This window comes from Nocardia grenadensis NBRC 108939 (assembly GCF_001613445.1).
Classification (GTDB): Bacteria; Actinomycetota; Actinomycetes; order Mycobacteriales; family Mycobacteriaceae; genus Nocardia; species Nocardia grenadensis.
Genome location: NZ_BDCJ01000010.1, coordinates 114,638 through 229,980, shown reverse-complemented (window position 1 = coordinate 229,980; position 115,343 = coordinate 114,638). Strand labels below are relative to the sequence as shown.

The 115,343-nt window shown below is 69.3% G+C and carries 100 protein-coding genes (2 of these 100 running past the window's edge); 62 read left to right on the top strand and 38 right to left on the bottom strand.

Annotated elements, in window-relative coordinates:
• The 20 genes from ftsL to NGR01S_RS13210 all read left to right on the top strand — a co-directional run.
• A protein-coding gene (gene ftsL / locus NGR01S_RS31530) for a cell division protein FtsL (protein WP_245664558.1) crosses the window boundary here: on the top strand, positions 1–668 show its 3' portion. It extends 238 nt beyond the left edge of the window; 668 of the gene's 906 nt are visible here — the last part of the coding sequence; its start codon lies off the left edge, out of view; its stop codon occupies positions 666–668.
• Positions 665–2,632, top strand: a complete 1,968-nt coding sequence (locus NGR01S_RS13305) for a peptidoglycan D,D-transpeptidase FtsI family protein (RefSeq protein WP_157107236.1) — start codon at positions 665–667, stop codon at positions 2,630–2,632. The genes ftsL and NGR01S_RS13305 overlap by 4 nt, the downstream gene beginning before the upstream one ends.
• A gap of 89 nt (positions 2,633–2,721) precedes the next feature.
• Entirely contained in the window at positions 2,722–4,338 is a 1,617-nt protein-coding gene (locus NGR01S_RS13300; RefSeq protein ID WP_084480784.1) for a UDP-N-acetylmuramoyl-L-alanyl-D-glutamate--2,6-diaminopimelate ligase, read from the top strand.
• Positions 4,335–5,888, top strand: coding sequence for a UDP-N-acetylmuramoyl-tripeptide--D-alanyl-D-alanine ligase (locus NGR01S_RS13295; protein ID WP_084480783.1), 1,554 nt, complete (start codon positions 4,335–4,337; stop codon positions 5,886–5,888). The genes NGR01S_RS13300 and NGR01S_RS13295 overlap by 4 nt, the downstream gene beginning before the upstream one ends.
• Positions 5,885–6,961 (top strand): phospho-N-acetylmuramoyl-pentapeptide-transferase, encoded by a 1,077-nt coding sequence (mraY, locus tag NGR01S_RS13290; RefSeq protein ID WP_030523849.1) that lies wholly within the window; start codon positions 5,885–5,887, stop codon positions 6,959–6,961. The genes NGR01S_RS13295 and mraY overlap by 4 nt, the downstream gene beginning before the upstream one ends.
• 49 nt (positions 6,962–7,010) lie before the next feature.
• Positions 7,011–8,477 carry a UDP-N-acetylmuramoyl-L-alanine--D-glutamate ligase gene (gene murD, locus NGR01S_RS13285; protein ID WP_063036370.1) on the top strand — a complete coding sequence of 489 codons (1,467 nt, stop codon included), beginning with the start codon at positions 7,011–7,013 and terminating at the stop codon, positions 8,475–8,477.
• On the top strand, positions 8,474–9,910 hold the full coding sequence (ftsW, locus tag NGR01S_RS13280; protein ID WP_063036369.1) for a putative lipid II flippase FtsW: 1,437 nt from the start codon (positions 8,474–8,476) through the stop codon (positions 9,908–9,910). Before murD ends, ftsW begins: the two co-directional genes overlap by 4 nt.
• Positions 9,907–11,052: an undecaprenyldiphospho-muramoylpentapeptide beta-N-acetylglucosaminyltransferase gene (murG, locus tag NGR01S_RS13275; RefSeq protein WP_063036368.1), complete on the top strand. Its 1,146-nt coding sequence runs from the start codon at positions 9,907–9,909 to the stop codon at positions 11,050–11,052. The genes ftsW and murG overlap by 4 nt, the downstream gene beginning before the upstream one ends.
• An 11-nt stretch (positions 11,053–11,063) precedes the next feature.
• The gene (gene murC, locus NGR01S_RS13270; RefSeq protein WP_063036367.1) at positions 11,064–12,560 is read left to right on the top strand and encodes a UDP-N-acetylmuramate--L-alanine ligase; all 1,497 of its coding nucleotides are present in this window, start codon (positions 11,064–11,066) and stop codon (positions 12,558–12,560) included.
• A 6-nt stretch (positions 12,561–12,566) separates the two neighbouring features.
• The gene (locus NGR01S_RS13265) at positions 12,567–13,259 is read left to right on the top strand and encodes a cell division protein FtsQ/DivIB (RefSeq protein WP_084480781.1); all 693 of its coding nucleotides are present in this window, start codon (positions 12,567–12,569) and stop codon (positions 13,257–13,259) included.
• Positions 13,260–13,644: 385 nt separating this feature from the next.
• Complete coding sequence (gene ftsZ, locus NGR01S_RS13260; RefSeq protein ID WP_063036366.1) at positions 13,645–14,937, top strand: cell division protein FtsZ; 1,293 nt, start codon at positions 13,645–13,647, stop codon at positions 14,935–14,937.
• Positions 14,938–15,062: 125 nt separating this feature from the next.
• A complete protein-coding gene (pgeF, locus tag NGR01S_RS13255; protein ID WP_063036365.1) occupies positions 15,063–15,794 on the top strand; it encodes a peptidoglycan editing factor PgeF in 732 nt (243 codons plus the stop codon).
• A 160-nt stretch (positions 15,795–15,954) separates the two neighbouring features.
• A complete protein-coding gene (locus tag NGR01S_RS13250; RefSeq protein ID WP_084480841.1) occupies positions 15,955–16,773 on the top strand; it encodes a YggS family pyridoxal phosphate-dependent enzyme in 819 nt (272 codons plus the stop codon).
• Between the two features lie 268 nt (positions 16,774–17,041).
• Positions 17,042–17,818 (top strand): cell division protein SepF, encoded by a 777-nt coding sequence (locus NGR01S_RS13240; protein ID WP_063036363.1) that lies wholly within the window; start codon positions 17,042–17,044, stop codon positions 17,816–17,818.
• Between the two features lie 90 nt (positions 17,819–17,908).
• Positions 17,909–18,211 (top strand): YggT family protein, encoded by a 303-nt coding sequence (locus NGR01S_RS13235; protein WP_030523839.1) that lies wholly within the window; start codon positions 17,909–17,911, stop codon positions 18,209–18,211.
• A gap of 63 nt (positions 18,212–18,274) precedes the next feature.
• The gene (gene wag31 / locus NGR01S_RS13230; RefSeq protein WP_063036362.1) at positions 18,275–19,120 is read left to right on the top strand and encodes a DivIVA-like cell division protein Wag31; all 846 of its coding nucleotides are present in this window, start codon (positions 18,275–18,277) and stop codon (positions 19,118–19,120) included.
• Between the two features lie 56 nt (positions 19,121–19,176).
• Positions 19,177–19,374, top strand: coding sequence for a hypothetical protein (locus NGR01S_RS13225; RefSeq protein WP_063036361.1), 198 nt, complete (start codon positions 19,177–19,179; stop codon positions 19,372–19,374).
• 362 nt (positions 19,375–19,736) lie between these two features.
• Entirely contained in the window at positions 19,737–22,874 is a 3,138-nt protein-coding gene (gene ileS, locus NGR01S_RS13220) for an isoleucine--tRNA ligase (protein ID WP_063036360.1), read from the top strand.
• 323 nt (positions 22,875–23,197) lie between these two features.
• Positions 23,198–24,139, top strand: a complete 942-nt coding sequence (locus tag NGR01S_RS13215) for a hypothetical protein (protein ID WP_157107235.1) — start codon at positions 23,198–23,200, stop codon at positions 24,137–24,139.
• Between the two features lie 316 nt (positions 24,140–24,455).
• Positions 24,456–24,935 (top strand): NlpC/P60 family protein, encoded by a 480-nt coding sequence (locus NGR01S_RS13210; RefSeq protein ID WP_157107245.1) that lies wholly within the window; start codon positions 24,456–24,458, stop codon positions 24,933–24,935.
• 33 nt (positions 24,936–24,968) lie between these two features.
• On the opposite strand, the gene NGR01S_RS13205 is transcribed toward NGR01S_RS13210, so the two are convergent.
• Positions 24,969–25,844: a UTP--glucose-1-phosphate uridylyltransferase gene (locus NGR01S_RS13205; protein ID WP_063036358.1), complete on the bottom strand. Its 876-nt coding sequence runs from the start codon at positions 25,842–25,844 to the stop codon at positions 24,969–24,971.
• Between the two features lie 397 nt (positions 25,845–26,241).
• On the opposite strand from NGR01S_RS13205, the gene NGR01S_RS13200 reads away from it, so the two are divergent.
• The 5 genes from NGR01S_RS13200 to NGR01S_RS13180 all read left to right on the top strand — a co-directional run bounded on the left by NGR01S_RS13200 (position 26,242) and on the right by NGR01S_RS13180 (position 35,186).
• Positions 26,242–27,678 (top strand): DNA polymerase IV, encoded by a 1,437-nt coding sequence (locus tag NGR01S_RS13200; RefSeq protein ID WP_245664572.1) that lies wholly within the window; start codon positions 26,242–26,244, stop codon positions 27,676–27,678.
• Between the two features lie 96 nt (positions 27,679–27,774).
• Complete coding sequence (locus NGR01S_RS13195; RefSeq protein ID WP_063036542.1) at positions 27,775–28,281, top strand: WKL family lipoprotein; 507 nt, start codon at positions 27,775–27,777, stop codon at positions 28,279–28,281.
• A 135-nt stretch (positions 28,282–28,416) separates the two neighbouring features.
• Positions 28,417–31,629: an arabinosyltransferase domain-containing protein gene (locus tag NGR01S_RS13190; RefSeq protein WP_084480777.1), complete on the top strand. Its 3,213-nt coding sequence runs from the start codon at positions 28,417–28,419 to the stop codon at positions 31,627–31,629.
• Between the two features lie 34 nt (positions 31,630–31,663).
• Positions 31,664–34,090, top strand: coding sequence for an HAD-IC family P-type ATPase (locus NGR01S_RS13185; protein ID WP_063036356.1), 2,427 nt, complete (start codon positions 31,664–31,666; stop codon positions 34,088–34,090).
• A gap of 277 nt (positions 34,091–34,367) precedes the next feature.
• The gene (locus NGR01S_RS13180) at positions 34,368–35,186 is read left to right on the top strand and encodes a PhzF family phenazine biosynthesis protein (RefSeq protein ID WP_063036514.1); all 819 of its coding nucleotides are present in this window, start codon (positions 34,368–34,370) and stop codon (positions 35,184–35,186) included.
• Here the strand turns inward: NGR01S_RS13180 and NGR01S_RS13175 are convergent, their stop codons facing one another.
• The 3 genes from NGR01S_RS13175 to lspA are packed head-to-tail and all read right to left on the bottom strand — an operon-like array spanning position 35,187 to position 37,555.
• Positions 35,187–35,885, bottom strand: a complete 699-nt coding sequence (locus NGR01S_RS13175) for a hypothetical protein (RefSeq protein WP_063036507.1) — start codon at positions 35,883–35,885, stop codon at positions 35,187–35,189.
• A 6-nt stretch (positions 35,886–35,891) separates the two neighbouring features.
• The gene (locus NGR01S_RS13170) at positions 35,892–36,818 is read right to left on the bottom strand and encodes an RluA family pseudouridine synthase (RefSeq protein ID WP_063036505.1); all 927 of its coding nucleotides are present in this window, start codon (positions 36,816–36,818) and stop codon (positions 35,892–35,894) included.
• Positions 36,815–37,555, bottom strand: a complete 741-nt coding sequence (lspA, locus tag NGR01S_RS13165; RefSeq protein WP_084480821.1) for a signal peptidase II — start codon at positions 37,553–37,555, stop codon at positions 36,815–36,817. The genes NGR01S_RS13170 and lspA overlap by 4 nt, the downstream gene beginning before the upstream one ends.
• Positions 37,556–37,772: 217 nt before the next feature.
• Between lspA and NGR01S_RS13160 the strand changes: the two genes are divergently transcribed.
• The 7 genes from NGR01S_RS13160 (at position 37,773) to NGR01S_RS13130 (ending at position 44,370) form a co-directional block, all read left to right on the top strand.
• Complete coding sequence (locus NGR01S_RS13160; RefSeq protein ID WP_063036601.1) at positions 37,773–38,663, top strand: hypothetical protein; 891 nt, start codon at positions 37,773–37,775, stop codon at positions 38,661–38,663.
• Between the two features lie 92 nt (positions 38,664–38,755).
• Complete coding sequence (locus tag NGR01S_RS13155; RefSeq protein ID WP_063036503.1) at positions 38,756–39,217, top strand: VOC family protein; 462 nt, start codon at positions 38,756–38,758, stop codon at positions 39,215–39,217.
• 85 nt (positions 39,218–39,302) lie between these two features.
• A complete protein-coding gene (locus NGR01S_RS13150) occupies positions 39,303–40,055 on the top strand; it encodes a LytR/AlgR family response regulator transcription factor (RefSeq protein ID WP_063036501.1) in 753 nt (250 codons plus the stop codon).
• Positions 40,052–40,420 (top strand): hypothetical protein, encoded by a 369-nt coding sequence (locus tag NGR01S_RS13145; protein WP_063036499.1) that lies wholly within the window; start codon positions 40,052–40,054, stop codon positions 40,418–40,420. The genes NGR01S_RS13150 and NGR01S_RS13145 overlap by 4 nt, the downstream gene beginning before the upstream one ends.
• Before the next feature lie 45 nt (positions 40,421–40,465).
• On the top strand, positions 40,466–42,223 hold the full coding sequence (locus NGR01S_RS13140) for a sodium/solute symporter (protein WP_063036497.1): 1,758 nt from the start codon (positions 40,466–40,468) through the stop codon (positions 42,221–42,223).
• Between the two features lie 162 nt (positions 42,224–42,385).
• Positions 42,386–42,739 carry a DUF485 domain-containing protein gene (locus tag NGR01S_RS13135; RefSeq protein WP_063036495.1) on the top strand — a complete coding sequence of 118 codons (354 nt, stop codon included), beginning with the start codon at positions 42,386–42,388 and terminating at the stop codon, positions 42,737–42,739.
• 2 nt (positions 42,740–42,741) lie between these two features.
• Positions 42,742–44,370, top strand: a complete 1,629-nt coding sequence (locus tag NGR01S_RS13130) for a monocarboxylic acid transporter (protein WP_157107249.1) — start codon at positions 42,742–42,744, stop codon at positions 44,368–44,370.
• Positions 44,371–44,476: 106 nt separating this feature from the next.
• Here NGR01S_RS13130 and NGR01S_RS13125 read toward each other — a convergent pair whose 3' ends face one another.
• Positions 44,477–45,646, bottom strand: a complete 1,170-nt coding sequence (locus NGR01S_RS13125; protein WP_063036599.1) for a sensor histidine kinase — start codon at positions 45,644–45,646, stop codon at positions 44,477–44,479.
• Positions 45,647–46,082: 436 nt separating this feature from the next.
• A complete protein-coding gene (locus tag NGR01S_RS13120; protein ID WP_063036491.1) occupies positions 46,083–46,529 on the bottom strand; it encodes a hypothetical protein in 447 nt (148 codons plus the stop codon).
• Between the two features lie 252 nt (positions 46,530–46,781).
• On the opposite strand from NGR01S_RS13120, the gene dnaE reads away from it, so the two are divergent.
• Positions 46,782–50,333 carry a DNA polymerase III subunit alpha gene (gene dnaE, locus NGR01S_RS13115; protein ID WP_084480819.1) on the top strand — a complete coding sequence of 1,184 codons (3,552 nt, stop codon included), beginning with the start codon at positions 46,782–46,784 and terminating at the stop codon, positions 50,331–50,333.
• A 16-nt stretch (positions 50,334–50,349) separates the two neighbouring features.
• On the opposite strand, the gene NGR01S_RS13110 is transcribed toward dnaE, so the two are convergent.
• The 10 genes from NGR01S_RS13110 to NGR01S_RS13065 all read right to left on the bottom strand — a co-directional run bounded on the left by NGR01S_RS13110 (position 50,350) and on the right by NGR01S_RS13065 (position 63,532).
• Positions 50,350–50,664: a hypothetical protein gene (locus tag NGR01S_RS13110; RefSeq protein WP_063036489.1), complete on the bottom strand. Its 315-nt coding sequence runs from the start codon at positions 50,662–50,664 to the stop codon at positions 50,350–50,352.
• Entirely contained in the window at positions 50,661–51,164 is a 504-nt protein-coding gene (locus NGR01S_RS13105) for a YbaB/EbfC family nucleoid-associated protein (RefSeq protein WP_063036487.1), read from the bottom strand. Before NGR01S_RS13105 ends, NGR01S_RS13110 begins: the two co-directional genes overlap by 4 nt.
• A 357-nt stretch (positions 51,165–51,521) precedes the next feature.
• The gene (locus tag NGR01S_RS13100) at positions 51,522–52,247 is read right to left on the bottom strand and encodes an amino acid ABC transporter ATP-binding protein (RefSeq protein ID WP_063036485.1); all 726 of its coding nucleotides are present in this window, start codon (positions 52,245–52,247) and stop codon (positions 51,522–51,524) included.
• 3 nt (positions 52,248–52,250) lie between these two features.
• Complete coding sequence (locus tag NGR01S_RS13095) at positions 52,251–54,041, bottom strand: ABC transporter substrate-binding protein/permease (RefSeq protein WP_063036483.1); 1,791 nt, start codon at positions 54,039–54,041, stop codon at positions 52,251–52,253.
• Between the two features lie 73 nt (positions 54,042–54,114).
• Positions 54,115–55,098, bottom strand: coding sequence for a phosphotriesterase family protein (locus NGR01S_RS13090; RefSeq protein WP_157107243.1), 984 nt, complete (start codon positions 55,096–55,098; stop codon positions 54,115–54,117).
• 298 nt (positions 55,099–55,396) lie between these two features.
• Positions 55,397–56,680 (bottom strand): PucR family transcriptional regulator, encoded by a 1,284-nt coding sequence (locus NGR01S_RS13085; RefSeq protein ID WP_157107242.1) that lies wholly within the window; start codon positions 56,678–56,680, stop codon positions 55,397–55,399.
• A 415-nt stretch (positions 56,681–57,095) separates the two neighbouring features.
• Positions 57,096–57,956, bottom strand: coding sequence for a helix-turn-helix domain-containing GNAT family N-acetyltransferase (locus NGR01S_RS13080; RefSeq protein WP_063036479.1), 861 nt, complete (start codon positions 57,954–57,956; stop codon positions 57,096–57,098).
• A 392-nt stretch (positions 57,957–58,348) separates the two neighbouring features.
• The gene (locus NGR01S_RS13075; RefSeq protein WP_307718772.1) at positions 58,349–59,635 is read right to left on the bottom strand and encodes an amidase; all 1,287 of its coding nucleotides are present in this window, start codon (positions 59,633–59,635) and stop codon (positions 58,349–58,351) included.
• Entirely contained in the window at positions 59,632–61,452 is a 1,821-nt protein-coding gene (locus tag NGR01S_RS13070) for a hydantoinase B/oxoprolinase family protein (RefSeq protein WP_084480817.1), read from the bottom strand. Before NGR01S_RS13070 ends, NGR01S_RS13075 begins: the two co-directional genes overlap by 4 nt.
• Position 61,453: 1 nt before the next feature.
• Positions 61,454–63,532, bottom strand: a complete 2,079-nt coding sequence (locus NGR01S_RS13065; RefSeq protein ID WP_063036477.1) for a hydantoinase/oxoprolinase family protein — start codon at positions 63,530–63,532, stop codon at positions 61,454–61,456.
• A 249-nt stretch (positions 63,533–63,781) separates the two neighbouring features.
• On the opposite strand from NGR01S_RS13065, the gene NGR01S_RS13060 reads away from it, so the two are divergent.
• From NGR01S_RS13060 to NGR01S_RS13030, 7 genes are all read left to right on the top strand, one after another.
• Positions 63,782–64,342, top strand: a complete 561-nt coding sequence (locus NGR01S_RS13060; protein WP_063036475.1) for a MaoC family dehydratase — start codon at positions 63,782–63,784, stop codon at positions 64,340–64,342.
• A complete protein-coding gene (locus NGR01S_RS13055) occupies positions 64,339–65,550 on the top strand; it encodes a CaiB/BaiF CoA transferase family protein (protein WP_063036473.1) in 1,212 nt (403 codons plus the stop codon). The genes NGR01S_RS13060 and NGR01S_RS13055 overlap by 4 nt, the downstream gene beginning before the upstream one ends.
• Entirely contained in the window at positions 65,547–66,926 is a 1,380-nt protein-coding gene (locus NGR01S_RS13050; RefSeq protein ID WP_063036471.1) for an MmgE/PrpD family protein, read from the top strand. Before NGR01S_RS13055 ends, NGR01S_RS13050 begins: the two co-directional genes overlap by 4 nt.
• A 40-nt stretch (positions 66,927–66,966) precedes the next feature.
• Complete coding sequence (locus NGR01S_RS13045; protein ID WP_063036469.1) at positions 66,967–68,130, top strand: acyl-CoA dehydrogenase family protein; 1,164 nt, start codon at positions 66,967–66,969, stop codon at positions 68,128–68,130.
• Positions 68,127–68,984, top strand: a complete 858-nt coding sequence (locus NGR01S_RS13040) for an HpcH/HpaI aldolase/citrate lyase family protein (protein WP_063036467.1) — start codon at positions 68,127–68,129, stop codon at positions 68,982–68,984. Before NGR01S_RS13045 ends, NGR01S_RS13040 begins: the two co-directional genes overlap by 4 nt.
• A 55-nt stretch (positions 68,985–69,039) precedes the next feature.
• Positions 69,040–69,789, top strand: coding sequence for a FadR/GntR family transcriptional regulator (locus tag NGR01S_RS13035; protein WP_063036465.1), 750 nt, complete (start codon positions 69,040–69,042; stop codon positions 69,787–69,789).
• A 242-nt stretch (positions 69,790–70,031) separates the two neighbouring features.
• The gene (locus NGR01S_RS13030) at positions 70,032–71,255 is read left to right on the top strand and encodes a serine hydrolase domain-containing protein (RefSeq protein WP_063036463.1); all 1,224 of its coding nucleotides are present in this window, start codon (positions 70,032–70,034) and stop codon (positions 71,253–71,255) included.
• A 4-nt stretch (positions 71,256–71,259) separates the two neighbouring features.
• On the opposite strand, the gene ilvA is transcribed toward NGR01S_RS13030, so the two are convergent.
• Both ilvA and NGR01S_RS13020 read right to left on the bottom strand, forming a co-directional pair.
• Positions 71,260–72,615 (bottom strand): threonine ammonia-lyase IlvA, encoded by a 1,356-nt coding sequence (gene ilvA / locus NGR01S_RS13025; RefSeq protein WP_063036461.1) that lies wholly within the window; start codon positions 72,613–72,615, stop codon positions 71,260–71,262.
• Positions 72,616–72,724: 109 nt separating this feature from the next.
• Positions 72,725–73,159, bottom strand: coding sequence for a nitroreductase family deazaflavin-dependent oxidoreductase (locus NGR01S_RS13020; RefSeq protein WP_063036459.1), 435 nt, complete (start codon positions 73,157–73,159; stop codon positions 72,725–72,727).
• 158 nt (positions 73,160–73,317) lie between these two features.
• Here NGR01S_RS13020 and NGR01S_RS13015 point away from each other — a divergent pair, with 158 nt between their 5' ends.
• Positions 73,318–73,548, top strand: a complete 231-nt coding sequence (locus NGR01S_RS13015) for a hypothetical protein (protein WP_063036457.1) — start codon at positions 73,318–73,320, stop codon at positions 73,546–73,548.
• 136 nt (positions 73,549–73,684) lie between these two features.
• A complete protein-coding gene (locus tag NGR01S_RS13010; protein WP_063036455.1) occupies positions 73,685–75,097 on the top strand; it encodes an amidase in 1,413 nt (470 codons plus the stop codon).
• Positions 75,098–75,108: 11 nt separating this feature from the next.
• On the opposite strand, the gene treY is transcribed toward NGR01S_RS13010, so the two are convergent.
• Both treY and NGR01S_RS13000 read right to left on the bottom strand, forming a co-directional pair.
• The gene (gene treY / locus NGR01S_RS13005) at positions 75,109–77,511 is read right to left on the bottom strand and encodes a malto-oligosyltrehalose synthase (RefSeq protein ID WP_063036452.1); all 2,403 of its coding nucleotides are present in this window, start codon (positions 77,509–77,511) and stop codon (positions 75,109–75,111) included.
• A 222-nt stretch (positions 77,512–77,733) separates the two neighbouring features.
• Complete coding sequence (locus NGR01S_RS13000; RefSeq protein WP_063036450.1) at positions 77,734–78,291, bottom strand: cupin domain-containing protein; 558 nt, start codon at positions 78,289–78,291, stop codon at positions 77,734–77,736.
• Between the two features lie 29 nt (positions 78,292–78,320).
• Here NGR01S_RS13000 and NGR01S_RS12995 point away from each other — a divergent pair, with 29 nt between their 5' ends.
• Entirely contained in the window at positions 78,321–78,755 is a 435-nt protein-coding gene (locus NGR01S_RS12995) for a MarR family winged helix-turn-helix transcriptional regulator (RefSeq protein WP_063036448.1), read from the top strand.
• Between the two features lie 179 nt (positions 78,756–78,934).
• On the top strand, positions 78,935–80,224 hold the full coding sequence (locus NGR01S_RS12990) for an adenosylmethionine--8-amino-7-oxononanoate transaminase (protein ID WP_063036447.1): 1,290 nt from the start codon (positions 78,935–78,937) through the stop codon (positions 80,222–80,224).
• Between the two features lie 61 nt (positions 80,225–80,285).
• On the opposite strand, the gene NGR01S_RS12985 is transcribed toward NGR01S_RS12990, so the two are convergent.
• From NGR01S_RS12985 to NGR01S_RS12950, 8 genes are all read right to left on the bottom strand, one after another.
• Positions 80,286–81,887 carry a DUF2339 domain-containing protein gene (locus NGR01S_RS12985; RefSeq protein WP_245664570.1) on the bottom strand — a complete coding sequence of 534 codons (1,602 nt, stop codon included), beginning with the start codon at positions 81,885–81,887 and terminating at the stop codon, positions 80,286–80,288.
• 563 nt (positions 81,888–82,450) lie between these two features.
• The gene (locus NGR01S_RS12980) at positions 82,451–84,178 is read right to left on the bottom strand and encodes an aminotransferase class I/II-fold pyridoxal phosphate-dependent enzyme (protein ID WP_063036446.1); all 1,728 of its coding nucleotides are present in this window, start codon (positions 84,176–84,178) and stop codon (positions 82,451–82,453) included.
• 264 nt (positions 84,179–84,442) lie between these two features.
• Entirely contained in the window at positions 84,443–85,075 is a 633-nt protein-coding gene (locus NGR01S_RS12975; RefSeq protein WP_373861421.1) for a response regulator, read from the bottom strand.
• A 116-nt stretch (positions 85,076–85,191) separates the two neighbouring features.
• Entirely contained in the window at positions 85,192–86,364 is a 1,173-nt protein-coding gene (macS, locus tag NGR01S_RS12970) for a MacS family sensor histidine kinase (protein WP_063036444.1), read from the bottom strand.
• A 20-nt stretch (positions 86,365–86,384) separates the two neighbouring features.
• Positions 86,385–86,609, bottom strand: coding sequence for a hypothetical protein (locus tag NGR01S_RS12965; RefSeq protein WP_063036443.1), 225 nt, complete (start codon positions 86,607–86,609; stop codon positions 86,385–86,387).
• 9 nt (positions 86,610–86,618) lie between these two features.
• The gene (gene bioD, locus NGR01S_RS12960) at positions 86,619–87,350 is read right to left on the bottom strand and encodes a dethiobiotin synthase (protein ID WP_063036442.1); all 732 of its coding nucleotides are present in this window, start codon (positions 87,348–87,350) and stop codon (positions 86,619–86,621) included.
• Positions 87,347–88,501: an 8-amino-7-oxononanoate synthase gene (locus tag NGR01S_RS12955; protein ID WP_063036441.1), complete on the bottom strand. Its 1,155-nt coding sequence runs from the start codon at positions 88,499–88,501 to the stop codon at positions 87,347–87,349. The genes bioD and NGR01S_RS12955 overlap by 4 nt, the downstream gene beginning before the upstream one ends.
• 74 nt (positions 88,502–88,575) lie before the next feature.
• The gene (locus NGR01S_RS12950) at positions 88,576–89,160 is read right to left on the bottom strand and encodes a TetR/AcrR family transcriptional regulator C-terminal domain-containing protein (protein WP_063036440.1); all 585 of its coding nucleotides are present in this window, start codon (positions 89,158–89,160) and stop codon (positions 88,576–88,578) included.
• Between the two features lie 153 nt (positions 89,161–89,313).
• On the opposite strand from NGR01S_RS12950, the gene bioB reads away from it, so the two are divergent.
• From bioB to NGR01S_RS12930, 4 genes are all read left to right on the top strand, one after another.
• Positions 89,314–90,339 (top strand): biotin synthase BioB, encoded by a 1,026-nt coding sequence (gene bioB / locus NGR01S_RS12945; protein ID WP_063036439.1) that lies wholly within the window; start codon positions 89,314–89,316, stop codon positions 90,337–90,339.
• Between the two features lie 50 nt (positions 90,340–90,389).
• A complete protein-coding gene (bsaP, locus tag NGR01S_RS12940) occupies positions 90,390–90,599 on the top strand; it encodes a biotin synthase auxiliary protein BsaP (protein ID WP_063036587.1) in 210 nt (69 codons plus the stop codon).
• Positions 90,600–90,601: 2 nt separating this feature from the next.
• Positions 90,602–91,303 carry a DUF2567 domain-containing protein gene (locus NGR01S_RS12935; protein WP_245664569.1) on the top strand — a complete coding sequence of 234 codons (702 nt, stop codon included), beginning with the start codon at positions 90,602–90,604 and terminating at the stop codon, positions 91,301–91,303.
• Positions 91,304–91,574: 271 nt separating this feature from the next.
• Positions 91,575–92,105, top strand: a complete 531-nt coding sequence (locus NGR01S_RS12930) for a DUF1353 domain-containing protein (RefSeq protein ID WP_245664568.1) — start codon at positions 91,575–91,577, stop codon at positions 92,103–92,105.
• 79 nt (positions 92,106–92,184) lie between these two features.
• Here the strand turns inward: NGR01S_RS12930 and NGR01S_RS12925 are convergent, their stop codons facing one another.
• Positions 92,185–92,943 carry an NUDIX hydrolase gene (locus NGR01S_RS12925; protein WP_063036437.1) on the bottom strand — a complete coding sequence of 253 codons (759 nt, stop codon included), beginning with the start codon at positions 92,941–92,943 and terminating at the stop codon, positions 92,185–92,187.
• A gap of 60 nt (positions 92,944–93,003) precedes the next feature.
• Here NGR01S_RS12925 and nadA point away from each other — a divergent pair, with 60 nt between their 5' ends.
• From nadA to NGR01S_RS12895, 6 genes are all read left to right on the top strand, one after another.
• Positions 93,004–94,059, top strand: coding sequence for a quinolinate synthase NadA (gene nadA, locus NGR01S_RS12920; protein ID WP_063036585.1), 1,056 nt, complete (start codon positions 93,004–93,006; stop codon positions 94,057–94,059).
• A gap of 48 nt (positions 94,060–94,107) precedes the next feature.
• Positions 94,108–95,727, top strand: coding sequence for an L-aspartate oxidase (locus tag NGR01S_RS12915; protein ID WP_063036583.1), 1,620 nt, complete (start codon positions 94,108–94,110; stop codon positions 95,725–95,727).
• Between the two features lie 118 nt (positions 95,728–95,845).
• A complete protein-coding gene (gene nadC / locus NGR01S_RS12910) occupies positions 95,846–96,706 on the top strand; it encodes a carboxylating nicotinate-nucleotide diphosphorylase (RefSeq protein WP_063036436.1) in 861 nt (286 codons plus the stop codon).
• Positions 96,707–97,196: 490 nt separating this feature from the next.
• The gene (locus NGR01S_RS12905; protein ID WP_063036435.1) at positions 97,197–97,391 is read left to right on the top strand and encodes a hypothetical protein; all 195 of its coding nucleotides are present in this window, start codon (positions 97,197–97,199) and stop codon (positions 97,389–97,391) included.
• A 144-nt stretch (positions 97,392–97,535) separates the two neighbouring features.
• A complete protein-coding gene (locus NGR01S_RS12900; protein ID WP_063036434.1) occupies positions 97,536–98,399 on the top strand; it encodes an arylamine N-acetyltransferase family protein in 864 nt (287 codons plus the stop codon).
• Positions 98,400–98,452: 53 nt separating this feature from the next.
• On the top strand, positions 98,453–98,923 hold the full coding sequence (locus NGR01S_RS12895) for a MarR family winged helix-turn-helix transcriptional regulator (RefSeq protein WP_063036433.1): 471 nt from the start codon (positions 98,453–98,455) through the stop codon (positions 98,921–98,923).
• Positions 98,924–99,204: 281 nt separating this feature from the next.
• Here NGR01S_RS12895 and NGR01S_RS12890 read toward each other — a convergent pair whose 3' ends face one another.
• Entirely contained in the window at positions 99,205–100,383 is a 1,179-nt protein-coding gene (locus NGR01S_RS12890) for a winged helix DNA-binding domain-containing protein (protein WP_063036432.1), read from the bottom strand.
• Between the two features lie 89 nt (positions 100,384–100,472).
• Here NGR01S_RS12890 and NGR01S_RS12885 point away from each other — a divergent pair, with 89 nt between their 5' ends.
• Positions 100,473–101,447 (top strand): alpha/beta hydrolase family protein, encoded by a 975-nt coding sequence (locus tag NGR01S_RS12885; RefSeq protein ID WP_245664566.1) that lies wholly within the window; start codon positions 100,473–100,475, stop codon positions 101,445–101,447.
• 13 nt (positions 101,448–101,460) lie between these two features.
• Here NGR01S_RS12885 and hisH read toward each other — a convergent pair whose 3' ends face one another.
• The 6 genes from hisH to NGR01S_RS12855 form a co-directional block, all read right to left on the bottom strand.
• The gene (hisH, locus tag NGR01S_RS12880; RefSeq protein WP_063036430.1) at positions 101,461–102,093 is read right to left on the bottom strand and encodes an imidazole glycerol phosphate synthase subunit HisH; all 633 of its coding nucleotides are present in this window, start codon (positions 102,091–102,093) and stop codon (positions 101,461–101,463) included.
• A 64-nt stretch (positions 102,094–102,157) separates the two neighbouring features.
• Positions 102,158–102,790: an imidazoleglycerol-phosphate dehydratase HisB gene (hisB, locus tag NGR01S_RS12875; protein ID WP_063036429.1), complete on the bottom strand. Its 633-nt coding sequence runs from the start codon at positions 102,788–102,790 to the stop codon at positions 102,158–102,160.
• 20 nt (positions 102,791–102,810) lie between these two features.
• Complete coding sequence (locus tag NGR01S_RS12870) at positions 102,811–103,968, bottom strand: histidinol-phosphate transaminase (RefSeq protein WP_245664565.1); 1,158 nt, start codon at positions 103,966–103,968, stop codon at positions 102,811–102,813.
• Positions 103,965–105,302 carry a histidinol dehydrogenase gene (hisD, locus tag NGR01S_RS12865; RefSeq protein ID WP_063036428.1) on the bottom strand — a complete coding sequence of 446 codons (1,338 nt, stop codon included), beginning with the start codon at positions 105,300–105,302 and terminating at the stop codon, positions 103,965–103,967. The genes NGR01S_RS12870 and hisD overlap by 4 nt, the downstream gene beginning before the upstream one ends.
• Positions 105,303–105,466: 164 nt before the next feature.
• Entirely contained in the window at positions 105,467–105,898 is a 432-nt protein-coding gene (locus NGR01S_RS12860; RefSeq protein ID WP_063036427.1) for a hypothetical protein, read from the bottom strand.
• 413 nt (positions 105,899–106,311) lie between these two features.
• Positions 106,312–107,880 (bottom strand): serine/threonine-protein kinase, encoded by a 1,569-nt coding sequence (locus tag NGR01S_RS12855; RefSeq protein ID WP_063036426.1) that lies wholly within the window; start codon positions 107,878–107,880, stop codon positions 106,312–106,314.
• A 289-nt stretch (positions 107,881–108,169) separates the two neighbouring features.
• Here NGR01S_RS12855 and priA point away from each other — a divergent pair, with 289 nt between their 5' ends.
• The 4 genes from priA (at position 108,170) to hisI (ending at position 110,981) form a co-directional block, all read left to right on the top strand.
• Positions 108,170–108,901: a bifunctional 1-(5-phosphoribosyl)-5-((5-phosphoribosylamino)methylideneamino)imidazole-4-carboxamide isomerase/phosphoribosylanthranilate isomerase PriA gene (gene priA / locus NGR01S_RS12850; protein WP_063036425.1), complete on the top strand. Its 732-nt coding sequence runs from the start codon at positions 108,170–108,172 to the stop codon at positions 108,899–108,901.
• 25 nt (positions 108,902–108,926) lie between these two features.
• Entirely contained in the window at positions 108,927–109,793 is an 867-nt protein-coding gene (locus NGR01S_RS12845; RefSeq protein ID WP_084480813.1) for an inositol monophosphatase family protein, read from the top strand.
• A gap of 64 nt (positions 109,794–109,857) precedes the next feature.
• Positions 109,858–110,631: an imidazole glycerol phosphate synthase subunit HisF gene (hisF, locus tag NGR01S_RS12840; protein WP_063036424.1), complete on the top strand. Its 774-nt coding sequence runs from the start codon at positions 109,858–109,860 to the stop codon at positions 110,629–110,631.
• Positions 110,631–110,981: a phosphoribosyl-AMP cyclohydrolase gene (hisI, locus tag NGR01S_RS12835; RefSeq protein WP_063036423.1), complete on the top strand. Its 351-nt coding sequence runs from the start codon at positions 110,631–110,633 to the stop codon at positions 110,979–110,981. The genes hisF and hisI overlap by 1 nt, the downstream gene beginning before the upstream one ends.
• A 9-nt stretch (positions 110,982–110,990) precedes the next feature.
• Here hisI and NGR01S_RS12830 read toward each other — a convergent pair whose 3' ends face one another.
• A complete protein-coding gene (locus NGR01S_RS12830; protein ID WP_063036422.1) occupies positions 110,991–111,482 on the bottom strand; it encodes a MarR family winged helix-turn-helix transcriptional regulator in 492 nt (163 codons plus the stop codon).
• Between the two features lie 147 nt (positions 111,483–111,629).
• Positions 111,630–112,094, bottom strand: coding sequence for a peroxiredoxin (locus NGR01S_RS12825; protein WP_063036579.1), 465 nt, complete (start codon positions 112,092–112,094; stop codon positions 111,630–111,632).
• A 78-nt stretch (positions 112,095–112,172) separates the two neighbouring features.
• Between NGR01S_RS12825 and NGR01S_RS12820 the strand changes: the two genes are divergently transcribed.
• The 3 genes from NGR01S_RS12820 to trpC form a co-directional block, all read left to right on the top strand.
• Positions 112,173–113,771, top strand: coding sequence for an anthranilate synthase component I (locus tag NGR01S_RS12820; RefSeq protein ID WP_063036421.1), 1,599 nt, complete (start codon positions 112,173–112,175; stop codon positions 113,769–113,771).
• Complete coding sequence (locus tag NGR01S_RS12815) at positions 113,768–114,667, top strand: TIGR02234 family membrane protein (RefSeq protein ID WP_084480809.1); 900 nt, start codon at positions 113,768–113,770, stop codon at positions 114,665–114,667. Before NGR01S_RS12820 ends, NGR01S_RS12815 begins: the two co-directional genes overlap by 4 nt.
• 143 nt (positions 114,668–114,810) lie before the next feature.
• Positions 114,811–115,343, top strand: the 5' portion of a protein-coding gene (trpC, locus tag NGR01S_RS12810; RefSeq protein WP_030523755.1) for an indole-3-glycerol phosphate synthase TrpC. The gene runs 286 nt beyond the window's last position; the window shows 533 of its 819 coding nt (coding positions 1–533); the start codon lies at positions 114,811–114,813; the stop codon falls past the right edge of the window.

Genomic DNA, 115,343 nt, shown 5'->3' with positions numbered 1-115,343 from the left:
GTGCCGCCGAGGACAGCTACCAGCTCAGCGACGCGCGTGAGGCCAACCGGGTGCTCTCCGACGAACGCGCGGCCTTGCAGCGGGAGGTCGCCGCCGCCGATTCGGCGCCCGAACTCGCCACTCGTGCCCGGGAACTGGGCATGATCCCGGCCGTGGATCCGGCGCGACTGGTCGTCGCCCCCGATGGAACGGTCACCGTGGTGGGCGAACCGAAACCCGCCCAGGGGCCGCCGGCCCCGCCGCTGAACGCACCCCGCGGCGGAGCTCCGCGCTCCGGTGGGGATCCGGGCGAACGGATCGTGCCGGTTCCGACGCTGCCGCGATCGGACTCGGCCGCGCCGGGCTCGGGCGGTGTGCTCGCGGCCCCGGAGACCGATCTGACGCCCGTGCCGCAGCCGGGCGAGGACGTCCCGGGCGCTGCCGCCCCGGCCGATGGCGCGGAACCGCCGGTCGAGGGTGCTGCTCCGGCCGAGGCGCCTGCGCCGCCCGACGGAACCGCTCCCGCTCCGGTCGAGGGTGCTCCCGCTCCGGTCGAGGGTACTGCTCCGGCCGAAGCGTCCGTTCCGGTCGAGGACGCGTCCCCGGCGCCGGCGGATACGCCCGGCGCTGTCGAACCCACCTCGGTCGCGCCGCTGCCGCCCGTTACGGCGGGTGAGGAGATCCGATGAACCGGCGCGGGTCGGGGCGTGGGCGCGATTCCGCGCCGAGATCCCGGGCCGCGACCGATCGCGGAAAATCGAAGAAGCGATCCGCCGAGGTCGCCCGGTCCACGCCCGGGCGGTCCCGGCAGCCACCCGGGCGGTCGCGTCCGGGTGGGCGATCCGCGCCGAACGGGCCGGTGCGGATCCGGCTCGGCGTGGGCCGGTTGATCATGCTGGTGGCACTGACCGTGGTGGCCCTGCAACTGCTGTGGATCCAGACCATCGCCGCGCCCACGCTGTCGGCGCAGGCGGCCGGGCAGCGCACGGCCTACCAGGATCTTCCCGCCACCCGCGGCACCGTCACCGACCGCAACGGCAAATCCCTGGCCTTCACCATCACCGCCCAGTCGCTGAACTTCCAGCCCGTCCGGGTGCGCAAGGATCTCGCCGACGCCCGGGCGAAGGACGACTCGGCGCCCGACCCGGATCGGCGGCTCGAGGATATCGCCGGGACCATCCATCGGATCCTCGGTGACGAAGGGCCCAAGGAATCCGATCTGCTGGAGAAACTGCGCAGTGACCAGACCTTCGTGTACCTGGCCCGCAACGTCGACCCGCGGAAGGCCGACGAGATCACCGCGAAGTTCCCCGAGGTCGGTACCGAACGCCAGGACCTGCGCGAATACCCGGGGGGTTCGCTGGCGGCCAATATCGTCGGGGCCACCGGCTGGGACGGCCACGGCCGGGTCGGGCTGGAGGCCTCGCTGGATTCGGCGCTCGCCGGCACCGACGGCTCCTACACCTATGACCGAGGCTCCGACGGGGCCGTGATCCCCGGCAGTCTCCGTGACCGTCAGCCCGCCGTCGACGGCAACAATGTCGAACTCACCCTGGACTCCTACCTGCAGAACCATGTGCAACAGCAGGTGCAGCAGGCCAAGGACCGCTCGGGCGCGAAATCGGCCTCCGCGGTGGTGCTGGACGCCAAGACCGGCCAGGTGCTGGCCATGGCCAACGACAACACATTCAATCCGGCGCTCGGTCCGCAGCACTGGGATCCGGCCGGGCTGGACAACCCGTCGGTGACCCAGCCCTTCGAACCCGGATCGGTCAACAAGGTGGTGACCGCGGCCGCGGCCGTCGAATACGGCCTCACCACGCCGGACGAGGTGCATCAGGTGCCCGGCCGCATCGATATGTCCGGAGTGACCGTCGGTGACGCCTGGGAACACGGTGTGGCCCCCTACACCACGACCGGGATCTTCGGTAAGTCCTCCAATGTGGGCACCCTGATGCTGGCGCAGCGGGTCGGCGAGGACCGGTTCGCCGATATGCTCGAGCGCTTCGGGCTGGGCCGGCGCACCGAGGTCGGGCTGCCCGGGGAGAGTTCCGGCCTGCTGCCCGCCCGGGACCAGTGGTCCGGTGGTACGTTCGCGAACCTGCCCATCGGGCAGGGCCTTTCGATGACCACCCTGCAGATGACCGGTATGTACCAGGCCATCGCCAACGACGGGCTCCGGATGCCGCCGCGTATCGTGCGCGCCACCGTCGCCCCCGACGGGACCCGCACCGAGGAACCGGCGCCCGACGGCGTGCGCGTGGTGAGCCCCGACACCGCGCGCACACTACGCACCATGTTCCAATCGGTGGTGCAGAACGATCCGACCGGAGTGCAGATGGGGACCGGCGCCGCCGCCGCGGTCGACGGCTACCGGATCGCCGGGAAGACCGGGACGGCGCAGCAGGTCGACCCGAACTGCGGGTGTTATTCGAGCTCCTCGTACTGGATCACCTTCGCCGGTATCGCACCCGCGGACAACCCGCGCTATGTCATCGGACTGATGCTCGACGCGCCGGTCCGCAGTTCCGACGGCAGCGGCGGGCAGTCGGCCGCACCGCTGTTCCACGACATCGCCTCCTGGGCACTGCAGCGGGATCGGATTCCGCCGTCGAGCGAGCCGGAACGGCAGTTCGTCCTGCAGGCGTCGTGATTCGGCGAACCGGCTTACCCGACCGTGACCCGGCGTCGGTAACCTGACTCGTCGTCGTATCCGCGCTTCATCATGCAGAGAGGAATCCTGTGCCCGCGCAGTCCAGCCAGCCCTCGCTGCGGCCGGCCCGGCCGCTGTCGACACCGCTGCCCGACCTGCTGGATCTGATCGACGCCGAACTTCGGCCACCGGTCGCCACCGACCTATCCGTCACCGGGATAGAACAGCGCTCCGACGCGGTTCTACCCGGTGATCTGTTCACGGCGTTACCCGGCTCCCGGGCGCACGGCGCCCGGTTCGCCGCGGACGCGGTGGCCCGCGGCGCGGTCGCCGTACTCACCGACGCCGCCGGGGCGGAACTGGCCGGTGACCTGCCGGTGCCGGTCCTGGTGCGGGAGAACCCGCGCGCCGTCCTCGGCGAGTTGTCCGCGGCGATCTACGGTCATCCGTCGGAGCGGTTACGGATCATCGGGATCACCGGTACCTCCGGTAAGACCACTTCGTCCTATCTGGTGGAGGCCGGACTGGCCGCCGGGGGTCTGTCCACCGCCCTGATCGGCACCATCGAGACCAGAATCGGGGGCCGCCGGGTCCCGAGCGCGCTCACCACGCCCGAGGCGCCGCAATTGCACGCCATGTTCGCGCTGATGGTGGAACAGGGTGTGGACGCGGTGGTGATGGAGGTCTCCAGCCACGCCCTGACCCTGGGCCGGGTGGACGGGGTGCGGTTCGCGGTCGGCGCGTTCACCAACCTGTCGCAGGACCATCTGGACTTCCACGCCGATTTCGAGGACTATTTCGCCGCCAAGCGCCGGCTGTTCGAACCGGAGTCCCCGGTCGCCGCTCGTACCGCCGTGGTGTGTGTGGACGACGCCTGGGGCCGCCGCCTCGCCGACGGCCTCGACGCGCCGATCCGAGTGGCGACCAGCGGACCGGCGGACTGGTCGCTGGCCGGTCCCGCCCGCGCCCACGGCGGGGAACAGGAGTTCACCGCGGCCGGACCGGACGGCGAGACGCCGGTGCGGCTGCGCCTGCCCGGTGACTACAACGTCGCCAACGGTCTGCTCGCGGTCGCGGTGTGCGCGGCCGCCGGAGTGGCGCCGGGGACCGCCGCGCCCGCGCTGGCCACGGTGGATGTACCCGGCCGGATGCAGCGGGTGGAACGCGGGCAGGAGTTCCTGGCCCTGGTGGACTACGCCCACAAACCCGCCGCCGTGGAATCGGTGATCGCCACGATGCGCACCCACCTGGCCACGGCGGGCAGCCGGGGCCGGTTGGCGGTGGTGGTCGGCGCCGGCGGCGACCGGGACACCGGTAAACGCGGCCCGATGGGCGCGGCCGCGGCCCGCGGCGCGGATCTGCTCATCGTCACCGACGACAACCCACGGACCGAGGATCCGGCGGCGATCCGCGCGTCGCTTATCGCGGGCGCGCAGAGTGTCGCCGACGAGCAGCGTGGCGAGGTCCGTGATATCGGTGACCGGGCCGCGGCCATCGCGGCCGCGGTCGGTTGGGCGCACCCCGGCGATGTGGTGCTGGTGGCCGGCAAGGGCCACGAAGCAGGGCAGGAGATCAACGGGGTGAAGTATCCGTTCGACGACCGCGAGGTACTCGCGGCGGCGATCGATTCGGCATTGGGACACAGTTCCGGGGGCGCGGACAACGGTTCGTGGTCGACGGGCGCGGAGGACTTGACAGTTTCATGATCGAAATGACACTGCGGGATATCGCCGAGGTCGTGGGCGCAACGCTGCACGACGTCGGTGACCCGGAGGTGAGGGTGACCGGGTCGGTCGAATTCGATTCGCGCCGAATCGGTCCCGGCGATATCTTCCTGGCGATCCCGGGCGAGCGCGTCGACGGCCACGACTACGCGGCCGCCGCGATCGAGGCCGGCGCGGTTGCCGTACTGGCCGCCCGCCCGGTCGGCGTGCCGGCCATCGTCGTGCCTCCCGCGCCGGGATCGGTGCCGTCGAGCGCGCTCGCGCTGAGCCATGATTCGACCGGCGCCGGCGCCGCGGTGCTGACCGCGCTGGCCGCGCTGGCCCGGGAGAGCGTGTCGCGGCTGGTCGCGGCCGGGGGGCTGACCGTGGTCGGCGTCACCGGATCCTCGGGTAAGACCTCCACCAAGGACCTGCTGGCGGCGGTGCTCGCACCGCTGGGACCGGTGGTGGCCCCACCCGGCTCCTTCAACAACGAACTCGGGCATCCCTGGACCGCCCTGCGTGCCGGTCCGGACACCCGGTTCCTGGTACTGGAGATGTCGGCGCGCGGGCCCGGGCATATCGCCGCGCTGGCCCGGGTGGCGCCCCCGAGTATCGGGGTGGTCCTCAATGTGGGTACGGCGCATCTAGGCGAATTCGGTAGTCGCGAGGCGATCGCGCAGACCAAGGGTGAACTCGTGGAGGCGCTGCCCGAAACCGGTCTGGCCGTGCTGAACGCCGACGATCCGAAAGTCAGCGCGATGGCCGCGCGTACGGCGGCCCGCGTGGTAACCGTCGGGCACGCCGCCGGCGCGCAGATCCGGGCCGGCGCAATCACTCTGGACGAGCAGGCCAGGGCGTCGTTCACACTGCACACCCCGCTCGGCGCCCGTCCGGTCACCCTGGCCGTGCACGGGGAACACCAGGTCGGTAACGCGCTGTCGGCCGCCGCGGTGGCCCTGGAGTGCGGCGCCGACCTCGACACCCTCGTCACCGCGCTCACCGACGCCCGCGCGGCGTCGGCGCGTCGTATGGACGTACGCACCAGCGCCGCCGGGGTCACGGTGATCAACGACTCCTACAACGCCAACCCGGATTCCATGCGGGCCGCGCTCAAAGCGCTGGTCACCATGGCCCGGACGGGCGACACCCCCCGGCGGAGCTGGGCCGTCCTCGGCGAAATGGCCGAACTCGGCCCGGAGTCGGTGGTGGAACACGACGGGATCGGCCGCCTCGCGGTCCGCTTGGATGTGGACCGGCTCATCGTGGTCGGGACCGGACGACCCTCCCGGGGCATGCACCAGGGAGCGGTCATGGAAGGCTCATGGGGTGAGGAATCGGTGCTCGTCCCGGATATCGAAGCGGCCGTGGAGTTGCTCGCCGCCGAAGTCGGCGCGGGTGACGTGGTGCTGGTGAAGGCATCGCAATCGGTCGGCCTGTGGGCGGTCGCCGAACAACTGCTGGCCGAGGGTGAGCAGAACACGGGTGCCGGCACACCGGCATCCGGCGGCGCCGGCGCCGCCGACGGGGTGAGCACGGAGGCAGTGCGATGAGACAGATCTTGTTCGCGGCGGCGATCGCACTGACGGTGTCGATCCTGTTGACGCCGCTACTGATCCGGATATTCGCCCGGCAGGGTTTCGGGCAGGAGATCCGGGTCGACGGACCGGCCAGCCATCAGTCCAAACGCGGTACTCCCACCATGGGCGGCGTGGCGATCATCATCGGCATGTGGGCGGGGTATCTCGGCTCCCATCTGATCGGAATCGGTTACGAGGCCGAAGGTCCCACCGCCTCCGCGCTGCTGGTCCTGGGCCTGGCCACCGCGCTGGGCGTGGTCGGGTTCATCGACGATTTCATCAAGATCCGCAAGGGGCGCAATCTCGGGCTCACGGCCGCGGGCAAATACCTGGGCCAGATCACGGCGGCAGTGGTGTTCGGTGTGCTGGCGCTGCAGTTCCCGGGTGGCAGCGGACTGTCCCCGGCGAGCCGGCAGCTGTCGTACGTGCGCGATATCAACACCGTCTCGATGAGCGTGGTCGTATTCCTGGCCTTCGTCTGCCTCATCGTGGTGGCCTGGTCGAACGCGGTGAACCTCACCGACGGCCTGGACGGTCTGGCCGCGGGGTCGATGAGCCTGGTGCTCGGCGGCTACGTCGTCATCACGTTCTGGCAGTACTACCACTCGTGCGAGACCAAACCCGAGACCGGCTGCTACAACGTCCGCGACCCACTGGATCTGGCCCTGGTCTGCGCGGCCGGCACCGCGGCGTGCATCGGATTCCTGTGGTGGAATGCCGCGCCCGCCAAGATCTTCATGGGTGATACCGGATCGCTGGCCCTGGGCGGGCTGCTCGCCGGGCTGTCCATCACCACCCGCACCGAACTGCTGATGGTGGTCATCGGTGCGCTGTTCGTCGCCGAGGCGGCGTCGGTGGTGCTGCAGGTGGCGGTGTTCCGGACCACTCGCAACCGGCTGTTCAAGATGGCGCCGTTCCACCACCATTTCGAATTGAGCAAATGGGCGGAGACCACGGTGATCATCCGGTTCTGGTTACTGGCCGCGATGGCCTCGGCCGCTGGACTCTCCCTGTTCTACAGCGAATATCTCTCCGCGGTCGGGTGAGTTGACGATGGAGGAACATACGCCCAGGGCCCTGCGTTCGCCGGGCCCGATGCTGGAATTCCTGCGCGGCCGCGAGGTGCTGGTCGCCGGTTGGGGTGTTTCGGGTCGTTCGCTGGTCACGCCGCTGCGCGATATCGGCGCCCGGCCCGTGGTGACCGACAGCGGCGCCGCGGCTCTGGCCGAAGCCGCCGGACTGGGGCTGGATATCGCGCCCGCGGCCGAAATGGAGAACACCGACTGGTCGCGGTTCGCGCTGGTGATCACCAGTCCGGGCTGGCGGCCGGACTCCCCGGTGCTGGCCTCGGCGGTGTCCGAGGGTATCCCGGTCTGGGGCGATGTCGAATTCGCGTGGTGGGTCGATCAGGCCCGGATCTACGGTCCGGTCCGCAAATGGCTGGTGGTGACCGGGACCAACGGGAAGACCACGACCACGCAGATGACCCATTCCATTCTGCGGGCCGCCGGTATCCCCAGTGTCGCCTGCGGCAATATCGGACTGCCGATCCTGGACGCCTTGCGCCGCAATCCGGGACCGCAGGTGCTGGCGGTGGAGTTGTCGTCGTTCCAGCTGCACTGGGCGCCGTCGGTACGACCGGAGGCCGGGGTGGTGCTGAACGTGGCCGAGGACCATCTGGACTGGCACGGTGGGCTCGACGCTTACGCCGCCGCCAAATCGCGGGCCCTGCTGGGGCGGGTCGGGGTGGTCGGACTCGACGACCCGGTGGCCGCCCGCCTGGCCCGCCGCTCGAAGGCGCGCCGCACGATCGGGTTCCGGATCGGTGTTCCGGCCGACGGTGAGCTCGGCGTGGTCGACGGCAAACTGCTGGACCGGGCCTTCACCAAGGCGGCGATCCTGGCCGAGGCCAAGGAGATCAGCCCGCCCGGCCCGGCCGGTGTCGCCGACGCCCTGGCCGCGGCCGCGCTGACCCGGGCCATCGATGTGGCGCCGCAGTTCGTCCGGGAGGGCCTGATCGAGCACAAGGTCGGCCCGCACCGGTCGGCGCTGGTGCGTGAACTGGGCGGCGTCGAGTTCGTCGACGATTCCAAGGCCACCAACCCGCATGCCGCGCGGTCGTCGATTTTGGGCCATCAGCATGTCGTCTGGATCGCCGGCGGCCAGCTCAAGGGTGCCGGTGTCGAGGATCTGGTGGAGGAGGTCGCCGAGCGGCTGGTCGCCGTCGTGTTGTTCGGTGCCGACGCCCCGGTGATCGCGGCCGCGCTGGCGCGACACGCGCCGGAAGTCCCCGTGGTCGAGTTGGATACGCGGGATCATGCCGGTATGGGGCAGGCAGTCATGGACGAAGCGATCACCGGGACCCGCAATACCGATATCGCCGACGCGGTGATGGAGCGTGCGGTGCGGGAGGCGGCGGCGTTCGCCGGACCCGGCGATACCGTCTTGCTCGCGCCCGCGGCGGCATCGCTGGACATGTTCACCGACTACACCCACCGGGGCCGCAGCTTCGCCGGTGCGGTGGAGGACCTGAAGGACGAGGACCTCGGGCGGCGGTTATGAGACCGCGCGGCACGCGACAGGTACAGGTGGGCCGATTCGGCGCCTGGCTGGCGCGGCCGCTGGCCTCGTTCCATCTGGTCGTCACCATCGCCACCCTGCTCACCGTGCTGGGTCTGGTGATGGTGTTGTCGGCCTCCAGTGTGGAGTCCTACGCCGACGGCGGGTCGGCGTATTCGCTGTTCGTACAACAGATGATGTACGCGATGGTCGGCGCGGTGCTGTTCTATCTCGCGCTGCGGATACCGTTCCGGCGGCTGCGTCAGCTGTCCTTCCCGGTGTTCGCGATATCGGTACTGCTGCTGGTCCTCGTATTGATCCCGGGGGTCGGCAGTACGGTCAACGGCGCCCGCCGCTGGATCGATCTGGGGTTGTTCTCGATCCAGCCCTCGGAGCTGGTGAAGGTGACGTTCGTGGTGTGGGGCGCGCACCTGCTGATCTCGCGGCGCGCCGCGGGGCGGGCGGCCAACGATCCGGGTGGTTTGAAGAATCTGCTGGTGCCGCTGGTTCCGGCCGGCCTGCTGGTGTGCCTGTTGATCGTGCTGCAGCCGAACCTGTCCACCACCATCGCCCTCGGGATCGTCCTGCTGGCGCTGCTGTGGTTCGGCGGCCTGCCGGTGCGACTGTTCGTGGCCATCCTCGCCTCGGGCGCCATCGCCGCCCTCGCGCTCGCGCTCTCGGCGGGCTACCGCTCCGACCGGATGCGCGCCTTCTTCAATCCCGCCGACGACCCCCAGGGCATCAACTATCAGGCCCGCCAGGCGATGTACTCGCTGGCCGACGGCGGTCTGTGGGGTCGCGGGCTCGGGCAGAGCCGGGCCAAATGGAGCTATTTGCCCAACTCGCACAACGACTTCATCTTCGCCATCATCGGCGAGGAACTCGGGTTCCTTGGCTGCGCGCTCGTGCTGGGCCTGTTCGCGCTGTTCGTCTACGCCGGTCTGCGGATCGCCGCCCGCTCGGTGGACCCCTTCCTGCGTCTGCTCACCGCGACCGCCACCACCTGGATCACCGGGCAGGCACTGATCAACATCGGTTACGTGGTGGGTCTGCTGCCGGTCACCGGACTGCAGTTGCCGCTGGTCTCGGCGGGCGGTTCGTCGCTGGCACTGACCCTGTTCATGTTCGGCATCATCGCCAACGCGGCCCGGCACGAACCCGAGGCGGTGGCGGCCCTGCACGCCGGACAGGACGGGCGGGTCAGTCGCCTGCTGCGACTGCCGAAACCGGAGGTCTACCATCCGGTGCGGGCCCGCGCCGCGGCCGGCCGTGACCGGGGCCCGGCGCGCCGCCCGGCCCGCACCGAGCCGCGGGACGAGCCCGTACGGGCCCGGCCGCGCGCCAACAGCCGCGGTACCGACACCCTGCGGGCCACCCGGGCCTGGGAACCCAGCTATTCGGTGACACACGCACGAGAACGGGGAAGAAACAGGTGAGCGCACCTCAGTCCGCAGGCGAGCACACGGCATCGCGCACGGACGGGATATCGGTGATCGTCGCCGGTGGCGGTACGGCCGGGCATATCGAACCGGCCCTGGCCGTCGCCGACGCGTTGCGGCGACTGGATCCCGGGATCCGGGTGACCGCGCTCGGCACCGCGCGCGGACTGGAAACGACCCTGGTACCCGAACGGGGATACCCGCTCGAACTGATCCCGCCGGTGCCGTTGCCGCGCAAACCCAGTGCGGATCTGCTGCGGCTGCCCGGCCGGGTCCGGGCCTCGGTACGCCGTACCCGCGAGATCATCGACGCGGTCGAGGCGGATGTGATCGTCGGGTTCGGTGGTTATGTGGCATTGCCCGCCTATCTCGCCGCGGGCCGCGGGGCCCTGCGGCGGCGGCGCGCGGTGCCGGTGGTGGTGCACGAGGCCAACGCGAAGGCAGGTATCGCCAACAAGGTCGGCGCGCGGCGCGCGACCCGGGTACTGGCCGCGGTACCGGATTCCGGGCTCGACGCCGAGATTGTCGGCATCCCGGTACGGGCCGCGATCACTTCACTCGACCGGGCCGGGCTGCGGGCGCAGGCGCGGGAGCATTTCGGGCTGCCCGCGACCGGTCCGGTGCTCCTGGTGTTCGGCGGTTCCCAGGGGGCGCGGTCGCTCAACGACGCGATCTCGGGCGCGGCCCCGCAACTGGCCGCGGCCGGTATCTCCGTCCTGCACGCCCACGGTCCCAAGAACACGCTGGATATCGGATCGGTAGATCCCGCCGCGCCCTATGTGGCGGTGCCCTACCTGTCGCGGATGGATCTCGCCTACGCCGCCGCCGACGCGGTGGTCTGCCGGTCCGGGGCGATGACCGTCGCCGAGGTATCGGCGGTGGGATTGCCCGCGATCTACGTACCACTGCCGCACGGAAACGGTGAACAGGAACTCAATGCCCGGCCCGTCGTCGCGGCCGGTGGTGGCAGAATCGTTGCCGACCCCGAACTGTCCCCGAAATATGTGATCGACGAGGTGATACCGCTGCTCACGGATCCAGCACGCATAGCCGAGATGGGCCGTGCCGCCGCCGGCGCCGGCCATCGCGATGCCGCCGACGAGGTCGCCCGGATCGTGCTGCGGGCGGCGGGCCGGTGAGCGGGGAGCAGATGACCGCACCGGAGACCGGTCCCGGCGCGCTGCCGCCGGAGTTGGCCCGGGTGCATATGGTCGGTATCGGCGGCGCCGGCATGTCGGGGATCGCCCGCATCCTGCTGTCGCGCGGTGGCGAGGTCTCCGGCTCCGATGCCAAGGAGAGCCGCGGTGTCCTCGCCCTGCGGGCCCGGGGCGCCCAGGTGCGGATCGGGCACGACGCCGGTGCGCTGGATCTGCTGCCCGGCGGGCCGACGGTGGTGGTGACGACCTACGCGGCCATCCCCAAGACCAACCCCGAACTGGTGGAGGCGCACCGACGCGAGATCCCGGTGCTGCTGCGGCCGACCGTGCTGGCGGCGCTGATGAGCGGGCATCGCACGCTGCTCGTCTCGGGGACGCACGGGAAAACCTCCACCACGTCGATGCTCATCGTCTCCCTGCAGCACTGCGGGCTGGACCCGTCGTTCGCGGTGGGTGGTGAACTCAACGAGGCGGGCACCAACGCCCATCACGGCAGCGGCGATATCTTCGTCGCCGAAGCGGACGAGAGCGACGGCTCCCTCCTACAGTACGACCCGGATGTCGCGGTGGTCACCAATATCGAATCCGACCACCTGGATTTTTTCGGTTCCGACGCCGCCTACGTGCAGGTGTTCGACGATTTCACCGATCGCCTCGCCGACGGCGGACTGCTGGTGGTGTGCCTGGACGACCCCGGCGCCCGGGAGCTCGCCGAGCGCACCGGGCAGCGGCTGGCCGACCGCGGCGTGCGGGTCCTCGGGTACGGCACCGGGGAGTTGCCCGACGCGCCGGTTCCGGTCGGGGTGCGGCTGCACAGCTGGGAACCGCGGGATGTCGGCGGTATCGCTCACTTCCAGCTCGCCGACGAACCCGCCCCGCGCACCCTGCGGTTGTCCGTGCCCGGTCGGCATATGGCGCTCAACGCGCTGGCCGCGCTGCTGACCGCGCGGGCCGCCGGCGCCGACGTGGACGAGATCATCCAGGGGCTGGAGGGTTTCGGTGGTGTCCACCGCCGCTTCCAGTTCGTGGGCCGCGAGAACCGGGTGCGGGTCTTCGACGACTATGCCCACCATCCCACCGAGGTCCGGGCGGTACTCGGGGCCGCCGCCGAACTGGTGGAGCAGGAGGCGCGCGATGGCGCGCTGGCCCGTCGGGGCCGGGTGATCGTGGTCTTCCAGCCGCATCTCTACAGTCGCACCGCGACCTTCGCCGCCGAATTCGGCGCGGCCCTCGATCTGGCCGACGAAGTGGTGGTGCTCGATGTCTACGGGGCGCGTGAAGAGCCACTGCCCGGGGTCAACGGCGCGCTGGTCGCGCAGGCGGTGCACAAACCCGTGCACTACCAACCCGATATGTCGCGGGTGGGCCGCCAGGTCGCGGGTCTCGCCCAGCCCGGTGATGTCGTGATCACCATGGGCGCCGGCGATGTCACCATGCTCGGCAGCCAGGTCCTGGACGGACTACGCGCGCGTCCGCAGTACGGGCGGTGAGGCGGGGTGCGGGCCGGAACGCGACGATTCGGGGTGGGCGGATTGCGGCGTTTCCGGCTGTGGGCGTTGCCCGCCCTCGCCCTGGTGATCACACTGGCCGCGCTCGCCTGGTTCTCGCCGCTGCTCTCGGTCCGCGAGGTACGGATCGACGGAGCGGGCGAGATCCCGGCGGAACAGATCCGCGAACTGCTCCAGGTCCCCGAGACCGGTTCGATCCTGCGGATCGATACCGCGGCGATGGCCGCGCGGGTGGCGACCATCCCGAAGGTCCGCAGCGCCCGGGTGCAGCGGGTGCTGCCGTCGACCGTGCGGGTGCGGATCGAGCCGCGAACCCCGGTGCTGTACTACGACTCTCCCGAGGGCGCGCATCTGCTGGACGCCGGCGGTATCGAGTACGCGATCGAGCCCGCGCCGATCGGGGTGCCGCAGTTGGTCACCGCCCGGCCGAGCAGTACCGACGAGCTCACCCGGTCCGCGGTCGCCGTGGCCCGGGTGCTGCCGCCGGCGCTGGAGGTGCAGGTGAAAACCATCCGTGCCGCGGGCGCGTCGGATATTTCCCTGACATTGCGCGACGGTCGCACGGTACTGTGGGGCAACAGCGAGGACGGCGAACGCAAATCGGCGGTGGTGCTGCCGCTGCTCACTCAGCCGGGAACCGTGTTCGACGTCTCGAGTCCCAGTCTGGTCACGGTAAAATGATTCCCAGCAATCTTGTTCGGTTCGACCCTGTTCGGTACGCAGCTCCGCCTCGGCCCCGGACGCTCACCCGGAGACCGCATGTGGCGGGAGCCGGGGGCGTCCCACGATGTGGGCGCGGGCCGCTGGGCAACCGTTCACGATACGTCGCGTACCGCCTTGGTAGAAGGAAGTTCGCCGAAGAAACTGGTTATCGTCTCGGCGCGCCTGCGAGCGGATCGCGACGGCGGCGAATAGCGTTCCGCACCAGTCGGATACTTGACATAACTCCAACCCTATGGTTGAGGTTCAGGGTTTGCTCGGATCGTGGTCCGCGGATAGTGATCGCGCGGAACGATATCGGGCATCCGAAAACGACAGACTTTGGATCGAAGGAAGGCGAGAGCTCATGACGCCCCCGCACAACTACCTTGCCGTGATCAAGGTCGTCGGTATCGGCGGCGGCGGCGTGAACGCCGTCAACCGAATGATCGAGCAGGGCCTCAAGGGTGTCGAGTTCATCGCGGTGAACACCGACGCCCAGGCACTGCTGATGAGCGATGCCGACGTGAAGCTCGATGTCGGGCGGGAGCTCACTCGAGGGCTCGGCGCCGGCGCCGACCCCGAAGTAGGTCGTAAGGCCGCCGAGGATCACAAGGACGAGATCGAAGAGGTGCTCAAGGGCGCCGATATGGTCTTCGTGACCGCCGGTGAGGGCGGCGGCACGGGCACCGGCGGCGCGCCCGTCGTAGCGAGTATCGCGCGCAAACTGGGTGCGCTGACGATAGGTGTGGTCACCCGGCCCTTCTCCTTCGAGGGGAAGCGCCGCGGTAATCAGGCCGAGGTCGGTATCAACCTGCTACGCGAATCCTGCGACACCCTGATCGTCATTCCCAATGATCGGTTGCTGCAACTCGGCGATGCCGCGGTGAGCCTGATGGATGCCTTCCGCTCGGCCGACGAGGTGCTCCTCAACGGTGTGCAGGGCATCACCGACCTGATCACTACCCCGGGTCTGATCAACGTCGACTTCGCCGACGTCAAGAGTGTGATGTCCGGGGCCGGTAGCGCGCTGATGGGTATCGGATCGTCCCGAGGGGAGGGCAGGTCGGTCAAAGCGGCCGAGGCGGCGATCAATTCACCGCTGCTGGAGGCCTCGATGGACGGTGCGCACGGGGTGCTGCTCTCGATCGCCGGTGGTTCCGATCTGGGCCTGTTCGAGATCAACGAGGCCGCCTCGCTGGTGCAGGAGGCCGCGCATATCGAGGCCAATATCATCTTCGGTACGGTGATCGACGATTCGCTCGGCGACGAGGTGCGCGTCACCGTGATCGCCGCGGGATTCGACGGCGGTGGTCCCGCCCGGCGGACGTTCGATCCGGCGACCACTCGGGGATCGCTGGGTTCCGGACGGACCGCGGAGATCTCGGCGCAGTCGCGAACCGCCGAACTCGGCCAGTCCCGGACCGCCGAACTCGGCGCGGCCCGTGGCCATTCCGAGGAGCCGGCCTCGACCCGATCATCGGATCCCGGTTCGGCGATCGCGCGCGGTCCGGCACCGAGCTACCGCGATACCGAACGCACTCGTCCGCCGGTGGATCCGACGCTGACCCACAACAGCCGGTCCCATATCCAGCCGCCGTCGGATCTGCCCGACGATGACGACGACGATGTGGACGTCCCGGATTTCATGCGCCGCTGAGTCAGGTGCCGTGGCACCGACGGTGATCCGTCCGCGCCGAGTGCGCGGGCGGTAGGCTGTCGTGAGTGCGCGTGCCGCCGCCGGAGGAGAAGGGGTCGCTGCGAACTGCCACTAGGCTCGGTGGCATGACAGCGGCATCGGTACTCACCGTTCGACGGGTCGTCACCACGCGCGCGGGAGGCTCCTCCGCGCCGCCCTACGATTCGTTCAACCTCGGCGATCACGTCGGCGACGATCCGGCGGCGGTGCGGCGCAACCGCGCCCGGCTCGCCGCGACGCTCGGCCTTCCCGCCGATCACGTGATCTGGATGGAACAGATCCACGGCCGCACGGTCGCCACGGTGGACGGGCCCCGTACCGAACCGTTTCCCGGTACCGATGCCCTGGTCACCACACGGCCGGGACTGGCGCTGGTGGTGCTGTCCGCCGATTGCGTCCCGCTGCTGCTGTCGGACGAGGAGGCGGGAGTCGTGGCCGCCGTGCACGCCGGGCGGGTGGGCGCGCGTATCGGTATCGTGCCGCGGGTGCTCGAGGCGATGGTCGCCGCCGGCGCCCGGCTCGATCGGATCGGTGCGCTGCTCGGTCCCGCCGCCAGCGGCCGGCAGTACGAGGTGCCGGCCGAGATGCGGGCCGACGTGGAAGCGCACCTGCCCGGTAGCGCCACCACCACGGTGCGCGGCACCCCCGGCCTGGACCTGCGCGCGGGTATCCGGCGCCAGCTCACCGCGGCCGGGGTTGCCGCGGTCGCCGAGGATCCGCGCTGCACCATCGAGGACACCACACTCTTCAGTCACCGCCGCGGCGCGCCGACCGGACGATTGGGCAGTGTGATCTGGATGGAATCGGGTACAGCGTGAAGGGCCGAGCGGTCCGCGGCGCCGCGTCCGGCCGTCGCGACCGCGCGGTCGGCGCGAAACATCAACTCGCGCATAATGTTCGAGGCACGGCCGATGCTCGGTCACTGGGAGATGGGAGACCGATGACGGCGCAGAGACCGTGGCGGATCGGCACGTGGAGATGAGTGGGGGCCGTAGCGAGCCCGAATCCACCCGAACGGCGGCGGATTCCACCGACCGGCCGGGGCAGTCCGTCCCGGACAGTCACGGCACGGGGGCTGGAAACGACTCCCGTACCGCGGAACTGGCCGATAACCTCGCGCGTCTGCTCGCACGTATCGATGCAGCGTGCGCGGCTGCCGGCCGGGATCCGGGGGAGGTCCGGCTGCTGCCGGTGACGAAATATTTCCCGGCCTCCGATATCGCCGCGCTGTATCGTCTGGGCCGCCGCGACTTCGGGGAGAGCCGCCCGCAGGAGGCCGGTGCCAAGGCCGCGGAGCTGGACCGCCCCGGGATGCGCTGGCATCTGATCGGCCGGCTGCAGCGGAACAAGGCACGCCAGGTGGTGCGCTGGGCGCATGCGGTGCATTCGGTGGACAGCGAACGTCTGGCGACCGCGCTCGCCGCGGCCACCGCGGCGGCCCTGGATGCCGGGGAGCGGAGCACTCCGCTGAAGGTGCTGATCCAGGTGAGCCTGGACGCCGACCCGGCGCGCGGTGGGGTGGATCCGGCCGCCTTGCCGACGCTGGCCGACCGTATCGCGGACGCCGCGGAACTGCGCCTGGCCGGGATCATGGCCATTCCACCGCGGGCCGCCGATCCGGACGCGGAGTTCGCCCGCTTGGCCGAATTGCACGCCCGGCTGCGTACCGGACATCCAGGGGCGACGGCGTTGTCCGCCGGAATGTCCGATGATCTTGAAAGAGCTATTGCCCATGGATCCACGTGTGTGCGTGTCGGTACCGCTCTCATGGGTGCCCGGCCGATAACCTCGGCGTAGCAAACAAACCTCATCAGTCACATTCGACACATATGCTGGGACACGACGAGGGCTGAGCAAGACTTCAACACCCGGCCGCCACCGGGGCCGAAGGAAGGTCGACCAGAATGAGCGAGCGCAGCGAGCGAGTACTCGACGCAGCCACGAGCGTGATCATGACGGAGCCGAGCGACAGCGCGGCACGGTCATCGAGCGAGCGCAGCGAGCGAGTTGTGGGCGCAGCCACGAGCATGCTCGTGACGGGGCCGAGCGGCAGCGAGGCACGATCATGAGCACGCTGCACAAGTTCAAGGCGTACTTCGGCATGGTTCCGCTCGAGGATTACGAGGACGACTACGTCGACGATCGCACCCCGCGTGGTGTCGAGGATCGTGGCGGGCGCCGGCCGCGTGACTACTCCGACCGCGCCCCCCGTGACTACGACGATCGCCCGGACTACGACCGGTACCCCGAGGGCCGCTACGACGCTCCCGACTACCGCGACGTGCCCTACAAGTCGTCCTACCAGCCCAGCTACCCCGCGCCGCGCCGGGACGACTACCCGGGCGACGCCTACGACGACGATTACGAGGGACCACGCCGCCCCACCCGGATCGACGCCGCCGCCTCCGGCCGGTATCGTCCGGGCGGCGGTTCCTCCCTGCGCGGCGCGACCAGGGGAGCGCTGGCAGTCGATCCCGATGCCGAGGAGCGACGGCTGGCCGAGCGGGTCCGCCCCGAGCCGGTTGCCGCCCGCCGTCCCGCGATCTTCGAGGACGGAGGTCCCTTGTCCAAGATCACCACGCTGCGTCCGCGTGATTACAGCGAAGCCGCGATCATCGGGGAGCGGTTCCGTGAGGGCAACCCGGTGATCATGGATCTGGTCGACCTCAGCAATGCCGATGCCAAACGCCTCGTCGACTTCGCCGCCGGGCTTGCCTTCGCCCTGCGTGGGTCGTTCGACAAGGTGGCGACCAAGGTGTTCCTGCTCTCCCCGGCCGATGTGGACGTATCGGCCGAAGAGCGTCGCCGCATCGCGGAAACCGGGTTCTACAACCAGAAATAGCGAGCGGCTCGCCCGGCCGGGCGCCGCATGGTACGAACAAGATCGGCGCGGGCATTTTGCACCGCGCCGATTTTGCGGCAGAGTGAGGTCGTGGCCTTGTTCGCGGTGCTGTACTTCGTACTGTTCATCTTCTGGCTGTTGCTCATCAGCCGGGTGATCGTCGAGTTCATCCGGAGCTTCGCCCGCGACTGGCGTCCCACCGGGGTGGTCGTCGTGATCCTCGAGGTGATCTTCACCATCACCGATCCTCCCGTGAAGCTGCTGCGGCGGTTGATCCCACCGGTCTCCCTGGGCGGAATTCGGCTCGATCTGTCGATTATGGTTCTGCTGTTCCTGGTCTTCATCCTGATGTCGGTGGTGAGCCGGCTCGGACAGCCGGTAGCTCCGGTGTGACAGAATGGGCCGTGAAGACTTGCCAGAGCCGCTAGATCTGCCAACGCGCGAAGGGATCCTTCCATGCCGCTGACCCCAGCCGATGTGCACAACGTCGCGTTCAGCAAACCGCCTATCGGCAAACGCGGCTACAACGAGGACGAAGTCGATGCCTTCCTGGATCTGGTGGAGCAGGAACTTTCCCGGTTGATCGAGGAGAACGCCGACCTTCGCCAGCGGGTTGCCGAGCTCGATGCCGAATTGGCCGATGCCAAGGCAAGCCGGGGTCCGGCCGGGCCGGGCCTGGGCAAACCGGTGCAGCAGGCCCCGCCTCCGGAACCGATCAAACCCCCGGTCCAGGCGCCACCGTCGGCACCCATCCCGGTGGTTCCGGCCGCCCCCTCGGCCGCCGATGCCGCGGCCGATGCGAATATGCAGGCCGCCAAGGTACTGAGCCTGGCGCAGGAGATGGCCGATCGGCTCACCAGCGATGCCAAGAGCGAAGCCGAGAATTTGCTGGCGAACGCCCGGGCCAATTCCGAGCGGATGGTCAACGACGCACGGGTGCGCTCGGACGAGATGATCGCGGACGCGCGGCACAAGTCCGATGCCATGCTCAGCGACGCCCAGACCCGCTCCGACAGCCAGTTGCGCCAGGCCAAGGAGAAGGCCGACGCGCTGCAGGCCGACGCCGAGCGCAAGCACACCGAGATCATGGGGACCATCACCCAGCAGCGCAATGTGCTGGAGAGCCGGATCCAGACCCTGAAGACCTTCGAACGGGAATACCGGGTGCGGCTCAAGTCGTATCTGGAATCGCAGCTCGAAGAGCTGGAGAACCGTGGTTCGGCGGTGCCCGTCGATGAGGGTGACTCCTTCGATACCGGGGCCAACCAGCTCGCTCCCGCCTCGTTCGGCAAAGGCGAGTAAACGCCCGATACCGCTGGGAGCGCACGGGCGCCCGGCCTGCTGTTCTGGGGGTCATCATGCTTGTCCTGACACTGGCGCTGGCCACGATCGGCCTGGCCCTGCTGATCCTGTCCCTGGCGACCGGATCGGTGGTCTGGGCGTGGGGCTGTATCGCGGTGTGCGTTGCCGGCGCCGTGGTGTTGCTGGCGAGCGCGCTGTCCATGCGCGCACCCGATGAGGAACTGCCCCCGCGGGATCAGCACGCGAAGCGCTGACGAGAAAAACGGGCGAGAACCAAAACGTCCTTCCGGGTTGCGAGATGCTGCGGCTCCGCGGGCGGTTGTATAAGTGGTTGACCGTCCTGGTTAGAATCAAACCTGTAAGTCGGCGACGATCCGGCCATCACCGGGGAGCTTTCGGAAGAACGGCGTCGTGCGGCGCTTCCCAGGTCGCGCACGCTCAGTAGAACCGAACGGGTGAGCCCGTCACAGCTCGTAACGAGAGGTCCACCCGGTTCGCCGGGGCCGGACAAGCGGGGTGGTACCGCGGTTCCGGCGCACCCGCTGCGCCGCGATCGTCCCCGTGCCGAGATATCGCGCCTCAAGGCGCGCCGGGCACGAGGAGATGTGTATCCGCGATGGCGGACGAGAAATCCAGTAGCAGCGCATATCCGCGCGTCGATCTCGGCGGCGGATCCGGTGTGTCCTTCCCCGAGCTGGAGCGGGCCGTGCTGGACACCTGGGCCGCCGACGGAACCTTCCGCGCCAGTATCGACAACCGGGCCGGCGCCGAGGAGTTCGTCTTCTACGACGGGCCCCCGTTTGCCAACGGTCTGCCGCATTACGGTCATTTGCTGACCGGCTATGTCAAAGATGTCATTCCGCGTTTCCAGACCATGCGCGGTAAGCGGGTCGAGCGACGTTTCGGTTGGGACACCCACGGGCTGCCGGCGGAAATCGAAGCGGAAAAGCAGCTCGGTATCACGGACAAATCACAGATCGACTCGATGGGGCTCGCGGAATTCAATGCCGCGTGCAAGTCTTCGGTGCTCCGGTATACCGGTGAATGGCGCGATTATGTGACCCGGCAGGCCCGCTGGGTCGACTTCGACAACGACTACAAGACACTCGATCTCGACTTCATGGAGTCGGTGATGTGGGCGTTCAAATCGCTCTATGACAAGGGCCTGATCTATCAGGGCTTCCGGGTGCTGCCCTACAGCTGGTACGAGCAGACACCACTGTCGAACCAGGAGGCCAAGCTCGACGACGCCTACCGGATGCGCCAGGATCCGGCGGTGACGGTGGATATGGTGCTCGCGGTTCCCGCGGACCATCCATTGCGGGATCTGGACGGCGCCAATGCGCTGATCTGGACCACCACGCCGTGGACGTTGCCGTCCAACCTCGCCGTCGCGGTACACCCGGACCTGCGCTACGTGCAGCTGCGCGGGGCGGATGGCAAACGCTATGTCCTCGCGGCCGAGCGGGTCGGCCACTACACGCGAGAACTCGGTGAGCAGCCCGAGGTGCTCGGGGAGTACGACGGGGCCGCGCTGGTCGATCTGCGCTACACGCCGCCCTTCGACTTCTTCGCCGGGCATCCGAATGCGCACCGGGTGCTCTCGGCCGACTATGTCACCACCGATTCCGGTACCGGCATCGTGCACATGGCACCCGCCTTCGGTGAAGAAGATATGGATGTCTGTAGCGCGAACGGTATCCAGCTGGTGCAGCCGCTCGATCCGGGCGGCAAGTTCACCTCCATGGTGCCGCCGTACGAGGGCCTCATGGTGTTCGACGCCAATCCGGTGATCATCAAAGACCTCAAGGCCGCCGGAAAACTGTTGCGGCAGGAGACCGTCGACCACTCCTATCCGCACAGCTGGCGTTCCGGCCGGCCGCTGATCTATATGGCCGTGCCCTCCTGGTTCGTGGCGGTGACGCAGTTCCGCGAGCGCATGGTGGAGCTGAACAAACAGATCAGCTGGGTACCCGAGCACATCCGCGACGGGCAGTTCGGAAAATGGCTCGAGAACGCGCGTGACTGGAACATCAGCCGGAACCGGTACTGGGGCAGCCCGATCCCGGTGTGGATGTCCGACGATCCCGCCTATCCGCGGATCGATGTCTACGGTTCCCTCGACGAACTCGAACGCGACTTCGGAGTGCGGCCCACGGATCTGCATCGTCCCGCGATCGACGAGCTGACCCGGCCCAACCCGGACGATCCGACCGGGCAGTCCACCATGCGCCGGGTGCCGGAGGTGCTGGACTGCTGGTTCGAATCGGGGTCCATGCCGTACGCGCAGGTCCACTTCCCGTTCGAGAACACGGAGTGGTTCGGCTCGCACTTCCCCGGCGATTTCATCGTCGAGTACAACGGCCAGACCCGCGGCTGGTTCTACAACCTGCACGTCCTGTCCACGGCGTTGTTCGACAGCCCGGCGTTCAAGAACGTCGTCGCGCACGGCATCGTGCTCGGCGACGACGGGCTCAAGATGAGCAAGTCCAAGCGCAACTATCCGGATGTGAACGAGGTGTTCGACCGGGACGGTTCCGACGCCATGCGCTGGTTCCTGATGAGTTCACCGATCCTGCGCGGCGGCAATCTCATCGTCACCGAGCGCGGTATCCGCGAAGGCGTGAGCCATGCGCTGCGGCCACTGTGGAACGCCTGGACGTTCCTGCAGCTCTACGCCGCCGAGCCGGGGGTGTGGCGGACGGATTCGACCAACGCGCTGGATCGCTACATCCTGGCGAAGCTGGCGCAGACGCGCGATGTGATGACCACGGCGCTGGAGGAGTTCGATATCGCCGGCGCCTGCGAGGAACTGCGCACCTTCGCCGACGCGCTGACGAACTGGTATGTGCGCCGGTCGCGGGCCCGGTTCTGGGCCGAGGACCGCGACGCCGTCGACACCCTGCACACGGTGCTCGAGGTGGTGACGCGGTTGGCGGCTCCGCTGCTGCCGCTGATCACCGAGGTCATCTGGCGGGGTCTGACCGGTGAGCGCTCGGTGCACTTGACGGATTGGCCGGCCGCCGATGCGCTGCCGCACGATCCGGAACTGGTCGCCGCGATGGACGAGGCGCGCAGTGTGTGTTCGACCGTGCTGAGCCTGCGCAAGGCGCAGAAACTTCGGGTCCGGCTGCCGTTGGCGGAGGTGACGATCGCCGCCTCCGATGCGGAACGGCTGGCGCCCTACGCCGATATCATCGCCGACGAGGTGAACGTCAAAAAGGTCGATCTGACCACCGATGTCGCCGCGCACGGTCGGTTCGAGCTGGCGGTCAACGCGCGTGCCGCCGGCCCCCGCCTGGGCAAGGATGTGCAGCGGGTGATCAAGGCGGTCAAGGCGGGCGACTGGTCGGAGAGCGCCGACGGTGTGGTCAGTGCCGCCGGCATCGAACTGCTGCCCGAGGAGTACACCCAGCGACTGGTGGCGGCCGAACCGGAATCGACCGCCGCCCTGCCCGGTAACGCGGGCCTGGTGGTGCTCGATTCGGTGGTCACCGAGGAGCTGGAGGCCGAGGGCTGGGCCCGCGATGTGATCCGGGATCTGCAGGAGACCCGGAAATCGCTCGGCCTCGACGTTTCCGATCGCATCACGGCGACCCTCGAGGTATCGGCCGACCGGGAGGACTGGGCGCGCACCCATCGCGAGTTGATCGCGGGGGAGATCCTGGCGGTCGAGCTGGACTTCGGGCCGGCCGGTCCGGACGCCGCGGAACTCACCGGCGGGGCGCGGGCCCGGATCGTCAAGGCGGGCTGAGCCAGTGCTGCCGGCCGGATCACCGCTCCGGCCGGCAGCGTGGCGCCGGTGCCGTTCGGCGGAGACGAGACGGCGACGCCTCGCCGGAACCACACTGCCGTCGCGTCCGTTTCGACGCCCTTCGACTGTTCGGTCACCCGAGAATTCTCATATGGGGGCTGCCGGCGAGGAGGCCGCCAGTGGCCCCCGGCACCAGGTTCTGTGCACCAGGTCCCGGCCACGTCCCAGCAGTTCGCGCAGGTGGCTGTCCGGCCGGCGAACAGAATGAGCTGCGGTATCCGTGCCCCTGACCGGGCCGGTGGCGCGCACTAGGGTGAAGGCTTATGGCTTCGGACAACCCCGACGAGTGGTGGCAGCATTCCCCCGAGGGACAACAGAAGAGTTCTCCGTCGGGTCAGTGGCAGCAGGGGTACCCGGCCCAGGGGGGACAGCAGAATCCGGGCGTGCCGTGGGGGCAGGCCGCGGGCCACGGGCCGCATCCCGCTCCGCAGCAGGGCGCGTGGGAGATGCCGCCGCTGGGGAGCGGAGGATACGGCGGTCCGCCGCCGAAGAACAATGGGCCCTTGATCGGGGTGCTCGTCGCGGTGGTGGTGCTGGTCCTCATCGGTGTCGTCGGGCTGGTGGCACTGCAGTCGCGGGGGTCGGCGGAGAACACCGCGACCGGAACATCCACGGAGGTGACCGGTTCCGCGCCTGTGTCGAGTTCGGTGCGCGCTACCTCCACCACCGCCACCACCAGTGCCCTGCCCTCCGTGGGCGAACCGGTACTACGTGAGGGGCTGGCGCCGGTCGCCGTGCTCGGCCCTACCTGGCAGGCCGGTGAGAGTACGTACACGATGGCGTTCGAGGACTGGCCCTTCGCTTTTCGGGCGCCCGGTTCCTGGGGATGTATGAAGGGGTCGATCGAGAAGATCCCGGATGCCCAGGCGTGGGGTTGTGTGGACGAGAGCAATTCCGCTGCGGGACAGAGGGTCAACCTCATCCTCCGCAAATGCCCAGCGATCTGCGATGCCGCCACGCAGGCCCGGTTCGATGCCGACTGGTTCGATGCGCCGGACAAGGCGCGGAAGTTCGACGACCGTACCTCCTACGTGGAGACCGCGACCAATGACGAAGGCAAGCTCACGGTGGATTTCAGCCGATTCTTCGCCGCGGAACCGGGTGGTGATCCGGTCTGGCAGGTGGGGGTCTACCTGGAGTCGCCGACAGCCACCAAGGATGTGGTTCTCAAGACGCTGAATGATGTGGCCACCCAAACGCAATAAACATTTTTGTGATGTTCATCACACGCTAGATGTTTGCTAGAAGCTTGTCGACCCCCTGCGGGCCGGGCAAAATCATCCTCGATACCGCTGAGTCCGGTTCCTCGGACCACCGGGAACGGTGATCATTTCGTTCGGTTCTACCTGAGTGAAGTTGCGCCGGAGCCGATTCACCCGGCGTGACCCCTGTGGTTGGCGGTGTCCCCACCCCCGTGACGGATGCCGCGAGAAAACCGGGATGCCGCACGGTGTCCCGGGCACCGACGGGCAGAAGGGTGGGCAAGTGATCGGAATTGCACTGCGCCGGGGTATCGCCGGCATGCTTTTCGCGACGGCCGTCGGCGCTGTCGCCGCCGGCCCCGGGTGGGCGCAGACCGGCAGCGGGGCCACTGGATCGGCCTCCGGATCCGGATCGCTCAGCGCCAGCGGCTCGGCCGCGCTACCGGTCTCCAGCAGCAACGGGCTCGGCGCGCTGGCCGCCGCGACCTCGCAGACCGGGAAGATGTATGAATGGGGCGCCACCGGCCCGGATACCTGGGACTGCTCCGGTCTCGTGCAGTGGGCCTTCCGCCAGGTGGGTGTCACGCTGCCGCGCACCACGTGGGAGCAGGCCGAAGTGGGTGCCTCGGTGCCGCGGTACGCCCTCTCGCCGGGTGATGTGATCATCATCAATTCCGACGCTTCCCATGTCGGGATCTACGCCGGCTTCGGCCAGGTGCTCAATGCCTACGGCGCCGGGGTACCGGTCGGGCTCACCCCGATCGACCAGTTCTACATCTACAGCATCCGCCGTTTCTGAGGCTGCGGCGGCAGCGTCGCCGCCGAACCGTGGTCAGTCGACCTGCCGGCGCAGCAGTGGCCCATAGTCGGGGTGGGCCAGCGCCGAGGCGAACTGTGCGATGAGATAGTCGCCGGGGTTTCCTGTGTCGTACCAGCGGCCCTGGATGACCTGCCCGTAGACCGCATGGTTGGCGGCATAGGCGTTGATGGAATCGGTCAGATAGACCTCGCCGGTGCGGTGGGTGTACCAGTTCTCCGTCTGCGCCCGCAGTTCGTCGATGATCCCAGGCGTCACCACATAGCCGCCGATCGCGGCGAAGGCCGAGGGGGCATCCTCGGGTTTGGGTTTCTCCACCAGGCCCGATATGCGCAGCAGACCGTCGTCCAGGTCCTCCCGGACCACCGGGACGCCGTAGCGCTGCGATTCGTTCGGATTCATCGGCATCAGTGCCAGCACCGGGCAGCCCGTCGATTCGTAGGCGCGGATCAGCTGCTGGGCCCGTGGCTCCTCGGCGACGAAGACGTCGTCGGGCCACAGCACCAGCATCGGTTCGTCGGCGGCGGTACGGGCCGCATTCAGTACCGGGGTCCCGTTCCCGTATGGGCCGTGCTGATCCAGATAGGTGATGTGACCCAGCCGGGACAGTTCGCCGACCTCTTCCACCGCGTCCGCGTAGGCGGTCTTGCCGTCGGCGCGCAGCTGGGCCACCAGCGCGGGATTGGGCCGGAAATGGTCCTGGATCAGCGATTTTCCGCCGCTCACCACAATGGTGATATCGGTGATCCCGGAGGCCACCAGCTCACGTACCGTGTGTTCGATCACCGGCTTGTCGCCGACCGGCAGCATCTCCTTGGGGATCGCCTTCGTCAGCGGAAGTAGTCGGGAACCGATACCGGCAGCGGGAATGACGGCCTTACGGATCTTCATCGTCCGATCATCACATATCCGTCGGCCGGGGCGCGGTATCCCGGCCGGGTCCAGCGATCCCGGAAACGCCGGGTGGCCGGGTCGATCGTGGCGGGCGGGCGGCCCGGCGGCAGGGCCCCGTGACAGGTCGGCGGGCCGAGAGAACTCGTGGCAACCGGGCGGGGACCGCTTCGCATCCTGTCTCCTGTCGGTACGGCCGCGTACATTCTGCGCTCATGGACTCCACGGTCACCTGCAGCGGCCGCGGCGGGCGCGGCCGCCGCCGGGTGCCGCAGTGGCGGCCGGCCGGTGCATCGCGAGCCGCCCCGTGGTGACCGACCGGCATCCCGGCACCGGCGCCGGGCCGGCCCTGCCGCTGCTGGGCGAGACTTCCCGGCGCTGGGTGCTCCATATCGATATGGATGCCTTCTTCGCCTCCTGTGAACAGCTCACCCGCCCCACCCTGCGCGGCCGCCCGGTGCTGGTCGGCGGGACCGGGGCGCGTGGGGTGGTGGCCGGGGCCAGCTACGAGGCTCGGGTATTCGGTGCGCGTTCGGCCATGCCGATGCAGCAGGCGCGACGGCTGGTCGGGGTGTCGGCGGTGGTGGTCCCGCCGCGCGGTGCGCTGTACAGCGTGCTGAGCGGCCGGGTTTTCGAAACCTTGCGCGCCCGGGTCCCGGTGCTGGAGACCCTGTCGTTCGACGAGGCGTTCGCCGAGCCGGCCGAACTGGCCGGGGCGAGCGCGGCGGAGGTGGAAGCGTTGTGCGCCGGACTGCGGGCAGCGGTGCGGGAGCGCACGGGCCTGGTCGCCTCGGTGGGTGCCGGTAGCGGGAAACAGCTGGCCAAGATCGCCTCCGGGATGGCCAAACCCGATGGGATCCGGGTGATCGCACCGGGCGAGCAACAGGCATTGCTGTCCGCCCTGCCGGTACGCAAACTCTGGGGTATCGGCCCGGTGGCCGAGGGCCGCCTGCGCACCCTCGGGATCGAAACCGTGGGTGCCTTCGCCGCGCTGCCCGAGGCCGAGGCGGTATCGATTCTGGGCGGCAGTATCGGCGCGGCGCTGCACCGCCTCGCCCGCGGTATCGACGACCGCCCGGTCGCCGAACGCGCCGAGGCGAAACAGATCAGCGCCGAGACCACCTACGAACACGACATCATCACGCTGGAGCGGCTGCGACCGGCGATCGGTGAGATGGCCGCCGCCGCGCACCGCCGGCTCACCCGCGACGGCCGCGCCGCCCGGACGGTGGTGCTGAAACTCCGGCGCGCCGATATGGGTATCACCACGCGCTCTACCACCCTGCCCTACGCCACCGAGGATCTGCCCACCCTGACCGCCGCCGCGCAGCGGGCCGCTATCGATCCGCGGGAGCTGGGGCCGATCCGGTTGGTCGGCGTCGGCTACGCCGGGCTGTCCACCATCCGGCAGGAATCGCTGTTCCCGGAACTGGACCGACAGGGTGGCGAGCTCACCGGATCGTCCGGCGTGGCCGCCGGTGGGCCGGCTTCTCTGACGGCAGCCGAAGAGACCTCTGTGGATTCGGTAAGACATCCGGCGGGACCGGCGAGTTCCGTGGACAGGACGGCCGGTTCGGCTCCACCGTCGGGTGGGGAGGCCGAAAACCCGCCCGGCCCGCGGGCTTCCAGCGTTTCCGCTGGTAGCGCTACGATCTGGCGGCCGGGCTCGGATGTGCGACATCCCGAATTCGGATTCGGCTGGGTGCAGGGGGCGGGCCACGGACGAGTGACCGTCCGGTTCGAGACCCGCTCGACAGGACCGGGGATCGCGCGTACTTTCGCTGCCGACAATACGGAGTTGTGCTCAGCGGATCCGCTCGCCAGCTTGTCCTGAAGGCCCGCCGGGTAGGTTGGTCCGGGCAGCGTCGCCGGTTCCGGTGGCTCTGTCGTAGTGCACGACACCGAACCCTCGAACGCAAAGGACGAGCAGTTGAAGCTTCGCAAGACCGGACGTATCGCGATCGCCGGCGTGGCCGCCGTGGCCGTGCTGACCCTGACGGCGTGTGGTAGCGATGATTCCGACTCGGACAGCAAGGCCGCGAGCACGACGTCCGCGTCGGTGGCCGCCTCGGAAGAGATGTCCGACCTGCCGCCGGTGCCCACCGTGGCCGACCTGAACTCTCAGCTCCAGCGCGCCCTCGACCCGGCCGTGCCCAACGAGGAGAAGCTGGAAATGGTGCAGGGCGCCGAGGCCGATCCGGAACTGCCGGGCAAACTGGCCCAGTTCTACACGGATTCGGGCGCCACCATCGAGGTCACCGAGGTCAACGATTTCGCCGACACCATCAACGCCAAGGCCGACTTCAAGCTGGGCGACACCCAGAACGTGGTCGATGTCCCGTTCGTCGCCGAGGACGGTGTGTGGAAGGTCGAGAAGACCTGGACCTGCAATATGCTCGCCCAGGCCCAGGTGCAGTCCCCGGCCTGCGTGGCCTGATCCCGCAGCGTACAGACCAGCCGGTCCGCTACGGGCGGACCGGCTGGTCTCGTTCTATGGCTGCGACGGTATCGGTGAGCGCAGCCGCAGCGGTGCGTGCGGTCCCGGCTAGGATTGCGCCCCGTGGCTGACACGATGGTGGTGGCGGCGCCCGAGCCGACAGATCTCTCCGACCGTCCCCGATCCCGATCGCGGGGTGGCTGGGCACGGCCGGTCGCGCTGGTGTCGGCGCTCATCGGAGCACTGCTGGCGATAGCGGTACCGCTGCTGCCGGTCCGCGTCGACGCCGCCACATTGTCCTGGCCGCAGGACGATTCCGCCGCCTCCGTCGAGGCCCCGCTGGTCGCGTACGCGCCGTTGGACTACACGGCCACGGTGCCGTGCGCGGCGATCCAGCAACTCGGGCCGGGCGGCGGGGTATTGACCGCCACCGCCCCCTACGGCGCACCCGACCTGGAACGCTACGGCTTCCTGGCCCGGGTCCGGCCCGCGACACCGGAGACGGGTGCGCAACTCGATGTCGTCCTGCGTAACCAATCGCTGTTCAGCGTCCCGGTCGCGGAACTGCCCCCGAACTGCGAACTCGACGTATACGCCGGGATGACCGAATCCGTGGCCTCGCTCACCGGATCCGAGCCGGTGGTGCTCAGCGGGGACTTCCGCCCCCAGCTGGTCGGTGTGTTCAGCGATCTGGCCGACCCCGCGGGCACCCTGGTCACCGCCGAGGTCGACAGCCGGTTCACCTCCAGCCCCACTCCGCTGAAACAGATCGCGATCTGGGTGGCCGTCGCCGCGACACTGATCTCGCTGTTCGCGCTGCACCGGCTGGACGGTCTCGACGGGCGCCGCGCCCGCCGGTTCCTGCCGGCCCGCTGGTGGACCTTCCGTCCCGTCGATGTGGTGGTGCTCGGCACGCTGGTGCTCTGGCATTTCATCGGCGCCACCACCTCCGACGACGGCTACCAGTTCGGTATGGGCCGGACTTCGCAGGCCGCCGGATATATGGCGAACTACTTTCGCTACTTCGGGGTCCCGGAGAACCCGATCGGCACCCCGTACTACGACCTCATCGGCCTGATGGCCGATCTCACCACCGCCAGCCCCTGGGTACGGCTGCCGAGTCTGCTGGCCGGCATCCTGGCCTGGCTGGTGATCAGTCGCGAGGTGGTGCCCCGGTTCGGGGCCGCGCTACATCGCAACCGGTTCGTCCCGTGGACCGGCGCGCTGGTGTTCTTGGCCGTATGGCTGCCCTACAACAACGGGCTGCGGCCCGAACCCATCGTCGCGCTGGGCGTCCTGCTCACCTGGTGTTCGGTCGAGCGCGGGATCGCCACCCGTCGGCTGTTGCCGTTCGCGGTCGCCATCCTCATCGCCGCCTTCAGCTGCACCGCCGGCCCGCACGGCATCATCTGCGTGGCCGCCCTGCTGGCCGGACTGCGACCCCTGGTCAGGATCCTCGCCGCCCGCGCGCCGCGGATCGGCTGGTTCGCGCAACTGCTGCCGCTGGCCGCCGCGGGTGTCCTCGTGCTGGTGGTGGCCTTCGCCGACCAGCCGTTCAGCGCCATGATGGAGATGCGCCGGGTGCACGAACTGGCCGGCCCGCATGTGCTCTGGTTCGACGAATACTTGCGCTACCAGTACCTGTTCATGGGTACGGTGGACGGCTCGGTGGCCCGCCGCTTCGGGATCTTCGTGATGATCGCAGGGCTGGCGGTATGCCTGCTCACCCTGCTGCGGAAAGGCGGCCGGATCCCCACCACCGCGGTGGGGCCCTCGCGCCGCATCCTCGGCGTCACCGTCGGCGCCATGGCGCTGATGATGACCACACCCACCAAATGGACCCATCACCTCGGTGTCTTCGCCGGGCTGGCCGGAGCGGTGGCGGTGCTGACGGCCGTCGCGATCGGACCGCGGGTCATGCGCGCACCACGCAACCGGGCACTGTTCGCCGCAGCGGTATCGTTCCTGCTGGCTCTCGTGTTCGCCGGGCCCAACGCCTGGTGGTACGTCTCCTCCTACAGCATCCCGTGGTGGGACAAACAGCCCTCGGTGTCCGGTATCGCCTTCAACAAGGTCTTCCTGCTGGGCGCGGTGGTGCTGCTGGCACTGGCGGCGTGGTGGCATGTGCGGGCACCCGATGACGGACGGCATCGGATCTCGCGCTGGGGCTGGCGGTTCGCCAAGGTGCCGGCCCTGACGGTGGCCGCCGCGTTCATGGTGCTGTTCGAGGTGGCGTCGTTCGCGAAGGGCGCCGTCTCCCAGTACCCGGCCTTCTCGCTGGCGAGTTCCAACCTGAGCGCTCTCGCCGGGAACACCTGCGGCCTGGCCCCGCACGTACTGGTGGAGACCGACCCCAACCGCGGTATGCTCACTCCGCTCTCCGGTGATCCCGTGTCGGCCCTGGCCGGTACCGGAACGGGTTTCAGTCCCACCGGAGTCGCGGCGGACCTGAGCGCCGATGCCGAGGAAGGCGCCGATGCCGCCATCGCCGATTCGGTGGGCGCGGCGACCGCGGGCACCGGTGTCGCGACCGAAACCGACAGCCCCACACTGCCGTTCGGCCTGGATCCGGAGACTCCCGTCCTGGGCAGCGATCACGCCGACGGCCCGGCCCAACTGACCTCCGGCTGGTATCGGCTGCCCCCGGTCGCCGACCGCGCGGATATTCTCGCCCTCAGCGCCGCGGGCCGTATCTGGTCACAGGACGCCGACGGTGTGGTGACCCACGGGCAGTCCCTGGAACTGGAATTCGGTTCCACCACCGCGCCGGGTGGTTCGGCCGCGGACCCGGTCCCGCTGCGCCGGGTCAATCCGATCGATATCGGCCCGGCGCCGTCGTGGCGTAATCTGCGGGTTCCGCTGGCGCCCTACGCCGATGCCGACACCGTGCGGATCGTCGCCGCCGATCGCGACCGCGACCCACGCCAGTGGCTGGCCTTCACCCCGCCGCGGATACCGCGGACCCAGGATCTGAACACGGTCGTCGGATCCACCGATCCGGTGCTGCTGGACTGGGCGGTGGGCCTGCAGTTCCCGTGCCAGCGGCCCTTCGACCACCGCGTCGGGATCGCCGAGGTGCCGAAATACCGCATCCTGCCGGACCGGATCGGCGCGCACGACACCAATCTGTGGCAGAACCACGATGGTGGCGGCCCGCTGGGCTGGACCGGTCTGTTGCTGTACGCGCGCACCCTGCCGACCTATCTCGATCAGGACTGGGATCGCGATTGGGGCCAGCTGCAACAGTTCCTCCCCATCGCCCCCGACGCGGTCCCGGCCCGCCCGCGCACGACGCAGGAGGACCACTCCGGGACCTGGACACCCGGCCCGATCAACGTCGCCTGGTGAGCCGCGCGCCGCGGCGCTGGCTACTCTGACAGCCATGTCGACAACTGTGCAGTCCGTCGGGATGCCCGGTCTCAGCGCCGCGGAGGTGGCGCAGCGCCGGCGCGACGGGCTCACCAACGATGTGCCGGACCGGGCCAGCCGCTCGGTGCGCGATATCGTCCGGGCGAATGTGTTCACCCGGATCAATGCCATCCTGGGGGTGCTGTTCGTCCTGGTGATGGCCACCGGATCGGTGATCGACGGAATGTTCGGCCTGTTGATCGTGGCCAACAGCGCGGTCGGCATCGTGCAGGAGATCCGAGCCAAACGCACCCTGGACCGGTTGGCGATCGTCGGACAGGCAAAACCGACTGTGCGCCGGGACGGTAAGGCCGAACAGGTCGCGCCGAGCGAGGTAGTCCTCGACGATCTCATCGAACTCGGGCCGGGTGACCAGATCGTGGTCGACGGTGAGGTGGTCGAAGCCGAACTGCTCGAGATCGACGAATCGCTGCTCACCGGCGAATCCGATGATGTCGCCAAGGAATCCGGCGCGCAGGTGCTCTCCGGCAGCTACGTGGTGTCCGGTTCGGGCGCCTACCGGGCGACCAAGGTCGGCAAAGACGCCTACGCCGCGAAACTGGCCGACGAGGCCAGCAAGTTTACGCTGGTGAACTCCGAACTGCGCAACGGCATCGACACCATACTCAAGGTCATCACCTATCTGCTGATCCCGGCCGGTGCCCTGAGCATCTACAACCAGCTGGTGTCCAGCGGCGAAACCTGGCGGCCGGCCGTCACCGGGATGGTGGCCGCGCTGGTGCCGATGGTGCCCGAGGGCCTGGTGCTGATGACCTCGATCGCGTTCGCGGTCGGGGTGGTGCGACTGGGCCAGCGCAAATGCCTCGTGCAGGAGCTGCCCGCCATCGAGGGACTGGCCCGGGTGGATGTGGTGTGCGCGGACAAGACCGGCACCCTCACCGAGAATGGTATGCGCCTGGCCGAACTCCGGATGATCGACACCGGTCCGGACGCCGAGGACCAGGCCCGGCGGGCGCTGGCCGCCATGGCCGCCGACGATCCCCGGCCCAATGCCAGCGTCGCGGCCATCGCCGAAGCGCTTCCCGAGACACCCGGCTGGGAGTACACGGCCGTGGCGCCGTTCTCCTCGGCCAAGAAATGGAGCGGTTTCTCCTACGGAGAGCACGGCGACTGGCTGCTGGGCGCACCCGATGTGCTGCTCGACACCGGGTCGGCCGAGGCCCGCGCCGCCGAGGAGCTCGGCGCCACCGGCCTGCGCGTGCTGTTGCTCGCCCGCGGCGACCGCGCCGTGGATGCGACCGGCGCCCCCGGCACCATCACCCCGGTCGCCCTGGTGGTCCTCGAACAGAAGGTACGGCCCGACGCCCGCGACACCCTGGACTACTTCGCGAGCCAGGACGTGTCGATCAAGGTGATCTCCGGCGACAACGCCGTCTCGGTGGGCGCGGTGGCCTCCTCCCTGAACCTGCCCGGCGGCGACCACGCCGTCGATGCGCGCACCCTGCCCGAGGACCGCGCCGAACTCGCCGGCGTGCTGGAGGAGCGGACCACCTTCGGGCGGGTCCGCCCCGACCAGAAGCGGGCCATGGTAGGCGCGCTGCAGTCCCGCGGGCACACCGTGGCCATGACCGGCGACGGGGTCAACGACGTGCTGGCACTCAAGGACGCCGATATCGGTGTGGCCATGGGCGCGGGCAGCCCCGCCACCCGGGCGGTCGCGCAGATCGTACTGCTGGACAACAAATTCGCCACCCTGCCGTATGTGGTGGGTGAGGGCCGCCGGGTGATCGGCAATATCGAACGGGTCTCCAACCTGTTCCTGACCAAAACCGTCTACTCGGTGCTGCTGGCCTTCCTGGTCGGCGCCGCCGGGGTGGGCTCGCAGATCTTCGGCTACGAACCCATCGGCTACCCGTTCCTGCCCCGGCACGTGACGATCGCCGCCTGGTTCACCATCGGTATCCCCGCGTTCATCCTCTCGCTGGCCCCGAACAACGAACGGGCCCGTACCGGATTCGTCGGCCGGGTGATGCGGCTGGCGATCCCCTCGGGCGTGGTCATCGGCACCGCGACCTTCGTCGCCTACCTCATCGCCTACGCCGGCCCCGAGGCCGGTGAACAGCAGAAGATGCAGGCCGGCACCACCGCGCTCATCACCCTCATCATGATCGCGGTCTGGGTGCTGGCGATCGTCGCCCGCCCCTACACCTGGTGGAAAGTCGTGCTGATCGCCGTTTCGGTGGCGGCGTACCTTGTGCTTTTCACAGTGCCCTTCACCCGTGAATTCTTCGCGCTCGACCCGTCCAACCTGCGCCTGACCACGGCCGCGTTCGCCTGTGGTGCGGTGGGCATCGTGCTGGTGGAGGTCGCCTGGTGGGTTCAGGCGAGTGTGCGAGGCGAGTCGCACAAGCTGATCCCCGCGGCGCCGGGTGAATCCTGAGGTAAGCGCCGGCGAGACGGGCCTCAACCCTTTGAGGTGTCTCGTAGAACAGTGAGGATGGGTGTGGCCCCGCAGCGCTCGACGCATAGGGTTGCATCGGCATTCGACGTTCGGGTCGGATGCCGACCCGACCGCCCGGCCGACCCGGCGTCTGATCGCCTTCACGAACAGCGGCGCCCCTTCGGTGCCGAGTTCGGCGAGGCCCTGAAAGACGGGACCAAGGGGGCCTCGGCCCCGCGCGCCGCAGGCGCGCCGAAAAACACAGTACCTTCGTGGCATGGAGGTTCTGCTGCACCAGATCGACGCGTTCGCCGACGCACCGTTCTCCGGGAACCCGGCAGCGGTGATGCCGTTGCCCACGTGGTTGCCCGATACCGTGTTGCAACAGTTGGCCGAGGAGAACAATCTCGCCGAGACGGCCTTCTATACCTCCCGGTTACCTCCGGAGGCCGGGGCGTCGCCGGGGGACTGGCCCGCGTATCACCTGCGCTGGTTCACGCCGATGACCGAAGTGGTGATGTGCGGGCATGCCACGCTGGCGGCGGCGGCGCAGATCCTGTGCGATATCCAGCCGGGTGAGGACCGGGTCGGGTTCTTCACCCATAGTGGATGGTTGCGGGTGGATCGCACCGATGACGACGAGTACGTGCTGGATCTGCCCGCGGTGGCATCCGTGCCGGCCGAACCGGATGCGGCCCTGGTGGCGGCCTTGGGGGTGGAGCCGGTGCGGGTGTATTCGGGCGCGGATGTGGTCGTGGTGGTGGACAGTGAGCGGCAGGTCCGGGAGCTGGCACCCGCCCTGAGTGCCTTTCCGAAGGTGCAGCGGGGGGTGGTGGTCACCGCCCGGGGTGACGAGGTGGATTTCGTCTCGCGGTTCTTCGCGCCGGGGGTGGGAGTGCCGGAGGATCCGGTGACCGGTTCGGCGCATGCCCAGCTGGCACCGCTGTGGAGTGCCGAGCTCGGGCGCAGCAGGATGACCGCGCGGCAGCTGTCCCGGCGGGGCGGCTCGCTCGACGTCGAACTGGTCGAGGACCGGGTGTTGCTGACCGGTCGCTGCCGCCGCTATCTGGACGGTGTGGTGACGCTGGACTTCTGATCAGGCCGGTGGGACGGGCACGTCGTCCGGCGGCGGGCCGACGGGGTCGGTGCTGTCGGGAAGCAGGGGGTCGATGGCGAACCGTCCGGCGACGGCGTCGCCCGGAAGTGCCTCCACCGCGCGGATTCCGGGGCGTGCGGTGAGGTCGCGGAGCCGGGGCAGCGGGGCGCGGACAACGACGCCGGGAGAGCAGGCGCAGCCCGCGCGCAGCCGGGTGATGGCTACGTCCAGGATGCGGGCGGTGCGGTCGTCGCCGACGTAGCGGCGTTGGTCGGCCAGCTGCCAGGCGGCGTCGGCGCCGGAGCGTTGTAGCGCGACGTCACCTGCGGGGGTCTGGACCGCGACCAGCGGGGTCGACACCCGGGGCAGCGGGACCCGGTACAGCGCCTGTCCGATGCGCAGATCACCGACCTGGTCGCGGAGCGCGGCGGCGGGCCGGTACTCGGTGAACGACACCAGCGCCCACCGGTCCGCGGTGTCGGTCCCGGTGAGCGATTCTTGGGCCCGGTCGAGGTATTCGCCGATGGACTCGCCCTGGTCGGGGCCGAGGCGGTCGGTGGAGACGATCTCCTCGGCCGGGGGAATCAGATAGCCGAGCGCGAGGACGACGACGCCGCAGGCGGCCGCGGCCGCGCCGTAGCCGAGCCCCCGGCGGAGATTGCGGGGCCGGTGCGGCGGGGCTGCGGGTGCCTCGGACACAGGCGATCAGGCGTCGCGCAGCACGCGCAACGCGTGGGTGAGGTCGTCGGGGTATTCGCTGGTGATCTCCAGGTAGCGGCCGTCGGCGGGGTGCTGGAAGCCCAGTGATCGGGCGTGCAGCCATTGGCGTTGCAGTCCGAGCCGTTCGGCGAGCCGGGGATCGGCGCCGTAGGTGAGATCACCGCAGCAGGGGTGGCGGATCGCGGAGAAGTGCACCCGGATCTGATGGGTGCGGCCGGTTTCCAGGTGGATATCGAGCAGGCTCGCCGCCTGGAACGCTTCCACGGTGTCGTAGTGGGTGACGCTGGGCCGGCCGTCGGAGGTGACCGCGAATTTCCAGTCGTTACCGCGGGCGCGGCCGATGGGAGCGTCGATGGTGCCGCTGCTGGGATCGGGGTGACCCTGGACCAGGGCGTGGTAGCGCTTGTCCACGGTGCGCTGTTTGAACGCCCGTTTGAGCACGGTGTAGGCGTGTTCGGACTGGGCCACCACCATCACCCCGGAGGTGCCGACATCGAGGCGGTGCACGATGCCCTGCCGTTCGTGCGCGCCGGAGGTGGAGATCCGGTAGCCGGCCGCGGCCAGCCCGCCGACCACGGTGGGCCCGCTCCATCCGACTCCGGTGTGTGCGGCGACGCCGACCGGTTTGTCGACGGCGACGATATCGTCGTCGGCGTAGAGGATTTTCATACCCTCCACCGGTTCGGCTTCGATACTCAGCTCCCGGCGCGGTTCGGGGAACACCACTTCGAGCCAGGCGCCCGCGGTGAGACGGTCGGATTTGCCGGCGGCCACTCCGTCGAGCTCCACCGACCCTTCTTCGGCGAGAGCCGCGACGGCGGTCCGGGACAATCCGAGCAGCCGCGCGAGGCCGGCGTCCACCCGCATTCCGTCGAGTCCGTCCGGGACGGGCATCGTCCTGGTCTCCCTCATGCGGCGGTCTCCTTGCCGTCGGCGGTGGCGGACGTTCCGGGCCCCGGGCCGGCGGTGGATTCCGGGGCGGCGCCGGACGCGGAGTCCTCGGGTGTGGCGTCACCGGTGGAGCGGTCCCGGCCGGGGCCGGGCTCGTCGGCCGAGGCCGGATCCGTGGTGGACACGGCCTTCTCTTTGTCCTTGTAGCGGGTGCCGTCGGGTTCGAAACCGAAGACGGTGAGTGTCACCAGCAGGATCGCCCCGCATACGATCGAGGAATCGGCCACATTGAACACCGGCCACCAGCCGACCGAGACGAAATCCACCACATGACCCTGCAGCGGGCCCGGCTCGCGGAACAGCCGGTCCATCAGGTTGCCGAGCGCGCCGCCGAGGACCCCGCCGAGTCCGATCGCCCACAGGGTCGACCGCAGGGTGCGGCCGATACGCAGCACCCCGATCACCACCGCGGTCGCGATCAGGGTCAGCAACCAGGTCATGCCGGTGGCCATGGAGAACGCGGCACCCGGATTGCGCACCAGCACCAGTTCCACGAAGTCGCCGATGATCGACACCGATTCGCCGGGACGTATCCGCGCGACCACGATGATCTTGGTGACCAGGTCGAGCGCGAACAGCGTCGCGGCGATCGCCAGCAGTAGCCGTAGCCGCTGCCGCGGCTGCGCGCCGGTCCCGCCGGTGTGGTCGTCGGGGTCCTGCTCTGGCGTAGGCCGGTCCTCACTCACGCCGACCATCATCTCTCGAGGGGAAACGGCCCAGTACCGTGGGCACCCGCGCGCACCGGTGACGGGCCGCCGCCCCGGGTGTGTCGCGGCGTGGGGCGCCGCTGCCGGCCGGTGCTTCCGGAGGTCGGCGCGATGTCCCAGCCCACGCTCAGGTACGCCTCGTAGGCTGTCGGGCGTGACGGTGTTGTGTTCGTTTCCCACGCCCCGCCTGGCAAGGTCCAGAGTGCTGATGGTGGTTCTCGCGGTGGGTCTCACCGCTTTCGGTTCCGGCTGCAGCGACGGCGGCGACTCCGGAGCGGACGCCGACGGCACCGAACCGCTCGGAATAGGCGAGGTCACCGTGCCGATCGCGGCGGCCGTGGTCACCACCGTGGACCACGGCGAGGAGCCCCGGTCGATGTTGCGGCCGTCCTACTACGACGGCACGATCCAGGCGGTGACGTTGCGCACGGATCACCGTATCCAGCAGCAGATCGATTCCCAACAGGTCCGCGATTTCTCCAGTCCGGCGCTGACCATCCCGATGACCGCCACCAGCGACGCGGGCGGGGTGGAGCTCACCCTCGGTTCGGTGACCACTCCCGATCCGGCACTGTCGGAGGCACTGACCGCCGCCGACGGGACGCACGCCGGATTCGAGATGAGTGAACTCGGCGGGATCACCGCGCTGCGGCTGGCGCCCGCCCCCGATACGTCGAATTCGGCGCGCGCTGCCCTGGAACAGGCCTTCTACCAGGCGGTCTACCGATCCATCACCTTCCCCGACGAACCGGTCGGAGTGGGCGCGGTCTGGCGGGTGCAGCAGACCGTGGGCGGCGGTGTCGACCTCGACCAGGTCACCACGGCGACCCTGGTCGCCCGCGACGGTGGGCGGTTGTCCATTCGGCTCGACGTCACCCAGACGCCGAAATCGAGTATCTGGGATCTGCCGAACGAGGCAGGCATGCTCGATATCGAGGACTACGCGATGCAGGGCAGCGGAGATATCACCGTGGATCTCGGCCTGCCGCTGCCGGTGGCCGGGTCGATCTCGATCGGCGGCCACCAGTCCTACCGCGACCCGCGCACCTCGACGGTGCTGCGTCAGGTCATCGAGACGAACGTCAGTTGGGGCGACTGATCGGGCGGCCGGGTCCGGCCAGGGCCCGCGGCGGGCACCGAGCATAGGCTCACAGATATCCGACACAACTCTCCGAGACCGGAGGTCCCGTGATGTCCGATATCCCGCCTGTACCCGAAGGCTATCCCACTATTTCCCCCGGTCTGGCGATCGCCGGCGCCACGGACGCGGTGGAATTCTACAAACGGGTGCTGGGGGCCATCGAACGGATGCGTATCCCGGGCCCCGACGACACGGTGCTGCACTGTGAACTCCTGATCGGCAATTCGGTGCTGATGCTCGGCGACCCGGCCCCCGATATGGCGTTCCGGGATCCGCATTCGATCGGTGGCACCCCGGTCAACCTCTACGTCTACGTACCGGATATGGATGCGGCCCACGCCGCGGCGCTCGCCGCCGGCGCCATCGAGATCAGCGCCCCACAGACGCAGTTCTACGGAGACCGGACCGGTTCGTTCGTGGACCCGTGGGGGCATCAGTGGACCGTCGCCACCCATGTGGAGGATATCGAGCCCGAGGAGATGCAGCGGCAGATGGACCGGCTCGGATCCTGATCGGCCCGGAACCCCCGTACCGGCACCGCGGCCGGACCCCGATGACTACCATGGTCGAGTCGAAGGAGCAGGAAGGGTCTGGCGGATGCGGGTGCTGGCCGTGGACGACGAGCAGCCGGCGCTGGACGAGTTGCTCTATCTGTTGCGCGCCGAACCCGTGGTGACCGCGCTGCACGGCGCCGCCGACGCGACCGGCGCGCTCCGGATTCTGCGCGCGCACGCGGTCGACGCGGTCTTCCTGGACATCAATATGCCGGGCCTGGACGGTATGGAACTGGCCGGGGTGCTCGCCGAATTCGTGCACCCGCCGGCGATCGTCTTCGTCACCGCGCACGAGGATCACGCGGTGGCCGCGTTCGATCTGGGTGCGGTGGACTACCTGCTCAAACCGGTGCGCCGGCAGCGGCTGAGAGCCGCGGTGCGGCGGATCGCCGAGCGCCGGACCCACACCGACCCGGAGCCGGAGCCGGGCACGGCCGGGGGCCACGAAGTTATTCCGGTCGAGCTGGGTGGGGTCACCACACTGGTGCACCGGTCCCAGGTGAACTGGGTGGAAGCCGAGGGCGACTACGCCCGGCTGCACACCGATACCGGTTCCCATCTGGTGCGCATCCCGCTCTCGGCGTTGCAGGACCGCTGGCGTGAGGATTTCCTGCGGGTGCACCGTTCGTATCTGGTGGCGCTCGGGCGGGTGACCGGGCTGCGGACGGTGGGTTCGGGGACGCTGGTGTGTCTGCGCGGGGCACAGCGGGTGGAGCTTCCGGTGAGCCGCCGCCAGGTGCGCGAACTCAAACAGCGGCTGGTGCACGGACCGCATCCGTCGCCGGACCGGCGATGATCGGCCCCGCCCCGCGGCCGCCCCGCCGGCGGGTGGTGCTCGCCGAACGCCGGGGCGCGCGCCGCGTCCGGACCCGGGTGGAGGTCGCCGAGCAGACCGAGATCGGCGAGGCGCTGATCGGCGGGCTCATCCGGGCGCAACTGGGGCTGGCCCTGAGCTGTGGCCTGGTGACCGCCCTGCTCCTCGCCGCGCTTCCGCTGCTGTTCGGTGTGACCGCGGTCGCCGAGGCCGTGGTGCTGGGTATCCGGCTGCCGTGGCTGGTGCTGGGCGGCGCCGCCTACCCGCTGCTGTGGCTCACCGGGCGGGTGTACCTGCGGCTGTCCGAGCGTAACGAGAACGATTTCCTCGAGCTCACCGGTGATTGAGCCGCCCGCGCCGCGGTCACCATCCCGGCCGAAGGGCAGGCCGGGATGGTGACCGCGCCCGGCCTCACGGTGGCGGCGCTGCTCGCGGCGGCGCTGGCCACGGTCGTCCTCGGTGTGTACGGGGTGCGCTGGGCCCGCACGACCTCGGACTTCCTGGTGGCCTCCCGCAGTGTCGGCCCACGCTGGAATGCTGCCGCCGTCTCCGGTGAATACCTGTCCGCGGCGTCCTTTCTGGGGGTCGCCGGGTTGATCGCCAAATACGGCGCCGATGCCCTGTGGTACCCGGTGGGCTTCACCGCCGGATACTTGGCGCTGCTGCTCTTCGTGGCGGCACCGCTGCGGCGGTCCGGGGCCTACACCGTGCCCGATTTCGCCGAGTTCCGGTGGGGTTCGCCGCGGTTGCGCCGCCTCGCCGCCGTGGTGGTGGTGCTGGTGTGCGCGGTGTACGTGATCCCGCAGTTCCAGGGCGCCGGGCTGACATTGCGCATTCTGCTGGGCGTACCGGGTTGGGTGGGCGCGGTCGCGGTGGCGGTGATCGTGGTGGCCAATGTCGTTTCCGGGGGGATGCGGTCGATAACCCTGGTCCAGGCCTTCCAGTACTGGCTGAAACTGACCGCGGTGGCGCTGCCCGCGCTCGTCCTGCTGGTGCATTTCTTCGCCGCCGACCGGCCCGGCGGCGATCGCGAACTCGGCGCGCCGGCCCCGCCGACGGTGAGCGAACAGACCACGGTGGAGGTGACCACCCCGGTACTCGTGCGACTGGCCGCGCCGCAGTGGGTCTCGGTGCACGGGGTATTGGACGACCGCGCGGTGGACGGCCCGGTCCTGCTGACGGCGGGCATCCACGAACTGGCTCGGGACACCCGGCTGGTGCTCGAACCGGGCGCGACGGTGCCGGTGGTGGCCGGTGCCCCGGCCGACGGCGCGCACTGGCTGCTGCCCGGCGGCGGTTTCGCCGGACCGCATCCGCGGTACGAGGTGTACTCGCTGATGATCGCCACGTTCCTGGGCACCATGGGATTGCCGCATGTCCTCGTGCGCTTCTACACCAACCGTGACGGTCGGGCCGCCCGCTCCACCGCGCTGGCCGTGATCGCGCTGGTCGGCACGTTCTACCTGTTCCCGGTGCTGCTGGGCGTCTTCGCCCGGCTCTACGTACCGCAACTGCTGATCACCGGGACCTCGGACGCCGCGGTCCTGCTGCTGCCCTCCTCGGCGCTGGCGGGGCTGCCCGGGCAGCTGCTGGCGGCGCTGGTCGCGGCGGGCGCCATGGCCGCTTTCCTGTCCACGTCCTCGGGGCTGGTGGTGAGTATCGCCGGCGTGCTGAGTACGGATGTGCTGCGCGGGCGGATCCGGGATTTCCGGGTCGCGGCGCTGGTCGCCGGCGCGGTACCGCTGACACTGTCGCTGGGCGTGGTGTCACTGGACCTGTCCCGCACCGTGGGGCTGGCGTTCTCGCTGGCGGCCGCGACCCTGTGCCCGCTGCTGGTGCTCGGAATCTGGTGGCGGGGTCTCACCGCGGTGGGTGCGGCCGCCGGATTGGTGATCGGTGGCAGCGTGGCGGGCGCGGCGACCCTGGTCTCCGTGCTCGGTGGAGTTTCTGACCGGCCCGCGGGCGGCTGGGTAGCGGCGCTGCTCGGATATCCCGCGGCCGTGGCCGTCCCGCTGGCCTTCGCGACCATGGTGCTGGTCAGCCGCTGGACCCCGCGGCCGCCGGGGGTGGGCCGGGCGTTCGTCCGGATGCACGCTCCGGAGCGGCTCGGTATGGGCGCCGATCGCGTGCCCGGACACCGGACGGACTGATCGGCGACAGCGATCTGGCCCGACCGTTCGTCGCGGCCCAGCGACCGCTCACCGCACACTTACCCGCCTCCACCGAGTGACTCCCGTCACAGGGGTCTCGAATCGCCTTCGGGTCGCTACCTTCTGCTCAGGTAGTACACGTCACATGATGAGGGACCCGGCATGACCGATATCGATCTCGACAGAAGCGGGGAGCGGGCCGGCCCCCCGCCCGATTTCGTCGCCGCGCAGACGAGCCCGGAGTTCCAGGAACTCCGTAACAGGCTGCGCCGCTTCATTTTTCCCATGGCCGCCCTGTTTCTGCTCTGGTACCTCGGTTATGTGCTGCTCGGCGCGTACGCGCACGATTTCATGGCCACTCCGGTGTTCGGGGAGGTCAATATCGGACTGCTGCTGGGGCTGGGCCAGTTTCTCTCGACCTTCGTGATCACCGGTCTCTACGTCCGCTTCGCCAACCGGGAACTGGACCCGCGGGCGGCCGCGCTCCGCGCCGAACTGGAAGGAATCCGGTCGTGACCATGCTGTACGCCGCCGACGCCACGGTCGGCAATCCGGTGGCCAATATCGCCATCTTCGCGCTGTTCGTCGTGGTCACCATGGTCGTGGTGTTCTGGGCGGGCCGCAATACCTCCGGTGCCACCGACTATTTCACCGGTGGCCGCGGTTTCACCGGGCCGCAAAACGGCATCGCCATCGCCGGGGACTATCTGTCCGCGGCGAGTTTCCTCGGGATCGCCGGCGCCATCGCGGTGTACGGCTACGACGGCTTCCTCTATTCGATCGGCTTCCTCGTCGCCTGGCTGGTGGCGCTGCTGCTGGTGGCCGAAATGCTGCGTAACACCGGCAAGTTCACCATGGCCGATGTGCTGAGCTTCCGGCTGAAGCAGCGGCCCGTGCGCACCGCGGCCGCGATCAGCACCCTGGCGGTCTCGCTGTTCTATCTGCTCGCCCAGATGGCCGGTGCCGGTGGTCTGGTGGCCCTGCTGCTGGATGTGTCCAGTAAGAGTGGGCAGGCCGTGGTGATCGCCGTGGTCGGTGTGCTGATGATCGTATACGTGCTGGTGGGCGGGATGAAGGGGACCACCTGGGTACAGATCATCAAAGCGGTCCTGCTCATCGCGGGCGCCGCGGTGATGACGGTGATGGTGCTGGCGAAGTTCGGGTTCGATCCCTCCGGCATCCTCTCCGGTGCGCAGAGCGCGATCGGCGGGTCCGAGGACGCGAAGGTGGCCGCGCGCGATGTCCTGGCCCCTGGCGCGCAGTACGGCGGCAGCGAGATGTCGAAACTGAATTTCGTGTCGCTGGGCCTGGCACTGGTACTGGGTACCGCGGGTCTGCCGCATGTGCTGATGCGCTTCTACACCGTGCCGACTGCCAAGGAGGCCCGCCGTTCGGTGGTCTGGGCGATCGCGCTGATCGGCGCCTTCTACCTGTTCACCCTGGTGCTCGGCTACGGCGCGGCGGCCATCGTCGGCCCGGACCGGATCCTCGGCGCGGCCGGCGGACAGAACGCCGCGGCGCCGTTGCTGGCCTTCGAACTCGGCGGCGTGATCCTGCTGGGCATCATCTCGGCGGTGGCGTTCGCGACCATCCTCGCGGTGGTCGCCGGCCTCACCATCACGGCCTCGGCGTCGTTCGCCCACGACATCTACGCCAATGTTATCCGGCGCGGCAAAGCCGATGACGCCGCGCAGGTCCGGGTCTCCCGGATCACCGCGGTGGTGATCGGCGTGCTGGCCATCGCCCTGGGCATCCTGGCCAATGGTCAGAACATCGCCTTCCTGGTGGCGCTGGCGTTCGCGGTCGCGGCCTCGGCGAACCTGCCGACGATCCTGTACTCGCTGTTCTGGCGGCGGTTCAACACCACCGGCGCCCTGTTCAGCATGTACGGCGGGCTGATCTCCACGGTCGTGCTGATCGTGTTCTCCCCGGCGGTTTCCGGATCGTCGACCGCGATGCTGCCGGATCTGGACTTCGACTGGTTCCCGCTGTCCAACCCGGGGATCGTGTCCATCCCGCTGGCGTTCGTGCTCGGCGTGATCGGCACCTACCTCGGCGGCAAGAACCCGGAAGATCCGGCCAAGGCCGCGGAAATGGAGGTCCGGGCACTGACCGGCGTCGGCGCCGAAAAAGCGATCGCGCACTGAGTGCGGGTCCGGATGCTGTGTCGGCGGCCTCCGGACCCCGTACCGCTCGGCGCCGGCCGGCCGGTCCCCGCTCTGTGAGGGTGAGCGGGGCACGGCCGGTTTCGCGTCACGGCCGGATTCCGGGGCGGAACTTGGGCACCCGCATACTCACTCTCGTCCCGGCGCCGGGCGCGGTATCGACCACCAGTCCGTAGTCGTTGCCGAAGGCGGCTCGCAGCCGGTCGTCCACATTGGCCAGGCCGATATGCGCCCCCTCCGCGGCCGTATCGAAGGACCCGGACCGCAACAGGTCGGGATCCATACCGGCGCCGTCGTCCTCCACGCTGAGTACACAGTCGGTGCCGGCGTCGAGTGCCTCGATGGTGACCGTGCCACCGCCGGGTGTGGCCGCCAGCCCGTGCCGTACGGCGTTCTCCACCAGGGGTTGCAGGGCCAGGAAGGGCAGGGTGACGCCGAGTACCTCGGGGGCGATCCGCAACCGTACCTGGAGCGCCGGCCCGAACCGGGCGCGTTCGAGTTCGAGATAGCGTTCGATATTGCTGAGTTCGTCGGCCAGCACCGTGTACTCCCCGGCGTCGCGGAACGAATACCGGGTGAAGTCCGCGAAATCCAGGATGAGTTCCCGGGCCCGGTCCGGGTCGGTACGGACGAACGAGGCGATGGTGTTCAGGGCGTTGTAGATGAAATGCGGGCTGATCTGGGCCCGCAGCGCCCGGACCTCGGCACGGTCGAGCCGGGCCCGGGAGGCATCGAGTTCGGCGAGTTCCAGCTGGCCGCTGGCGTATCGGGCGACTTCGGCCAGCGCGCCGAGCGCACCGGGGCCCGGTCGGCTCCCGGTGATCATCCCCAGCGCCCCCACGACGGTGCCGTTGTCGCTGAGCAACGGCTGGGTCACCAGCGTGCGCCCCGGATGCTCGGTATCGGGCAGCTGCGCCAGCACCGGCCGCTGTGCCGCGACGGCTCGCCGGGCCGTCCCGGTGAACTCGGCCGCCGGCGGCTCGTGCACACCGTCCCAGGCCAGGAGCGCGCCCTCGGGATCGCTCACCCCGAGCCCCTCGGCCCCGACCAGCGCACGCAGATGCGGGGCGGCCTCCTGCGCGGACTCCCGGGTGAGGCCCCGGCGCAGCGGCCGGGCCGCCAGGGAGGCGGTGTGCAGTGCCGTGTGTACCGCTCGTTCGGCGGGGGTGGTGACCATTCGCCGCGGACGCGCCCAGACGAGCAGTGCCGCGGCGATCAGTACGGCCGCGCCGGATACGGCGAGCAAGGTCGCGGTCATCGCACTCTCTGTCCCGTCACGCCGCGGTACCGATCCGCCGATCCGCCGCGCGGCTTCGCCGACGCTCGACTCCGGCACATGCTACGAGCAGGCGCACCGGCGGCTCGGCCCGGCCTTCGGAGCACCGTGCGTGCCCACCGCGGCTCGGCCTACCTCTCACGTCCGGCCACCGGTCGCTGCGTGACCGGGTCGCCGGCCGATCGTTACCGGTCCGGCTCGCCGACGGGGGCCGGCCATCGTCTCACGCTTCCCGCGGCAACCGCCATTGCCGCGGGAAACCTTCTCCGGAAGCGATGACCGGCCCGCGTCGGCGAGCCGAGATCGGAGATCCGGCGCGGCGATCGCGCCGGGTGGAAGGGGCCGGGTCACGGCCGCTCGGGGGCGCCCGGGAGCGATTACGCCGAACGAGCCGGAAGCTGTCTGCGGGGGCCGGTGATCACCCCTGGTACTTCTGGACGGTGAACTCCACCGCCCCCGATTGGGGGAGGTGGGCCGCGCCGACGGTGACGGTCGCGGTGAAACGCCCGATCCCGGGACGGAACAGGGCCGAGCGGCCGTCGTTCATCCAGTGCCCCGGGCCGTTCGCGTGCTGGGTGGCCGACCCGGTCTCGCCGGTGTCGAGGTTGCGCCAGTTCAGGGTGATCGGCAGGGTGCACGACCCGATGCCGAACATGATGGTCGAGACGGTGAACGACGCGTGCTCCGGATAACCGGGACCGTTGACCGAGGTGTCGACCTGGGCGACGCACGGGCCGTCGGTGAGGGCGTAGATCGTCTGGAACGAACCGCCGTCGGCCGCGGCGGGCGCGGCGGTGGCCACCAGCGTGCCCACCGTGAGCGCCGCGGCGGCGGGCAACGCGAGCGCGGTCCTGCGTGCTGTCATCGTTCACCTCGCTGGTCGGTCGTACACGTGCGGGGGTCGATCGTGGGCCGGGCGGAGATCCGCCGGATGTGACGCGGCACGACCCTACCAGTGACCGAGCGTGCCGGGGGCCGAATCGGTTTCCCGCGTCGGGACACCTGGCCGACACGCCCGGGTCCCACGGGCACGCCCATCCGGCGCCGAACCGGTCGGACGGTGCGCATAAACTCGCTACACCAACCCCCGCCGAGCCATTGGGAGGAAGGACAGATCTTGGCCGCCTCGTCCGGATTCGTTCATCTGCACAACCACACCGAGTACTCGATGCTCGACGGTGCCGCCAAGATCTCGCCGTTGTTCGCCGAGGCCGACCGGCTCGGTATGACCGCGGTGGGAATGACCGACCACGGCAATATGTACGGCGCGGCCGAGTTCTTCCACTCGGCGAAGAAGGCCGGTATCAAACCGATCATCGGGATCGAGGCCTATATCGCCCCCGGCTCCCGGTTCGACACCAAGCGTATCCAGTGGGGCGATCCCAGCCAGAAGAGCGACGATGTCTCCGGTTCCGGTGCCTACACCCATATGACCATGGTCGCCGAGAACGCGACCGGTCTGCGGAATCTGTTCAAACTGTCCTCGCTGGCCAGTATCGAGGGCCAGCTCGGTAAATGGGCGCGGATGGACGAAGAGCTCATCGCCGCGCACGCCGAAGGCGTTATCGCCACCACCGGCTGCCCCTCCGGCGAGGTGCAGACCCGGTTGCGGCTGGGGCACGAGCGTGAGGCGCTGGAAGCGGCCGCGAAGTGGCAGGAGATCTTCGGCAAGGACAACTTCTTCCTCGAGCTGATGGACCATGGCCTGTCCATCGAGACGCGGGTTCGCTCCGGCCTGATCGAAATCGGCAAGCGGCTGGGTATCCCGCCGCTTGCCACCAACGACTGCCATTACGTGCACGAATCCGATTCGACCAATCACGAAGCGCTGCTGTGTATCCAGACCGGTAAGACGCTGTCGGATCCCAATCGGTTCAAATTCGGCGGTAGCGGCTACTTCCTGAAGTCGGCCGCGGAGATGCGGGAACTCTGGGATGCCGAGGTGCCCGGCGCCTGTGACAACACGGTGCTGATCGGCGAACGCGTCGAGTCCTACGAGGAGATCTGGACCCACCGCGACCGGATGCCCAAATTTCCGGTCCCCGAGGGCGAGACCGAGGCGTCGTGGCTGCGCAAGGAGGTCGCGCGCGGGCTGGAGTACCGCTTCCCGGACGGCGTCCCGCAGAAGTATCTCGACCAGGCCGATTACGAGATCGGCGTCATCTTGGAGATGGGCTTCCCGGCCTACTTCCTGGTCGTCGGCGACCTGATCAACTATGCCCGCGAGGTCGGCATCCGGGTGGGTCCGGGTCGTGGTTCGGCGGCCGGTTCGCTGGTCGCCTACGCGCTCAAGATCACCAATATCGACCCGCTGCCGCACGGTCTGCTGTTCGAGCGGTTCCTCAACCCCGAGCGCGTATCGATGCCCGATATCGATATCGACTTCGACGATCGCCGGCGCGGCGAGATGGTCCGCTACGCCACCGAGAAGTGGGGCAGCGACCGGGTCGCCCAGGTGATCACCTTCGGCACCATCAAAACCAAAGCGGCCATCAAGGACTCGGCCCGGGTCCTGTTCGGGCAGCCGGGTTTCGCGATCGCCGACCAGATCACCAAGGCGCTGCCCCCGCCGATCATGGCCAAGGACATCTCGGTTGCCGGGATCACCGATCCCGGACACGAGCGCTACAAAGAAGCCGCCGAGGTCCGCACGCTCATCGAGTCCAATCCGGATATCGCCAAGATCTACGACACCGCGAAGGGCTTGGAGGGCCTGATCCGCAACGCGGGCGTGCACGCCTGCGCGGTGATCATGTCATCGGAGCCGCTCACCGACGCTATCCCGGTGTGGAAGCGGGCTCAGGACGGTGCCATCATCACCGGCTGGGATTATCCGTCCTGTGAGGCCATCGGCCTGCTGAAGATGGACTTCTTGGGCCTGCGCAACCTCACGGTGCTCGGCGACGCGATCGACAACGCCAAATCCAACCGCGGTGTCGAGATCGATCTGGACTCGCTGCCGCTGGACGATCCGTTGACCTTCGAACTGCTCGCCCGCGGCGACACCCTGGGCGTGTTCCAGCTCGACGGTGGGCCGATGCGCGATCTGCTGCGCCGGATGCAGCCCACCGCTTTCGAGGACATCGTGGCCGTCGGCGCATTGTATCGCCCCGGCCCGATGGGCATGAACGCGCACAACGACTACGCCGACCGCAAGAATGGGCGCCAACAGGTCAAACCGATCCACCCGGAGCTGGAGGAACCGCTCCACGACATCCTCGGCGAAACCTACGGTCTGATCGTCTACCAAGAGCAGATCATGCACGTCGCCCAGAAGGTGGCCGGGTACTCGCTCGGACGAGCCGATATCCTGCGCCGCGCGATGGGCAAGAAGAAGGCCGAGGTCCTCGAGCAGGAGTTCGAAGGTTTCGAGAAGGGTATGCAGGAGAACGGTTTCTCCAAGGCCGCCATCAAGGCGCTGTGGGATACCATCCTCCCGTTCGCCGGATACGCGTTCAACAAATCACATGCCGCCGCCTACGGCCTGGTGTCGTACTGGACCGCCTACTTCAAGGCCAACTACCCCGCGGAGTACATGGCCGCGCTGCTCACCAGCGTCGGCGACGACAAGGACAAGGCCGCAGTCTACCTGGCGGATTGCCGGCGCCTCGGGATCACGGTGCTGCCGCCGGACGTCAACGAGTCCGAGCACAACTTCGCCTCGGTCGGCAAGGACATCCGCTTCGGCATGGGCGCGGTCCGCAATGTCGGTACCAACGTGGTGTCGTCGATCATCTCGGCGCGTGCCGAGAAGTCGAAGTTCACCGACTTCTCGGATTACCTGAACAAGATCGATACCGTGGCCTGCACCAAGAAGGTCACCGAATCGCTCATCAAGGCCGGGGCCTTCGATTCGCTGAACCATCCCCGCAAGGGGCTCATGCTGGTGCATTCGGACGCCATCGACGCGGTCATGTCGACCAAGAAGGCCGAGGCCATCGGTCAGTTCGATCTGTTCGGCGGAATGGACGACGACAGCGGCGAATCGGTGGCGTCGGTCTTCGATGTGAAGGTGCCCGACGAGGAGTGGGAGAGCAAACACCGTCTCGCGCTGGAGCGGGAGATGCTCGGGCTCTATGTCTCCGGCCATCCGCTCAACGGTGTCGACCATGTCCTCGCCGCCCAGGCCGATACCCAGATCCCGACCATCCTCGAGGGCGATATCAAGGACGGTACCCAGGTCACCGTCGGCGGTATCCTCGCCTCGGTGAACCGCCGGATCAACAAGAACGGCCTGGCGTGGGCGTCCTGCCAGCTCGAGGATCTCACCGGTGGTATCGAGGTGCTGTTCTTCCCGCAGGCCTATTCGGTGTACGGCATGGATGTGGTGGAGGACGCGGTGGTCCTGGTGAAGGCCCGCGTCTCCATGCGGGACGACCGGATCTCGCTCATCGCCAATGATCTCGCCGTACCGGATCTGTCGGCGATCGGGGTGGCGAAACCGCTGGCCGTCACCATCTCCACCCGGATGTGCACCCCCGATAAGATCGGCGAGCTCAAGCGGGTGCTGTCCCGGCATCCCGGGACCTCGGATGTGCACGTCCGGCATGTGGGCGCGCGCGAGAAGACGACCCTGCTGAAACTGGACGACAGTTTGCGAGTGGAGCCGTCTTCGGCGCTCATGGGCGATCTGAAGGCCCTGCTCGGGCCGGGCTGCCTGGCGAGCTGAACGTGCGGGCGGCCGGCTACTGTGCCGCCTGCTCGACGCCGGTGGCGTTGTTGTCGTCCTGGACCCCGAAGTCCGTGGCGACCGCGCCCACGCCGTCCCCTACTCCGTTCACCGCCTGCTGCAGCAGATCGAGGCCGGTCAGGCCCTCGGCGGCCGCGGGCGCGTACTTCCCGCCGAACTCCTGGCCGATCTCGTCGGCGCCCCAGCATTCGCCCTCGGCCTCGATGACCGCGAGCGCGGCGCGCACCGCGTCGGCGACCTTGTCCGCCACCCTCGTGATCGCCGGGCGGGCGGCCTGCAGGGCTTCCTCGTCGACCCGGATATCGGTCATCGCCCCCCCTCCAGATAGCCGCGGCTGCGGTAGAACTCGTCTTCTTCCTCCCGATCCATCGGGGTGGGCGGCTCCGCCTCGGTGACCGGGTCGGGGAACAGATCGGCGGTCAGCGATTTGATACTCGGCATACCGGGTGCGATATCGGGGAGGTCCGGGATCTCGCCCGCCATCTCCCGCACCGGTGCCCAGGCCTCCCGGGACAGGTCGGCGGCCTCCCGGGCCGCCCGCTGCGCCGTCTCCAGGATGGAGCGGCCGAGCTTCTCCGGGGTCGATCGTTTGAACGCCTCCGGTGTCAGGTGCACCTCCACCGGCACGCCGGCGGTATTGGCGTCGATCCGGACCAGGTTGTCCGCCGACCAGACACTCACCGTGGTGGAGGCGAGTCGCTGCCGCACCTCGGTCATGGCCTGCCGCTGCTGTTCGAGCGTGCTCAGCAATTCCGCCACACTGTCGCGCAATACGCCGGTGGCCGGCCGGGCCGGGTCGCCATCGCTCATCGATCCCTCACTTCCGCGGAGCTGCTTTCCTACCCCTTCGACGCACCACCACGCCGAACGGTTCCGGGCCGCTCGTGCGACCCGGTCGCGGCAGATATATATCACCGTGGACCGATCCGTGCCGCCGGTGCCGCCCGTACGGATCGGGTGCCGGGCCGTGTCCTATACAGCACGGCCGGCCGACCGGCGTATCCTGATCCGTTATCCTGGGGCGGAGCAAGGGAGGTCGCTCATGCCCATCAGGTTCGCCGCGTGGTCGGACTCGCGGAGCGGGAAACATCGAGGCCGCCGGGTGTGAACCGAGGACGCCAGAGAAGGGCGGTGTCCGGTAACCCACACGAGTTATCAGACACGCTGTCAGAGAACCTGGTCGAGAAACCTGCGCAGCCGCGGAGTTCCGGCGTTGTCGAACAGTGCGTCCGGACTGCCCGACTCCACCACAACACCGCCGTCCATGAACACCACATGGTCGGAGACACTGCGGGCGAATCCCATCTCGTGCGTCACCACGATCATCGACATACCGCCCGCGGCCAGCTCAGACATCAGCGCGAGCACACCCTTGACCAGCTCCGGGTCCAGGGCGGAGGTGGCCTCGTCGAAGAACATGATGTCCGGTTTCATGGCCAGCGCCCGCGCGATCGCCACCCGCTGTTGCTGACCACCGGAGAGGTTGGCGGGCCGGGAATCGGCCTTACCGGTGAGGCCCACGACCTCGAGCTGTTCCAGCGCCAGCGTGCGGGCCTCGTCTTTGGACAGGCCGCGCAGTTTGCGAGGTCCCAGCGCGATATTGTCGGCCACCGTCCGGTGCGGGAAGAGATTGAACTGCTGGAAGACCATCCCGATGCGCTGCCGCAGCCGGTCGGGGTTCTCGGCGAGCACCGATTCGCCGTCGATCAGGATATCCCCGGCATCGGGTTCGTGGAGCCGGTTGAGCACTCGCAGCAGGGTGGACTTACCGGAACCGGAGGGGCCGATCACCGTGGTGGTCGTGCCCGCGTCGACGTGGATATCCACCCCACGCAGGATCTGATTACCGCCCAGCCGTAGGTGGAGTCCGGTGCCGGTCAGTGAGGCGCTCATCGGTTACCCCCGGCCTTCGGTGATGGCAGACTGCTCGACCGGGTCGATCGGTTGATCGGGCCGGCCGGTGCGCATCCGCCGGTCGATGTAGTTCACCAGATGGGTGAGTGGGATGGTCAGCAGTAGGTAGACCAGGCCGGCGGCCACCAGCGGTGACAGGTTGCCGGTCTGGGCGTTGAGATCACGGCCCACCGCGAACAGTTCGCGCTGGGTGGCCAGCAGACCCAGGAAGTAGATCAGCGACGAATCCTTGATCAACGCGATGAACTGGTTCATGAGTGCGGGCAGCACCCGGCGCACCCCCTGCGGGATCACCACGAGCGTCATCGCCTGCCGGTAGCCGAAGCCGATCGCCCGGGCGGCCTCGAGTTGTCCCGGCTCCACCGATTGGATACCGGAGCGGAAGATCTCACCGATATAGGCCGAGGCGAGCAGTGCCAGTGCCACCGCGCCGAGCCAGTACGGATTGTTGCCGGTGAGACCGCTGACCACCGGACCGATGCCCAGGCCGATGAGCAGGATGATGACCACCGCCGGTAGACCGCGGAAGATATCGGTGTACACCCGGGCCGGCCAGCGCAACCAGCGGGTCCGCGAGATGCCGGCCACCGCGAGCAGCATGCCGATCAGGGTCCCCAGTACACCGGAGACCAGCGCGAGGATCAGCGTGTTGGGCAGACCGGTTTTGAACAGATCAGGCACGGCCTGCCGGTAGAGCGACCAGTCGAAGAAGGTGTCGCGGAGCTGCTCCAGCGTCGATTTCGGCGCCTGCGTGGTCTGCTGCTGCGGGCCCTCTTCGGTGGCGAGGGCGGCGAAATCGGGCAGCTGCGGGACCGGCGCGGACTTCGATCCCGGCTTCCAGCCGGGCGGCAGTTCGCGGGGCACCCAGTCGCTGTAGAGGCGGGCGTAGGTGCCGTCGGCGATCACCGCGTCGAGACCGGAGTTGAGCGCGTCGATCAGCGGCTTGTTGTCCTTGGCGACCGCCCAGGCGATGAAATTGTCCAGGCTGAACGAATTGTCCACTACCGAGGTCGCATCGCCCGGCGCGATCGCGCCCCGGGCCTGCGCCGATGGGGCGACCCAGGCGTCCACCTGGCCGGTTTTCACATTGGCGTAGGCGGTGTTGTAGTCGGGGAACTTCACCGGGTCCAGGCCGAGTTCGTTGACCACGTATTCGTCCTGGACCGTGCCCTGCACCACCGCTACCCGGGAACCCGGCCCGAGATCGGCGAACCCGCGCACCGGGCCGCCGTCCTTGGCCACCAGCGAGAAGTAGCCGAAATCGTAGCCGTTGGTGAAACCGACCAGCTCGCGCCGGGCGTCGGTGGTGGTGATGTTGGACGACCCGATATCGAACCGCTTGCCCGCGACCTGGGCCAGCAGGCCGGCGAACTCGGTTCCGGAGAACTCGACCCGCAGCCCGATCTTCGCGGCCACCGCGCGCAGCAGTTCGTTGTCGAAACCGGTGAACGCGCCGGCGGAGTTCACACAAATACTGGGCGGCGCGTCGGAGAGTGTGCCGACACTCAGTACGCCGGGCCGGATCAGGCCCAGCCGGGAGACGTCCACCGCGGCCGGTGGTTCGGTCGACTCGGTGGTGAAACGATCTTCCTTGCCCGCACCCGGCGCGGTCAGGTTCGCCGGGGCCGCGGTGGCCGCCTCCGGCCCCGGCGGCGCGCACAGGTCGCGGGCGGCGCCGTCACCGCCGCTGCCGCACGCGGTCGCCAGCAGGGCGACGGCGACGAGCAGAAAGGCGAGCAGCGCGCGGGCGCGCGGAACGGGCAGACCAGGCATGATCGACCACCCTAGCGTCCGGTCCGGTCCGCGCACGCGGGTCGGGTGGGGTCGCGGTGCCGCGACCGCCGGTTCACCCGGCGGCGAAGAACCTGCGAGGCACCTCGACGAGCATTGTCTGCAGCTGCCGCTCCTCGATCCCGCGATCCAGCACATAGGGGAAGACGTCGTCGAACAGGTGGGTGTAGTGCCACTGCGGCAGGACCGCCGCCCGCAGGGCCGGTTCTATCCAGTCGATATAGCAGCTGGCGTCCTGCGAGAGCACCATACGCTCGGCGTAGCCGCGGCGCACCATTTCGATGAGGGTATCGGCGCGCGCCTCGAAGGTGGTCTCGAGATTGATCCCGAAGCGGTCCATGCCCAGGACGAATCCGGCGTCCGCGAGCGCGGTCAGATAGTCCAGGTCGGTGGTGTCACCGCTGTGGCCCAGGACGATCCGGCTCGGATCGATCCCTTCCTCGGCGCACATGACGCGTTTGACCTCGAACCCGGACCCCGATTCAGGGTGGGTGTGCACGGTGATCGGCACCCCGGTCTCGTGGTGCGCCCGGGCCACCGCCCGCATCACCCGTTCGACGCCGGGTGTCAGCCCCTCCGCGTCGATCGCGCATTTGAGCATGCCCGCCCGGACGTCGGTCCCGGCGATACCGTCGCGGATATCGCCGACGAACATATCGACCATCGGATCGGGGACATGGGTACCGACCAGCGGGTCGAGTGCCGGCCCGCGGTGGTGGAAGAAGAACGGCACATCGTTGTAGGTGTAGAGGCCGGTGGCCACGATCAGTTGCAGCGGGACCCGCTGGGCGATCTGCGCGATCCGCGGAATGTAGCGACCCAGACCCACCACGGTCGGGTCCACGATCGTGCGTACCCCGGCCTCGTAGGCGGCGGTCAGCTGCCGGACCGCGTCCTCGATCCGCTCGTCCTCCGAACCCCACTCCTGCGAATAGTTCTGCTGCACATCGGAGCTGAGTACGAAGACATGCTCGTGCATGAGGGTGACACCGAGATCGGCGGTGTCCACAGCACCACGGACGGTTTGGATCGAGGGCACGGAGGACTCCTGGAAAAGGGCAGCGCGATGACGCCGGCACGACGGATGGATGGGTCCGCGACACCACCGTGGCGGGCGCGGTGAACCGGTTGCCGGCCAGCCAACTACCCGGGTGGACGCCGGTTTCCGGAGATAACTGAACCTTACGACGCGAGCTGTGGTGCGGACCATATTCCGGCCGCATGAAAGCTCGGCCGGCATTTGTGCGCTGAGCACATGTGGGTGGCACACGCGGCGAAATCCCCGTCGTGCGCTCCGGATTGTCCCCGCCGGGAACAGCCGCAACGGTGCCCGCGGCTCAGTTCTGTCCCGTCTCCGGTCGCAGCACCGCGGCACCGAGCAGATGGGTGGCCTGCAGGGCCAGCCGCGGATACAGATCCGCGCCGGATGCGTCGATACTCACGCCGATGAGGTTCAGCGCCTGCCGGACCCGGTACTGGACCGTATTGCGATGGACGGCCAGGCGCGTGGCGGCCGCCGCGTAACTGCGGTTCACGGCGAGGAACACGCGCAGTGTCTCCCGCAACCAGAGGTTGCGTTCGTTGTCCACCGCCAGTTCGCCCAGCTCGTCGGCGACGAATTCGCGCAGCGTATCGATATCGCCGGCCAACAGGGCGACCGCCGATACATCGGGATGGGTCAGGACCCGGGCGCCGTGCTCCCCGGCCAGCAGCGCGAGCCGGCGCACCCGGTCGGCCTGACCCGCGGTGCGCCGGAATCCGGCGAGCTCGGTGCCGTAACCGCCGAAGGCCATCCGAACGGGGAGGGCCCGGTCGGAGAGCAACTGTTCGATCGCGGCGCTGTCGACGGGTGTCTCGTGCGGGAGGGCGAACCACAGCCGAGCCTCGTGTTCGTCGACCGGTACCAGCAGGTTCCCGTGCGCCCGGTCGAACACGGTGGTCAGCGCCGTGCGGAGGTGGTCGAAAACCTCCACGGCAGTGGCGGGGTCGATATGCGGATCGGTCCAGGTGTCGATCGCGATATGCCCGCGGGTGAGTGGATAGTGCAGTACCCGCTCCGCGGCCTCGGTATCGGTGGCCGTGCCGTTGAGCAGCCGGGTGACCCACTGCTGCCGGAGCCCGCCCCGGTTGCCGACCCAGCGGTCGCGTTCCTGTTCGTAGGCGACACCGACCTGCTCGCAGACCCGGTCGATGTATACCGAGGTGCGGTTGACGATATGGACGATCGCCGAGGTGGTCACCGGGCCGCCGCCGCCGAACTCGATCGCGTAGCGCATACCCGTGTCCAGGAAACCGGCCTGGCCGATGCGATAGGCCCGGATCAGCGCCGAGGCCGGCACATCGCGCTGGGCGAGGATCCGGGCGTACGCCAGGGCGCGTTCCGGGGCCCGCACATCGTCCTCGTCGGCCTCGTTCTGCAGGAACTGCAGAGCTTCCATCAGGTTGTCGGCCGTACCGTCCTCCATCAGTTCACGGAGCCGGGGGTCCTGGTCCAGTGCCGGCACCTGAGTGCGCATCAGGTGCGACAACTGGTCGATGAACTCGTCGCGATCCCGGAGGAATGTCTGTGCTACCAGCCCCACCACATCTTCGGTACTGTGCGCCGCCTGTCGTTGCTCCACAGTGGTAATGATCGCGTGTTCCGTCCGCCGAGGGGCCGGGCGGGCGGTCGTGCCCGTCCGTGTCGGCCCGGGCGGAGCCGAACCGGTGCCCCGGCCGGGCCGGACGGTGTGATCGGACCTGACCGCGACCGGTCGCGCCCTCGCCTGTTATCCGGCGGCGGCCGGACTGCTGCCGCTGCCCGGCCCGGAACCCGGCCGCCCCACCCGGGGCACTGTCGTTCGCGATCGGCGCACTCCTGCTCGATCTCGTGGTCCGAGTGGTCAACAGTGTGGCCTGGCGCCTGGGCGAGCGCCGGGGTAGCGGAGCTGTGCGTGCTGTGCGGTCTGTCCACCCTGCGGCTGAAAGTGATCCGGCGGCCGGTCCGCACCGGGCCATAGTGGCGGAGCCGCGCCGCCACGGCCCCGGCCGGGCCGATCAGTTCAGCGGACTGCGCCGCTCCAGCAGTACCGCGTCGCGCCAGCGACCTTCGGAGCGGCCGCTGCGCTCGCGGATACCGACGGTGCGGAAGCCGGCTGCGTGGTACAGGGAGATACCGATCCGGTCCTCCGGGAACGCGGTCGTCTGCAGGACGCGCAGGCCCGCGTCCTCGGCGGCCGTGACCTGGCGGCGCAGGAGTGCGGTGCCGACCCCGCGACCCTCGAGCTCGTCGGCGACCATCACGCAACTGTCGGCGATATCCCGATAGAACTCGTGGCCCGAGACCGGGGTGAGGGCCGCCCACCCGGCGATCCGGCCGTCGGCTTCGGCGACCCAGCGGTGCCCGGGCAGCCACTGGCGGTCCAGGGTCTCCCGGTCGGGTACGTCGGCGGCCCCGACAGCGGGGTAGGACGCCCCCCGTTCGGCATGGATGGCGCGCACCGCTTCCCAGTCCGCGTCGGTCAGCGCCCGGACGGTGATATCGCCGGGCGGCTCGTCCGGGCAGGGCGGCCGGGGGGTGAGCAGGCCCATCACCGCGTCGGCGGTGTGCGGCAGTTCGGTGCAGCGGTGTGGGTCGACGGTGACGAGGGTGGCAGTGCCCTCTTTGTGTACTGTCACGAACCCGGCGTCGGTGAGCTTGCGGACATGGTGGGAGACGGTCGGCTGTCCGATACCGAGTGCTTCGGCGATTTCGCCGATGTGGATGCCGGCGGGGCTCGTGGCGACCTGGTGCAGTAACCGGACCCGGGTCGGGTCGGCCAGGCAGGAGAACCAGCCTGCGTAGATGGCCGCGTCGGCGACCGGGAGCGCGTCGCCGCGCACCTGGTCCCGCGCGACCGGCGGTGCCAAGGAGGTCATGGGGCCACTATATCGACGGAGGATATTCGGTCCGAGAAAGCGCGTTTCAGATATATATTCAGTGTCGTCGATATTGTCCGGTGCCGGTCCCGCGGGTATAGACGATTGTTTTCGGGTAGGCGCGCGAGTGAACGGGCTACGGATATCGGAATACGGGCCTGACCGGGGGTTCTGGGCAATATCGGCTACCGAGTGCCGCAGGGGCCGGACCGGCCGGCGGATCACTGGTAGCAAGTATGTTCGTTTTCTCTATCCGGAGGGGCGGTATTCTTTACCGATTTGTTTCCTTGCGTCACCTGAATTGCCGCAGGCCGGGTGTAGCCGTAACGAAATTCCCGGTCGGTGGCCGTCCCGGCCGATCGTGATCGGGTATCGCGGCCGGGACGGCTGCGCTACCCGAGCCGGACGGGCGGGCGGCGTCGATGCCAGGTGGTCCGTTGTTCGAGCTGTTCGGCCAGTTCGAACAGGGTGGTTTCCCGGCCCCGTGCGGCGGTCAGCTGGGCGCCTATCGGCATACCGGATCGCCGGTGGAACCCGATGGGAACACTCAGTGTCGGACCGTCGTGCAGCGACCACGGATACGTCAGCTGAGCCATACGGCGTGACTGCGCGAGTACAGCGGCGGACTCGGTGATGAGTGGAACATCGACCGGCATGGTCGGGGTGAGGATCACGTCGGCATTCCGGAAGTAGTCCGTCATCGCCGCCCGGAACCGATCGCGCTGCGTCAGCGCCGCTACGCGCTGGTCGTGGGAGATGCTGCGGCCCAGCGAGATCCGTTCCAGCGTCGCCGGCTGGAACCGGTCTGGTTCCGCGCGTAGCCGCTGCTCGTGTAACCGGGCCAGGTCCGAATAGAGCAGGGTGTACACCACATCCTGCGCGGAGTCGCTGTGCGGTACGGGCGCGTCGATAATGGTGTGACCCATATCGCCGAGCAACCGCGCGGCCGTGTCGAAGGCGTCTCGGATCGCCGGGTCGATTTCGGTGGTGATGAAAGGCCACGGCACGGCGACGCGCAGTCGATCGCGCGACGGAGCCGGGAGATCCTCGCCGACGAGTACGGAATAGGCGGTGCGCACCGCGGCGACTGTACGGGCGAGGGGGCCCACGGTGTCGAAATCGGGGCTGACGGGGTAGACCCCGGCGGTATCGATGTATCCGGGCGAGGGACGCAGGCCGATGATCCCGCAGCAGGCCGCGGGCAGCCGGATGGAGCCGCCGGTGTCGGTGCCCAGCGCGATATCGACCAGGCCCGCCGCGACCGCGGCGCCGGACCCGCCACTGGACCCGCCGGGGACCCGCGAAGGATCCCACGGATTGCGCGGGCCGCCCGCCGCCGAGTTCTGCGAGGTGACCCCCACTGCGAATTCGGCGAGGTTGAGGGTGCAGGTGATCGTCGCGCCCGCTCGCTTCAATCGGGTGACGACGGCGGCATCACGTTCGGCGATCCGGTCCGCGAAGAACTCCGAGCCGCAGGTCGACCGCACCCCGGCGATCTCGATATTGTCCTTGACTCCGAGTCGGTACCCGGCCAGCGGGCCGCCGGCGACCTCGGTATCGGTCCCGAACCGCTCGGGCACCCAGGAGATGACCGTGTTCAGCTGCCGGGCGACGTCGGCCGCCGCCGCGGACGGCCCGGCGGGGCCGGACTCGCCGGCCCCGCCCGACCGCAGGCTCACGCCGGTACTCGCGCGGCGCGCAACGCTTCGGTACCCGCGGTGTCGACGGTCCAGGTTCCGGTATCGATCACGACACCGTAGTCGCGGCGGGCCTCCTCGGCGGTGAGGTATTCGTCCCAGACATCGGAGAGCACTGCCTGCGGGTCCCGCCGGAATGGATCGCCGAACCCACCACCGGAGGGCATCTTGATCTCCAGCCGCTCCCCGGCCCGGATCACCTCCTGGGTGACCTTCGAGAACAGCACCTCTTCCTCCGGCGTGCCCGGATTGCGGATGAACGAGCCGGATACACCGGCGGACCCGCCGAGGGCGCCGGCCGGCGCGTCGTTGCGATTGTCGGCCTCGGAACCGAAGTAGGTGTCGGTCTGCATGAGCCAGGTCCGCACACTGCCGATTCCGCCGCGCCACTGTCCCGGTGCCGGGGACTCGCCGCGCAGTTCGTAGCGCTCGGCGCGCATGGCGTGATTGAGTTCGGTTTCCTCGATGGGATTGTTGCGGGTGTTGGCCATCAGCGAATCGACGGCGTCCATACCGTCCTTACCGTTGCGTGCGCCGTAGGAGCCCTCGTTGATCTCGATATAGACCCAGTACGATTCGCCGTCCGCGGCCAGCCCCGAGTAGGCGATGGCACACAGCGCCGCCGACGAGCCGGCGATCGCGTTATGCGGCACCACCGGCGCCAGCGCCAGGTTGATCGAGTCGAACACCCGGTTGACCTGCGAGAAGCGCGCAAAACAGGAGGCCGGGAAGTTCGGGTTGAAGATACTGCCTTCGGGTGCGTACGCGCGGACCGGACGGAAGCAGCCGTCGTTCTGCGGCACGAACTCCTCGGTGAGTTCCTCGTCGAGCAGGATGGTCCGGATGGCGCTCACCGCCACCGGCAGCACCGACCCCTCGAACGGGACATTGAACGCGGTGGGTACCTGATCGTTGGACCCGGTCAGGTCGATGAGTACGTCCTCGCCGTCGACCTGGACGCGGACCCGCACCTCGAGGGGGGTGTCGCGATTCTTCCCGTCGTCGTCGAGGTAACCGATCGGTGCCTCATAGCTGCCGTCGGGGATTTCCCGGATGCGGCTGCGCAGCATCTCCTCCGAATAGTCCATCCACCGTTCGGCGGCACTCATCACCACGTCCAGCCCGTATTTGCCCAGCAGCTCACGGAACCGCTTCTCGCCGATACGCGCCGAGGCGATGAGTGCCTCCAGATCACCGAGGTTCTGTTCCGGCGTGCGGACATTGTCGAGAATGTGCTGGATCAGCATCTCGTTGCGCACACCGGAGTCGTAGATCTTCATCGCGTTCATGAGCTTGGCCTCGGCCCAGACATCGACCACGTCCATGCACAGCCCGGGGAAGTTGCCGCCGACATCGGAGACGTGGCCGGTACAGCCGGCGAAGCCGATGTGCACGCCCTCCCAGAAGATCGGGATGACCACGCCGTAGTCGGGCGAATGCGCGGCGCCGTGATACGGGTGGTTGTGCAGGATGACATCACCCTCCTGATAGGTGCCCGCGAGCCGCCGGTTGATACCGCGGATATAGGCCGGTATCGACCCGCAGTGCATCGGGGTGGAATCCGATTCGCACAGTTCGCGGCCGTTGACATCGAAGATGCCGGCGCCGAGGTCCTCGGCCTCCCGGATCAGGCTCGAATAGGCCATCCGGTAGAGGACCTGGGCCATTTCCTTGGCCATCGAGTTCAATGCCCCGCCGATGACGCGCAGGGTGATCGGGTCGACCTCCACGGTGTTCCAGGTGCGGGTCGCCGTGCCTGCCAGCGATACGCCCTCACGGGGCATCAGGCTCTTCGCCATATCAGGCGCTCCTCTCGATGATGATGTGTCCGACGGTGTCGACCGTGGCCTGCTGCCCGATTCCGACGATGGTGGTCGAGTCGAACTGCTGCACGATGGCCGGGCCCGCGAAGGTGTTGCCGGCTTTCAGCAGTTCGCGGTCGTAGATGGGGGTGTCCACCCATTCCGGATCGGTGGAGCCGTTCTTCCAGAACAGCGCCCGGGTGGTGGACTGCAGGGCCGCGGTGGCATCGGCGGTGCCCTGTTCGATTTCCGCGATCCGGATGTGCTCCACCGCGCCGACCCCGGTGACCCGGATATTCACCAGCTGCACCGGTTTGTCATCGAACCGCTGGGAGTAGGTCCGGCCGTGGGCCTCGTGGAAGACGGCCGCGGTGCGGGCCACCCATTCGGCGGTGATCTCGCCGTCCGGGGCCGGTACCCGCAGTTCGTAGCCCTGCCCGACATAGCGGCAGTCGACGCTGCGCTCGAGCGAGATGTTCTCTTCGGCGATACCGTCGGCGCGTAACTGGGCGACCGCTTCCGCCGCCAGCCGGTCCATCTCACGCCGGAGCAGGTCGAGATCCGGTTCGGCCGAGGAGGTCCACACCGTGGTCGGCACTTCGTAGCGGATATCGGTGGTCAACAGCCCGACCGCCGACGTGATGCCCGGATGGCCCGGGACGATGACCCGCGGGATACCGAGGTGTTCGGCGATCTGCCAGGCGAACAGCGGGCCGGCGCCGCCCTCGGCGACGAGTGAGAACTCCCGTGGGTCGTAGCCTTTGCGGACCGAGTGCAGCGAGATCGCCTCGGTCATCGAATGCGCGAGGATCTGGAAGATCCCCATGGCGGCATGTTCGAGGTCCGCGCCGAGCTTATCGGCGATATGGGTTTGCACCGCCGTCGCGGCCAGCTCCGGTTTCACCCGCATCGAACCCGACAGGAAGCTGTCCTCGCGCAGCCACCCCATGACCACCATCGCGTCGGTGGAGGTCGGTTCCGTTCCGCCGCGGCCGTAGCAGGCCGGCCCGGGGACGGCGCCCGCGCTACGTGGCCCGACCCGGAACATCCCGCCCTCGTCGATGGCGGCGATGGATCCGCCGCCGGCGCCGATGGTGTCGACCTCGGCCATGGGCACCATCGCGTGGTAGTCACCGATACGGGTGTCGAGCAGGTGTTTCATCCGCAACTGTCCATCGGGCGCGACGCCGATATCCGCGGAGGTGCCGCCGACATCGAGGGTGATGACGCTGGGGTATCCCGAGGCCTTGCCGATCGCGCAGCCACCCAGTAGTCCGGCGACCACGCCGCTGGTGAGCAGCGATACCGGGATCTCGGTCGCGCTGCGTGAGGTGACCAGACCACCCGCGGAGGTCATGAGATGCACATCGTCGCCCACCTGCGCGGCCTTGGCCTTACCGGCCAGATTCTCGATGTAGCGGGAGGTTTTGGGGCCGACGAAGGCGTTGAGGGCCGTGGTCGAGAAACGTTCGTACTCCCGGTATTGCGAGGCGACGTCGCTGGAGAGCGAGATGAAGACGCCGGGGTATTCCTCCATGATGATCTCGCGGACTCGGCGTTCGTGCGCCGGGTTGCGGTAGGCGTGCAGGAACGCCACCGCGATCGCGGCGACACCGCGTTCGCGCAGTAACCGCACCTCCTGCCGTACCGCGTCCTCGTCGAGCGGTGTCAGGACCGTGCCCGCGGCGTCCATCCGCTCGGGCACCGTGCGCCGGTTGCGGCGCGGCACCAGCTGCCATTTCTGCCACGGCAGGTCCTGATAGTTGGAGTAGTTGAGCGGACGCTTCTTGCGCCCGATGTGCAGCAGGTCCCGGAAACCCTCGGTGGTGATCATGCCGACGTCGCTACCGTTGTGTTCGAGCACGATATTGGTCGCCACGGTGGTGCCGTGGAAGAACATCTCGATCTCGGCGACCGAGATACCGGCGCGCTCGGCGAGCACATCGATCCCGTCCATGGTGCCGATCGACGGGTCGTGGTTCGTCGAGGGTGTCTTGTGTACGGTCACCGTCCCGTCGTCGTCCCACAGGACCAGGTCGGTGAACGTACCGCCGACATCCACTCCGATTCGTTTCATCGAAACTCGCTCTCTCCGTTGTTCAGACGACCGCGGTGCCTGGAGGAATCCGTACCGGCGCAGTGACCTGAGCCATAGGCCGCTGGTGGCATCATGCAATACATCCGAGTATTTGGCTAGTAGTCGCCAAAAGTTCTCAAGAACATCCAGGAAGTCTCTATTGTTGACGTCCTAAACATCAGATGTTTAAGGTGGTCCGTGTCACGCCGCGCTCCACCCCGGTGCCGTCGCATCCCCTGAGGAGGACCATTGACAACCCACCCCGCCACCCTCGGGCGTTTCTTCGAGGACTACGTCGTGGGCGACGTGTATCAGCACCCGATGGGACGCACGATCACCGAAACCGACAACGCGTGGATCACCTGCCTGTCGATGAATACGAATCAGAACCACTTCAACGAACACCTCGCGCGGACGAATCCGGTGACCGACGGCAAGGTCATCGTCAACTCGGGTCTGACCATCGCCCTGGTCCTGGGGCTGTCGGTGATCGATATGAGTCAGAACGCGGTGGCCAACCTCGAGTTCACCGATGTGCAGCTCAGTCATCCGGTCTATGTGGGTGACACCATCTACGCCGAGAGTGTGTGCACCGGTCTGCGCCGCTCGCAGTCGCGCCCATACGCGGGAATCGTGTCCATGGTGACCCGTGGGGTGAACCAGGACGGCGAGGTGGTGATCTCGTGGCGGCGTTCGGTCATGGTGGCCACCCGGGAGAGCGGTATCGGCCAGAACTACTTTCCCGAGGTCAAAGCGGCCCCGCTGCACGATCTGGTATCCGGCGCGGCCGAGGAGGTGGCGAGCCGATGAGGCCGCTCGAGGATGTGCGCATCATCGCCGTCGAACAGTACGGAGCCGGTCCGTTCGGCAGTGTGCATCTGGCCGACCTCGGCGCGGATGTACTGAAGATCGAGGAGCCGGGCTCCGGGGGTGACGTCGGCCGTTACGTCCCGCCCTACGCGCAGGGGGAGGATTCGCTGTTCTACGAAACCTTCAACCGCAACAAGCGCAGCCTGTCGCTGGATCTCGGCAAGCCGGCCGGCCGCAAGGTTTTCGAGGACCTGGTGCGGACCAGTGACGCGGTGTACTCCAACCTGCGCGGCGACGTCCCCGCCAAGATCGGGATCACCTACGCCGATCTGTCCCACCTGAACCCGGCCATCGTCTGCTGCAGTCTCACCGGGTTCGGGATGACCGGTCCGCGGGCGAAACAGCCGGGCTACGACTACATTCTGCAGGGCCTGGCGGGCTGGATGAGCCTCACCGGTGATCCGGACGGCCCACCCACCAAATCCGGTCTGTCGCTGGTCGATTACTGTGGCGGCTTCGTCGCGGCACTGAGCCTGATGGCCGGACTGCACGCCGCACGCCGCGACGGGGTCGGCGGCGATTGCGATGTCTCGCTGTACGACACGGCCATCTCCATGCTCACCTACCCGGCCACCTGGCACCTCAACGCCGGCTACACACCCGGCCGGACGAAGAATTCGGCGCATCCGTCACTGGTGCCCTTCCAGGCGTTCGAGGCATCCGACGGGTGGTTCGTGGTCGGCTGTGCGAAGGAGAAGTTCTGGGTCCGGTTGGCCGAGGCAATCGGAATGCCGGAGTTGCTCACCGATCCCCGGTTCACCGATTTCGCGGCCCGCGGGGTCCACAAGGACGAACTGATCCCGCTACTGGAGAAGCGTTTCCGCGAGGACACCGTCGAGCACTGGACCGGGCTGTTGGTTGCGGCAGGCGTGCCCACCGGGCCGATCAACGATGTCGCCCAGGCCCTCACCGAGGAGCACACTCTCGCTCGCGGCCTGATCGCCAGCACCGAACACGACGTGTGGGGTGAGGTCCGCCAGGTCGTGTCGCCGGTGCGATTCGGTGAACCGGCCGGCCATCGGCGCGCCCCGAAACGTAACGAGAGTTTCGACAGTGTGATGACGGGGCTGGGTTACAGCGCCGATACCGTCCGCGAACTCGTCGCGGCGGGCGCGTTCGGTTCCGCTTCCGGTGGGAGTCGGCCGTGATCGCCGCCGATCTCGCGGCCTGGGTACGATCGCTGACCATCGACTCGATTCCGGAGTACGTCCGCGCCGCCGCGCAGCGGCATCTACTCGACGGTGTCGGTAATGCCATCGCTGCGCGCCGGCTCGGCCAGGCCGGGCCCGCCCTGCCCGTGGCCCGTGGACTGGGCGGGCCACCGCAGGCCCATCCGCTCGGCGATACCGCGGCCCTCTCGGCGCCCGCGGCGACCTTTGCCAACGGTGTACTCATGCACGTCCTCGACTTCGACGACACCCACGCGGGCGCCCTGGTACACCCCACGACCGTGGTCGCACCGGCGGTTCTCGCGGTGGCGGAGGAGACCGGGGCCGGCGGTGCGGAGGCGGTGACGGCACTGGTCGCCGGGCTGGAGGTGGCGTGTCGGCTGGGCGCCGCCGCACCGCACGGCTTCCACTCCCGGGGTCTGCACGCGACCGCAGTGGTGGGTCCGCCGGCCGCCGCGGTCGCCGCGACCCTGCTATACCAGGGGGCGGCGGCGACGGTGGCCGATGCCATCGGGATCGCCGCGTCCTCGTCCGGCGGGCTGCTCGAATTCCTGGATACCGGCGCGAATACCAAAACCCTGCATCCGGGCAGCGCGGGTCTCAACGGCGTGCTGGCCGCCCGGCTCGCGGTGGCCGGCGCGGTCGGCCCGGATTCGGTACTCGAGGGCCGGCGCGGCCTCTACCGCACACTCGCCGGTCGCGCCGCGGACGCCGACGAGATTCTCGGTGACCTCGGCGAACGCTGGGAATGCGCGTCCATCGGAATCAAGCCCTATCCGAGCTGCCAGCTCATGCACGCCGCCCTCGACGCGGTCGCCGCCGCGCTGGACACCGCGGCGATGCCACCGGAGCGGGTGACCTCGATCGCGGTGGATGTGCACCCGGACAGCGCCGCGATCGTCTGCGGACCCGATACCGGCCGTCGCCGCCCGCGCAGCCCCTACGAGGCGAAGTTCGATCTGCCCTGGAGTGTGGCCGCGCTGATCCACGATCGCCGGATCACCGTCGATACCTACGCCGCGTCCTCTATCGCCCGGCCCGAGGTCGCGGCCACTGCGGCCCGGGTGGCAGCCACCACGGTCCCCGATGCCCGTCCCGCGGCCGACGCTGCGGGACACGCGGTCCTCACCCTCGACGACGGAACGACCGTCACCGGCCGGGTGCCCGCCAGCCGCGGCACATCCGCCCGGCCGATGGACGACGCCGCGGTGCGCGCGAAGTTCCTCGCGAACACCGGCGGTGGTCCGTCCGCGGAGTCTCTGGCGCATACGGTGTTCCACCTGTGGGAGACCGAATCGGTGGCCGCGGTGACCGGGCTCGCGGCCGAACTCATCCCCGATCACCAACGGTTGTGACCCGCCCGGCGCTGTCACCCGACCAGAACGGATCCCACGCATGGATTTCAGCTTCACCGAGGACCAGCAAGCCTTCCGCGCCGCGCTGCGGCAGCTCGTCGACAAGGAGATCATCCCGGTTGCCAACGAATGGGAGCGCTCCGGCCGCTATCCCACCGAGATCGTCGCCCGCCTGCGCGAGATGGGCCTGTTCGGTATCACCACTCCGGAGGAGTACGGCGGACTCGAACTCGATATGGTCTCGTTCACCCTGGTGTACGAAGAGCTGGCCCGCGGCTGGATGGGCATCGCCGGAATCCTGGGCAGCCACAACCTGGCCTGCTGGATGATCGCCCGGCACGGCACCCCCGAGCAGAAGCAGCAGTGGCTGCCCCGGCTGGCATCCGGGGAATGCCGTACCGGAATCGGGCTGACCGAACCCGGCGCGGGTACCGACCTGCAGGGCATCGCCACCACCGCGACGAAATCCGGTGACGACTACATCATCCGCGGCACCAAGACCTGGATCACCAATGCCCGGCACGCCGATGTGCTGCCCGTGCTGGTGAAAACCGATCCCACCGCCACACCGGCGCACAAGGGGATGAGCATCCTGCTGGTGGATACCGGCACACCGGGTTTCACGGTCTCGCGCGATCTCGGCAAACTCGGCTACAAGGGGACCGAATCGTGTGAAATATTCCTCGACGAGGTCACCGTGCCCCGGTCGACGCTGCTGGGCGGGGTGGAGGGCCGGGGTATGCAGCAGGCTCTTTCCGGCCTGGAGATCGGCCGGCTCAATATCGCCGGCCGCAGCGTCGGCATCGCGCAGGCCTCCTACGATGCCGCGCTCACCTACGCGCGTGATCGCAAGGCCTTCGGTAAACCGATCGCCGAATTCCAGGCCATCCAACTCAAACTCGCCGATATCGCGACCCAGCTCCAAGCGGCCCGGCTGATGACCTACTGGGCCGCGTCGAAAGCGGATTCGGGAGCGCGGGTGGACGCCGAGGCGGGTATGGCCAAATACTTCGCCTCCGAAACCGCGATCACCGCGAGCCTGGAGGCCATGCGAGTGCACGGCGGCTACGGCTACTCCACGGAATTCAATGTGGAACGGTATTACCGTGACGCGCCGCTGATGTCGATCGGCGAGGGGACCAACGACATCATGCGGACTGTGATAGCGAAGGCCCTGGTGGGCGGGTCGGTGACGATCGGATGAGTACCGGGCTGCTGTACCTCTACGTTCCGGGTGACCGCCCGGAACGGTTCGCGAAGGCGGCAGCCTCCGGTGCCGACGCGGTCGTTCTCGATCTCGAGGATGCGGTGCCCCTGGCAGCCAAGGACACCGCACGCCGGGCGGTCGCGGCCTGGCTGGAATCACCGGAGCGTACGGAGGTGCCGGTCTGGGTGCGGGTCGATCCCGGTGCCGGACTCGTCGCCGATGTGACGGCGGCGGTCCGCGGTGGGGCCGACGGCATCTGGTTGCCCAAATGCGACGACCGGGCAGCACTCGATCGTCTCGACGGGCTGCTCACCGAGGTGGAGAAGCGCTTCGGCCGTGCCCGGACCCCGGTCTCGCCGCTCCTCGAGACCGGTACCGGGCTGTGGAACGTGCGCGCCGTCGCGGCGGGCCCGCGGGTGGCGTTCCTCCAGATCGGCGAAGTCGATCTGGCCGCCGATCTCGGTATCACCGTGACCGGCGGGGACGAATTGCTCTGGGCGCGTTCCCGGGTCGTGGCCGCCTCGGCCGCCGCCGGACTGCGTCCCCCGCTGGCGGCCGCTTCGCCGATTGTCGGCGAGGCCGCCGGATTCGCCCGGGAGACCAGGCGCCTGATGGAATCGGGCTTCCACGGCCGGGCCTGTATCCATCCCCGGCAGCTCGCGCCGGCGCGCGACGGTATGACACCGACGAGCGCCGAGGTGAATCGGGCGCGCGACGTTCTCACGGCCTTCGAAGCAGCGGGCGGTGGTGCCGCGACGGATCGCGAGGGGCGTTTGATCGACGAGGCCGTGGCCCGGCACGCTCGTCGGATACTGGCCCGTCGACCGGCTCCGGCAACGCCGATCGACTGATATGCTCCCGGGCCCGTAATGAGGACACCGAGTCCGCGGCGCCTGCGGACGCGGAATGAAAGGTGTGGTGGCAGAGGTGAACAAGTCCGGCCGGCGTCCGGCCTACGAGGTCGTCGCCGACGCCTTGCGTGCCCGCATTCTCGAAGGTGAACTCACCCCGGGTACCAGACTGCCGCCCGATGCCGAGCTGCGGGCGGAGTTCGGCGTCGGGCAGAGCACGGTGCGGGAGGCCATCCGCTCGCTGGAAAGCGGGAATCTGGTGCACACCACCCGCGGTGTCACCGGCGGCACATTCGTGTCCACTCCGAATATCGGCCGGATGAGCGCCCATCTCGAAACCGGGGTCACGCTGCTGGCCGCCGCCGACAGCGTCACCGTCGACCAACTGATGGAGGTGCGCCAGCTGACCGAGGTACCCGCCGCGGGTGCCGCTGCTTTCCGGCACACCGAAGCCCAGCTCAGCGAACTACGCGCCGCGCTCTTCGATCCCACCGGTGCGATCGGCCCGGAAACCTACGCCAGCAACCACGAGTTCCATCGAGTGCTGCTGCGTGCGGCCGACAACCCACTGCTGGACCTGGTGACGGTTCCGGTTTTCCGGGTGCTCAGCAGCCGGTTCCGCCGCGATACCGCGCCCGAGGGATTCTGGAACTGTGTCGATACCGACCATCGGGCGATCCTGGCGGCGGTGGAACAGCGCGATTCGATGACGGCTATGACGCTGATGCGCCGTCATCTCGACCACCTGGGTGACGTCTACAAGCAGATGGATCTCCTCAAACGACCCAACGGCTCACCTCGGTGAGATCTCAGGGCGATATCGGCGGCCTCGACGACCCCGCGCCGGTGTGATCGCCATCGGGGGGCGTGCGGAGTTCCGGCCGTACTCCCCGGTTCAGCTGTCCCGGACGATCACCCGCGAGGTGCCGGGGAGGGGTCGCGTGGGGTCCTTCGGCACGTCGTGCTTCGCAGGTGCAGTAGTGTATCGGAGACGTACCGTCCGGGACGGACATTGCCGGAAACCTCGGATGACCTTACTGTGTAAGGATGAGCAGCGTTGCTTATTCCGGCCACGCCGGAGCAGAATTTCGGCGGCTGACGTCCGCGTTCAACCGGGTCTACGGGGGCCGGAAGGGCGTAGGCGCGGCGCTGGCGGTGTATCGGCACGGGGAACCGATTCTCGATATCTGGACAGGGGAGTCCGCGCCGGGCCGGCCCTGGACCCGGGATACCGGCGCGGTGGTGTTCTCGGCGACCAAGGGCATCGCGGCCACGGTTGTGCATCGGCTCGCCGATCGCGGTCTCATCGATTACGACGCCCCGGTCTGCGAATACTGGTCCGCGTTCGGTTGTAACAACAAGGACAAGATCACCGTCCGGCAGGTACTCACCCATTCGGCCGGTCTGTCCGGTGTCGGCGCGCTGGCGGCGCAGGGCGCCGAACTGCTCGACCACGACCTCATGGCCGAACGGCTGGCCGCCGCCACCCCGGACCGGCTGCTCGGCGTGCCCGCCTATCACGCGATGACCTTCGGCTGGCTGCTCGCCGGACTGGCCCGGGAGGTCACCGGCGTCAGTATGAAGGAACTGTTCCAGCGCGAGGTCGCGCTCCCGCTGGGCATCGACGGTGTGCACCTGGGCCGCCCGCCCGCGGGTTCGGTCACCGTGGCGGCCGAAAGCTTCGGTGCGGGTTTCTCCTTCGCCGGCACCCCGCGCGGTTCCCGGCTGGTCACCCTGCTGCAGGCCATTCCCGGTGCGCTCGGGGTCAGCAGCCGCTCCCTGTTCATTCCCGGTGCCGAGGCCATCCTGACCGGCCCGAACCCGCCGCTGCTGGATAGCGAGATGCCGGCCGCCAACGGTGTGTGCAGTGCCAACGGCCTGGCCGCGGTGTACGAACCACTGGCCTGCAACGGGCTCGCCGGTGGCCGACGGTACCTGTCCGGCGCCACCGTACAGGCGATCCGCCGGATCGAACGGTTCCGGCCGGATACCGGGTTGTTCCTCTACATGGGACCCCTGTGGCATCTCGGGTATCACGCCATGCCCACCCTGGGCGCACCCCGCGGGTTCGGTCATATCGGCCTGGGCGGATCGTTCGGCTGGGCGGACCCGGACAGCGGTATCTCGCTCGGGTTCGCGCACAATCGCCTGGCGATGGAGACCCTGGCCGTGGATCAGTCCGCGTTCGCCTGGCTGCTGCCCCTGGTCATGTCCGGCGCGCGCACGGCCGCCCGGATCGGCCGCGGCGCACCCCGGGAGGCCGCGGCCTGATCGCTCAGGTCAGATAGCGGTAGGCCGGGGAGCCCGGTTCGAGCCGTTCGCACTGGATCGGGGAATGGGCGATCCGGTCCAGCAGTGGTTGCAGGCCGGTACGTTCGCCCAGTTCGACACCGACCAGCGCGGCACCGGTTTCCCGGTTGTTGCGTTTGACGTATTCGAACAGGGTGATGTCGTCGTCGGGGCCCAGTACTTCGTCGAGGAACCGGCGCAGCGCTCCCGGTTCCTGCGGGAAGTCCACCAGGAAATAGTGCTTGAGCCCCTGGTGCACCAGGGAACGTTCGATGACCTCTCCGTACCGGGACACATCGTTGTTCCCGCCCGAGACCACGCAGACCACGGTGGACCCGGGTTCCGGGGGCGAATCCAGCAGCCCGGTGACCGCCAGCGCGCCCGCGGGCTCGGCGATGATCCCCTCGCTCTGGTACAGGTCCAGCATGGCGGTGCAGATAGCTCCCTCGTCCACCCGCAGCAGCCGGAAGGAGCCGGCGCCGCCGGGGGGTTCGGTCGAGATGAGCAGCGGCAGCGAGCCGTGCGAGACCACTCGCCCGCCGAACCCGGCCACGGCCTCGTAGGGGACCCGGCCGACCCGGCGGACCGCGGCGCCGTCGACGAACGGATCGATCTCGGGCAGGGTCACCGGCCCGCCCGCGACCAGTGCCGCGGTCATCGAGGCGGCGCCGGCGGGCTCGACCGCGAGGATCGCCGTCTCCGGGGTTCGTTCCCGCAGATAGGTGCCGATACCGGCGAGGCAGCCGCCGCCGCCGACCGGGATCACCACCAGATCCGGCGCGGCTGGAAGCTGATCGAGGATCTCGGCGGCGATGGTGCCCTGCCCGGCAGCGGTCCGGGTGTCGTCGAACGGGGGCACCATGGTGGCGCCGGTACGCCGGACATCGTCGGCGGCCGCGGCGGCCGCGGCGTCGAAGGTTTCACCGACGGCGATCAGTTCGACGAATTCGCCACCGTGCACCCGGATCCGGTCGCGCTTCTGTTTGGGCGTGGTGGTGGGAACGTAGATGCGGCCGGTGATACCCATGGCCCGGCAGGCGAATGCCACGCCCTGGGCATGGTTACCGGCGCTCGCCGCGACCACACCCGCCGCGCGCTCGGCGTCGCTGAGCTGGACCACCAGGTTGTACGCGCCGCGCAGCTTGTAGGAGCGGACGACGGTGAGATCCTCGCGTTTGAGGTACACCTGGGCGCCGGTCAGCTGCGACAGCCGCGGGCACAGTTGTAGGGGAGTGGGCTCGATAATGTCGGCGATGCGTTTGGCTGCGGCGTCGATCTCGTCCGCGGTCAGCGCGGGACGGGCTTCTGGCAGGTGAGTGAGCACATCGGACACCCGGTCCATGCTGCCACCCGCCGCGGCCCGAGCGCGCGGCGGGTGGCCGTGTCCTGCGCTTTCGTTCATCTGGACAGCGTGTTACCGGCCTGCCGGAACCACGCCCGAACCGGATCCGTCAGCGCGGGGTCAGGACGAAGACCGGGATCTGGCGATCGGTCTGGAGCTGATAGTCGGCGTAGGGCGGATAGGCGGCGACCGCCCGCGCCCACCAGAGCGCCTTCTCCTCGCCGAACACCTCGCGGGCGGTGTAGTCCTTGGTGGTGGTGCCGTCCTGCAGTTCCACGTGGGGTTCGGCGACCACATTGTGGTACCAGACCGGATGCTTGGGCGCGCCGCCCAGCGAAGCGACGACCGCGTACTCGCCGTCGTGTTCGACCCGCATGAGCGCGGTCTTGCGAAGTTTGCCGGTCTTGTTGCCGACGGTCGTCAGCACCACCACCGGCATGCCCCGCATGGTGGTGCCCTCGGTACCGCCGGAGTTCTCGATCTTCTCGGCCTGCTCACGGGCCCAGTCGGAGGTGGACGGTGCGTACTCTCCAGTCAATGGCATACCGGGGAAAACGTCCCGTACGGGCCCGCTTGTTCCCCGGGTGGTTGGACCTGGCCGGACAGGGTCCGTGGGGCCGCCCACTCCGGACGGCGGAGTGTGTGGGCCGGAAGACAAAAGTTCGATGGACCGAACACCACCGCCACGGGTAGCCTGATCATATGACCGCATCCCATCTCACTTCCCCGCGTGCTGCCGTCCGCGGCTCGGCGGTTGTCGATATCGCGGGGTCGCGCTGGCCGGTGTACAAGCTGGAGGCGCTGGTCGTGGGGCTGCTGGTGTTCTTGGTGGCGGCGGTCGTCCTGGGGTCGGCGCAGACCGGGGTGCTGCTGGGGGCGGCGGTGGGTGCTCTGCTGTGGTCCGCCGGATGGTGGCGCTCGGTGCGTCGATAGGCGCCGAGGCCGTGCCGCGCCGGGCGCGACAACACTCACGCGGTTCCGCCGCGTACTAGTCTGGGTCGAGTTGAACACACGTCCACTTGGTTCCGGATCGGATATCCGGGTCCCCGAGGTACACGCGAGCCGATTCATGACCGATCGAGTACATGCCTTCACCGACGACGCGCTGGGCGAACACGATGCGGTGGCGCTCGCCGCCCTGGTCCGCGCCGGTGTGGCGAGCCCGGAGGAACTGGCCCGCGCGGCCTCGGCCCGGGCCGAGGTGGTGAATCCGCGGCTGAACGCGATCGCCTACCGGTGCCCGGAGCCGCGACCGGCCGCCGCCGGAGACGGCGTGTGGTATGGGGTGCCGGCCTTCGTCAAGGACAATGCCGATATGGCCGGGCTGCCGAGTCGCCACGGCAGCGCCGCGATCACGGCGCATCCCGCCGGTAAGGACGACCGGTTCACCGCGCAACTGCTGAGTACGGGGGTGACGATCCTGGGCAAGACCACCATGCCCGAATTCGGCTTCACCTCCACCACCGAGTTCGAGCACGGTGACCCGACCCGCAACCCGTGGAACACCGGGTACACCGTCGGCGGTTCCTCGGGTGGATCGGCCGCCCTGGTGGCGGCGGGTGTGGTGCCGGTGGCGCACGGTAACGACGGGGGCGGATCATTGCGTATCCCGGCGGCCTGCGCCGGTCTGGTCTCGCTGAAACCCAGCCGGTTCCGGCATCTGGACAACGCCCAGGCGCGGCAGCTGCCGATCAAACTCGTCTCCGAGGGTGTGCTGTCCCGGTCGATGCGCGATCAGTCGGCCTATCACGCCGCCGCCGAAACCTATTGGCGCAATCCGAAACTCCCACCCATCGGCAGCGTCGAGGGGCCCGCCACCCGGAAACTGCGGATCGGCCTGTTGACCACGGCGTGCAACGGCCTGGAACCCGACGCCGAGACCCTGGCCGCCGTGACCGCGACCGCCGGGATCCTGGAGAGCGCGGGACATACCATCGAGCCGATACCCTCGCCGGTCTCGGCGGAACTCGTCGCCGATTTCCTGCAGTACTGGGGGTTCCTGGCGCAGATGTCGGGGGTCACCGGAAAGCTGAGTCACGGCCGTTCCTTCGACGCCGCCCGGCTGGAGACCTTCACCAAGGGACTGGCCGCCGCCTTCCGCCGGCGGCTGTTCGCCACCCCGGGTGCGCTGTACCGGCTGAACCGGGCCCGCGCCGACTACGACGCGGTACTCACCCGCTACGACGCCGTGCTCTCGCCGGTGCTCACCCACACCACACCGGAGATCGGATACCTGAATCCGGGGGTGCCGTTCGCCGAGTCGATCGAGCGGGTTACGAACTTCGTCGGCTACACACCGATCAACAATGTCACCGGGTCGCCGTCCCTGGCCGTTCCGGCCGGGCTCACCGCGGCCGGGCTGCCGGTCGGGGTCATGCTCAGCGGGCCCTACGGCGGCGAACGCACCTTGCTGGAACTGGGTTTCCTGCTGGAAGCGCAGGCGCCGTTCCCCCGGATCGATGCCGCGGCGACCGGGTCCTGACGGCGGCACGGTCAGCGGACCAGCAGCGCGACCGGAAGCCGGGCGAACAGTTTCTCCGTGCGGGCCCGGTTCTGGAACGTATGCCCGGTGAGGCGGTCGGTCCACGATCCGCCCGAGAGTTCGATATAGGTATCGCCCCAGCCGGTTTCCCCGATCGCGACACTGTGCCGGGTGACGGCCACGATGATCTCCGGGTCGGCGTCGACCCGGCCCCGGGCGTAGGCGACGAGTTTGTCGGCGTGCTCACCGTGCCCGAACACCGGGGTGTAGGTGCCGCCGACGAAACATTCCGGACGTTCCCGCCGCAACCACAGCGCGTAGGCGACCAGCCACATCTTGGCGGCGCCCGTGATATCCAGCGGCGGTGTCGTGGTGAGGGTGTGCAGCATCCCGCCCCGGGATCCGAAATCGACCGGGCGGCGGTTGTCGGGGTCGACCAGCGAATCCTCCCAGACCTCACACCCCTGGTAGATATCGGGAATTCCCGGCGCGCACAGCTGTAGCAGTTTCTGCGCCAGCGAATCCGACCAGGCGTGCGGGGCCAGATCGTGGGCGAGATCGGTGAGCTGGCGGCCGACCGGCCCGTCGATCACCTGATCGAGCCAGGCGTGGACCGCGTTCTCGAAGTCGGCATCGGGTTCCTCCCAGGAGGTGTGCTCCCCGGATTCGCGCATCGCCTTCTCGGCGAACCGGTGCACCCGGTCGCGCAGACCCGGGACCGAGGGCGCCGGCCGTCCATCGGCCGGCCACATCCCGAACATGTTCTGTAACAGGAACAGTGCGGTGGCCCCGTCGGGCGGGGGAAGCTTCTCGAGCCACAGGGTGACCGCGCGGGCCCACATCCGGGGGACCTGGGACAGCACCCCGATCCGGGCCCGCACATCCTCGCCGCGTTTGGTGTCGTGGGTGGACAGGGTGGTCATCGACGCGGGCCACCGGCGGGCGCGCGAGGCGTTGGCGAGATGGAATTCGTTGACGCTGCGGCCGAAACGTGCCGGGTTACCGCCGATCTCCTGTAGTGCCACCAGCCGGACCGCGCGGTAGAAGAGGATATCCTCCACGGCTTTCGCGCCGATCGCGGTGCTCACCTGATGGAACCGGGTGAACGCGGTACCGCCGGCGATCAGCGCGCTCACCAGGACCGCCAGTGGCGCCCGTAGTTCCGCGTTGCGTTTCTCCACCTCGGCGATCACGGCGCTGACCATCCCGGACAACGGGGTGTAGTCGGCCCGGGCGACGGGCAGGAAGGACAGCACCTCGATGGTGGCATTCGTGAGCGCCATGGTGTCGAAATCGTCGGCGCCCGCGTCGGCTTTGATGGCCGCGACCAGGCGGCGCATCTCGGGCGCCAGGATGCTCTCCGCGACCGCGCGCTTGATGCGGTGTTCCTTCTCGCCGACCCACACCCGATCGCTGCCGTGCCCGGTGATGTGGCGGGACAACTCGGTGAGGATCTGTTCCCCGGCCGGTTCGAGCAGCACCCCGCCGAAATCGGCGATGCTGTCGTAGCCGGTGGTCCCGTCGATCGGCAGGGTGGGGTCGAGGGGTTCCCGGTTGGCGAGGGTCTTCTCCACCAGCAGCAGCCGGGTGGGTCCGATCAGCTGCCGTAGGCGCTGGAGGTATCCGGCCGGGTTGGCGAGGCCGTCGACATGATCGACCCGGACACCGTCGATCAGATCGTGTTCGCACCAGGCCGCGAGCTCGCGATGGGTGGCCTCGAATACCACCGGGTCCTCCTGGCGCAGCGCCGCCAGGCCGCTGATCGACAGGAACCGGCGATATCCGCAGATCCCGGATTTCCAGCTGACCAGCCGGTAGTGCTGTTTGTCGTGGATCCGCAGTGCGTTGTCGCCGTCGGTGCCGGGCGCGATGGGGAAACGGAGTTCGTGGAGGGCGAGTAGCGGTTCGGGGCCGGACCGGTCGACGGTGAGGGCGGCCGGATCGTTCGCGCCGCGCAGGACCGGTAGCGCCAGCCGCCCGCCCACACCGTTGCCCGGACTCCAGTCGATATCGAAGAACGACGCGAATTGCGAGGTGCGACCGTACTGCAGCACATGCCACCACCACATGTTCTGCTGCGGATCGGCGACCCCCACATGGTTGGGCACCAGGTCCATGATCAGGCCCATCCCACGGTTGTGCACCTCGTCGGCGAGTGCCTTGAGTCCCAGCGGGCCGCCCAGCGCGGCGGAGACGGTGGTGGGATCGGTGACGTCGTAGCCGTGGGTGGAGCCTCGCGCGGCCGTCATCACCGGGGAGAGGTAGATATGCGAGACACCCAGTTGCTGGAGGTATTCCGCGATGGCCGCGGCCTGGGCGAAGACGAGTCCGTCCGGGCGCAGCTGAAGCCGATAGGTGCTGCGGACCGGAGTGGCGCGCGGGTTGCGGCGGAAGCTCGGCGGGTCTGCGGGCATACGGTTCTCGGTCGGGTCCTGAGGAGCGCGGCGGGTGGAAAGCGCCGGAGCCGGCCGGCGCGCGGGTGCTGGGAACGGCCGGAATCAGCGTGGATGCTCGGCGTCGCCCGATGGCCGGATACCACGCGGATACACCACCGGCGGTGTCACTTCCTCGATCAGCGAGTCGGACGCGTCCATGGATATGACCCTAGCGTCATTTCGGCGCGCGGATGCCGGGGGTCACTGGCCGATTGCTCGGCCCCGGTCGGCCGGGCCGGTCCAGCGGCGTGCGTAACCGGTTCGCCGGGCGATTGCGGCGAGGCCGCCCAGGACCGCGCGCTGGAGCCAGGCCGGGATTCCGGCGAGGTAGCCGTCCTGTAGTTCCCAGAGCAGGGCGAGTGCCAGCGGATTGCGTGGGACGCCGGAGCGGGTGGTCGCGCCCGCTCGGTCCAGGGCGCTCCACAGTGCGAACATCTCCAGATGTCGCAGCGGTGGGCGGATCTCGTGGTCGAGCACCGTATCGGGCGCGACACTCCGGAATTCGTGGACGGTGCGGGCCGGCGCGCGCACGGTATCGCCGGGGCCGGCCGTGAGTTCGCGGCCGTCGACGCGGAAGCCGAGCGAGCCGCGCCGCACCGTCCAGCTCTCGCCGATCACGGGGTGCCAGTGCGGGCCCGCCTGCCGGCCGGGGGTGGGGAGTTCGTGACGCAACCGCAGATAGGGGCCGTGTGCGTCGGTGCCCTCGTCGACCACGGTGACGCGGTGACCGTTGCGAAAGGAGATGACCCGATCCGACATGCCTCTATTAGAAAGGTTACCTTTGTAATATGTCAACGACCCCGTCGCTGCTGAAACTCCTCACACTGGCCGCCCGGGCCGTCGAAACGGAACTGAACGCCGAACTGCGGCCGCGGCTGGCCGCGGAGTTGCGCCCCGCGCACTACGCGGTCTTCCGGTATCTGGATCCGGCGGGATCGCGGGTGGGGGAATTGGCGGAAGCCGCCGGGATGACCCAGCAGTCGATGGGCGAACTGGTGAGCCAGTTGGAGCTGGCCGGGCTGGTTCGCCGGGAAATCGATCCGCAGGACCGGCGGGCCCGGCGCGTGGTCTGCACCGGGACCGGGCTCGCCGCGCTCGAACTGGCCGGGGAGCGGATCGCGCGGATCGAGGATCGGATACGGGCGGATGTGGGGGAGGACGGGGCGCTGGAGCTGCGGCGGCTGCTGGCCCGGGTGGCGGCGGTGCTGGACGGGGCGGGGTGACGAGCGAGGTAGGCGGGACGGCCTGGTGTCCGGCGGCGGCTCCTCCGGCGGTGCCGATATCCCCGCGGCTGCGCGTCGGGGGCCTGCTGTGGCTCCGCTATGTCCGGGGTTGGTAACTTGAACGGCGTTCAAGGTTTCGTGTGGCCGAACGCGGTCGCGCTACGACGTGGAGGATCGCCGTGCTCGACGCCCCCGCCGGACTCACCGCCGCGCAGATCTCCGACCTCGACGCGCGCCATGTATGGCATCCCTACGGCGGCTTTCCGCCCTCCACCGAACCACTGGTCGTCACCGAGGCCGCGGGAACCCGGCTGACGCTGGCCGACGGCCGCGAACTGGTGGACGGAATGAGTTCATGGTGGGCCGCAGTACACGGCTACCGTCACCCGGTCCTCGACGACGCGCTGGTGGCGCAGTCGCGCCGGATGAGCCATGTGATGTTCGGTGGGCTCACCCATGAACCGGCGGCCCGATTGTGCGAACTGCTGGTGCGGCACACCCCCGACGGGCTGGACCGGGTGTTCCTCTGCGATTCCGGTTCGGTCTCGGTGGAGGTCGCGGTGAAGATGTGCCTGCAGTATTGGCGATCGGTGGGGCGCCCGGCGAAGCGCCGGCTGCTGACCTGGCGCGGGGGATACCACGGCGACACCTTCACACCGATGAGTGTGTGCGATCCGGAGGGCGGGATGCACGCGCTGTGGACCGATGTCCTGGCCGAACAGCTCTTCGTCTCCGCGCCACCCCGGGACTACCGCGACGATTATGTGCGGGAGCTGGAACGAGCCGTCGCCCGGCACGCGTCCGAGCTGGCCGCGATCGTGGTGGAACCGGTGGTCCAAGGGGCGGGCGGGATGCGCTGGCACGATCCCCGCTACCTGGCCGACCTGCGCCGGCTGTGCGACGAGCACGGGGTCCTGCTGGTGTTCGACGAGATCGCCACCGGATTCGGGCGGACCGGCACATTCTTCGCCGCCGAGCAGGCGCGGGTCGCACCGGATGTCCTGTGTGTGGGCAAAGCGCTCACGGGCGGGTACCTGACCCTCGCCGCCGCACTGTGCACGAGCGAGATCGCCGAATCCGTCAGCGCCGCGCACGGCGGACTCATGCACGGCCCGACGTTCATGGGCAACCCGCTGGCCTGTGCCGTCGCGGTCGCGTCGGTGGAACTGCTGCTCGCGCGCGACTGGCAGGCCGAGGTGGCCCGGCTCGGCGCCGGCCTGCGTGCGGGGCTGGCCCCGGCGCGGGCGCTGCCAGGAGTGACCGAGGTACGGGTGCTGGGCGGTATCGGAGTGATCGAGCTGGATCGGCCGGTGGATATGCGCGCGGCCACCGCGGCCGCCGTCGCCGCGGGCGCCTGGATCCGGCCGTTCCGCAACCTGATCTACGCGATGCCGCCATACATCAGCGACGACGCCGATATCGCGACCGTCACCGCCGCCATGGTCGCGGCGGCCCGCGCGGATTCCTGAACCGGCACCGGCCTCGGTGGCGAGATGCCACCGAGGCCGGGTCGCGGCGGTGTCGGTCGGATCAGTACGGGGCCGCGGGGCCGGAATCGGTCCGGTAGGCACCGTTTTCGGCGAATGCCCGGGCATAGCGGGTGCCGGCGATGAGCAACAGCACCCCGACCACCAGGAACGCGGTCACCCGGACGAGGCCGCCGAGCGTGGCCAGATCGAACAGGAACAACTTCGCCAGTGCCGCGGCCGTCACCAGCAGCCCGGAGCCGAGAGCGACCTTGGCCGCCGTCGGCGTTCCCCCGCTCAGCCGGCGCAGCCCGTACAGCAGGGCGGCCAGCGCACCGGCCATCCAGACGATGGTGGCGATACTGTGGCCGATCACGAAACCGTCGGCGAAACCGGAGATCACCCCGAGGGATACGGTCGTGGCGGTCACCAGATAGAGGGCCGCGACGCTGCCGCCGACCCACAGCAGAGTGGCGCGGGAGTCGGTGGCTCCGCCGGGATTCCGCGGCGCGGTGAACCGGCCCGAACCCCACAGCGCGACCGCGACCACGCCGAGCCCGGCGATCGCCGAGGCCGCGGTCCCGGCCGAGAGTCCGCCTACGGCGATCCGTTCGGTGGACAGGGTGTTCGGTCCGGCGACCGCCAGGAAAGCGAGCCCGCCGAGGGCGGCGTACCCGGCGCCCAGCGCCGCCGCGACCCGGTTACGGGTGCGGCCCGCGATCGCCAGATAGCAGGCGGCCACGAGGAACAGGCCCAGGGCCAGTGTCGATTCGGTGGTCACGCCCCAGAGGGTTTCCAGTAGCGCGAACGAACCGGCGACGGCAGCGACGGTCGCGGTATGGCCGGGTACGCGGACGATATCGCGCACCTTCGGCAGCAACACGGTCGCGGCGAGCGCCAGCAGGACGACGGCGTAGCTCGACGAGATCGCGGTGGCGGCCGGTCGGTCGAACAGAGCGGACGCGGCGAGCAACGGAGTGGTGGCCAGCGCACAGGTCAGGGTGGCCACGATATCGCCGGGGCGGTGCCGGACCACGACGACGGTGCCCACCAGGCCCACCGCGGCGACCGCGGCAGCGGCCACGAGTACCAGCACCTTCCGTCCGGGATCGTCGGTGCCGATCGCCACGGCGACGACGGCGATCTGGGTGGCGAGTACGGCCGGGACCGTGCGCACCAGATGCAGGAACGGCCAGTCGTATCGGTACTGCACCGGCACACACGCCAGTTGCAGCACGATCAGGAACGCGAGCAGCGACAGCTCGGTACTGACGAACGGGGCCAGGACCGCGGCACCCGCGACGACGAGAACCGCCAGGGCCTGGGAACGCCACTGCACCGCCAGGCCCACCCCGGCCGCGGCGACACCCAGTGCGACGGCGAAGCCCGGTACCGGGTGCAGCCAGCCGTAGATCGTGGTCGTCGCGATCACATCCAGATAGGCGCCGGCGAAACCGGTGGCGGCCAGCGCGACTCCGCCGACCCGGCCGCCGGTGCGCCGGTACACCCGCATCCCGGCGCCGACCAGGGCCGCCGAGAACACTGCCCCGGCGACGACCCGGGGGACCGGACCGAAGATATCGGCCTGGGCGGCCAGCACCAGCAGCATCACGACACCGATCAGGGTCACCGCCACCCCTGCCACCGCGAGCAACCGGCTGATCACGCCTTCACGTTGCCACCATGGTGTGCGGGGCGCAGCTGAACGGGCGGGGCCGCGATGAGGGGGCCCCGGTGGGGCGGGCGGGCGACCTCGATACACGGGATACGCGGCCGGGTATCCGCTGTGCAGTGGCGCGGCCGGCCGAGGCTGCCGGCGGGCGGCGTGCGCCGGGGCGCCCCAGAGGTGGTCGGGGCTCCCCTGCGCCCGGTTTCCCGGTCGGTCCGTGGCCACGGCCGGTGCTGTCGGGTATCCGGGGTTTTCCGTCCCCGGGGCCGCTGGAGTCGCGGTTCCCGGGACGGGCCCGGCGGGCCGGGACATCGCATCGGTGGTGGCTGCCGCATCCGATTGTGCCCGGGTCTCTGCCCGGACATGCTGGTGCAACACCTCCAGATCATGGCCGAGGGAGCTCAGCCGATCGCCGAGCGCGCTGAAATTTTCGGCGGTCGTGATGAACTCGCCGGACAGGCGAGAGATGAATGCCGGATCCATCGAAGTCGTCATGATTCGATGGTGGGTCGTGGACGAGTCGGGTGGATGAGTAGGACTACTCGGATCGATGCTGTCGGCTACTCGAGTTCCGGTGATTCGTTCCGGTGGAGGTTTCGAGCCCGCGCGTAGTCGGCGAGCAACTTGGAATCGCGCACCCGTCCGCTGTCGTACAGGTCGCCGAATCGGGAACGATAGGATCGGAACCAGTGCGGGTCGTCGGCCAGGAACAGGATGTCGTGTACCGCCATTCGCCGTACGACGAATACCGGCACAGGTGCGCGATCGACCGGGAAGGTTTTGTTTCGGACCGCGGGCGCGCAGCATTCCGGATGAAACTGACCGAGCATCAGGCCGGCTTCCACGATTTGCCGTTTGACCCGCCGGTGTATCTCGTCGACCAGCGGCCATTGGTGTTCGGGCATGGTCGGTAGCGCGACGACGACCGCCTGCCGATTGGGTTCGGAGACGACCCACTCGGTCGATTCGAAGGTGGCGACGGCGTCCTCGATAATACGGGCCAGCTCGTCTGCCCCGTAGGCCGGTTCCCAGGCCGCGGTGCGGACGACAACGCCTCCCGCGCGCAACGCCGGCTCGACGAACGGGCAGATAGCACCCGGACGGCCCAAGTCGTCGTGCGGGCGTCCGATGTAGTCGGTGAGCCACTGCGACAGTTGATCCGCAACTGTCGCGTCGAGTCCGGTCACAGCACGGCTCGCGTTCCGCGAATCGACGATATCGCGAACCAGTTCGTCGACGACCGCCTTGCGCACATGTGGCACGGTGACGATATGGGCGCGGTCGCCTTCTGTGGCCAGATGGTACTTCCGGCAGATCCAGTCGACCGGACGGTCGAACACCACGACGATCGATTCCGGGTGCAGGACCGGGTGTTGTCCGGCGTCCTCGAGTTTGGTTGCGGTGTAGGACGCGGTCTCCAGCGCGGTACGAGCATTGTGCTCGAGCCCGGCCACCCCTTTGGATGCCAGGGAGTACCACAGCAGCGCGCTGGCCAGCCCGCTGCGAGAACAGCCGAGTGTGGCATCGGTGGCGCCGACGTACTCGCCTTCCACACGGGAATCGACCAGGCCGGACCGGCACATGGCCACTGCACACGGCACGGGCATCCCCAGCATTTTGTGCATGCTCACCGAGATACTGCCGACCTCGTCCCGGAGGAATCCCCATGTTCGCCGATGCTCGGTGAAGGGCGCCAGTAGCCCACCGAGAGCAGCGTCGAGATGGACGTAGACCTGACCGGCCGGGGCCGCGGCCCGAATGATCGCGTCGATATCGTCGATCGCGCCGGCCATGGTCGTACCGATGGTCGCCACGACCACCGCGCCGCGTCCTGCCTCGCCTCGGCAGGCTGCGGCGAGCGCATCGGCATCCATCCGACCGGTGCTGTCGCAGTCGACGACCACGAGTTCTTTGCGCATGAGCCGCGCGTTCTTACGAATCGAGTAATGCGCGTCCCGACTGCAGAAGATCTTGGCCTCGGGCAACCTCGTGCACCCACGATCCAAACCGAACTGATTGGCCTCACTCCCACCGGCCGCCACATAGCCATAGATCTGCTCAGGTTTCGCATTGGCCAGTCCGGCCATGAAGTCGATGACCGCGCGTTCCATCATCTTGGCGCCGACATCCGACTTATCCGCACTGCCCGGATCCCCGACATTGTTGGCGAATATATCGAGCAGACCGGACAGCCGCCCGAACCCGAAATCGAGATTGCCGGGAAAGCCCAGTACGTAGGGCTCCTCGCGGCGCATACCGGAGATGTACTCGTCGAGATGCGCCAGCAACTCCTGTGCTGGGCGGGGACCGTGATCGATCGAGTGTCGGTCCGCCGTCGAAAGGATCACGTCTACCGCCTAGTCCACGATTCGGGCGGCGCGACTATCCGGTCGCTACGCCCAACCAGATTTGCTGCTCAGCTAACACTGGCTCGGCCTACTCCGCCCCTCGCGGCACCTCCCGCTGCTGGCGATAGCGGTGTCGAGGACGCCGAATGCAGGAAGGCTGCCGCCGGCCATGTCTTCCTCTGCACCGGCAGGTGCGCGGCGTGCTCAGTCGAGGCCTTGCTCGATGACATAGCGGGTCAATTCGACCCGGTTGGCGAGCTGTAGTTTGCGCAGGGTGGCCTGCACATGGTTCTCGACTGTGCGATGGCTCAGGTCCAACCGGGTCGCGATCTGCCTGGCGGACAGGCCTTTGGCGACCAGCCGCAGCACTTCGGTCTCCCGATCGGTCAGCGCGGGCCGGTGCGGTGCGCCGGGCTCGGCCGGGGCGGTGGCCATCCGGCGGTACTCGCCCAGGACCAGGCCGGCCAGCCCGGGAGTGAAGACCGCCTGTCCGGCGGCCGTCGCGTGGACCGCGGCGACCAGTTCGGCGGCCGACGCGCTCTTCACCAGATAGCCGGAGGCCCCGGCCTTCACCGCGTCCAGCACATCGTCGCGTTCGCCCGACGCCGAGAGCACCAGAACCCGGCTCTCCGGGGACACCCGTAACACCTCGGCGGTGGCCAGTGCCCCGTTGCCGTCGGGAAGTTGCATATCCATCAGCACCACCCGGGGCCGGGTGGCGGCGGCCCGGCGGGTGGCGGCCGCGGCGTCCTCGGCGGTGGCCGCCACCCGGAAACCGGCCTCGGTGAGATCGCGGGACACCCCTTCGCGCCAGATCGGGTGGTCGTCGACCACCATCACCGATATCGTCTCCGTCGCCGGTTCGCTCACGCCGCCGCTCCTTCCGCGTTCGCGTCGTCCTCATCCTGCCAGAGCCACGGTGCCCGCCGGTGTGCCGAACACGGGGGACCGGGTCAGCCGCGGGGGATACGGAACTCCCATTCCGTGCCTTCGCCGGTGGTGGCCGCGGTGAGTAGTTCGGCGGTGCCGCCCAGTGCCGCGACGCGGCCGGTGATCGATCGCGACACTCCCATCCGGCCCTCGTTCTCGGCCTCGGTGAGCCGACCGGGCGCGATCCCGGGCCCGTCGTCGCGCACACTCACGATCAGTTCCGCGCCGGTGTCCTCCAGTAGGACGAACGCCCGGGCCGCGGGACCCGCGTGCAACTCCACATTGGTAAGGGCGGCCGCGACGGCGGCGGCGATCTCCTCGGCGGTCCAGCGGCCGAGCCGCACCGGATCGCCGGGAGTCGAGACCACCACATCCGGCGCGGCGTAGGCGGTGAGCAGGGGACGCAGGTCGACGGTCGTCACGTCGCCGCCGGTCGCGGCGCCCTGTTCGGAGAGGAGCCGCCGCAGCGCGATCTCCTGCTCCTCGGCGCGCTCGGCCAGTTCGATGGCCGGGCCGCCGATCTCGGTGCCGCGCCGGGTGATGTAGGAGAGGATCTGCAGGACGCCGTCGTGTACCTGGCGCGCCAGCCGTTCCCGTTCCGCGGCGGCCGCGGTGAGCCGTACCGCCCGCTGGAGTTGTTCCTGGGCGCGCCGCGCCGTGTTCGCGGCCAGACCCAGCGCCAGGCCCACCGAGACCAGTACCGGTGCGGTGGCATCGGCCCAGACGTCCTGGCCCCATTGCTGCCGCATGGTGATGATGGTGGCCGCGACCACCAGCCCCGAGACGACTCCCGCGATGGGGCCGCGCAGAATGGCGGCCGAGATCACCGCGTTCGCCGACCACATGGTGGTGGGCAGCGGCTGATGTCCGTGGTACCAGTCGTAGTCGGCGACCAGCGGTGTCGCCGCGATCAGGCCGAGGACCACGAGATGGTCACCGGCGACCACGAGTGTGCGGATGCGCGCGGTCCGGGGGGTGTGCCATTGCGCGAGCAACAGTGCCGAAATCCCCGACCACAGCACCATGAGCGTGATGAAAACCCAGCTCAACCGCGGGTTCTCGTAGTACCGCACGGAGGCGATCTGCTGGCCCACCGCGTACAGCAGGGTGACCAGCCGGAAGGCCTGCACCGCCCGCCACAGCGGGGCGGTGGCGGCATCGGCGGGATCGGGTTCGCCGATCCGATGCGGGGGCATACGGTGCCTTCCTCGGCCGACTACCGGCAGGGGAGCGGCGACCCGGCCGGGTACGCCCGGTCCCGGTTCGCCGCGAGCGCGCGGCATTCGCCCGGTCGAACACCGCGGCCGAGTTCGTCGTTCGCCGCCACTCCCGCGGGCAATCCCTTCGGCACGATCCGGGTGTGTATCGCTTCGCCGTCGGTCGGGGCCGAGTAGGCGGTGCGAGGCACGGTGGTCTCCCGGTGGGTGCGCGTGGTGGCCATATCCGAACTCTAGGGAGCTGTGGCGGCGATCGGCGGGCGAATGTCCGGTACGGTTCCGGCCGGTCCGAGATACCGCGCGGTCCAGGACCGGTCGAACCAGCCCGGGGCCGCCGCCCGGAAGCGCGGCGGACTCCACGACCCCGCCCCCGCCGGTACGGTACCGACGAGTTCGACGCCGGTGACCCGCGGCAGGTCCGCGCGGTTGGTCCGGGTCGCGAGGTCGGGTCGTGCGGGCCACGAACCCACCACCAGTCCGGCGCATTCCACCCCGGCCTGCCGCAGCGCCCAGATGGTGAGTTCACTGTGATTGAGGGTGCCGAGACCGGGAGCGGCGACCACCAGCACCGGGGCCGCCAGTTCGCGGGCGAGATCGAGCAGGGTGAATTCACCGAGCCGGACCAGTAGTCCGCCCGCGCCCTCCACCAGCACCAGATCGGCGGACCCGAGATCGGCTATGGCGGTGGCGGTTTCGGCCAGGGTGAGCAGCGGGGCGCCGCACCGGCGGGCGGCCGTGGCGGGGGCCAGCGGTTCGGGGTAGCGAGCCGGCTCGACGGTCCGGGTCAGCCCGGCGAGCGCGGTGACGACAGCGAGGTCGCCTGGTTCGCCGGGGGCGATACCGGTCTGGGCGGGTTTGCAGACGGCGACCTCGTGACCGGCCCCGCGGGCGACCGCGGCCAGCGCGGCAGTGGTGACGGTTTTGCCGACCTCGGTCGAGGTGCCGGTGACGAAGAGCAGGGTCATCTCGCCACCGCCCCGGCGCCGCGGGCCCGGGCGAGAACCGGGGTCAGTACGGCGGCGATAGTGGCGAGGTCGGCGGCCGACAGATCGGCGCGGGCGGTGATCCGCAGCCGGGATGTGCCCTCCGGAACCGACGGCGGCCGGAAACAGCCGACCTCCAGGCCCTGTTCGCGGCAGGCCAGCGCCGCCTCGTAGGCGATCCGGGGATCGCCCAGCACCACCGGGACGACCGCCGAATCCGGAGTGGGTACACCGGCGATCCGGGCTATCTCGGCCGCCCGGTCCACTACGCGCCGGGGCAGTCCGGGGTCCCGGCGCAGGACCCGCAGCGCGGCGCGGGCGGCGCCCACGGCCGCCGGCGCCAGACCGGTGTCGAAGATCATGGTGCGGGCCGTATCGATCAGGTGCGCCCGTACCCGCCCGGCGCCGAGGACCACGCCGCCCTGGGCGGCGAGGGCTTTGGACAGGGTCGCGGTCACCACCACGTCGGGTGCGCCGGCGAGTCCGGTCTCGTAAACGAGACCGCGTCCGCCGGCGCCGCGCACACCCAGCCCGTGCGCCTCGTCGACGAGCAGCACCGCGCCGTGTGCGTGGGTCACCCGGTGGAGTTCGGTCAGTGGTGCGAGGTCGCCGTCGGCGCTGAACACCGAATCGGTGAGCACCAGCGCACGTTCCTCGCTGCGCGTGGCCAGCAGCCGGCGCACCGCGCCGATATCGCGATGGGGGGCTATCTCGACCCGGGCGCGGGACAGGCGGCAGGCGTCCACGAGGGAGGCGTGACAGCCGGCATCGGAGACGATCAGCGAACCCCGGCCGGCCAGTGCGGTGACGGCACCCAGGTTGGCGGCGTAGCCGGAGGCGAACACCAGCCCGGCCGCGAAGCCGGTGAACTCCGCCAGCTCGGTTTCGAGTAGTTCGTGTTCGGTGGTTGTACCGGTGACCAGCCGGGAACCGGTGGACCCCGCGCCCCACCGGTGCACGGCCTCGACGGCGCCCGTGATCACCTCGGGGTGCCGGGCGAGCCCGAGGTAGTCGTTGGACGCCAGATCCAGGCCGGTCGCGCCGACCGGGCGCGGTCGTAGGTGTCGGCGCAGTCCGGCGGTCGTGCGCGCGGCGGCGCGGTCGTCGAGCCAGGCCAGTGGATCGGAGGTCACGGGGGCACCATACTTGAACGATGTTCAAGGTTGTGCCGAGTGTCCCTCGGTCGAGGGCCGCGCACCCGCTCCGGTCAGCGGATCTCGGCGCCGAGGCGGTGCCGGATACCGGCGGTGAACAGTTGCAGGCCGAAATCGAAGCGGGCCGTCGGATCCTCCGATGCGGCGAGCGTGCCGGCGTCGGCGGCGAGGGCGCCGGCGGAATCCATCTGCATCCGGGACTGTTCGTCGACGGTGTGCCCGAGCACGTAGTACAGCAGCGTGTACGCCGCGAGTTCGGCCTCCGCGCGCGGTATTCCGGCGCGAATGACCGCGGCGGCGAGTCGTTCCCGGCCCTTGCTGGTGGTCAGGCGGGAGGCGTAGGTCGCCGAGACCAGCTCCGCGCCGTCCCGGTAGGTGAGCAGGCAATCGCGCAGCCGGTGGGCCAGTTCGGCGAGTGCTCCCGACCAGTCGCCGGCGCGCGCCGGGTGCTCCATCGGGGCGAGGATGCGGTCGGCCACGGCGCCGAGCAGTGCCTGTTTGTTCGGGAAATGCCAGTACAGCGCGCCGGGCTGGACCCGCAACGCGCCCGCGAGTCGACGCATGGTGAGGTCGGCCAGGCCGTACTGGTCGAGGATGGCGAGGGCGCCGTCCACGACGTCGTCCCGGTGTAACTGCACGGTGCGGACCTCCCGATATCGCTGATTCCTCCTGACGCTACCCCAGCCTGAACACCGTTCAAGCTTTGGCGCTACCCTGCACTGAACACCGTTCAAGTTCTGGTCCCGCACGGACTGGAACCAGGAAAAACTCTCGGACGAAGGGATCTGCCCGTGACACAGGCATCCGATACCACCGCGACGACCGCGGACGTGCTGGCCCTGGCGCGCGACCAGGTCCTGGAGCGCGGAATCGGACTCACCCGCGAGCAGACCCTCGACGTCCTGCGCCTCGGCGACGACCGACTCGAACCCCTGCTCGAACTCGCCCACGAGGTACGGATGAAGTGGTGCGGTCCCGAGGTGGAGGTCGAGGGCATCATCAGCCTCAAGACCGGCGGCTGCCCGGAGGACTGCCATTTCTGCTCCCAGTCGGGCCTGTTCCAATCCCCCGTACGCGCGGCCTGGCTGGATATCCCGAGCCTGGTGGAGGCGGCCAAACAGACCGCCAAGACCGGCGCCACCGAATTCTGCATCGTCGCCGCGGTACGCGGACCCGACGAACGGTTGATGGCCCAGGTGGCCGCCGCAGTCGAGGCCATCCGCAACGAGGTCGACATCCAGGTCGCCTGTTCGCTCGGCATGCTCACCCAGGACCAGGTCGACCGGCTGGCCGCGATGGGTGTGCACCGCTACAACCACAACCTGGAGACCGCGCGCTCCTACTTCCCGAACGTGGTCACCACACACAAGTGGGAAGAACGGTGGAACACCCTGCGGATGGTGCGTGCGGCCGGAATGGAGGTCTGCTGCGGCGGCATCCTCGGTATGGGTGAAACCCTGGAACAGCGTGCCGAATTCGTCGCCGACCTGGCCGCGCTCGAACCCGACGAGGTCCCACTCAACTTTCTCAACCCCCGGCCGGGCACCCCTTTCGGCGACCTCGAGGTCCTCCCGGCCGCCGATGCGTTGCGTGCCGTCGCGGCGTTCCGGCTCGCCCTGCCCCGCACACTGCTGCGGTTCGCCGGGGGCCGGGAGATCACCCTCGGCGATCTCGGCGCCCGCCAGGGCATTCTCGGCGGTATCAACGCGGTGATCGTCGGCAACTACCTCACCACCCTCGGCCGTCCCGCCGAACAGGACCTGGACCTGCTCGGTGAACTCGAGATGCCGATCAAAGCGCTCAACGAAACGTTCTGATCGGCGATGTCGGCCGGGGAAGGAGCGAGGTCGTGAGTACTGTCGGCGATATGGACGCGCGCTGCAACCCGTTCACGGGCCGGCCGATCGTGCCCGGGCTCGACGAACCGATCGCCCGGGCGGTGGCACTGGGCCTGGAACCGCCGCGGTTCTGCGAGCACTGCGGCCGCCGGATGGTGGTGCAGATCGATCCCGACGGCTGGTGGGCGTCCTGCTCCCGACACGGCCGGATCGATTCCGCCCGCCTGGAAAGGCGGTAGCGGTGTCCGGGCGCAACCGGGCCGGGACGCGTCGGGAAATGCGCGCCGCCCTCGTGCTGCTGCTCGTGGTGGTACTGGTGAGCGTGCTCGTGGGAGCCCTGTGGGGTCTGCTGGCGCCGACCGAGCGGGTGCTGGTGGTGGAGCCGGGCCGCGGTGCCGCGCTGGTCGGGGAGAGCCTGCACCGGTTCGACGCGACGGCATTGTTCGCCGGTGCCGGAGCGGTCACCGGGTTCCTGTCGGCGGTGGCAGCATGGCGGTGGCGCCGGATGCGTGGTCCGCTCCAGTGCGCCGGGTTGCTGCTCGGCTCGGTGGCCGGCGCCTGGATCATGGCGTGGGCCGGGGACATGGTTGTCACCTGGGACAATCCGCGGCTCGAGGATCCACCGGTCGGTCAGATCGTGGCATTGCCCGTGGAATTGGGCACTCAGCTCGCGCTGGTGGTGCAGCCGCTGCTGGCCGGCCTGGTGATCCTGCTGCTGGCCGGGTTGAGCCCGACCGAGGATCTCGGGACCGGTTTCGTCAGTGCCTTCGGTGACTCCCGGCCTCGGCCCTATGCCGATCCGGAGTCCGAAGACGTCGCGTATCGCCCGGTCCCACCGGGCGCCGTGCCGACCGGCGATCCGGCCCGAGCCGGGGCGCCGGCCGGTCCCGGCGGAGAGGCCGGCGGTGATGCGCCCGCCGCCCCATCGAGCCCGCAGCGCTGAACTGCCGGGACCGGCGTCGAAGCCACGAAACCACGACGGGCGGCTGCACTTCGTACCGGCGGTGTGCACCCGTCCGGTCGCGGTGGACGGGCGGAATACGCTCGCCGGCGCTGGCATACGACGGATGCGCGTTGCGGTCCCGGTCGCGGCGTAGCGACGGCGGCCGGTCGGTACGAGGTATCCCGGTGGGCGGCCGTGCGGCCGGCTACCGGGGTCGTCGCCCATGGTCGTAGGCTGAATGAATTCGGCACGACGACAGGGAGATTGCTTCGTGGGGTTCACCAGTGCGCTCGTGGTCGAGGAGATCGATGGGACGTTCTGGAAGGTCCGGGAACCGCTCGGTTACGCGGGCGCGAATGAACATTTCGAAGTACCCGTCGGGTTCCGGACCGATTTCGCCTCGGTGCCGCGGCCGGTGGTGTGGCTGATACCCCGCTACGGCGTGTACACGCGGGCGGCCATCCTGCACGACTATCTGCTCCGCTCGGAGTTGGTGAGCAAGGTCGACGCCGACGGGCTGTTCCGGCGGGCGCTGCGCGAATGCGCGGTATCGCTGCCGCGGCGCTGGATGATGTGGGCGGCGGTGCGGTTCGGCAGCCGACTGCGCGGCGCCTCCCCGGCGGCTGTGGCGGCGTTCACCGTGATCGCGGTGCTGTCGATCCTGTTCCTGTTCGTCCCCACCCTGGTGGTGACGCTGTTCCTGCTGCTGTTCTGGGCCGTCGAGGTGATCGTCTGGCCGCTGGACCGCGGGGCCCGGCGTCCGGAGAAACAGCCGGTACCGCGGCCGGAGCTGCGGACCTGATTCCGCCGCGGCCGCACGAGCACCCCGGTCCGCGTGGCCCTCGCCTGTCTGCTCGGTCGAGCCCGCGGTCGCCACGGTGTCAGTTGCGCGGGCGGAGCGCGGCGAATTCGTCGGTGACGCGCAGACCGGAATCGCTGAATCGGTAGACCGAGGCGGGGCGTCCCCCGGCCCGTCCCGGGGCGGCGGTGTCCCCGGTGGGGGTGATCACCTTGCGCCGGGTAAGGACCCGCTGCAGGTTCGTCGTATCGACGTCGTAACCCAATGCGGCGCAATAGATTTCCCGCAGGGTGGACATGGTGAACCGATCCGGCGCCAAGGCGAAGGAAATATTGGTGTAGGAGAGTTTCGCGGCCAGTCGTGCCCGGGCGTGTTCGACCACGGTGCCGTGATCGAACGACATCTCCGGTAGTGCGGCCACCCGGTGCCAGGAGGTGTCCTCCGGCAGCTGCGGGTCGGCGGTGAGGGGGACCAGACCCAGATAGGCCGAGGCGATCCGGCGCGGACCGGGAACCCGGTCGGGGGCGCTGAACACCGACAGCTGCTCGAGGTGGTCCACCTCGCGCACATCCACCTTCTCGGCCAGCTGCCGGCGCGCCGAGGTGTCCAGGTCCTCGTCGTTGCGCAACCGGCCGCCGGGGAGCGACCAGGTACCACGCTGCGGGTCCAGCGCGCGCTGCCACAGGAGGACCGCGAGTTCCCGCTGGCGGCGGGGCGCACGGCGGTCCCCGCTCTTCGTATCGCTGTGACCTGCGGAATTGCCAACGGGGAAGCGGCGAACCTGGAACACCGCGGTGAGCGATTCATGGATGGTGCTAAACTGGTCCACGTTTTCGATCATAAGTCGAAAACCTGGTTGAGTGCGAATCGGCAGGCCGATCGCGCGGAGGAAGGAGCGACCATGGCGACGATGGGAGCAGATTTGGCCCCGGCGCCGGGTACCGCACTGCGGGAGCGGATCAGCGACGGGCCGGCGGGCTACACCGGGGTCGAGGCGACACCGGAATGGGCGGCCGAGGTGAAACGCCTGGCCCGGCAGCGCAATGCCACCATTCTCGCGCACAACTACCAGCTGCCCGAGATCCAGGATGTGGCCGACCACGTGGGTGACTCGCTGGCGCTGTCCCGGATCGCGGCCGAGGCACCCGAGGAGACCATCGTCTTCTGCGGTGTGCACTTCATGGCCGAGACCGCGAAGATCCTGAGCCCGGAGAAGACCGTGCTGATCCCCGACGAGCGCGCCGGGTGCTCGCTCGCGGATTCGATCACCGCCGAGGAACTACGCGACTGGAAGGCCGAGCACCCGGGCGCGGTGGTGGTGTCGTATGTGAACACCACCGCGGCGGTGAAGGGGCTCACCGATATCTGCTGTACCTCCTCCAACGCGGTCGACGTGGTCGCCTCGATCGATCCCGGTCGCGAGGTGCTCTTCCTGCCCGACCAGTTCCTGGGCGCGCATGTGAAGCGCGAGACCGGTCGCGAGAACATGCACATCTGGATGGGCGAATGCCATGTGCACGCCGGCATCAACGGCGACGAACTCAACGACCAGGCCCGCGCGCACCCCGACGCCGAACTCTTCGTGCACCCCGAATGCGGTTGCGCGACCTCGGCGCTGTACCTGGCCGGTGAAGGCGAATTCCCCGCCGACCGGGTGCACATCCTGTCGACCGGCGGCATGATCGACGCCGCCCGCGCCACGAAATCGAACCAGGTGCTGGTCGCGACCGAGGTGGGCATGCTGCACCAGTTGCGCAAGGCCGCCCCCGGTATCGATTTCCGGGCCGTGAACGACCGCGCCGCCTGCAAGTACATGAAGATGATCACCCCGGCCGCGCTGCTGCGCTGCCTGGAAGAGAACCGCGACGAGGTGCGCGTCGATCCGGAGACCGCGGCGCTGGCCCGGCATTCGGTACAGCGGATGATCGAGATCGGCACCCCGGGCGGCGGGGAATGACGCCGGCCCGGGCGTGACACCGCCGTCCCCACGGACGTGGAGTACGTGATGACCCATCGACTCGATCGCGAGTGGGAGGCCCGCGCCGACCTCGTGGTGATCGGCGGCGGGGTGGCCGGGCTCACCGCCGCCCGCGCGGCCGCGCGGGCCGGGGCGCGGGTGCTGATCCTGAGCAAGGGTGGCCCGGCCGATACCGCCACGCAGTACGCGCAGGGCGGTATCGCCGTCGTCGCGCCGCACGGGGATTCGGTGGACTCCCATGTCACCGACACCCTCGCGGCCGGCGGCGGGCTGTGCGATCCCGACGCGGTGCGTTCCATCGTCGCCGGCGGCCCGGACGCGGTGGCGGCCCTGACCGATCTGGGTGCGGTCTTCGACCTCGGCCGGGACGGGCAGGTGTCACGGACCCGGGAGGGTGGGCACAGCACCCGCCGCATCATCCACGCGGGCGGCGACGCCACCGGCGCAGAAGTGCAGCGGGCGCTGTCGGCGGCCGGTTTACCGGTGCTCTTCGGTACGGCGGTGCTCGAAGTCGTCACCGGCGCGTCCGGCGTCCGAGGAGTGCGCGCCGTCTCCGAACGCGGCCGCGGTCGCGTGCACGCGCCGGCGGTGTTGCTCGCGACCGGCGGTCTCGGGCAGCTGTACGCGTTGAGCACCAACCCGGCCGGCGCGACGGCCGACGGTGTGGCCCTGGCGCTCTGGGCGGGCGCGGCGGTGGCGGATCTGGAATTCGTGCAGTTCCATCCCACCGTCCTGTACACACCCGACGGTTTCGGCCGGCAGCCGCTGATCAGCGAGGCGGTGCGCGGTGAGGGCGCGCGCCTGGTGGACGCGCGGGGCGATTCGGTGACCGCCGGTGTCCATCCGCGCGGTGATCTGGCGCCCCGGGACGTGGTGTCCCGGGCCATCGCGGCCCGGATGCGGTCGCTCGGCGCCGATCACGTGTACCTCGACGCCCGGGAGATACCCGAGTTCACCCGGCGTTTTCCGACCATCACCATGTCCTGCCGCGCCGCGGGTATCGACCCTCGCCGCGATCTGATCCCCGTGGCGCCCGCCGCGCACTACCAGTGCGGCGGTGTGGTCACCGATCTGCACGGACGTACCGGCGTGTCCGGGCTCTACGCGGCCGGAGAGGTCGCGCGCACCGGGTTGCACGGCGCCAACCGGCTGGCCTCCAACAGCCTGCTCGAGGGGCTGGTGATGGGCGAGCGGGCCGGGCTCGCGGCGCTGGAGCGGGTGGGTGAACCGGCCGGCGTCCCGGGCGGGTCCGGAGAGGTCCGGCCGGTGCTGCCGCGCCCGGAGCTCCAGCAGACGATGACCGAGCACGCCTCGGTGGTCCGTGACGGCGCCGGGCTGGCCCGGGCGGCCCGGGTCCTCGGCACCGCGCGCGGCGCCGAGGAGGCCGTATCGACGACCGCGGTGCCGGTGCTCCGGTCCGGCGCATCCGCGGAGATCGTGGCCCGGTTCGAGGACGCCGCGCTCACGGTGACCGCGCGGGCACTGTTGCTGGCGGCGCGAGTGCGCGCCGAGAGCCGCGGCTGCCACACGCGCTCTGATCAGCCGCGGACGGCACCGGGCCCGGCCCAGCCGATCGTGATGCGCCTCGACGAGGGCGGGGCGCCGCGAGTGGTCACCGAACCGACGCCACTGGCGGCACCGTCGTGAGCGGCCGACCGGCCGCGGCGTTCGCGATCCGCCCGCTACCGGAGGCGGCCGGGCCGGTGCCCGCCGACGAAACGCCCCCGCGCACCCGGACGTCCGGATCGAGAACGAGGAGAAGGCAATGACAGTGGATCACGGTCTGGACCCCGAGGAAGTCGGCGGTCTGATCCGGACCGCGCTGGACGAGGACCTGCGCTACGGGCCCGATATCACCACCGCGGCCACCGTTCCCGCCGACGCGGCGGTGAAGGCCGCGGTGGTGGCCCGGCAGCCGGGTACCGTCGCCGGAATCGATATCGGGCTGCTGGTGCTCGACGAAGTGATCGGCGTCGGCGGCTACGAGGTCACCGAGCGGGTGCCCGACGGTACCCGGATCGCGCCCGGGCAGACGGTGCTGGCGCTGGTGGCGCCGACCCGCGGCCTGCTCACCGCCGAGCGCACCATGCTCAACCTGATGTGTCATCTCTCGGGTATCGCCAGCGCCACCGCCGACTGGGTGGAGGCGGTCGAGGGCACCGGCTGCCGGATCCGGGACAGCCGGAAGACTTTGCCCGGTCTGCGCGCCCTGCAGAAGTACGCGGTGCGCGCCGGCGGCGGCGTGAACCATCGCATGGGTCTGGGTGACGCCGCGCTGATCAAGGACAATCACGTCGTCGCCGCGGGTTCGGTCGTCGAGGCACTGCGGGCGGTCCGTGCCGCCGCGCCGGATATCGACTGCGAGGTCGAGGTCGACGATCTCGACCAGCTCGACGCCGTACTCGCCGAGCAGGTGCAATTGGTCCTGCTCGATAATTTCCCGCTCTGGCAGACCCAGGCCGCGGTCCAGCGCCGCAATGCCGTCGCACCGCAGACGAAGCTGGAATCCTCCGGCGGCCTCACTCTCGATATGGCCGGCGACTACGCGCGGACCGGCGTCGATTTCCTGGCGGTGGGCGCACTGACCCATTCGGTCCGGGTGCTGGACCTGGGCCTCGATATGTAGCGATATCGATACAGCCCGGTTCGCGGCCACCCACACAGGGCTTCGGCATCCACCAGGGCAACGGAAGGCGATCGGCGCCGGCAACCCGCCTCCGGACCGGTGGGTTACGCGGACTTCTGCGTTCTCGGCCCGGGCCGCTGCCGCGACTCCATCGCGGCGCAGACCCCGCCGCGATGCCCCGACGGGCTCACCCCGGAACATGGCCGCGGACTCCGCGTGGACCGGCGTCGTGGCGGTAGGCCCCGCGAACCGTCCGGCCTCGGTCGATATCCCGATGGCAGCACGCGGGCCATGCGCCTAGCATCGCGCGATGAGGAAAAACGGGCGCCACCGTGTACTCACAGTGGGAGGCCGGCAGTATTTCTGGAGGACCACGCACCGGCATGTGCCCGGGTGCGAGGAAATCTTGCGGCTCCGGCCGCGCGGGTCGGTGGCAGGCATAACACTGGTCTTCCGCCCCGGCGGTGAGCGTCATGTGCCCGACGGAGGCGTGTCCGTATCGGGTGTCATCTGGACCGGTGACCGGTCATTGAATCTGAACAAGCCCGGCGTGGTCCGGGCATTCGTCGACGGAGCCGTGCGGCGCGGCTGGATGGCGGACGCCCGCGCAGTCGCTCACCGGGACGGCTGGGAGCTTTTCGATGAGGCGTACGCGCGGAATGCCGAGAGCTCGACGACGCCATGAACGCCGCGACCGGCGCCGCGTGAGCTCGGAGACATCGATCGCGTCCGCCGCGGCAATCCGGCGGGCCGGCCGGCCTCCGCTGCGCTGCGGAACATCCCGCGAGTGCGCGCGGTTGCTCGTTCCGTACCCGGCGAAAGGGATGACATGACGAAACCGGCCGATACCGCCTACCACTGGAACGGTGCGGCACTGGATCTGGACGCGTATCTGGCGCGGATCGGATACACCGGCCCGCGCACCCCGACGCTGGCCGTGCTGCGGGAGCTGGTGGCCGCGCATACCACCACGGTGCCGTTCGAGAACCTGGAGGCGGTGCTGGGACGGCCGGTACCGCTGGATCTGGAAACCCTGCAAGACAAACTGGTCCGGCGGCGGCGCGGCGGATACTGCTACGAGAACGTCATTGTGTTCGCGGCGGCGCTGGAGCGTTTCGGGTTCGGTGTCACCGGTCTGTCCGGTCGTGTCACCATGGGGTCGGGCGGGCTGCGCCCGGCCACCCACGCGCTGCTGCGGATCACCGTTTCCGATGACGACCGGGCCTGGCTGGCCGATGTGGGGTTCGGGGCCGGCCCGTCCGAACCTTATCCGCTGGTCGAACACCCGGACGAGTTCACGCTCGGTGGTTGGCGGTTCCGTCTCGAGCGCACCCTGGGCGAGCTGGGTGGCGACGAATGGGTGCTGCACCAGTTCGCGTCGGCCGGTTGGGTGGACCGCTACACGTTCACGCCGGAACCGCAGTACCGGATCGACTACGAGGTGGGTAATCATTTCGTGGCCACGTCGCCGCGCTCGCCCTTCACCCAGCGGCCGTTCGTGCAGCGTTTCCTTCCCGGCGTCCATCACACGCTCGACGGCCGCACGCTGACCACGGAGTATCCGGACGGAACGAGTGATTGCCGGGAGCTCGAACTCGCGGAGCTGGCGAAGGCGCTCGGCGAGGTCTTCGATATCGATATCCCGGACGAAGATGCCGAGGCGCTGATCACCGCGTCGTGGGCGACCCGCTGACCGGTCCGGTCGGTTTGTGGGAGTCGCCAACAATCGCTTGCTAGATTCCGGTTATGAAGATCGCGCACGAGGACGTCCCCGGCAGGTTGCGTTCCCTGCCGACCCGGCTGATCAACCAGACCGCGCTGCTCGCCGCCCGCGCCACCGAACAGGCGCTGGCCGATACCGGATCGCGGCGATACCACTACGCCGTACTCACCACACTGCGCGAGGCCGGCGCCGCCAGCCAAGCCGAACTCGGGCGTCGTACCGGTATCGACCGCAGCGATATGGTGGCGGTCCTCAACGAACTGGTCGCTCGCGGTTTCGCGGCACGGGAGGCCGATCCGGAGGACCGCCGGCGCAATATCGTCACCCTCACCGAAGCGGGCATCGCACACCTCGCCGACCTGGACCGCCGGCTGGACCGGGCGCAGGACGAACTGCTCGCCGCCCTCTCCGCGGCCGAGCGGCGCACGCTCGTCGGTCTGCTCACCCGCATCCTCGACGCGCATACGGAGTCCGCGGCCCGTGGCCGGCCGTGACCGTCGCGGTACGGTGCCGGTCACGCCCGGTTCGGGAGTCGTGGATCGTGATCCGCCGGTCACTGCGGGCAGGGGTCCGGCCGCACGGGCGACCGCGGTACGGCCGCACCCGCCGGCAGCTGGAGTCCCGCGGAATCGGCAGTCCCGGATCATGGTGCGCCGATGGACCCGCCCGCCCCGGTACCGCAGACCGGGCCGTCGAACGCGCTGCGGGCGAAGAACACGACCGGACGACGCTGCATTCGCATATCGGACAATCTACTTCGCCCGAATGCCCGGTCTCATGCGGTGAGTTCTCGTTCCAGCGGGGTGCGGAACCGCGGGATCGGGCGTATCTCCCCGAACCAGCCGGCGGCGCGTTCGGCCTCCGCGTCGACCAGAGCGGTCGCGTCCGCGCCGATATCCTCCAGGAGCCGGGTGACGATCTCGCCGTCCTTGCGCTGGGCCCAGCCACCGACGATCCGGCCGTCGCACCAGATGCTCGGCCCGATATTGCCGTTGCGGTCGAAGAGCCGCGGCTGATGTTCACCGAGATACCAGGCGCGCGACTGCCAACCCATCGGAGTGGCATCCAGCGCGGGCAGCAGCGCCGCCCACGGCGCCGGATCGTCCACCGGTTCCAGGTCGTCGGCCAGGAGCACGCCGGGGCCGCCGTCCAACTCGACCTCCACGATATCCGCCCCGGCCAACGCCTTGCGCACTTGACCGAGCGTCCATCCGGTCCACCACTTGATATCACCGATCGGCGCCGGACCGAACGCGCGCAACCAGGCCCGGACCAATTCGACACGGGCCTCGTCGATTCCGGGTTCGGCAAGTGGTCCGGACAGCCAGGATTCCACCGGCGCCCAGGAGTACTGGCTGCTCGACCAGGTGCCGTTCGGCCGGGTCCGCACGATCCGGCCCTCGGTCCCGAGCAAGACCAGCACCCAGCTGGTGATACTCGTCGGCCGTGAATACGACTTCTCCGGCGCGGTATTGATCTGCGTACGCAGTTCGGGAACGTCCTTGCTCAGCTGGGCTCCGGTCGCGCTGCCCCGGGCCAGCAGGGCCCGATGCGTGCGATCGGCGATCTCGGTGAGCCAGCCCGCCGGGTCGCCCGCGCCGATACCCGCCTGTTCCAGGTACCGGGCGTAGGTGCGGAGCTGTTTGACCGCCAGATCGGTGCCGCAGGAGGCATGCAGCACGGGCACCAGGTCGACCGGTGCGACGAACATGGTGCGCCGCATGGCCAGCATGCGCACCAGCGCCCGGTCCTCGTACAGGGCCCGCTCCACCTGCTCGGGGCCGAGATGGTGACCACGTGCCGCCACGGACAGATGGACGGTGGCCGGGTCGGTGGCGTGCAGCACCACCAGCGACCGCACGATCTCGGCCGGGTCGGTGCCGCGGTGCCCGCCGGCGAGCCGGTGCCGGACGCCGATCCGGGCCCGGCGCTGCGCGGTACTGATCGAGTACATGGCCCGGATGCTAGCGGCAGAATCCGACATCCCGGCCGGTCGCGGCCCGGTTGCGGCGAATGTCTGCCGCGCCGTGGAATATTCGAAGGATGAGCAGACGCGTGATGAGCTTCCTGACCGGGGTGCTGTTGACGGCGTTGACGGCGACGCTGCCGGCCGCCGCGCCCGCCGGCGCGACCCAGGCGTGCTCGGTCCAGCCCCGGCCGGTCTCGATTCCGGTCGACGGTGAGCAGGCCACCGGCCTCGTCTACGAACCGTACGGCTGCGCGGTCGGGAACGCGTTGATCGTCGCGGCGCACGGGCACAAGGGGTCGTCGGCCCAGTACGCCGAGTACGTCACCGCCATCGCCGCGCGGACCGGGACCCCGGTCCTGTCCATGGATATGCGCGGCAGCGCGCAGTGGCGTACGGGGGAGTGGAACCTGTGGGCCGGCTGGCAGGACCTGGTCGCCGCGACCCAGTGGTACAAGGGCGCCCATCCCGGCGTCGCGCGCACCATCCTGTGGGGTTGGAGCCAGGGGGCGATGACCTCCGGCCTGGCCGCCGCCTACGGACCGGCCGGATTGTTCGACTACTGGGTCGATACCTTCGGCCCGTCCGATCTGGCCACGCACTGGGCCGGGCCCGCGTCGGACTATCCCGCGCTGCAGGCGCAGATCCAGCGGGACGCGGGTAACTGTGTCCCGGTGACCTGCCCGCTCGCCTATGCGGAACGGTCACCGGCGCTCCAGGCCGGCCGGATGGGTATCCGGCATGCTTTCCTCATCCACGGAACCGCCGACGAGGTGGTGCCGTTCGCGGCCAGTACCCAGATGCGGGCCGCGCTGATGCTCGCCGGGAAACCCAGCACCATGTACTCGATCGTGAGCGGCCGCACTCTGCACGGAACGGTCGAACCGGGCCGCCACAATGTCGGCCCGGCCCTTTTCGAGGCCGGTTGTGTGGTGGAGCGGCTCGCACTCGGGACCGAACCACTCGACGGTAACCGCGACTATGTGGTCGATGTCGCCCGCGGTGTGGTGGCCGCGCCCCCGCCGCCGCCCAACGCGAAATGCGCGGCCTGACAATCGGCCCGGATCAGAGCGATTTCACCCAGTTGGACAGGAGCTGCGCCCCGGCGTCACCCGACTTCTCCGGATGGAACTGTGTCGCCGAGAGCGCGCCGTTCTCCACCGCGGCCAAGAACCGGCCGCTGCCGTACTCACACCAGGTCAGTCCGGGAGCGGCGAGGTGGTCGCTGGGGGGCAGCTCCCAGTTGCGGGCCGCGTAGGTGTGCACGAAATAGAAGCGGGTGGCGGGGTCCATTCCCGCGAAGAGCACGCTGTCGGCGGGTGCGGTGACGGTGTTCCAGCCCATATGCGGCAGCACCGGTGCGTCCAGTTTGTCGACGGTGCCGGGCCATTCCCCGCACCCCTCGGTCTCCACGCCGAACTCGACACCGCGGTCGAACAGGATCTGCATCCCCACGCAGATACCCAGTACCGGCCGCCCACCGGCCAGCCGCTGCCCGATGATCCGTTCACCGCGCACTTCGCGCAGACCGGCCATACAGGCGGCGAAGGCGCCGACACCGGGGACCACCAGGCCGTCGGCGGCGAGCGCGGCCGTGGGGTCGGCGGTGACCTCGACCCGCGCGCCCGCCCGGACCAGCGCCCGCTCGGCGGAATGCAGATTGCCGGACCCGTAATCCAGCAGAACCACCGACGTCATAACACTTCCTTCACAGGCGGTACATGCGGTCCGCGGAGCCCGCAGCGTTGGCGAAGGGACCGCATCACAGCGCTCCCTTCGTCGAGGGCACACCCTGGACGCGGGGATCGGGTTCCACGGCGGCGCGCAGCGCGCGGGCCACCGCCTTGTACTCGGCCTCGGTCACATGGTGCTGGTCACGGCCGTAGAGCACCCGGACATGCAAGGCGATCCGGGCATTGAGGGCGATAGATTCGAAGACGTGCCGGTTGAGCACCGTCGAATACGGTGCCCCGGGCTCGTTGCGGCCGCGGACCGGTGCGCCGGGGATGACGGCGTGCAGCAGGTGATCCGGTTCGCCGGTGTGCACACAGTAGGGCCGGCCCGAGACATCCACCGCGGCATGCGCCAGGGTCTCGTCCATCGGGATATAGGCGTCGCCGAAACGGCGGATGCCCTTCTTGTCGCCGAGCGCCTGCCCGAGCGCCTGTCCGAAGACGATCGCGGTGTCCTCGACGGTGTGATGCGCCTCGATCTCGATATCGCCCTCGGCGCGCACGGTCAGATCGAAACTGGCGTGGGCGCCGAGCGCGGTGAGCATATGGTCGTAGAACGGGACACCGGTGGCGATATCGGTCTTGCCGGTGCCGTCGAGGTCCAGTTCCACCACGATGCCGGATTCCTTGGTGGTGCGCTCCACCCGCGCGGTTCGGTTCATACTCACTTCCGTCTCGGTGCTCAGCTGTGCGCTATCGGTTCGGTGGCGGCCAGTTTCGCGCTGACCCGCAGGAATTCGTCGTTCTCGGCGGCCAGCCCGATGGTGGCGCGCAGATAACCGGCGATTCCTACATCACGGATGAGCACACCTTCGTCCAGATAGTGCTGCCAGGCGCGCGCGGCATCCTCGAACTTCCCGAACAGCAGGAAGTTCGCGTCACTGGGGACCACCTCGTACCCCAGCTCGGTCAGCGCCCGGACGACCCGGTCGCGTTGCGCGGCCAGTTCGGCGACGCTCGCCAGCGTCTCGTCGGCATGCCGCAGCGCGGCCCGCGCCGCGGCCTGGGTCACCACCGACAGGTGATAGGGCAACCGCACCAGCAGCAGCGCGTCGATGACCGCCGGCGCGGCGACGAGATAGCCGAGCCGACCGCCGGCGAACGCGAAAGCCTTGCTCATCGTCCGGCTGACCACCAGTTTGGCGGGGTATCGGTCGATCAGGCCGACGGCGCTGGGCGCGGCGGAGAATTCCGCGTAGGCCTCGTCCACGATCACGATTCCGGGGGCGGCGTCGAGGATCCGGGCCAGATCCGTGGGCGCGATACTGTGCCCGGTGGGGTTGTTCGGGCTGGTCACGAAGACCACGTCGGGCCGCCGTTCGGCGATGGCGGCGAGCGCGGCGTCGATATCGATCGCGAAATCCGCGCCCCGTTTCGCCTCGACCCATTCGGTATCGATGCCTTCGGAAATGATCGGATGCATCGAATACGAGGGCACGAAACCCAGTGCTCGCCGGCCGGGCCCGCCGAACGCCTGGAGCAGCTGCTGCAGGATCTCGTTGGACCCGTTGGCCGCCCACACATTGGCTGTGTCCACCGTGACCCCGGTCTGCCGGGTGAGGTAGGCGGCGAGATCGGCACGCAGGGCTACCGCGTCGCGATCCGGATAGCGGTGCAGATCGACGGCCGCGGCCCGGACCGCCTCGGCCACATCGTCGATCAGCGCGCGGCTCGGCGGATGCGGGTTCTCGTTGGTGTTGAGTTGCACCGGCACACTGAGTTGCGGTGCGCCGTACGGGGATTTACCGCGTAGGTTCGCGCGCAGCGGGAGCGCGTCGAGACCGATGGCGGATCCGGGAATCGTGGTCGCGGGGGTCGCCGCGGCGTCGGGGGCGGTCACGACAGCGCCTCGAAACGCGCGCGGACGGCCTGGCCGTGGGCGGGCAGATCCTCGGCATCGGCCAGCGCGACGACATGTCCGGCCACATCTTTCAGGGCCGTCTCGCTGTACTCCACCACGTGGATTCCGCGCAGGAAAGTCTGCACGCTGAGCCCGGACGAATGCCGGGCACATCCGGCCGTGGGCAGCACGTGATTGGAGCCGGCGCAGTAGTCGCCGAGACTGACCGGGGCGTAGGGGCCGACGAAGATCGCGCCCGCGCTGCGTACCCGGGCGGCCACGGCCGCGGCATCTGCGGTCTGGATCTCCAGGTGTTCGGCGGCATAGGCGTTGACCACCCGCAGGCCCTGCTCGATATCGTCGACCAGCACGGTGCCCGATTGCGTCCCGGTGAGCGCCGTGGTGACCCGATCGGCGTGTTTCACCACCGGCAGCTGCGCGGTCAGCGCCGTGTCCACCGCATCGGCCAGCTCGGGGCTGTCGGTGACCAGCACACTGGCCGCGAGCACATCGTGTTCGGCCTGGCTGATCAGGTCGGCGGCCACGTGCACCGGGTCGGCGGTGGCGTCGGCCAGCACGGCGATCTCAGTGGGACCGGCCTCGGCGTCGATCCCGACCAGGCCGCGGCAGAGCCGTTTGGCGGCGGTCACGTAGATATTGCCGGGACCGGTGATCAGATCGACCGGCAGCAGCTCGGCGCCGTCGGTATCGGTGCCGCCGTAGGACAGCAGCGCCACCGCCTGCGCCCCGCCGACCGCCCACACCTCGTCGACTCCCAGCAGCCGGGCGGCGGCCAGGATGGTGGGGTGCGGGAGCCCGCCGAACTGCTGCTGCGGCGGCGAGGCCACCACCAGCGATTCCACCCCGGCGGCCTGGGCCGGGACCACGTTCATCACGACGCTGGACGGGTAGACCGCGTTACCGCCGGGCACGTACAGCCCGACCCGCTCCACCGGGACCCAGCGCTCGGTCACGGTCCCGCCCGGCACCACCTCGGTGGCGGTGTCGGTGCGCCGCTGATCGGCGTGCACCGCGCGGGTGCGGTCGATCGCGACCTCCAGCGCGGCGCGTACCGCCGGATCGAGCTCGTCCAGGGCAGCGGCGAGCCGCTGCGCCGGGACACGCACGGAGTCCGGGGTGACCCCGTCGAACTTCGCGCCGAATTCCAGCGCCGCGGCCGCGCCGCGATCACGGACGGCCTCCACCACGGGCCGCACCTGATGCAGTACCGAGTCCACATCGACACCACCGCGTGGCAGCGCGGTGCGCAGTTGCGCGGTCGTGGGAGTGCGACCGCGCAGATCCACGCGGGCGAGCTCGATACGGGATGTCATGGTGTTTTCGGTCCTCGTCTTCGGCCTGGAACATCAGCACAGGGTGCGGCCCCAGCCTAATGGGTGCCCTCGCGCGAAGCCCGGTCGCAGTCCACGCACGTACGGACGGAAGGCGCACGTACACCTGTCGGACCGTGGTCACCGAGCAGATTCTCTCGGTGACATCAGCAGATACGGGTGAAGACGATATCGAAATCGTGATCCCAGCTGCGGGGATCGAGTTCGGAGTCCGACCGCTCCCAGGTGGCGCGCATTGTGTTCCCCGCCTCGTCCAGGTTTCCGGTGAACCGTTGGGATGCGCCGGGGGCGTCACGCCACACCCGCCATAGCGGTCCATCGAACGACCCCTGGTAGATGCGGTGTTCGCCGGTCTGGTCGTACTGCAGGATCACGAGACGGTCCTGGTACAAGTCGTCGGCCCCGACGACTTGTACCAGGCTGATCCCGGCCTCCGGGACCGTGTAGTGGACCACCAGGAACCGTGCGTCGGGCATCCACTCGATCACCGTATGCCCGGTGATATCGGGGTACAGGCTGGTGGTCGTGTTCCATTCACCGACCATCCTGCCCATCGCGGACAGCGCGGACTCGGTCATCTACGCGTCTCCCATCGGTGGAGCGAACCCTGATGTTCAGCTACAGCGGCGACGCAGTTCCGCCACCCCCTCGCCCTCGAGTTGGTCGAGGACCACCGGACGGCCGACCATCGCCAACGCTAGCGCCTCGCCCCGGCTCCGTACCGCAGGACCGGACCCTTTCACCCAGTCGAAATCTGTCGCGGCGAACGGTAACCCCTTCGTATACCGCTCGGGACGGGTAAAAGGGTCGGGCCGGTCGATCACGGCGCGCACCCAGTCGGCGGGGATGTCATGGGGCCGGCCGAGCGGGCGGGATGTCCTGCTGGTGTACGAGCAGATCGGCGAGACCGAGGCGGGCCCCCGGCGCGATACCGAGCCGGGGCCGCGGCGAACTCCGCCAGCAGATCCGGTGTCCCGGAGCCGGCCGGCCGTCAGCGGGTATCGCTGTCGATCAGCAGATTGCCGCCGGAGCTGATGATCCGCAGGGTCGGGGTACGGGTCTGGCCGCCGTAACTGAGGTTGTTCACCCGCATATCCACCGAACCGTCGGGGTTGTTGCCCTTGAACGCCTCGATCCGGCTGAAGTTCTGCACCGTGCGGGCCGACCAGTACTGCTGGAAGTCCTGCTGGCTCCCGTACACCTGCTGGGCGGCGGGGGTCAGCAGCGACCAGGACCCGGTGGGATCCAGATAGAACTGCTCGATCAGCTGTCCGGCCTGCACCCATTCCACCGAGCCGGTGCTGGCCGTGGCACCCACCGTGGGACCGCTGGCCGCCGGGGTATCGGGCGAGTTCGAGACGGTGGCGCTGGTCGTGGTGTCCGCCCGAGCCGAACCGTTGTCACCGGAATCGGTGGAGTTGAAGAACAGCACACCGCCGACGACCGCGGCCCCGGCGATACCGCCGATGACCACCGCGCGTTTGACTCCGCCGTTACCACCCGATTTCCCCGCGACCGGCTGGGTGCTCGTGGGCGGGTGGTTCGCCGGCCGGCGTGGCGGCCGCGACTCCTGCGCGTTGCGCCCGGCCGACCGCGGTTCCGGGCGGCGCCGCGGCGGGGCCTCCTCCGCCGGGCCGCCGTTGCGGCCGGGAGCCGGCGATTCCATGGTGCTGACCGCGGCACCGCCGTGGCCGTTGCCGCCATTGCGATCGAAGGCTTCGCGGGCCGGTACGAAACCGCCGTGCTCGGCCGCGGAGTTCTCGAACCCGGCGAACCGGGTCAGCGCTTCCCGGGCCTCGCGCATGGTCGGCCGGTCCCGCGGATCCGAGCTGAGCAGATCCAGCACGAAATCGGTGGCGGGGCCCGCGTTCTGCGGTTCGCTCACCTGACCGTTGGCCGCCGCGTAGAGCACCTTGAGCGGGTTGCCGGACCCGAACGGCGGCTCGCCTTCCAGCGCATGGAAAAGCGTGGCGCCCAGGGCGAACACGTCCGCGGCCGGTGTCGGATCGGCACCGCGCGCCACCTCCGGCGCGAGATACGCGGCGGTTCCGCAGATCAGGCCGGTTTCGGTGAGCGTGACATCGCCGGTGGCCCGGGAGATACCGAAGTCGGTGATCTTCACGGTGCCGTGATCGTCGAGCAGTACGTTGCCCGGTTTCACATCGCGGTGCACGATGCCGGCCTGGTGCGCCGCGATGAGCGCCGAGGCCACCTGTTCGCCGATCCGGGCGACCTGCGGTAGCGGCAGCGGTCCCTGCGCCGACAGCACCTGCGCCAGACTGCGGGATTGCATGTACTCCATCACCAGGCACGGATCGCCGCCGTGCTCGGTGATATCGAAGACCACGATGGCATTCGGATGCTGGAACCGGGCCGCGTTGCGGGCCTCCCGGGTCGCTCGCTGCCGGAGCACATCGCGCTCCGCGGGCGGCAGACTGGGTTTGATGTGGATCTGCTTGATCGCCACCGACCGTTGCAGACGCTCGTCGACGGCACGCCAGACCACGCCTGTGCCGCCGCTACCAATCTGCTCGACCAGGCGGTAGTGATCCGCGATCAACTGACCGGTATCGATGGCGCCTACTCCGAACCTTCTCGAAATCGTGACATGCCGCGTCCTTGACCACTCACGCGTTCGGGACGAGTGTAGCGGGCACCTCGACCGCCCCAGTGGGTGCTGTCACCTTAGCGCGCGGCCGATCGTCCGAGTGCGTCGGCCTGCGGGCGCTCGCCCGCGTCGCCGCGCGGGCCGGGCGAACACACGGCTAACCGGTCCGTCGTCTTCTCCGCCCGGTCGTGCGCGGACTGCGGATGGGGAGCGCCGGGCCGTACCTACTAGGCTGTTCCGAGTGAGTCTTGTGCTGCTGCCCGCTGTCGATGTCGCCAATGGAGAGGCCGTCCGCCTGGTACAGGGCGCGGCGGGCAGCGAAACCAGTTACGGTTCGCCCCGCGACGCGGCTCTGGCGTGGCAGGAGGACGGCGCCGAATGGGTCCATCTGGTCGATCTGGATGCCGCGTTCGGCCGTGGGTCCAATCGTGAACTGCTCGCCCGGGTCGTCGGCGAACTCGATGTCGCCGTCGAACTGTCCGGCGGGATCCGCGACGACGAATCGCTGAAGGCCGCGATGGCCACCGGATGCGCCCGGGTCAACCTCGGGACCGCCGCCCTCGAGGACCCGCAGTGGTGTGCGTCGGCCATCGCGGAGTACGGCGAGCGGGTCGCGGTCGGGCTGGATGTGCAGAAGGTCGACGGGGAGTACCGGCTGCGCGGGCGCGGCTGGGTCAGCGACGGCGGCGATCTGTGGGAGGTGCTCGAACGCCTGGAACGCGACGGCTGCTCCCGGTACGTCGTCACCGATGTCACCAAGGACGGCACCCTCACCGGACCGAATCTGGATCTGCTGCGCGAGGTGTGCATGGCCACCGACGCGCCGGTGATCGCCTCCGGCGGGGTGTCCGCTCTGGCCGACCTCACCGCGATCGCCGACCTGGTGCCCGACGGTGTGGAGGGAGCGATCGTGGGCAAGGCCCTGTACGCGGGCCGGTTCACCCTTCCCGAGGCGCTGGCCGCCGTCCGGTGAACCGCGACGATCGGGGGCCGAGACGATGACCGGAACAGACAGCGAACTGACCACTCTGCTGGCCACCGCCGCCGAGATCCTCGACGGGGTGAGCGGCCGTTTCCTCGAAGGCCGGGGCGCGCCCAGCGCGGTGGCCAAGGGGTCACGGGATTTCGCGACCGAACTGGATCTGGAACTCGAACGCACCGTCTCCGCCCGGCTCGTCGACCGGACCGGGATCGAGGTGCACGGCGAGGAGTTCGGCGGGCCCGCGCTCACCAGCGGTACCGCCTGGGTACTGGACCCCATCGACGGCACCTTCAACTACTCGAACGGGCACCCGCTCACCGGCACCCTGCTGGCGCTGGTGCGGGACGGGGAGCCGGTCCTGGGCCTGGCCTGGTTCCCGCCGCTGGGCCGCCGGTACGCAGCGGTCGCGGGTGGCCCGCTGCTGCTCGACGGCAAGCCGCAGCCGCCGCTGGCGCCGGCCGTGCTCGACGAGGCGATGATCGGTTTCGGGGCCTTCAACATCGAATCCACCGGGCGGGTACCGGGCCTGTTCCGGCATCGGGTGCTCGGGGCATTGAGCGCGCTGTCCTCGCGGGTGCGGATGCACGGGTCCACCGGTATCGATCTGGCCTTCACCGCCGAGGGCACGCTGGGCGGGGCGATCGTCTTCGGGCATCACCCGTGGGACAACGCGGCCGGGGCGCTCATGGTGCGCTGCGCGGGCGGCGTGGTCACCGACCTCGAAGGTGTGGACTGGACCATCGAATCCGGTTCGGTGCTGGCGGCCGCGCCGGGCGTGCACGCCGAACTGCTGGATATGATCGCCGCGACTCGGGGCAGCGGGTACACCGCCGTCTCGGACCGGGTCGATACGGCCGGCCCGCGCGGGGAGGGGAACCCATGACGCGATACCTCCGCCATCGCTGCGGCCGCCGCGGACCGCACCCCACAGCTTCGATGAGGAACCCATGACGCTTGCAACTCGGGTGATCCCCTGCCTGGACGTGGATGCCGGGCGGGTGGTCAAGGGCGTGAACTTCCAGAACCTGCGCGATGCCGGTGACCCGGTGGAGCTGGCGGCCGCCTACGACGCCCAGGGCGCCGACGAGCTCACCTTCCTCGACGTCACCGCCTCCAGCGGCGACCGCGGCACCATGCTCGACGTGGTGACCCGTACCGCCGAGCAGATCTTCATCCCGCTCACCGTCGGCGGCGGGGTCCGCACCGTCGAGGATGTGGACCGGCTGCTGCGCGCGGGAGCCGACAAGGTCTCGGTCAATACCGCCGCCATCGCACGTCCCGAGGTGCTGCACGAGATGTCGCAGCGATTCGGGTCGCAGTGCATCGTGCTGTCGGTGGACGCCCGGACCGTGCCCGCGGGGGAGCCTGCCACTCCGTCGGGCTGGGAGGTCACCACGCACGGCGGGCGGCGCGGCACCGGTATCGACGCGGTCGAATGGGCGATCCGCGGCGCCGAACTCGGAGTGGGGGAGATCCTGCTCAATTCGATGGACGCCGACGGCACCAAGGCCGGTTTCGATCTGCGGATGATCGGCGCGGTGCGGGCCGCGGTCTCGATCCCGGTCATCGCCTCCGGTGGCGCGGGTGCGGTGGAACATTTCGCCCCGGCCGTGCAGGCCGGCGCGGACGCCGTCCTGGCCGCGAGCGTATTCCACTTCGGCGATCTGACCATCCCGCAGGTCAAGGACGCCATGCGGGCGGCGGATCTGGTGGTGCGGTGATGGACGAGATCCTCGATCCGGCGATCGCCGCCCGGCTCACACGTAACGAGGCCGGGCTGGTGGCCGCGGTCGCCCAGGAACGCGCCACCGGCGATGTGCTGATGATGGCCTGGATGGACGACCGGGCCCTGGCACGCACCCTGGCGACCCGCCGCGCCACCTACTATTCGCGATCCCGGCAGCAGTACTGGGTGAAGGGCGAGACCTCGGGACACACCCAGTATGTGCATGAGGTGCGGCTGGACTGTGACGGCGACACCGTGCTGCTGATCGTCGACCAGGTGGGCGCGGCCTGCCATACCGGTACACACACCTGCTTCGACACCGACGTCCTGCAGGCCCGGGAGTAGACCGGCGGATCAGCGCCGCGAATCCGAGGTGGTGGGCCGGCCGGACCGCCCGAGCACCGTGCCCAGATGGGTGGTGAGGGTTTCGCCCAGATCGGCCAGGGCGGCGGTCTGTTCGGCGTCCAGGGCCTCGAACACCAGCCGGTGCACCACATCCATATAGCCGGGCGCCGCCTCCACGACCTTCTGCTGCCCCTCGTCGGTGAGCAGGGCCACCACCCCGCGCCGTCCGGTGGCCGCCGTGCGGGTCGCCCACCCCATGCGCTCGAGCTTGGACACCACATGCGACAGCCTGGATAGCGATGAGTTAGCTCTTTGCGCGAGTTCGCTCATCTGCAGCCGCCGGTCCGGCGCCTCCGAGAGCAGGGTGAGTACCCAGTACTCGAAATGAGTGACACCGGATTCGCGCTGCAGGTCCGTGTCCAGGGCCCCCGGCAGGCGGTTCAACAGTGCGACCACTGCGCGCCAGGCGCGTCCTTCGACCGGGTTCAGCCAATCCGTCACTTGTCCGCCTTCTCTCCACCCCGGCGACGATTGCGGCAGTGGTCGCTCGGCTATGGAGAGTTTGCCACGACTTCGCTCGGTCGTGTGGCATCTCGGAAACGAAGGTGAGTTCATTCACAGGGCCCCCGCGCCGGGCCCCGCGGCGGATCAGGCGCCGGTATGGCCGCGGAGGAACTCCAGCGCCTTGTCCGCGTGCACATTCGCGCGCAGTTCGCTGCTGATCATGGTCAGGAGCCGGCGGTCGGTACCGATTACGAAGGTATGCCGTTTCACCGGCATCAGTTTGCCCAGCAGGCCGCGTTTGACGCCGTATTCCTCGGCGACCGTGCCGTCGGCATCGGAGAGCAGCGGGTATTCCAGCCGCTGCGATCCCGCGAACCCGGCCTGCACATCCACCGCGTCGGCGCTGATCCCGGCGCAACTCGCGCCGAGCGCGGCGAATTCGGCGGTGAGATCGCGGAAATGGCAGGCCTCGGCGGTGCACACCGGGGTGTTCGCGGCGGGGTAGAAGAACAGGACCAGTGGCCCGTCGGCCAGCAGGGCGGCCAGGGAGCGGAGCGTGCCGCTCTGATCCGGGAGTTCGAACGAGGGCGCGAGCGAGCCGATCTTCATACCGGGACAGTACCCGTGGCGGCGGGTCACGCGGGGTGCGTCGTGACGCCGCGGACCGGAACTGGAAAGATGGGGCAAATGCACGGCGCGCCCACTCCCGCGACTACCTCCCGCGAACGATTCCTCGAACTCGCCGCCGAACACCGGGTCGTCCCCGTGACCCGGAAGGTGCTGGCGGATTCGGAGACCCCGCTGTCGGCCTACCGCAAACTCGCCGGTGACCGCGCGGGCACCTTCCTGTTCGAATCCGCGGAGAACGGCCGATCGTGGTCGCGCTGGTCGTTCATCGGCGCGGGCAGCCCGTCCGCGCTCACCGCCGTTGACGGCGCCGCCACCTGGCTCGGCGCCACGCCGGCGGGGGCGCCCTCGGGTGGCGATCCGCTCGCGGCGCTGCACGAGACCCTGGAACTGCTGCGCACCGAACGGCTGCCCGGTCTGCCGCCGCTCACCGGCGGCATGGTCGGTTATCTCGGCTACGACGCGGTGCGCCGCATGGAACGGCTGCCCGAGCACGCGCTCGACGATCTGCGGCTGCCGGAGATGGTGCTGCTGCTGGCCACCGATCTGGCCGCGTTCGATCACCACGAGGGCGCGATCACCCTCATCGCCAATGCGGTGAACTGGAACGGCACCTCCGAGAACGTCGACGCGGCCTACGACGACGCCGTCGCCCGGCTGGACCGGATGACCGCCGCGCTCGGCGCGCCCGCCCCCTCCACAGTGTCGGTGTTCGATCAGCCCGACCCGCAGTTCCGGCGGGCCCGCACCCCGGACGAGTTCGGGGCAAGCGTACGTCGCCTGGTCTCCGAGATCGAGGCCGGTGAGGCATTCCAGGTGGTGCTGTCGCAGCGGTTCGAGATGGACTACGGCGGCGCGCCGATCGATCTGTACCGCATGCTGCGCGCGGCCAATCCGAGCCCCTACATGTTCCTGCTGCACATCCCGGACGGCGACGGCAACACCGCGTTCTCCATCGTCGGATCCAGCCCGGAGGCGCTGGTGGCGGTGCAGGACGGGGTCGCGACCACGCATCCGATCGCGGGTACCCGGTGGCGCGGCGCCACCGAGGAGGACGATCTGCTGCTCGAGAAAGGTCTGCTGGCCGACGAGAAGGAGAACGCCGAACATCTCATGCTGGTCGATCTCGGCCGTAACGATCTGGGCCGGGTGTGCGTCCCGGGCACGGTGCGCGTCACCGAATACCGGCACGTCGAGCGGTACAGCCACGTGATGCACCTGGTCTCCACGGTCACCGGCCGGCTCGCCCCGGGCAAGATCGCCCTGGACGCGGTACGCGCGTGTTTCCCGGCGGGCACGCTCTCCGGGGCGCCCAAGGTCCGCGCCATGCAATTGATCGAGGAACTCGAACCCACCCGGCGCGGCGTGTACGGCGGGGTCGTCGGCTACCTCGATTTCGCCGGTGACGCCGATACCGCGATCGCCATCCGCACCGCGCTGCTCAAAGACGGTATCGCCTATGTGCAGGCCGGTGCCGGTGTGGTGGCCGACTCCGAGGCCGAGTACGAGGACACCGAATCCCGGAACAAGGCGATGGCCGTGCTGCGCGCGGTCGCCGCCGCCGGAACGGTGCGTGCCTTCGACGAGGGCACCGATGCCGACCCGCGCCGGGACGGGGATCGCGCATCCGCCGCCGCGGTGCCCGGCGGGGGCGTATGACGGCGCCCGGCGATCCGGCCGCCGGCTCCGGTCCCGGCGACACGCGTGGTGCCGTCCCGGGCGGTACCGAAACCGGCGCGCCCCGGCCGGGGCCCGTCGACCGGGGCGACGCGGAACTACCCGCCACCGAGCCGGCCGGACCCGCTCCGGGCAGCCGGTACCCGGTGCCCGCGATCGGGTTGCTCGCCGTGGCCGCGGCCGCGCTGTGGGGGTCCTCGCGACTGACCTGGGTCTCCGTCACCTCGGCGGATGGACTCACCGAACCGCGCACCGACGAATTGAACGGTGGCGTCTGGTTCGGCGCGCTGACGCCGCTGGCGCTGGTGCTGCTGGCCGCGATCGCCGCGATCCTGGCGACCCGCGGGTGGGTGCGCCGGGCGGTGGGGGTCCTGGTGGCGTTGATCGCCGCGGTGACCGCTGTTCCGGCGCTGGCGCTGCTCACCGGATCCGGGGCCACCGAGCAGCGGGCGGCGACGCTGGCCGAACTGCCCGGCCGGGCGCAGGTCCAGGAGTTGGTGACGGCACCGGGGGCCGCCGTGCTCGCGCTGGCCGGGGCGGTGGCCGCGTTCGGCGCCGGACTGCTGCTGGCCCGGATGCCGACCGGCGCGAAACCGCTCTCCGGCAAATACGACGCACCCGCCACCCGCAAGGCGGCGGCGACGCGGGCGGTCCAGGAGGGTACGGCGGGCGGGCCCCTGCCGGAACGAGTGCTCTGGGATGCCCTCGACGCCGGTGCCGACCCGACCGATACCGCGGCGGCACCGGGCGACACACCGGACACGCGCGATACCCATTCCGAGATGCCGGGAAACATTTCCGGTGCGTCCGGCGGCGGCGAGAACCGGCCTGGTACGGCCGGGAAAGCGGATTCGAGGGAATCCGGCGACGTCCATTAGCAGGTCGGCCGGGGCGGTGTGATCCGCCCCCGGCGTCACGGCGCCGCGCGCTTCCATTTACTCTTGTTCAGCATCGGTGAGACATCGCCTGGGGGAATCCTGCAGGCAATAACTCGCGTCTCCCCAGAAAGGATTCGAGCCAGATGACGGTACTCGACTCGATTCTCGACGGGGTCCGCTCGGATGTAGCCGCTCGGGAAGCGGTGCTGGACTTCCCGGCAGTGAAGGCCGCGGCCGCCGCCGCGGCCCCGCCGCTCGATGCGAAGGCCGCCCTTCTCGAAGACGGTATCGGCGTGATCGCCGAGGTGAAGCGGGCCAGCCCCTCCAAGGGGGCACTCGCCGAGATCATCGATCCGGCCAGTCTCGCCAAGGCCTACGAGGACGGTGGGGCGCGCGTGATCAGCGTGCTCACCGAAGGGCGCCGGTTCCACGGATCGCTCGACGATCTGGACGCGGTTCGGGCCAGTGTGAATATCCCGGTGCTGCGCAAGGATTTCGTCGTGGGTCCCTACCAGATCCACGAGGCCCGTGCCCACGGCGCCGATGTGATCCTGTTGATCGTCGCGGCGCTGGAGCAGGACACCCTGGCCTCGCTCATCGACCGCACCGAATCGCTCGGGATGACCGCGCTGGTCGAGGTGCACACCGAGGAGGAGGCCGATCGGGCGCTCACCGC

What these genes read in the sequence shown, in the direction of transcription:
- NGR01S_RS13305 (WP_157107236.1), top strand. Translation starts at nt 665, where the DNA reads ATGAACCGGCGCGGGTCGGGGCGTGGGCGCGATTCCGCGCCGAGATCC.
- NGR01S_RS13295 (WP_084480783.1), top strand. Translation starts at nt 4,335, where the DNA reads ATGATCGAAATGACACTGCGGGATATCGCCGAGGTCGTGGGCGCAACG.
- mraY (WP_030523849.1), top strand. Translation starts at nt 5,885, where the DNA reads ATGAGACAGATCTTGTTCGCGGCGGCGATCGCACTGACGGTGTCGATC.
- murD (WP_063036370.1), top strand. Translation starts at nt 7,011, where the DNA reads ATGCTGGAATTCCTGCGCGGCCGCGAGGTGCTGGTCGCCGGTTGGGGT.
- ftsW (WP_063036369.1), top strand. Translation starts at nt 8,474, where the DNA reads ATGAGACCGCGCGGCACGCGACAGGTACAGGTGGGCCGATTCGGCGCC.
- murC (WP_063036367.1), top strand. Translation starts at nt 11,064, where the DNA reads ATGACCGCACCGGAGACCGGTCCCGGCGCGCTGCCGCCGGAGTTGGCC.
- ftsZ (WP_063036366.1), top strand. Translation starts at nt 13,645, where the DNA reads ATGACGCCCCCGCACAACTACCTTGCCGTGATCAAGGTCGTCGGTATC.
- pgeF (WP_063036365.1), top strand. Translation starts at nt 15,063, where the DNA reads ATGACAGCGGCATCGGTACTCACCGTTCGACGGGTCGTCACCACGCGC.
- NGR01S_RS13250 (WP_084480841.1), top strand. Translation starts at nt 15,955, where the DNA reads ATGAGTGGGGGCCGTAGCGAGCCCGAATCCACCCGAACGGCGGCGGAT.
- NGR01S_RS13240 (WP_063036363.1), top strand. Translation starts at nt 17,042, where the DNA reads ATGAGCACGCTGCACAAGTTCAAGGCGTACTTCGGCATGGTTCCGCTC.
- wag31 (WP_063036362.1), top strand. Translation starts at nt 18,275, where the DNA reads ATGCCGCTGACCCCAGCCGATGTGCACAACGTCGCGTTCAGCAAACCG.
- NGR01S_RS13225 (WP_063036361.1), top strand. Translation starts at nt 19,177, where the DNA reads ATGCTTGTCCTGACACTGGCGCTGGCCACGATCGGCCTGGCCCTGCTG.
- ileS (WP_063036360.1), top strand. Translation starts at nt 19,737, where the DNA reads ATGGCGGACGAGAAATCCAGTAGCAGCGCATATCCGCGCGTCGATCTC.
- NGR01S_RS13215 (WP_157107235.1), top strand. Translation starts at nt 23,198, where the DNA reads ATGGCTTCGGACAACCCCGACGAGTGGTGGCAGCATTCCCCCGAGGGA.
- NGR01S_RS13210 (WP_157107245.1), top strand. Translation starts at nt 24,456, where the DNA reads ATGCTTTTCGCGACGGCCGTCGGCGCTGTCGCCGCCGGCCCCGGGTGG.
- NGR01S_RS13205 (WP_063036358.1), bottom strand. Translation starts at nt 25,844, where the DNA reads ATGAAGATCCGTAAGGCCGTCATTCCCGCTGCCGGTATCGGTTCCCGA.
- NGR01S_RS13200 (WP_245664572.1), top strand. Translation starts at nt 26,242, where the DNA reads ATGGATGCCTTCTTCGCCTCCTGTGAACAGCTCACCCGCCCCACCCTG.
- NGR01S_RS13190 (WP_084480777.1), top strand. Translation starts at nt 28,417, where the DNA reads ATGGTGGTGGCGGCGCCCGAGCCGACAGATCTCTCCGACCGTCCCCGA.
- NGR01S_RS13185 (WP_063036356.1), top strand. Translation starts at nt 31,664, where the DNA reads ATGTCGACAACTGTGCAGTCCGTCGGGATGCCCGGTCTCAGCGCCGCG.
- NGR01S_RS13180 (WP_063036514.1), top strand. Translation starts at nt 34,368, where the DNA reads ATGGAGGTTCTGCTGCACCAGATCGACGCGTTCGCCGACGCACCGTTC.
- NGR01S_RS13170 (WP_063036505.1), bottom strand. Translation starts at nt 36,818, where the DNA reads ATGAGGGAGACCAGGACGATGCCCGTCCCGGACGGACTCGACGGAATG.
- lspA (WP_084480821.1), bottom strand. Translation starts at nt 37,555, where the DNA reads ATGATGGTCGGCGTGAGTGAGGACCGGCCTACGCCAGAGCAGGACCCC.
- NGR01S_RS13160 (WP_063036601.1), top strand. Translation starts at nt 37,773, where the DNA reads ATGGTGGTTCTCGCGGTGGGTCTCACCGCTTTCGGTTCCGGCTGCAGC.
- NGR01S_RS13155 (WP_063036503.1), top strand. Translation starts at nt 38,756, where the DNA reads ATGTCCGATATCCCGCCTGTACCCGAAGGCTATCCCACTATTTCCCCC.
- NGR01S_RS13150 (WP_063036501.1), top strand. Translation starts at nt 39,303, where the DNA reads ATGCGGGTGCTGGCCGTGGACGACGAGCAGCCGGCGCTGGACGAGTTG.
- NGR01S_RS13145 (WP_063036499.1), top strand. Translation starts at nt 40,052, where the DNA reads ATGATCGGCCCCGCCCCGCGGCCGCCCCGCCGGCGGGTGGTGCTCGCC.
- NGR01S_RS13140 (WP_063036497.1), top strand. Translation starts at nt 40,466, where the DNA reads ATGGTGACCGCGCCCGGCCTCACGGTGGCGGCGCTGCTCGCGGCGGCG.
- NGR01S_RS13135 (WP_063036495.1), top strand. Translation starts at nt 42,386, where the DNA reads ATGACCGATATCGATCTCGACAGAAGCGGGGAGCGGGCCGGCCCCCCG.
- NGR01S_RS13130 (WP_157107249.1), top strand. Translation starts at nt 42,742, where the DNA reads ATGCTGTACGCCGCCGACGCCACGGTCGGCAATCCGGTGGCCAATATC.
- NGR01S_RS13125 (WP_063036599.1), bottom strand. Translation starts at nt 45,646, where the DNA reads ATGACCGCGACCTTGCTCGCCGTATCCGGCGCGGCCGTACTGATCGCC.
- NGR01S_RS13120 (WP_063036491.1), bottom strand. Translation starts at nt 46,529, where the DNA reads ATGACAGCACGCAGGACCGCGCTCGCGTTGCCCGCCGCCGCGGCGCTC.
- NGR01S_RS13110 (WP_063036489.1), bottom strand. Translation starts at nt 50,664, where the DNA reads ATGACCGATATCCGGGTCGACGAGGAAGCCCTGCAGGCCGCCCGCCCG.
- NGR01S_RS13105 (WP_063036487.1), bottom strand. Translation starts at nt 51,164, where the DNA reads ATGAGCGATGGCGACCCGGCCCGGCCGGCCACCGGCGTATTGCGCGAC.
- NGR01S_RS13100 (WP_063036485.1), bottom strand. Translation starts at nt 52,247, where the DNA reads ATGAGCGCCTCACTGACCGGCACCGGACTCCACCTACGGCTGGGCGGT.
- NGR01S_RS13095 (WP_063036483.1), bottom strand. Translation starts at nt 54,041, where the DNA reads ATGCCTGGTCTGCCCGTTCCGCGCGCCCGCGCGCTGCTCGCCTTTCTG.
- NGR01S_RS13080 (WP_063036479.1), bottom strand. Translation starts at nt 57,956, where the DNA reads ATGACCTCCTTGGCACCGCCGGTCGCGCGGGACCAGGTGCGCGGCGAC.
- NGR01S_RS13070 (WP_084480817.1), bottom strand. Translation starts at nt 61,452, where the DNA reads ATGGCGAAGAGCCTGATGCCCCGTGAGGGCGTATCGCTGGCAGGCACG.
- NGR01S_RS13065 (WP_063036477.1), bottom strand. Translation starts at nt 63,532, where the DNA reads ATGAAACGAATCGGAGTGGATGTCGGCGGTACGTTCACCGACCTGGTC.
- NGR01S_RS13055 (WP_063036473.1), top strand. Translation starts at nt 64,339, where the DNA reads ATGAGGCCGCTCGAGGATGTGCGCATCATCGCCGTCGAACAGTACGGA.
- NGR01S_RS13045 (WP_063036469.1), top strand. Translation starts at nt 66,967, where the DNA reads ATGGATTTCAGCTTCACCGAGGACCAGCAAGCCTTCCGCGCCGCGCTG.
- NGR01S_RS13040 (WP_063036467.1), top strand. Translation starts at nt 68,127, where the DNA reads ATGAGTACCGGGCTGCTGTACCTCTACGTTCCGGGTGACCGCCCGGAA.
- NGR01S_RS13035 (WP_063036465.1), top strand. Translation starts at nt 69,040, where the DNA reads ATGAAAGGTGTGGTGGCAGAGGTGAACAAGTCCGGCCGGCGTCCGGCC.
- NGR01S_RS13030 (WP_063036463.1), top strand. Translation starts at nt 70,032, where the DNA reads ATGAGCAGCGTTGCTTATTCCGGCCACGCCGGAGCAGAATTTCGGCGG.
- ilvA (WP_063036461.1), bottom strand. Translation starts at nt 72,615, where the DNA reads ATGGACCGGGTGTCCGATGTGCTCACTCACCTGCCAGAAGCCCGTCCC.
- NGR01S_RS13020 (WP_063036459.1), bottom strand. Translation starts at nt 73,159, where the DNA reads ATGCCATTGACTGGAGAGTACGCACCGTCCACCTCCGACTGGGCCCGT.
- NGR01S_RS13015 (WP_063036457.1), top strand. Translation starts at nt 73,318, where the DNA reads ATGACCGCATCCCATCTCACTTCCCCGCGTGCTGCCGTCCGCGGCTCG.
- NGR01S_RS13010 (WP_063036455.1), top strand. Translation starts at nt 73,685, where the DNA reads ATGACCGATCGAGTACATGCCTTCACCGACGACGCGCTGGGCGAACAC.
- treY (WP_063036452.1), bottom strand. Translation starts at nt 77,511, where the DNA reads ATGCCCGCAGACCCGCCGAGCTTCCGCCGCAACCCGCGCGCCACTCCG.
- NGR01S_RS13000 (WP_063036450.1), bottom strand. Translation starts at nt 78,291, where the DNA reads ATGTCGGATCGGGTCATCTCCTTTCGCAACGGTCACCGCGTCACCGTG.
- NGR01S_RS12995 (WP_063036448.1), top strand. Translation starts at nt 78,321, where the DNA reads ATGTCAACGACCCCGTCGCTGCTGAAACTCCTCACACTGGCCGCCCGG.
- NGR01S_RS12975 (WP_373861421.1), bottom strand. Translation starts at nt 85,075, where the DNA reads ATGGTGGTCGACGACCACCCGATCTGGCGCGAAGGGGTGTCCCGCGAT.
- macS (WP_063036444.1), bottom strand. Translation starts at nt 86,364, where the DNA reads ATGCCCCCGCATCGGATCGGCGAACCCGATCCCGCCGATGCCGCCACC.
- NGR01S_RS12965 (WP_063036443.1), bottom strand. Translation starts at nt 86,609, where the DNA reads ATGGCCACCACGCGCACCCACCGGGAGACCACCGTGCCTCGCACCGCC.
- bioD (WP_063036442.1), bottom strand. Translation starts at nt 87,350, where the DNA reads ATGACCCTGCTCTTCGTCACCGGCACCTCGACCGAGGTCGGCAAAACC.
- bsaP (WP_063036587.1), top strand. Translation starts at nt 90,390, where the DNA reads ATGGACGCGCGCTGCAACCCGTTCACGGGCCGGCCGATCGTGCCCGGG.
- NGR01S_RS12925 (WP_063036437.1), bottom strand. Translation starts at nt 92,943, where the DNA reads ATGATCGAAAACGTGGACCAGTTTAGCACCATCCATGAATCGCTCACC.
- nadA (WP_063036585.1), top strand. Translation starts at nt 93,004, where the DNA reads ATGGCGACGATGGGAGCAGATTTGGCCCCGGCGCCGGGTACCGCACTG.
- NGR01S_RS12915 (WP_063036583.1), top strand. Translation starts at nt 94,108, where the DNA reads ATGACCCATCGACTCGATCGCGAGTGGGAGGCCCGCGCCGACCTCGTG.
- nadC (WP_063036436.1), top strand. Translation starts at nt 95,846, where the DNA reads ATGACAGTGGATCACGGTCTGGACCCCGAGGAAGTCGGCGGTCTGATC.
- NGR01S_RS12900 (WP_063036434.1), top strand. Translation starts at nt 97,536, where the DNA reads ATGACGAAACCGGCCGATACCGCCTACCACTGGAACGGTGCGGCACTG.
- NGR01S_RS12895 (WP_063036433.1), top strand. Translation starts at nt 98,453, where the DNA reads ATGAAGATCGCGCACGAGGACGTCCCCGGCAGGTTGCGTTCCCTGCCG.
- NGR01S_RS12890 (WP_063036432.1), bottom strand. Translation starts at nt 100,383, where the DNA reads ATGTACTCGATCAGTACCGCGCAGCGCCGGGCCCGGATCGGCGTCCGG.
- NGR01S_RS12885 (WP_245664566.1), top strand. Translation starts at nt 100,473, where the DNA reads ATGAGCAGACGCGTGATGAGCTTCCTGACCGGGGTGCTGTTGACGGCG.
- hisH (WP_063036430.1), bottom strand. Translation starts at nt 102,093, where the DNA reads ATGACGTCGGTGGTTCTGCTGGATTACGGGTCCGGCAATCTGCATTCC.
- hisB (WP_063036429.1), bottom strand. Translation starts at nt 102,790, where the DNA reads ATGAACCGAACCGCGCGGGTGGAGCGCACCACCAAGGAATCCGGCATC.
- hisD (WP_063036428.1), bottom strand. Translation starts at nt 105,302, where the DNA reads ATGACATCCCGTATCGAGCTCGCCCGCGTGGATCTGCGCGGTCGCACT.
- NGR01S_RS12860 (WP_063036427.1), bottom strand. Translation starts at nt 105,898, where the DNA reads ATGACCGAGTCCGCGCTGTCCGCGATGGGCAGGATGGTCGGTGAATGG.
- NGR01S_RS12845 (WP_084480813.1), top strand. Translation starts at nt 108,927, where the DNA reads ATGACCGGAACAGACAGCGAACTGACCACTCTGCTGGCCACCGCCGCC.
- hisF (WP_063036424.1), top strand. Translation starts at nt 109,858, where the DNA reads ATGACGCTTGCAACTCGGGTGATCCCCTGCCTGGACGTGGATGCCGGG.
- hisI (WP_063036423.1), top strand. Translation starts at nt 110,631, where the DNA reads ATGGACGAGATCCTCGATCCGGCGATCGCCGCCCGGCTCACACGTAAC.
- NGR01S_RS12825 (WP_063036579.1), bottom strand. Translation starts at nt 112,094, where the DNA reads ATGAAGATCGGCTCGCTCGCGCCCTCGTTCGAACTCCCGGATCAGAGC.
- NGR01S_RS12820 (WP_063036421.1), top strand. Translation starts at nt 112,173, where the DNA reads ATGCACGGCGCGCCCACTCCCGCGACTACCTCCCGCGAACGATTCCTC.
- NGR01S_RS12815 (WP_084480809.1), top strand. Translation starts at nt 113,768, where the DNA reads ATGACGGCGCCCGGCGATCCGGCCGCCGGCTCCGGTCCCGGCGACACG.